This is a genomic window from Ensifer sp. Root31 (genome assembly GCF_001424825.1).
Lineage (GTDB): Bacteria > Pseudomonadota > Alphaproteobacteria > Rhizobiales > Rhizobiaceae > Ensifer > Ensifer canadensis.
Genome location: NZ_LMCO01000019.1, coordinates 1 through 86,598, shown reverse-complemented (window position 1 = coordinate 86,598; position 86,598 = coordinate 1). Strand labels below are relative to the sequence as shown.

The following is an 86,598-nucleotide window of genomic DNA, read 5'->3' as shown; positions in this document are numbered from 1 at the left end:
ACCAGCACCCAGGCGAGGATGACGCCGAAGATCAGATTGACGATGGCGGCGACAAAGGCCGTGCCGAAACTGATCCTGAGTGCATTGAGCGTGCGGGTGTCGAGTGCCAGCGTCATGAACTGCGACCAGCCAAGGCCGCTCGAGCGCCAGATCAGGCCCGACAGCGGAATGAGGATGATCAGCACCAGCCAGAATAGCGTGACGCCGAGCGCCAGACCGAACCCCGGAAGCACGCTCGGCTGACGAAACCGCCAGCGCCTGTTGTGGCCATGCTCTCTCAAATCCAACTCACCTCTCATGCCCAAGGCAAAAAACCCAAGCGGTCCTCAATGATCGACCCGGCCGTTTCCAACCAGGCGATCGCCATTCCGATCAAGCTCAAACAAACCCGACGCCTTAGCACCGCCGGTCGGGCAAAACCTATCTGGTCCGCCGCCAACCTTGCTGTTCTTTCGCCCGGCTTGTCGAGTTGGCCGAACACAGCACCACTCCTCAAAACTTCGATTGCGCTTGCCGCCGAAGTCCTCGCGTCAAACTATCAATTTCGCAGGCACCAACAACGCAATTTTTGACTGCCGGGGGCCTCAAAACGAAACTGATTTCGCTGAGAAACGCGTCAAAGGAAACACTCTGCCTCAAGCATTGTTCCACAGCCGATACGGCAATTTCAGTGCACTGATTCAAAGCCGCAGAAAGCTATGCTATAGATTTTATGGATATTGGGTATTCCTTGCTTACCTCATGCCAGTTGCCTTCGCATAATCGCCCCATGAATTGTTTGATAGGAAGACGATCGGCGCACCGCCACTTGGCCCGTGTCGCAAGAGGCTGATACCATGGCAAAAACCTTGATCATCCCCGGTCTTTTCGGCTCGGGCGCGGGGCACTGGCAGCGTCACTGGCTGGACGACCAGCCGCGGGCGACGCTCGTCGAGCAAGATGACTGGGACCATCCGGTGCTCGAGCGGTGGCGTGACGCGCTGGAGCGCACCATTCTCCGTCACGGTGTCGTGGACGTTGTTGCCCACAGCCTGGGCTGCATCCTCGTTGCCAGTCTGGCGCGTCGACCGCTGGCACGGCAGATCAGAAGCGCGCTTCTGGTGGCGCCCTGCGATCTAGACGTGACGGGGCGGCTGCATCCCGGCTCGATCGCGTTCGGCGCCATGCCCGAGCATCCGTTGCCGTTTCCGAGCCTGATCGTCGGCAGCCTCAACGACCCCTATATGTCGTTCGACCGATTGCGGCACATCTCGACCCGCTGGGGCAGCCGGCTCGTCGATCTCGGTCATGCCGGGCACATCAATGTCGCGAGCGGTTTTGGCCGGTGGTCGCGCGGCTACGACCTGCTGACAGTCCTGAATGGCATCGCACGGCGCGAACAGCCCCCGGCGAGCGCTGCACAAATCGCTGAAAACCGGGAGGGTCGCGTCGTCGCTGGCCGATAGATACCGGCGCGGTTTCACCTTCTACGTGCGGCTCGAAACGCAGGGGCGACACAAAGGGCTTGATGTCCGCTGGAAATCGCGTTTTAATAGCGCATAAACTTTATAGAGTATGCCGTATAGGGATGACCATGTGCCGAGGTGCCAGGCCAGCCAGAACAACGGATACCTCCTCGCCGGCCCATGCGGCTGGCGGCACCATCCCCGACACTGCAGATTTGAGCCCCGTCAGCGGCCGATCTCGGTGCTGGGCGATACCCCAAGGTCCGATCCGTGTTCGGGATCGGAACAGCCATGCGTTTCAAACTTTGCCGACTGACCGCAGTCGGGCCACAAGGGAGCTCACATGACTGTCCACGGATTGTTTGCCAAGATTTCGCCCGACAGTGACAGCCCTCGGGAAAAGCCGCGCATTGCCATCATTGGCCGCGGCTTCTCGGGGATCATGATGGCGATCGCGCTGATGAAGTCGGTGCGAACAGCATTTCATGTTCATCTCTTTGACCCGCAACCGACCATCAGTGGCGGGCAGGTCATGGCCGCCGCCCAGAGCGGCGAAATCCTCAATAGCCGCGTGCGCGATCTGTCGGTGGCCGCCGGACAGCCGGAGGATTTCAACGATTGGCTCTGTGCCAACCAGGATTTTCGCTCCGCCGTCTCAGCCGCCATTCCAGGCTTCCAGCAGATCTTCGTACCGAAGAGCATCTTCAGCGACTACGTCTACCAGCGCTTTTCCGAAGCGTTGACGCGGCGGCCGGATATCTCCATGCAGCTCTCCTGCCAGGCGGTGCTGGGCCTGCGAAAGCTGCCATCCGGGCGCTTCCTGGTCCTGCAGGAAGAAGGCTCGATCGAATGCGACGTTGCGGTACTCGCCACCGGATTCGGTATCCGCGCGCTTGAAATGGAGGTTGCGGACGATGAACGTCCCCTGGTGAGAGCGCGGCGTCTGGTGGTGCCGCGCCATGCGGTGCTGCTCGGCAGCGGGGTGCGTGTCGTCGATCGCCTGCTGCAAATGCGCGACAACGGCTATGCCGGCGAGATCACCATCATTTCGCGGCATGGGTTCCTGCCGCAATCGCACACGCGGCTTTCAGCAGCGCCGACTTTCCCGGTGGATCCGATGCCGACGAGGCTACGCGACATCGTCCGCTTCGTCAGGCAAGCCTGCGCCGAGGCGGAGGCCAACGGTCTGAGCTGGCAGGCCGCCATGAACGGGCTCCGGCGCCGCGCGCGTTCTCTGTGGCAAGCTCTGCCAGAACATGAGAAGCGTCAGTTCAACCGTCATCTGCGCTCGATCTACGACAGCCATCGCAACCGCCTGCCGGCGCCAATGCACCTGCGACTGCAGCAGGAACTGGCCGACGGCCGCACCGTCGTGCGCAAGGGCTGGGCCGGGCGGCGGCGGCCGGACGGGCTCATGGTCCGCTGGGCAGGAGCGCCGCAGGAAGATCTGCTGGTGGCAGATCAGGTCATCGACTGTCGCTGCTCTGCGCCTGACCTCAAGGCCCCGGTCATTCAGAACCTCTTTGCCGGCGGTCTGGCGCAGCCGGACGAGCTCGGGCTCGGCCTCGCCGTCAGCCCGGCAGGCGAGGTGCTTTCAGACAGCCACCCAACGGCCAACCTCTATGCGATCGGCCCCCTGGGTCTCGGTAGCCTGCCCGATATCGATCTGGTGCCCGAGATCGTCACGCAAACCTATGCTGCCGCCCGATTGATCGCCACGCGCCGCCGGGTGACGCAGAAGTCTGCATAGGAAGAGCCGTGGTTGCCCGTCAGCGGTGGTGCGACCACGGCACCAGCCGCCGCTCGATCCGTCGTGCAACGACTTCAAACAGGAAGGCGACGGCAGCGATCACCACGATGCCGGCTATGACGATGTCGGTGACCAGGAACTGGGCCGCCGATTGGATCATGAAGCCAAGGCCGCGTGTCGCCGCCACGAGCTCGGCGGCAACCAGGGTCGACCAACCGGCGCCGAGCGCAATGCGTGTGCCGGTGAGAATGGATGGCAGCGCGCCCGGCAGGATCACATGCAGCAGCAATTGCCGTCGCGATGCGCCGAAAGCGCGCGCGGCATTAATGTGGTCGGGCGATGCGGATTTCACGCCCGCAGCCGTCGAGAGAATGATCGGCGGCAGCATTGCGAGCGCAATCACGGCGATCTTCGATGCCTCGCCGATACCAAGCCAGATGATGACGAGGGGCAGATAGGCGAGCGGCGGCAGCGGACGCAGAAACTCGACGATCGGATCGAGAATGCCCTTGCCCCAACGGCTGGTGCCGATCGCAAGGCCCGCGGGCACGCCGAGGATGAGCGCGGCACCAAGCGCACCGAAGATACGTGAAAGGCTGGCGGCGATATGCTGGGCGAGTGTCGCGTCGACAAAGCCCGTCAGCGTCAGGCCGCTCAGCGCCCGAAGGACCGCGAGCGGCGATGGCAGGAACAGCGGCGGCACCAGGCCATAGGAGGAAACGAGGCTCCAAAGGCCGACCAGCGCAGCGACGGTTGCTGCTGAAATCCAAAGAACGGGCAGCGTGCGTGGCGGCTTGACCTCGATTTCGCCGCTTGGATCGGGGCGGGTGGACGTCGCTTCCAGGGAAAGGGTCATGCTGCCACACCTTCGTCTTCGGAATGAATGAGACCGGTCAAATCATCGTGCAACCGCTTGAATTCGGCAGCGGCGCGCAGCTCGTTTTGAGGTATTCCGGAGAGATAGTCCCGACCGAAGCTGACCGGAATGATCTTGGCGATCCGGCCCGGGTTCGCGGTCAAGACGACGATGCGCGTCGCTAGCATCAAGGCTTCATCGATGCTGTGTGTGATGAGCAGTGCACCGGCCCGGCTGGCCCGCCACATGTCCAGGAGAAAGCCTTGCATGCGCACACGCGTCAGCGCATCCAATGCGCCGAGCGGCTCGTCCATCAGTAGGAACCGTGGCTGCGAAGCCAGGGCTCTGGCAATGCCGACACGCTGGCGCATGCCGCCGGAAAGCTCCCAGACCTTGCGCTCTGCCGCATCCGGCAAACCGACGCGCTCCAGCAGCGACTGGGCTTCCTTCAATCGTTGGTCCTTGCCGACACCCCGCAGGCGCAAAGGGAATGCAACATTGTCGATCGCGCTCAGCCATGGGTAAAGCGCATCATCCTGAAAGACGACGGCGCGGCCGGAACCGGGGCCGGACAGCGACCGGCCATCAAGCGCGATCCGGCCGCTGCTTGGCGTCAAGAAGCCGGCCGCCAGATTGAGCAGGCTCGTCTTGCCCGAACCGGATCTGCCGATGACCACGACGAAATCGTCGCCGGCAATCTCCAGATTGATCCGATCCAGAACCAGCGGCGCTTGCGATCGCCCTTCGCCAGGCGCGTATCGTAAAGAGATATTCTCGAGCGCAAGCACGGACATTTTGTCGTCCCCATGATCCATGAAGTGGGCCGAAGGATGGGCTAGCGTTTCACGCCCTCAGTCGTGTCGCCAACCGTTCCCGCGGCAATCCCGCCTTGCTCAGAACGAGAGCTTGGCGGCTTCCTGCGCCCAGCGCGCCGAAACGTAAGGGCCATAATCGGTCAGAACTGCCGGGATCTTTTGCTGCTCGAGCAGGAAGGCCGACGTTTCTGCAATGGCCTTGGCCGTTGCGCCGCCGAGAAGATCGGATGTTGCCTGCTCCTCCAACGATGGGAAGTAATATCCCTTGAGCAGGGCGGGCACGTCCTCCGGCTTGGCGCCGGTCAGGCGGGCGATCTTTTCGGCCTGCTCCGATGTGGCATTCCATGTCTCCGGCTTGGCCCGGTAGTCGGCATAGGCATCACCGGTCACCTTGACGAACCCGGTGACGATATCCGGATGTTCTTCGGCGAATTTCTTGCTGACGATCCAGGCATCGAAGGTCGGGCCACCCCACTGGGCAACGTCGGCAGAGGTGGCCAAGACGGTCGATGTCTTCTTGATCTCGGACAGCACCGGATCCCAGACATAGGCGCCGTCGATGTCGCCACGCTGCCAGGCCGCCGCAATTTCCGGCGGGCGCAGGTTGAGGATCTCCACCGATTTAGGATCGATGTTCCAGTGCTTCAGCGCCGTCAGCAGGCTGTAGTGAGCCGTCGACACGAAGGGTGTTGCGATCTTCTTGCCGGCGAGTTCTTCGGGCTTGCTTACGCCCTTGACGGCCAGGGCTTCCGCGTCGCTGATCAGGCCGACGACGAAGATGGTTTCGAACGGCAGTTCCCGGCTTGCCGCAGCCGCCAGCGGCGACGAGCCGACATAGCCGATATCGATCGAGCCGGATGCAAGCGCCGCGATGACATCGGCGCCGCCGTCGAACTTCTGCCAGTTGATTTTCGCGCCGGTCACCTTCTCATAGGTGCCATCGGCCTGCGGCACGCGCGACGGCTCGACGATCGGCTGATAACCGATGGTCAGTGTGGTGTCCGCGGCCTGAGCCGCAAGCAGTCCCTGCGTCGCCAACACCAGCGCTGCGGTTGATACCAGAAGGGTACGTCTTGCTATTGTCATTGCCTGCTCCTCAACGGTTTGCCGATGGCCCCGTCGTGGAGCCTGTATTGATAATCTCAAAACCCATGGATTTTATAGAGATAAAAAATACCCCGTTTGTGCGACGGGGTATGAAGCCATTCCAAACTTCGGTCGATTGGGCATCATCTTTGCCCGCTCGAACGTGGTCCCCTCCAGTTACGGCAGGAAACTGCCGTAACGGCCGCTGTGGTAGAGGACGGGTTCGCCTGAGCCTGCCGCAATCGCCAGGACCCGTCCCAGGATGATGGCGTGGCTATGACGCTCGATGATCTCCTCGACTTCGCAATCGATCGCGGCAAGTGCCCCATTCAGGGCGGAAGCGCCGCTGACGAGGGTCCGCCAGTCTGCGCCGCCGTAGCGTGCCGCGCCTTTGAGACCACCAAAGCCCGCGAAGCGCTCGGCCACGTGCTGCTGCTGGCTTGCGAGAATGTTGACGCAGAAATGCTGGTAACGCTCGATCACCGGCCAGGTGGATGACGTCCGGTTGATGTTGACGATCATCGTCGGTGGATCGACCGAAAGCGCCGTTGCCGACGTTACCGTCGCGCCTGTGCGATCGTCGCCGATACCGGCGGTGATGACCGAGACGCCACCCGACAGGTTGCGCATGGCGGATTTCAGTTCCGATGGCGTGATGGGGTTAGGGCGATCGATCGCATGACTTGATGTCGTGAATGCACTGGAAGCGGCGAGAGCGATGTTCATGGCAAAATCCTCGAAAAATTTGACCTGCTTCCCGGTCGTGAAGCCGCGATCCGGGAAAAAATTTTTCCTCTACTCAAAAATGATCGCCGGATTTTTCATTGTCAATAAATTTTATAGAGTTTATCTTTTTTGGACTGCCGGCCCTGTCTGGCGCCTGCCGTCGATCGTGTCCGAGGAGAATTCGCATGAGCAACACGCCTGACAAAGTCAACGTTCTCTGGTTCCTGCCCACTCACGGCGACAGCCGCTATCTCGGCACATCACGGGGAGGGCGCAATGTCGACCTCAACTATCTGAAACAGGTCGCCCAGGCGGCCGATGCGCTGGGCTACTACGGTGTGTTGATCCCCACTGGCCGCAGTTGCGAGGACAGCTGGGTGGTGGCGTCAGCCCTGGCACCCTTGACCGAGAAGCTGCGCTTCCTGATTGCGGTGCGGCCTGGACTGCTTTCACCGATGCTGGCAGCCCGGATGACGGCAACGCTCGACCGGCTTTCCGAGGGACGGCTGCTGATCAACGTGGTGACGGGCGGCGACCCGACGGAAAACAAGGGCGATGGCATCCACCTGTCGCATGGCGAGCGCTACGAAGTCACCGAGGAGTTTCTCAACGTCTACAAATCAGTCCTTCGCGGCGAAGACGTTACTTTCAAGGGAAAACATTTCGATATCGAAGGCGGCAAGCTGCTGTTCCAGTCGGTGCAGACGCCGCATCCGCCGCTCTATTTCGGCGGTTCCTCGGGCAAGGGCCAGGAGGTGGCGGCCAGAACGATCGACAAATATCTGACCTGGGGTGAGCCACCGGAAGATGTCGCCAGAAAGATTGCCGAAGTGCGCGCACTGGCTGAGGCCGAGGGCCGGGAAGTTACATTTGGCATCCGGCTGCATGTGATCGTGCGCGAGACCGCAAAGGAAGCATGGCGGGCGGCCGACGACCTGATACAATATGTCGATGACGAGACGATCGCCGCGGCACAAAAGGTGTTCGAGCGTATGGATTCGGTAGGTCAAAGTCGTATGAGCCGGTTGCATGGCGGCCGGCGCGACAAGCTCGAGGTGGCGCCCAACCTCTGGGCCGGCGTCGGGCTTGTGCGCGGCGGTGCGGGCACCGCCCTTGTCGGTGATCCGGATCAGGTCAAGGCGCGGATGGAAGAGTACCGCGAGATCGGCATCGATACGTTCATCATGTCTGGCTACCCGCACCTGGAGGAGGCCTATCGCTTCGGCGAGCTCGTGCTGCCAAACCTGCCGCTGGGTCACGCGGTTCCCGCGCGCGAAACATCGATCAATACCGGTCCGTTCGGCGAGACCATTGCCGGCGACCACAGGCCCAAGCTAAAGGTGTCGCAATCGTGAAGCGTCGACCCCGCCGACCGGTTGTCGCAATCATCGGCGGTGGCTTCACCGGGGCGGCGGTTGCCGCCAACCTAGCCAAGAACACGACCGGTCAGGCGGTCGATATCATCGTCTTCGAGCCTCGGGGGCGCCTGGGTGCCGGTCTTGCCTACGACACCTCCGATCCGGCGCATCGCATCAACGTACCGGCGGCGCGCATGAGCCTGATACCGGATGAGCCGGACGATTTTCTGCACTGGCTGGCCGCTGAAGGTGAGCCGCGCGACGACCAGGATGCGCTGACCGAAGACGGGAATCTCTACCCTCGGCGCGCGGTCTTCGGCCGCTATGTCGGCGACTTCATCGCACCTTTTCTTCGGAGCGGTCAGGTCCAGCACTGTCACGAACGGGTGGCCCAGATCGTCAGGACGGGCGAGCAATGGCGGATCGCGGCCGATGGAGGAACTGATATCCTGGCCGACATCGCCATCGTTGCCACGACCCACCCGGCACCGTGTGCACCCCGGCACATTGCCAAGGCGCTCGCCAGCCATCCACGTTTCGTCGCCGACTCGACATTGTCAGGCGCCCTATCCGTAATCCGCGGGGAGGATCGCGTCCTCCTGATCGGCAACGGACTGACTTCGGCCGATGTCATCGCCTCGCTCAGACGAAACGGCCACCGAGGGCCGATCACCGCCCTTTCCCGCCGGGGGCTTCGGTCGAGGGGACACGCGACAACGGCGCAGGAGCCATTTGGCGATTTCGTCACCGATCCTTCGCGAACCGCTCGTTCGCTGTTGCGTAGGATACGCCAGGCAGTTCAGGAGGCGCCGACGGCGGGTCATAGCTGGCACGCGGTTTTCGACGCGTTGCGCGCCCAGGGCGGCGAAATCTGGGGAGCCCTACCTATCCCGGAGCGAAAACGACTTGTTCGCCACCTGAGGCCCTATTGGGATGTGCATCGCTTCCGGGTCGCACCACAGATAGATGCGGTCATCGGCCAAGGGCTTGACCACGGCGATGTGAGGGTTCTTGGCGGATCGGTGAAAGAGATAGCCCGGGCCGGCGAGACCATCACCGCCGAGGTTAGACACCGTCATACCGGCAAGTGCGAGCAGATGACATTTGACGCCTGCGTCGTGACCACCGGCCCGGCGCACACGGCTATCCTCAGGAGCCAGGGTTGGCTGGCCGATATGGCCGATGCTGGCCATTTGCAACTGGATGGGGTGGGTCTCGGCCTTGCCTGCGATGAACAAAGCCGCGCAGCCGACCGCGACGGAAAAAGCGACGACGCGCTTTTCATCGCCGGCCCGCTTGCCCGCGGCACATTCGGCGAGTTGATGGGGCTGCCGCAGGTGAATGATCATGCGATCTTCGTCGCTCATCAGGTCGCGCAGCGTCTCGCAAGCCAGTCCCGGTCGAGGCCTGCGGTGCAAATCGCCTGACACAGAGCAGGCTTTCTACGTTTGCCGGGCAAGCAAGCCGGGGCCACATCTACCCTTCGTGCTGGCCCTCAAGACGCCGCGTCCAGTCCTCGACCTTGCGGGTCGCCAGCCGCTTGATCGCGTAGTCGCGCCAGTTCGTCGGCAAGATATCGAGGTTGGCAATCTCCTGAAGGGCGTCCCGGTTCATCGTGTCGACGTAGAGGTAATGCCAGAGTCGCCTGATGGTCCAAGTCGGGTATCGGCGCTCGACCAGAGCGAGGGCGTCTTCCGCGCAAACGCGCCCTTCCTCGATCACGCGGTAGTACCATCCGGTGCGACCGGATTGCTGGACACGGCGGGCCATGTCGCTTTGACCGAAGCGCTTGTTCAGTTTCCAGCACGGCTGCCGGCCCTGGCTGACTTCGAGCAGGGCACGGCCCAGGCGAAACCGATCTCCGACGGCCACATCATCTTCCGTCAGTCCGGATGTCGACAGGTTTTCGCCGAACGCTCCAGGGTGATCGAGAACCGCTGCCGGGCCGATCTCCGACCGCCAGAGCCGGTAATGATCGCCGGGGTAGTGGTGCACAGCCTTCTCGATGCCGCCGTGTCGTTTAAGGTCGCCCTGGTGATCGCCAACGAAGCCGGTCGGCGACAGGTGCAACGCCCCGGCGACCGGCTTCTTGTCGATACCGCTTTGCGTCCCGCGTTCATCGATGGCGGTCAGTGAACCCACCAGCAATGCATTGAGGGCAATCGGCTTTATTTGCTCAGGCCGCATGCAACTGCTCCAACCATGCCGTCATCATCGAGTCGGCGGCCGTCGCTAGTGTGGCCCCGTATTGCGTCGCATCGTCGCGAAGTTTTCCGATGTCGATCTTTGCCGCCACCAGCTCGCAGGCGTGACCGACCAGCCACCGCTCAAACGCCACTCCCGCATCCGCCTCGGGGTGAAACTGAAGCCCGAGAATATTGTTGCCGATGGAAAACGCCTGCTGCACGGTCTTTGGGGTCGACGCCAGCAAAGTGGCGCCGGCGGGAAGATCGTAGGTATCGCCGTGCCAATGCAGCATCGGCACGCCATCCAGATGACGAAGCGGAGAAGCACGGCCGGCCTCGCTAAGGCTGATCGGGTCGAAACCGATCTCCTTGATCCCCAATGGAAAGACCCGCGCGCCGCTTGCGCGCGCAATCAGCTGCGCGCCAAGGCAGATGCCGAGGGTCGGCCGACCGGTCTTCAGTCGTGCTGCCAGCACCTCGACCTCCCGCTGCAGAAACGGGTAGGTCCGGTCCTCGTAGGCGCCGATCGGTCCGCCGAGTACAACGACAAGGTCGGGGGCGTCCGGCGCGAAATCCAGAAAATCGGCAGTTCCGACATCGCGGTATTCTATCCCGTAGTCAGCGCGAAGGGGAGCGGCAAAGGTGCCGAGATCCTCGAAATGAACATGCCTGATCACCAGGGCCGATTTCAGTGTCATCGCTTTCCTGTCTCTATTCGACGTGAAATCTCATCGGGAATTGCGCAGCCGTCAGTCGTGCAGCCGGCGATGTCCACCGGCACAGTCGTTGCCGGCAGCGGTTCTGCAAGTGCTGTCGCCAGCCAAGCTCCGACGAGCAGATCGTCCTCGATCCCGAATCGATGGTGGCGGACCTTGCCGTCGCGGCCAATGATAATGGTCGTGGGCGTGCCACGCATGCCGTAGCCCTGCATCGTGCGCGGTATCGGCGTATCGGGTGATGCCGCGTCGACGCCGATCGGAAAGCTTAGACGGTATTCGTGGATGAACGCCTTGAGGGCCTCCGGACCCATCGCCGTATGATGTTCGAGAACCGTGTGCAGGCCGATCACTTGGAGATCGGTGTCGCGAAACAGCCGCTGCACGCGCTGGGTCTGCGGCAATCCGTACGATACGCAGGCGGGGCAAAGCATCTGAAAGGCGTGGATGAAGACGACGCGTCCGCGCAGCATGCCGAGGCTCAGCGGCGTTGCGGTGTTGAACCAGTTGCTCACGTCCAGTTCCGGCGCCTGATTTGAGAGATCAGCGATCATGAGGCCATTCCTTTTGGGAGGGGCCGGGCAGGCAGGACCTGCCCGGCGGGATGTCAGGCCGCTTCGCGCACGAGCTTGACGCCGGGGAAATCGACCGGCACGGCGAGGGCCACGTTGATGTAGTTGGTGAAGAGATTGAGCGCCACGTGCGCGATGATCTCGACAATGTCCTGATCGTCGAAGCCGGCATTGCGCAACGCCTTGACGTCAGCATCCGAGACCTGACCGCGTTCGTCGACCAGGATGCGGACGAATGAAAGCACCGCCGCGGTCTTCGGATCAGCGGAGTGGCCGCGTTGGGCGTCAGCCATGTCCTGCGCTGTCGCGCCGGCCTTGCGGCCGAGAGCCGTATGCGCCGCCAGGCAATAGTGGCAATCATTGCGGTCAGCGACGGCGACGGCAATCTGCTCGCCGAGTTTGGCGCCGAGCCGGCCATTGCCAAGCGCGCCGAACGAACCCCACATGCTGGCAAGTGCCGCCGGGGAATTGGCCACCGCCTTGAACATGTTCGGTGTCGCGCCGAAGGCCGCGTGGATGCTGCCCAGCAGTTCTGCACTGGCACCGGTTGCCGTCTTGGGGTCAACTAGATTAATTCTGCTCATGGTTTTCTCTTTCTATTTGCATGGAGGGAGAAAATGCCGGTCCGCCGATGGCAGTCGACGGGCCGGCGCCGACATCATCGGGGCCGAAAGCGCGCTTGAATGCGGTGAAATCCTTTGGTCCCGAGGGTGAAGCGGTTTGTCCTGGTGCCGACGTCAGCACGCTGGGGCGTGGCAGCGCCGGTGCATTGGTCGAAACAAATGATGGGTCGGTGGTGTCCTTCATTGCATCTGCCCCACCTCAGGCCGCGCCACGGTTGAATATCTTCCAGGCGGCGGCCTGGCTTGAGGCGTCTGCCGTTTCGTATTCGCCGCAATCGATGCGCAAATCCGCTTGGCCAAACGGTGCGTTGACGAAGGCGCAATGGTGCGGCTCTTTCGAACCCGGATAGGCATTGGGCTGGAAGTATCGGCAGTTCACACACATGCGTTGTTCCGGGATGGCGCCGGACGCCTGCAGCGTGCGGATGATCTTGACCAGATGAAGCAGCAGATCTTCCTGTCCGAGCGTCGATAGCGACGCAAAGGCAGCGTCTGTCGCCGAGGCAATCATGCCGGCGCGGCGCACGGCGGCCTCGCCTTCGGCCGTCGCGGCCACCGCTACGGCCCGCGCATCCGAAGGGTCCGCCAGCTTCTCGACAAAACCCTTGCGCGTCAGTGCATTGATCGAATCCGTCGCAGTCGGTTGGCTGACGCCGAGATGGGCTGCGATCTGTTTGACGCGCATGCCAGCTTTGCCACGGCCCACCAGAAAGATCAGGATCTGCAGTTGTGTCGGGTTCAACCCGATCACGTCGGCTGCCGTCCATGCTTCGGTCCGCATCGCCGTCGCTATCCGTGCGAACCCGTCGCCTATGCGGTCGATAATTGCAGGCGGTGTCGTCGTGTTCTTTGCCATTCCTGATATATATAGGAGTCCTAATTAGCGTCAATTCACCGTCGCCGGGAATCCGCATCCAATTTGACGCGCATCAAATTAGGTGCACGGCCTTCGGACTAATACTGCGGCGAACAACCCAAGCACGGGCTGCTCGGTCAAACGGAGAAGACGATGTTGAAAGCAATCAAGAGCGGATTGGGCCTCGCAATGGCGGTCATGCTTATCGCTGCGCCCGCAACCGCCGCGGATTTCGAAGTGCACATGCTCAACAAGGGCAAGGAAGGCGCGATGGTGTTTGAACCTGCGTCGCTGAAGGTTGCGGCCGGCGACACGGTGACGTTCATCCCGACCGACAAGGGCCACAACGTCGAAACGATCAAGGGCATGATCCCGGATGGCGCAGAGGCATTCAAGAGCAAAATCAACGAAAACTACAAGGTGACCTTCACTGCACCCGGCATCTACGGCGTGAAATGCACGCCGCACTACGGCATGGGCATGGTCGGCGTGGTTCAGGTCGGCGACAGCCCGGCCAACCTCGCAGCGGCGAAGGGCGCCAAGAACCCGAAGAAGGCGCAGGAACGGCTGGACGCCGCATTCACAGCACTCGGCAACTAAAGCAAAGCCACACTGAAACGAGCGGGCGGGGACGGGCCGCTCGACGGCGCCGCCCACCGGGCGGAAGGCGGCGCCATCATGCGGAACCAATGCGAAGCACTCGCGTTGGTTCCGCATGGAGCAAATCGTAGCAGACATGTTTCCGCCGTCGCAGATTCCCTATCCGGTCATCTTCGCGCGCATTCTCGGGGCCTTGCTGATGGGCTCGATCATTGGCTTCGAGCGTGAAGCCAAAGCCCGCCCGGCCGGTCTCAAGACGCACATGCTCGTGTGCCTCGCCGCCTGCACCTTTGCAGTCATCTCGCTTGAAAGCGTCTATATGAAGGGCTTCATAGACGAGCGGGTCCGGATCGATCCCTTGCGCGTCGTTGAAGCGGTCACCGCGGGCGTCGCCTTTCTTGCGGCGGGCACCATCGTACTGTCGCGCGGACAGGTCCAGGGCCTGACGACCGGCGGTAGTCTGTGGTTGGCGGGCGCCATTGGCCTCGCTCTCGGCTTCGGCCACTGGATCATCGCTGCCTTTGCGACAGGATCCGCCTTTCTTGTTCTTTCCGTCGTCGGCAGGCTCGAAGCGGTAGTTGAGGAGGAAGAGCAACCCGGCCCTCAACCTCAGGCATCCAAGCCTCGCGACGAGAAGGTGAGCCGCATCCGCAAGAGCACCCGATAGATTTCGCATCCTGCGCCGCTTGGGACGGCACCATTTTTCACTCACCGCTCTGCAGCGTTTCTTTCGATCCATGGCTTTCTTGGCCGGCAGATCAGGCCGGGCGCAATGGTCATTTGCATCTTGCAAAAAGCCTCCATATGTGAACAGTATCTTTACATAAGAAAATTCATGGAGGAGATAATGCCCAACCAGCACAGCCGCGCCCATATGATAAGCGCGACCACTCGCTGCCAGCTGCCAATGCGGATACGAGCCAGCGCAGGGTTTTCTCATGAATGAATTCTCGCCAACCGTTGGCGTGTCTACGACACGCCCCACCGACATGCCGGAGGATCACGCTGCCCTTCCGGTGTGGAATGCCGAAAACTGGTTTTACGAGGATTGGCCGGTCGGCCAGCGCATCCGCTCGTTGCGCCGGACGATCTCCGAGAGCGACAGCCACCTGTTCAACACGCTGGTCGTCGACATCCACCCTTATGTCCAGGATCAGATGTTCGCGGAACGGGAAGGCATCTTCGGCCGCCGACTGGTGGCTGGCGCCTTCGTTTTTTCGGCCGGCCTCGGCCTCGTCGCCACCAACTGCGTCAACGCTTTTTCCTACGGCTATGACAAGCTGCGCTTCATCAAGCCGGTCTTTCTGGGCGACACGATCTACACGATCCGCACCAACATGGACAAAACACCGCGCTACAAGGAGCTTGGCCTGATCCGGGCCAGTTATCAGGTCTTCAAGAACGAGGGTGAGCTGGTGCTCTACTGCGAGCATCTGCAGACGGTGAAGTACAACAATCCGGCTGACTTCGTCGGCAAGACAGAGAAATAAGAACAGCGATGCACGAGGAAAACGAACTGCCTTTGGCCGGCCTTGTCGTCGTCGACATGAGCCAGTTTCTCTCCGGTCCCTATTGCTCTCTACGGCTGATGGACCTGGGCGCGCGCGTCATCAAGATCGAGCGCCCGGATGGCGGCGATCTATCGCGCCGCCTCTATCTCAGCGACACCGAGATCGGTGGCGATTCCACCATCTTCCATGCGATCAATCGCGCTAAGGAAAGTCTGGCAATCGATCTCAAGGACGAATCCGATGTCGCGGCGCTGAAGGCGCTGCTCGCCAAGGCCGACGTCCTGATCCAGAACTTCCGACCTGGCGTCATTCAACGGCTGGGCTTGGACTACGAGGCCGTTCGGGCGATCAACCCGCGCATCGTCTACGCTTCGATCAGCGGTTATGGAGAGGAGGGCCCTTGGGTCAAGCGGCCCGGTCAGGACCTGCTGGCGCAGGCGCGCTCCGGCGTGATGTGGTTGAACGGCGACGAAGCGCAAGGGCCGGTCCCCTTCGGTCTTGCCATTGGCGATATGCTTGCCGGCGCTGCAGCCGCCCAGGGCATTCTTGCTGGTCTCGTCCGCCGCGGCATCTCCGGCAAGGGCAGCCTGATTGAAACCAGCCTGCTCGAAGCGCTGGTCGACTTCCAGTTCGAGGTGCTGACGACCCATCTCAACGACGGCAGGCGGCTGCCGAAGCGCTCGGATTTCCGCAGCGCCCACGCCTATCTGTCGGCGCCCTACGGGGTCTACCCCGCCAAGGACGGCTACCTCGCGATCGCGATGACGCCGATCTCGAAACTTGCCGACCTCCTGGAGATGCCGCAGCTCGCGCCCTATTGCGACGACCCGTCTTCGTGGTTTTCCGCAAGAGACGAGATCAAGGCCCTGATCGCCGAGCGCATCGGCGAAAACACGGTGGACCATTGGCTGGCCGTGCTCGAGCCGGCCGACATCTGGTGCGCTCGCGTGCTCAACTGGAACGAACTGCTGGAAAGCGACGGCTTCCGCACCCTTGACATGCTGCAGACGGTCAACCGCGAAGACGACGTGTCAATCCTGACCACGCGTTCGCCGCTGCGGGTCAACGGTCGGCGCGCCCAGGTCGATCGCGCTGCCCCCAGAATCGGCGAACACAGTGCATCGATCCGCAAGGAGTTCGGCCTATGACCGTCACCCTCAAGGGCATGACGTGGAGCCATCCACGCGGTTACGACCCCATGGTGGCGTGTTCGAGACTCTGGCAGGAAAAGACCGGGGTTGCCATCCATTGGGAGAAGCGCTCGCTGCAGGATTTCGAGACCTATCCGGTCGAGGAGCTCGCCAAGGCATACGATCTGATCGTTATCGATCACCCGCATGTCGGGCAGATCACCAATGAAGGGTGCCTTGCGCCTCTTGATGTGGCCGGTCGAGAAGCGGAACGTTCCGTGCTTGCAGCCGGGTCGGTCGGGCAATCCTATCCGAGTTACAGCTGGAACGGGCGCCAATGGGCCTTTCCGATCGATGCCGCGGCACAGGTCCAGGCCTGGCGCCCTGATCTCGGAGAGCGTGTTTCGAGCTGGTCCGGCATGTTGGACCTCGCGCGCAAGGGTGCGGTGCTGCTGCCGCTGCGACCGCCGCATTCGCTGATGAGCTTCTACACGCTCTGCGGCAATCTCGGTCACCCCTGCGCAGTGAGCGGACAAGCGGACCTGGTGGACCGTGACGGAGGCGTTGCCGCCTTCGAGATGCTCTCCGAGCTTGTATCGCTGATCGACCCCGCCTGCTTCGCGATGGATCCGATCGCGGTGCTGGAGGCGATGTCGGCCCCGGAGGCAAAAGCCGCCTGCGCGCCGTTAATCTACGGCTACGTCAGCTACTCGGTTGCCGGTTTCCGGCCGTCGCTCATCCGGTTTGGCGACATTCCGGTCGCCGGCCAGCATGGCCCAAGCGGTTCGGCGCTTGGCGGAACGGGCATTGCCGTCTCCGGCTTCTCGTCGTCCATCGACGCCGCGACCGACTTTGCCTATTGGGTTGCAAGCGGTGCGGTCCAGCGCCAGGCCTACGCCTTTGGCGGCGGACAGCCGGGACACGGCGACGCCTGGGACGACGATGCGGTGAACGCGGCGACATCAAACTTTTATCGCGCGACCCGTGCGACGCTCGAAACCGCCTGGGTGCGTCCCCGACACGATGGTTACATGCCGTTCCAGCAGGCGGCCTCGGATCGCATCAATGACGGGCTATTGCGCAAGGAGATGGCGCGACAGGTCGTTGACGATCTCAACCGGCTTTTCACCGAAAGCTTCGCGGCGGCGTAAAGAGAAACACCGGAGATAAGCGATCGGCTCATCTCCGGTGTTCAGCAAAAAAGGCCGACCTAGCGGTTTCAGGCTTTGTCGTGAGGGTGGGTGGCCACAATGGGCCGCGTTGCTTCCTTACGCGAGATTCCAGATTCGACGTGCGTTTGCCGACAGCAGCTTTGTCCGCTCGTCCGGACTGCAGTGCTCCAGCAACGCGTGAGTGGTCGCAACCCAGGTTGAAAGGTTGGCGCCGAGCGTGCAGACGGGCCAATCGCTGCCCCAGACGACGCGGTCCCAGCCGAGAGTAGCGATCGTATGCTCGACGTAAGGTCGTAGCGTCTCGACATTCCAGCTTTCATCCGCATAGGCGACGACGCCGGATATCTTGGCAACCACGTTCGGCCGCTTTGCGATCTCGCGCATATGGTCACGCCAGGGATGTTCGGCGCCGTTGCGGATATCGGGAACGCCGCAATGGTCGAGCACGAACTGCAGATCGGGCACGAGATCGGCAAGGGCAATCGCTTTGGGGATCTGGTGCGGCAGGACGCAGAGATCGAAGGTAAAACGGTTACCGCCAAGCCGCCTGATGTTCTCGCGGAAGAGGGCGCCGTCCGACAAATCGTCCGGGACCACATGCAGGACACGGCGAAACCCCTTGACGAGGGGATCGTCCTGTTGCCGTTCGAGATAGGCGGCAAAGCCGTCCTCTTCCGGCCGGCACGCGGCAATTGCCCCCTTGAGCAGACTGCCCGCTCTTTGCGAGAGTTGCCGAACTTCTGACGTCTCCAGCTCCATTTCGCCGGGATCGACGTCAACTTCCATGTGCAACGCCGTGCCGATGCCGACACGCCGGGCCTCCGCCTCATAGGTCGAATAGAGGAAATCCCGATCCAGCGCCGGGACGCCCGTCAGCCAGGGATAGGTCAACGCGGACTTGTTGATGAGATGCAGATGGGTATCAACGATCACGATGCGGCTTCCTCCATACGCCTCACACTCTCACACGAGAAGAGATCATTCAAATAAGAAATTGACAGTATGCAGCGATCGCGGACGTCGTGTGCCGACCGTAGATCCGGCACCTGCTCATTCCGACGATTGCGCCACATCCGATCCCGCGAGCACCGAAAGCTGTGTTGCCGCGCTGCGCAGGAGCGAGATCGTCTCGGTGATATCAGGCGCAGATGGCGCATTGACCAGCGCAATATAGGGAATGGTCAATGCCGCGATGCCACGGCCGTCAGGCCCGAGAATGGGCGCCGAGAGGTTGTAGACGCCGGCCGTCTGGGCGCTTGCCATCATTTCGTAGCCACGCTCGCGGATCTGGTCGAGCCGGGCATAGAATTCCGGACCAAGCAAGATCTCGTCCTTGCTGCGCGCGTGCTCGGCGATCATCATTTCCCGCTCCTCCGGCGTGCGGAAGGCGAGCAGGATGTGACCGGAGCCAGTATCGAACAGGCTGATGTGCGAGCCGACCCTGATTGAGATACCCCAGTAATCAGGCGCTTCCTGCTGGGCGATGACCACGGCCGAGCCGCGATCGAACACGGCCAACTGGTTGGCCTGCTTCGACCGCTGGGCAAGATCGCGCATCAGTGGCGTCGCATAGGAGGCCAGCCGCCGCACCGGTGCGTGAAGCTGGGCCAGGCCGAAAAGCTTCAACGTCAGGGAATAGCGATCGCCATCGATTCGCGTGACGTAGCCGCGGCGCACGAGCCGGTCGAGCATCCGGTAGAATTCGTTCGGGCTCCGATTGAGCCTTTTCGATATTTCCGCCTGCGTCAGGCCTCCATCGACGCTCGCCAGCAGTTCGAGAATATCAAGTCCCTTGTCCAGCGCGGGGGCGCGGTAGCGATCGGACTCTTCGGTGTCCATGGGCGTCCTCCTTAGTGAATATCGATATCCATATACGCAGAGAAAGCCGCCGACAAAAGAAAGTTCACCCTTGACGAGCGATAAAATTGTTGTTTGTATATGAATTAGTTTCTCACAAATGAGAAATGCGGGCCGGGATGAGGGCGCGCTACAGTGGAGGAGAGGTTATGAACAGGCTGCTTTCCGGCGTCTCGGCCGGAGTCATCATGCTTGCCTGCGCAGTGGGAGCGGCCAGCGCCGCGGAACTGCCCGGCAAGTTCGAAGGCGTCACCATCGACGCCAAGCTGATCGGCGGACAGCAATACGAAAAGCTCTATGAGCGCATCGCCGAATGGGAGAAGGCGACCGGCGCCAAGGTCAATATCCTGTCGAAGAAGAATCACTTCGAACTCGACAAGGAGATCAAGTCGGATATCGCCACGGGCGGTATCAGCTGGTGCGTCGGTTCCAACCACTCTTCCTTCGCCCCGCAATACCCCGACATCTATACCGATCTCCTGGCACTGCTTCCGCCGGAAGAAATCGCAAAGTTCGTGCCGGCTGTCATCGACGCCTCGACGCTCGGCGGCAAGCTCGTCATGCTTCCACGCGCGCAGTTCGACGTGTCGGCGCTCTACTATCAAAAGAGCCTCTACCAGGACGATGCCAAGAAGGCCGCCTTCAAGGAAAAATACGGCTACGACCTCACGCCGCCGGATACCTGGGCGCAGGTCAGCGACCAGGCAGAATTCTTCGCGGCCCCGCCGAACTTCTACGGTACGCAGTTTGCCGGCAAGGAAGAGGCCATCAATGGCCGCTTCTATGAAATGCTGGTCGCCGAAGGTGGCGAATACCTCGACAAGGATGGACGTCCGGCCTTCAATTCCGAAGCCGGCATCCGGGCGCTCGACTGGTTCGTCAAGCTCTACAAGGACAAGGCCGTTCCTCCGGGCACGACCAACTACCTCTGGGACGATCTCGGCCAGGGCTTTGCTTCCGGCTCGATCGCCGTCAATCTCGATTGGCCTGGCTGGGCGAGCTTCTTCAACGATCCGAAGTCGTCGAAGGTTGCCGGCAATGTCGGCGTCAAGGTTCAGCCGGCAGGTTCCTCGGGCAAGCGCACGGGCTGGTCCGGGCACCACGGCTTCTCGGTCACCGAGGACTGCGCCAACAAGGAAGCGGCAGCTTCGCTCGTCTGGTGGCTGACCAACGAGGATAGCCAGAAGCTGGAATCGGCGACCGGTCCGCTGCCGACGCGCACCGCCGTCTGGGAATACAACATCAAGGCCGCCGAGGGCGATGCCTACAAGACTGAGGTGTTGCAGGCTTTCCAGGAAGCGGCAAAGCATGCATTCCCGGTTCCGCAGACTGCAGAATGGATCGAAATCTCCAACGCCGTCTATCCTGAACTCCAGGCCGCCATCCTCGGCGACAAGACGTCGAAGGAAGCGCTCGACACTGCCGCCGAAAAGGCGACCGGCATCCTGGAAGACGCAGGAAAGCTCTGAGTAGAGACAGGAAGGCGGCGCCGATACCAAGGTGTCGGCGCCGCCTTCGTCATTTACTGCGTAACTCCCTGGATCGGAAATGGTCAGGAAGGATTATGCAGCAAGTTTAATGCCTTGCAGCGTCTTTTTCGCGTCATATCTGACGCGCGGCACTGTGATGTCACCCTCAGGAATGCCTGATGAAGCTCAAGAAACTGTCCGCACCGGTCCTTCTGCTGCTACCGGCCTTTGTCGTGCTGGCAGCGGTCATCGTGGTGCCGTTGCTCTTCTCCTTCTATTCGAGCTTCACGCCGTTCCGGCTGACCAAGCCTGAATCGCTCTGGATCTTCGTCGGTCTGCGCAACTACATCACCGTGCTGAGCAACTGGGATTTCTGGGTCGCTTTCGGCCGCACCGTCCTTCTGCTCACCGTCGCACTGAACACGGAGATGCTGCTTGGCCTCGGCCTCGCGCTCCTTGTCAACAAGGCCACCCACGGCCAGCGGCTGCTGCGCACCATCATGATGTTCCCGATGATGTTTTCACCGGTGCTCGTCGGCTTCCAGTTCAAATTCATGTTCAACGACAACATCGGTTTCGTGAACAATGCGCTGCAGTCGCTCGGGCTGACGGACCGCGCCATCCCCTGGCTGATTGACGGCAACCTCGCGCTGATCTCGATCATCATTGCCGAGGTCTGGTCGTCGACTGCGGTCTTCGCGATCCTCATTCTTGCCGGTCTTCTGGCGATGCCGAAGGACCCGGTCGAGGCGGCGCATGTCGATGGCTGCACGCCATGGCAGACATTCCGCTACGTCACCTGGCCCCATCTCATGCCTTTTGCCTTCATCGCCATGACGATCCGCTCGCTCGACGTCGCCCGCGCCTATGACATCGTGAAGATCATGACCGATGGCGGCCCGGCCAAGCGCACCGAGCTTCTGTGGACCCTGATCGGCCGCACGGCCTACGCCGACGCCCGCATGGGGATGGCCAACGCCATGGCCTATGTCGCCATCCTGCTGTCGATCGTCTTCACCGTCTATTTCTTCCGCAAGCTCGCCGCCGCGCGCCAGCAGATCGGAGCCGAGTGGTAATGGATATCAATTCGTCACATCGCCTGCGCCGGCGCCTCCTGAAGACGGCGCATCTGATCGGGCTGTTTCTCGCAATGGCCGTGATCTGCCTGCCGGGCCTCTGGATCGTGCTGTCGTCGTTGCGCCCGACCGTCGAGATCATGGCAAAGCCGCCGGTCTGGATCCCGGAAAGCATTTCGCTGGATGCCTACCGCGCCATGTTCGCCGGCGCCGGGCAGGGCGGGGTTCCCGTCTGGGACTACTTCCGCAACTCTCTCATCATCTCCGTCACGTCGACGGTGATCGCTCTGGCGATCGGCATGGCCGGTGGTTATGCCTTTGCCCGTTACCGCTTCAAGGCAAAGTCGGCGATTTTCCTCGGCTTCATGCTGACGCGCGCCGTTCCCGGCATCGCGTTGTCCCTCCCGCTCTTCATGATCTATGCCCGCACCGGCATCATCGACACGCATTTCTCGCTGATCCTGACCTATGTCGCGCTGAACGTGCCCTTCACTATCTGGCTGATCGACGGCTTCTTCCGTCAGGTACCGAAGGATCTGGCGGAAGCCGCCCAGATCGACGGCTGCACACCCTGGCAGGCATTCTGGCAGGTGGAGTTTCCGCTTGCTGGCCCCGGCATTGCCTCCGCGGGCATCTTCGCCTTCCTCACGTCCTGGAATGAATATGCTCTGGCCTCGCAGATCACCCGCTCGGTCAACTCGAAAACTCTGCCCGTCGGCCTGCTCGACTACACCGCCGAGTTCACGATCGACTGGCGCGGTATGTGCGCGCTCGCCGTGGTCATGATCGTCCCGGCGCTCACGCTCACCTTCATCATTCAAAAGCACCTCGTTTCGGGCCTCACCTTCGGCGCGGTGAAAGGATAACATTCATGGCTCCTGTCACCCTCAGGAAACTGGTCAAACGCTATGGCGCGCTCGAAGTCGTTCACGGCATCGATCTCGAGGTGAAAGACCGCGAGTTCATCGCCCTGGTCGGCCCGTCCGGTTGCGGCAAATCGACGACGCTGCGCATGATCGCCGGCCTCGAAGATGTCAGCGGCGGAGCCATCGAGATCGGTGGCCGCAAGGTCAACGACCTGCCGCCGCGCGCCCGCAACATCTCGATGGTCTTCCAGTCCTACGCGCTCTATCCGCATATGACGGTCGCCGAGAACATGGGTTTCTCGCTGAAGATCGCCGGCCGCTCTACTGACGACATCAAGGCGCGCGTCGATGAGGCTGCGACCATTCTCGATCTCGGCCATCTGCTGGAACGTCGCCCGTCGCAGCTGTCCGGCGGCCAGCGCCAGCGCGTGGCGATGGGCCGTGCGATCGTGCGCCAGCCCGACGTCTTCCTGTTCGACGAGCCGCTGTCCAACCTCGACGCCAAGCTGCGCACCCAGGTGCGCACCGAAATCAAGAAGCTGCATGCCCGCATGCAGGCGACGATGATCTATGTGACGCATGACCAGGTCGAGGCGATGACGCTTTCCGATCGCATCGTCATCATGCGCGACGGCCATATCGAACAGGTCGGAACACCGGAAGAAGTCTTCCAGAAACCCGCGACGAAGTTTGTTGCCGGCTTCATCGGCTCGCCGCCGATGAACATGGACGAGGCCGTGGTCGACCATGGCCAGCTGGTGTTTGCGACCGGCGTCCGTCTGCCCATCCCGCCGCGGTTTGTCGGCGCGCTCCGCGCCGGCCAGAAGGTCACATTCGGCCTGCGGCCCGATGATATCTACCCCACGGGCCATGGCCTTCATGCCGGCGATGCCGCTGCCGTGCACGAGGTTGAGCTGCCCGTCACCATCACCGAGCCGCTCGGCAACGAGACGCTGGTGTTCATCCAATTCAATGGCCGCGACTGGGTTTCGCGCATGCTCAATCCGCGTCCGCTTCGCTCAGGCGAAAGTGTGCGCATGAGCTTCGATCTCTCCCGCGCCCATCTCTTCGACATCGAGACAGGAAAGGCTCTGGAAGGCTGACATGGCAAGGATCGAGAAAATTGAACTGCGTATGGTCGATCTGCAGCCGAAGGTGAAGCGGACCGACGCGATCCAGAGCTTCGTCAGCCAGGAAACGCCGATCGTCACGATCACGGATTCCGACGGCGCGACCGGGACGGGCTACAGCTACACGATCGGCACGGGCGGTTCCTCCGTCATGCGCCTGCTGTCCGACCACCTCGTTCCGATCCTGATCGGCGAGGACGTCGATTGCATCGAAGCCATCTGGCACAAGATGGAATTTGCCACCCATGCGACGACGATCGGCCCGATAACGGCGCTGGCACTCGCTGCCGTCGACACCGCCCTTTGGGACCTGCGCGCACGGAAACAGAAGCTGCCGCTCTGGAAGCTTGCCGGTGGCGCCAAGGACAGTTGCCCGCTCTACACCACCGAAGGCGGTTGGCTGCATATCGAAAAGGAAGCCCTCGTCGAGGATGCGCTTCAGGCCAAGGCCAAGGGTTTTTCCGGCTCCAAGGTCAAGATCGGCAAGCCGCACGGCTCCGAGGACTATGATCGCCTGTCGGCGATGCGCAAAGCGCTCGGTGATGGCTTCGAGATCATGACCGACTGTAACCAGGGTTTTACCGTTGACGAGGCGATCCGCCGGGCCGCTCGGCTGAAGGAGTTGGATCTCGCCTGGATCGAGGAGCCGCTGCCGGCCGACGATCTCGACGGCCACATCCGCCTGACACGCTCGACCCCGACCCCGATCGCCGTCGGCGAATCCATGTATTCGATCCGGCATTTCCGTGAGTACATGCAGAAGGGGGCCTGCTCGATCGTCCAGGTCGACGTCGCCCGCATCGGCGGCATCACGCCTTGGCTGAAGGTCGCGCACGCTGCTGAGGCTTTCGATATTCCGGTCTGCCCGCATTTCCTGATGGAACTGCATGTCAGCCTTGTCTGCGCCGTGCCGAACGGCAAATATGTCGAATACATTCCGCAGCTCGATGAACTGACAACCAAGGGCATGGAGATCCGTAACGGACGCGCCATTGCGCCGTCTGAAGCCGGCATCGGCATTGCCTGGGACTGGGATGCTGTGAAGGCGCGCTCGATCAACGAGTTCACCCGGGAATTCGTGAAGTAGGGAGGCCGCCATGCAACGAATGGGAATGGTGATCGGTCTTCAGCCCGACAAGATCGCCGAATACAAGACGCTGCACGCTGCCGTCTGGCCGGAGATCCTTACGCTGATCTCCGAATGCAACGTCACGAATTACTCCATCTTCCTCAAGGAGCCGGAAAACCTGCTGTTCGGCTACTGGGAATATGTCGGCGAGGATTTCGCAGCCGACATGGCCAGGATGGCCGCGCACCCGAAGAACCAGGAATGGTGGTCGGTTTGCATGCCATGCCAGAAGCCGCTCGAAACGCGCGGGGATGGCGAGTGGTGGGCGATGCTGGAGGAAGTCTTCCACCACGACGGAAAGGTCTTGCATCGTGACTGACCAGTTCGATCCGACGTCGCTGCAGCAATCCTGGCCGACACCCGAAAAACCGCGCCCGATCGTCATCTTCGGCGCCGGCAGCATTGTCGGTGATGCGCATCTTCCGGCCTATCGCAAGGCAGGCCTTCCCGTCGCCGGCATCTTCGATCCCGATGTCAAGAAGGCGGCGTCGCTTGCTGCCGAATGGGGCATCCGAGCGTTTGCGACCGAGACCGAGGCGCTGGCAATCCCAGATGCGATCTTCGATCTGGCGACGCCGCCGGCAGCGCATGCTGCAATCCTGTCGAAACTGCCAGTAGGATCGGGCGCCCTGATCCAGAAGCCGATGGGCGCAGATCTGGCAGCAGCCACGGAGATCCTCAACATCTGCCGTGACCGGCAATTGCAGGCGGCAGTCAATTTCCAGCTTCGCTTTGCCCCGATGATGCTGGCGCTGCGCGACGCGATCGAAAAAGGCTATCTCGGCCAGATCGTCGACTTCGATGCGTGGCTTGCACTTGCCACGCCCTGGGGTCTCTGGCCGTTCCTCAAAGGGTTGCCGCGGATCGAGATCGCCATGCACTCGATCCATTATCTCGACCTGATCCGCGGACTGCTCGGCAATCCCGACGGTGTGCACGCCAAGACGATCGGCCATCCCAATCATGAGGTGGCGCAGACCCGCACGGCCGCCATTCTCGACTACGGCGACCAGGTGCGCTGCGTGCTTTCGGTCAATCACGACCATGATTTCGGCCGCAAGTTCCAGGCCTGCGAGTTCCGTATCTCGGGAACCGAGGGGGCGGCATACGTCAAGCTGGGCGTCAATCTCGACTATCCGCGCGGCGAGCCCGACGAACTGTGGATCCGGCCAGCCGGTGGCACGGAATGGGTGGAGGTGCCGCTCAACGGCGCCTGGTTCCCAGACGCTTTTGCCAATCGCATGGCCAACCTGCAACGCTTCGTTAGTGGCGAGGACGAGCAGCTGATCGGCGCAGTCGACGACGCCTGGCAGACGATGGCGCTGGTCGAGGCCGCCTACCAATCCAGCGCGCGGCCTGCAACCGCGATCGCGCCACTTCCCGGACGTTGACGATGTTGGAACAGACAATCCATTTCGAAGACTATGAACTCGGCCATGTCAGGTTGAGCACAGGCCGTACGATCACCGAGACCGACTTCGTGGTCCATGCCGGGCATACGGGCGACTTCTTCCCGCACCACATGGACGCGGAATTCGCCAAAACCTTGCCCGGCGGCCAGCGGATCGCCCATGGCACCATGATCTTTTCCATCGGCGTCGGCCTGACGGCGTCGCTGATCAATCCCGTCGCCTTTTCTTATGGCTATGATCGGTTACGGTTCGTGCGTCCGGTTCATATCGGCGACACCATCCGCACCCGCGTGACGATCTCCGCCAAGGAGGACGATCCGAAGCGGCCGAAGGCGGGACGTGTCGTCGAACGGTGCGAAGTTATCAACCAGCGTGGCGAGGTCGTCCTCGCCGCCGATCATATCCTGGTCGTCGAACGCAAAGCATGAGGGGTCAACAATGACAACGGGTCTTTCGGGTAAGGTCGTCCTTATCACCGCCGCAGCCCAGGGCATCGGCCGCGCCACCGCGCTTGCCTTTGCCAAGGCCGGCGCCAAGGTGCATGCCACCGACATCAACACCGAGGCACTCGCAGCGCTGGCCGCAGAAGCCTCTGTTGAAACCCATCGGCTCGACGTTCTCGACCCAGGCGCTGTCGAGGCGCTGGTTGAGAAGATCGGTCAGGTCGACGTGCTCTTCAATTGCGCCGGTTTCGTGCATGCCGGCTCGATCCTCGACATGAAGGATGCCGACCTTGAATTCGCCTTCGACCTCAACGTCAAGGCGATGATCCGCACCATCCGGGCCGTGTTGCCGGGCATGCTTTCGCGCAAGGACGGCTCGATCATCAACATGGCTTCGGTTGCGTCCAGCATCAAGGGCGTGCCGAACCGCTTTGCCTATGGCGTGACCAAGGCGGCCGTCATCGGCCTGACCAAATCCGTTGCCGCCGACTATGTCGCCGACGGCATCCGCTGCAATGCCATCTGCCCTGGTACGGTCGAAAGCCCATCGCTGCAGGATCGCATGCGGGCACAGGGCGATTACGACGCGGCGCGGGCCGCCTTCATCGCCCGTCAGCCGATGGGCCGGATCGGCACGCCGGAAGAGATCGCCGATCTCGCCCTCTACCTCGCCGGCGCGACCTATACCTCCGGGCAGGCCTATGCCATCGATGGCGGCTGGACCATCTGAGCACTCAAATCAGGGATATGACACCATGAAACTTCTTCGTTATGGCGAACCGGGGCAGGAAAAGCCTGCAATCATCGACGCGAGCGGCACGCTTCGCGATCTTTCCGGCCATGTCGCCGACTTCTCGGGAGCAGCGCTGGATCCTGCCAAGTTGGCGGAGCTGGCCAAGCTCGATCTTGCCAGCCTTCCGGCTGTGGCCGGCAGCCCGCGCCTCGGCCCTTGCGTCGCTGGCACCGGCAAATTCATCTGCATCGGCCTCAACTATTCCGACCATGCCGCCGAAACGGGTGCGACCGTTCCCTCCGAGCCGATCATCTTCATGAAGGCGACGTCGGCCATCGTCGGTCCGAACGATGACCTCGTCATTCCGCGCGGCTCCGAGAAGACCGACTGGGAAGTCGAACTCGGCGTCGTCATCGGCCGCAAGGCGAAGTATGTCAGCGAAGCCGAAGCCCTCGACTATGTCGCCGGCTATTGCACGGTCCACGACGTGTCAGAGCGCGCGTTCCAGATCGAGCGCCAGGGACAGTGGACCAAGGGCAAGTCCTGCGACACCTTCGGCCCGACCGGCCCATGGCTGGTGACGAAGGACGAGATTCCGGATCCGCAGAACCTGCCGATGTGGCTCAAGGTCAACGGCGAGACGATGCAGAACGGCTCATCCAAGACCATGGTCTATGGTGTCGCCTATCTCGTCTCCTACCTGTCGCAGTTCATGTCGCTGCAGCCGGGCGACATCATTTCGACCGGTACGCCGCCGGGCGTCGGCATGGGCATGAAGCCGCCGCGTTACCTCAAGGCCGGCGATGTCGTCGAACTCGGCATCGAAGGTCTCGGCACCCAGAAGCAGTCCGTACGCGCGGACGACTGATCTATTCTCATTGGAGCAAACATGACCCGCATCACCGATCTGCGCGTCTTCGATCTGCGCTTTCCCACATCGCAGAGCCTCGACGGTTCCGATGCCATGAACCCGGACCCTGACTATTCCGCGGCCTATGTCATCCTCGACACCGATAGCCCCGGATTGGCGGGCCATGGCCTGACGTTCACGATCGGGCGGGGCAACGACATCTGCTGCATGGCGATCAAAGCCATGCAGCATCTCGTCGTCGGCAGCGATACGGCGGAGATACTCGCCAATCCAGGCCGCTTTTGGCGACATCTGACCAGCGACAGCCAGCTGCGCTGGATCGGCCCGGAGAAGGGGGCCATTCATCTGGCCACCGGTGCCATCGTCAACGCGATCTGGGATCTGCTCGCCAAGGAAGCCAGCAAGCCCGTCTGGCAACTCGTCGCCGACATGTCGCCGGAAGAGATCGCCGACATTGTCGACTACCGCTATATGACCGATGTGCTGACCCGCGACGAAGCCGTGGCGATCCTGAAGCGTGCCGAAGCCGGCAAGGCGGAGCGTATCGCGACGCTGAAGAGCGAAGGTTACGCCTGCTATACGACGTCTGCCGGTTGGCTCGGCTATGACGACGACAAGCTTCGCCGGCTGGCGCAGCAGGCAATCGACCAGGGCTTCAATCACGTCAAGATGAAGGTCGGGCGTGATCTCGCCGACGACATCAGGCGCCTGACCATTGCACGCGAAGTCATCGGCCCGGACCGCTACCTGATGATCGATGCTAACCAGGTCTGGGAGGTCGGTGAAGCGATCGACTGGGTCAAACAACTGGCCTTTGCCAAGCCGTTCTTCATTGAGGAACCGACAAGTCCCGATGATGTCGCCGGCCACCGTAAGATCCGTGAGGCGATCGGCCCGGTGAAAGTCGCAACCGGTGAGATGTGCCAGAACCGGATCATGTTCAAGCAGTTCATCGCCGAGGGCGCGATCGACGTGGTGCAGATCGATTCCTGCCGCATGGGCGGCCTGAACGAAGTGCTGGCGGTTCTGCTGGTGGCGGCGAAGTATGAGCTTCCAGTCTGGCCGCATGCCGGCGGGGTAGGGCTCTGCGAATACGTCCAGCATCTGTCGATGATCGACTACATCGCCGTGTCTGGGACCAAGGATGGCCGGGTGATCGAGTATGTCGACCATTTGCACGAGCACTTCCTCGAGCCGTGCATCATCCACAACGCCGCCTACATGCCGCCGGAACGTCCAGGCTTTTCGATCGAGATGAAGCCGCAGTCCATCAAGGATTACACGTTCAAGGGCTAGTAGCGTCGATTATCCCTGAGAGGGTATTCATATATAAGGTGTGAATTCAAACGTGTTGCTTGAAGCCGCTGCAGGATCTCTGCGGCGGCTTTTGCTTTTTCCGCCAACGGGACGCGGAATGGCGCTCTCACCTTCGAACAGCCGCGGCACCGAGACATTCCACTTGACGCTTGTGACTCATTCGTAAATAACTTATTCATTCGCTTATGAATGAATTCCGGAGGGGAGTCCGGAACAGGAGGATCCAATGAAGAAGTTCGTGCTCGCGGCTGCCATCGCCGCTCTGTCCTATTGCGGTAGCGCCAATGCGCAGGAATACAGCCTGCGTTTTTCGACCTCGCAGGTGAATCCCAACGAGCCGATCGTCAAGGCGATGAAGACCTTCTCCGAGCGCGTCGAGAAGCGTTCTGACGGCCGAATCGCGATTACCGTGATGACCGGCGACCAGCTCGGCGCGCAGAAGAAGGTCAATGAGATGGTGATGAGCGGCGCCAGCCTGCTCAGCGCCACCGACTACGGCCAGCTCGGTCAGTTCGTGCCCGATATGTCGATCCTGGCCGGCCCCTACGTCTATCCGAGTCTTGAGGCCACGGACCGCCTGTTTGCATCGGACCTCTACAAGGAACTGTCGGGCAAGCTCGAGGCGCAGGGCATCAAGATCATCATGCCCAACGGCCTCTTCGGCTACCGCCACATCATCTCCAACAAGCCCGTCCGTACCCCGGCCGATCTTGCCGGCGTGACGATCCGCGTGCCGTCCTCGCCGATCATGATGGCGACCTTTGGCAGCTACGGCGCACGCCCGACGGAACTTCCCTGGGGCGATGTCTACAACGCGCTGCAGACCGGCGTCGTCGATGCCGCTGAAGGGCCATTCGGTTCGATCGCCGGTGCGAAGCTGAACGAGACCCGCAAGGTCGTCTCCAAGACCGGCCACCAGATCATGTTCACCGCCTGGGTCGCATCGAGCCAGTTCTTCAACGGCCTGCCGGAAGATCTGCAGAAGATCCTTCTGGAGGAGGGGCAGACGATCGCCAAGGAACTGACTGAGATGACGCTCGAAACCGACGACGCCTATGCCAAACAGCTCGCCGACTCCGGTGTCGAGATCGTTACAGACGTCGACGTTCCAGCCTTCGTCGAGGCGTCGCGCATCGCCTATGACAAGGTGCCGAACATTACTCCCGGCATCTACGACCGCGTCCAGAAGGCGATGGCCGAGTAGGCGGACACGCTCGCTCCCGCCGCCAACCCGGCGTCGGCTCGACGGTCGACGCCGGGTTGGCAGATCAGCTCACAGGGAATGTGAGACTGGTACAGCCGACCGCAAATGGGTGGCGCTATCGGCCACCCATATCCTTCTCTTCACATGACCGAGGCCGCCATGGAAACCTCACACCTTCAGGAAGAGACAATTCCTCTTCTCAGTTTTCGCCGCGCCGACGAGGCGATTGGCGTTGTCGCGCTCATCGTCATCGTCTTTTCGATCCTCTGGGGTGTCGTCAGTCGCTATATTTTCCCGCAGCCGGCTGCATGGACCTACGAACTGGCGATCATGGCCTTTGCCTATCTCGTGTTTTTCGGCGCCGTTGCCGGTGTTCGGTTGGGGACGCATGCGGCGATCGATGTGCTGGTCACGGCCTTCCCCGCAGGCTGGCAGAAGGCGATTGCCTGGTTCAATTACCTGTTGCTCGCCGTCTTCTTCCTGGTGATGACGGTGCTGTTTGCCTGGCAGGCATGGACGTCGCGCCAGGTCCACACCATCGCGCTCGACCTGTCGCGCAGCCTCTCCTATGGCCCGCTCGCCCTGGCATCCGCCGGCATGTTCGTTCAGCACCTGATCGTCGAGAGACCGTGGACCGCGCGGGTGCATCGCAATGTGGAATCGCTGATATGACCTTCTTTCATCTTGCCGGCCCGTCGCTGCTGGTCGTCGTTCTCTTCCTTTTGTCCACCCCGATCACCTGGGCGATGGCGATCGGCGCGCTGGCGTTCTTCCTCATCAACATGGACATGATTCCACTTGCCAACTTCGCCCAGGAAATGGCCGAAGGTAGCCAGTCCGTGTCGCTGCTGGCGCTGCCGCTGTTCGTACTCGCCGGCTGCATCATGAACGCCTCGGGCATCACCCGCCGGCTGCTCAACCTCGCAGACGTCCTCGTCGGCCATATGACCGGGGCACTCGCCCAGATGTGCACGGTTCTCGGCACGCTGCTTGGCGGCTTGACTGCATCCGCCAACGCCGATGCGGCGATGCTTGCCAAGACGCTGGGCGTCGAAATGTCGGAGCGGGGATACAGCCGTGCCTTCGCTGCGGTTATCACCTCATCGGCCGCCATTATCACCAGCCTGATCCCGCCGTCGATCGGTCTTATCGTCTATGGCTTCCTTGCCGAAACCTCGATCGGCCGGCTGTTTGCGGCTGGCGTCGTGCCCGGCCTTGTGCTTGCCGGCGGCCTGATGATCACCACCTACTTCATTGCCAAGAAGCGTGGCTACAAGCCGCTGCGCAAGGAGCGGGCGAGCCGTGCCGAAGCGATGAAGGCGCTGGTCGACGGTCTCTGGGCGCTGTCGATCCCGATCGTCATCTTCGCCGGAACTCGCTATGGGCTGTTCACCACCACGGAGGCTGGTGCAGTCGTCGTCGTCTACGTGCTGTTCGTGGCGGTCTTCGGTTACCGTGAGTTCACCATCCGCCAGATCCCGGAAGTGCTTGCCGAGTCGGTGCGCGATTCGGCCGTGGTCATGATCATGATCTGCGCGGCCGCGGCCTTCGGTTTCTATCTCGCCTGGGAACAGGTGCCTCAAGCGATGTCCGGCTGGCTGGGTGCAGCAACCGACAACCCGCTGTTGATGCTGTTGCTGATCAACGTGCTTCTGATCGTCATCGGTACGGCGATCGAGGGGTCGGCAGCGCTGATCATCCTCACGCCGATGCTGATCCCGATCATCGACGGCGTCGGTATCGATCGCGTGCATTTCGGCGTCGTCTTCATCACCAACCTGACCATTGCCGGCATTACGCCGCCGGTCGGTGGTCTGATGTACATCTCGTCGATGGTGCTGAAGGTTCCGATGATGGCCTATGCACGCGAAGTGCTGCCCTATCTCGCGATGATGATGGTGCTGTTGCTGATGCTCAGCATGTTCCCGCAGCTTTCGCTCTGGCTGCCGAACCTCGTTTACGGGACCACGGCAGTTCAATAGTCGATTGCCGGCCGCAATGAAGAACTGCGGCCGGCAACTGCTAGCATTTCACCCCGCCTGCGGCACCAGGTTTGCCGGTGCGCGCTGACCGATGGTCAGGACCAACAGTGCGGCGACTATGCACAGCAAGCCGGCGGCAATAAGCGCTGGCGTATAGGTCTCGAGCGACGTCCTGCTCGCGCCGGCGAGGAATGCAGCGCTCGCCGCGCCGAGCTGGTGTCCGGTAAACACCCAGCCGAAGACCAGCGCCGCCCGCTCTGCACCAAAGCGTTCCGCCGAAAGCTTCACGGTCGGCGGGACGGTCGCGACCCAGTCGAGGCCATAGAAGATGGCGAAGATCGACAGCGTGTAGATGTTGAAGCCGCTGAAGGGAAGGAACAACAGCGACAGGCCGCGAAGGCCGTAGAACCAGAAGAGCAGCCAACGATTGTCATAGCGGTCGGAGAGCCAGCCGGAAAAGACCGTACCGACGAGGTCGAATACGCCGATCAGCGCCAGGAAACCGGCCGCACCGACGGCAGCGATGCCGACATCGCCGCAGATCGACACCCAATGCATCTGGATCAGGCCATTGGTACTGAAGCCACAGACGAAGAAGGTCGCAAACAGCACCCAGAACGTGTTTGAACGGGACGCTTCCTGCAGCGCCTTCAATGGCGAAAGCAACAGGGTGCGCAGATTATGCTTCTGTGCTGGAGCCGGCACGATCGCCCGGCCGCCATAGGGCGCCAAGCCGACGTCAGCAGGCCGGTCCTGCATGAACAGGAGCACGAGGAGGAAGGCAAAGGACAGGACCGCGATGACGACGGTGAGGGCGGTGCGCCAGCCGATCGCCTCGGTGAGAGAGGCGAGGAGGGGCAGGAACACCAACTGCCCGGTGGCATTGCTGGCCGTCATCAGGCCGACAACGAGGCCGCGCCTTTTGTCGAACCAGCGCGTGGCGACGGTGGCGCCGAGCACTAGCGCGGTCATGCCCGTGCCGACGCCGAGAACGACACCCCAAAGCGCTACCATCTGCCACAACTGCGTCATGAAGAACGACGCAATGATGCCGGTAACGATGAGAACCAGCGCCGCGGAAACGACCTTCCTGACGCCGAAGTGGTTCATGAAGGCTGCCGCGAACGGCCCAAGCAGACCGAAGAGCACGAGGCGAATGGCGAGCGCAAACGATATCTCGGCAGTCGACCATCCGAACTCTGTTTCGAGTGGCTTGATCAGAACGCCCGCGGACCCCATTGCACCGGCCGTCGCCAGCATGACGAGGAATGTAACGGCCGCGACAGCCCAGCCATAATGGATGTCACGTTTGGCGAGATATCGCGCAAGCACCGGTCCGAACATCGGCCATTTCCTTCCATCGATCGATTGTGTTGATTTGACTAGAGAGCCTGCAGCAGGGCCGTCAGTTGGGCCGACGCTTCATCCCCGAGCTTGGCCTCGATTGCCGTCTGCACGCCGTCCCAGAGAGGAGCCCCGTCACGCAGGACTTGCCGCCCCTTCTCGGACAATTCGACAGCCGACTCCCTTTGATCCTGCCCGCTCACCATTACGACCAGCGCCATTTTTTCAAGGACCTTGACGTTCCGGCTGACCGTCGAACGGTCGAGTTCCGTGCGCTGGCCGAGATCCGTCAGAGAGATGGGCTCCGCCCGCTGGATGTTTCGCAGCAGACTGAACTGCGCGAGATTGACGCCAATAGGCGCAAGCGCGTCGTCATAGAGCGACGTCACTCGTCTCGAGGCTTTGCGCAGGAGGATGCAATAACAATAGGACATATTGCGTGTATATACACGCAATATTCTGGCGTCAAGCCCTGCGTGCGATGGCACATCCAAGGGTGCGGCAACGGCCGGTCAACCAGACAATCACCCGATGAATCGTGACCGCCCTGTCAAGGATTGCGCAGCCCGACCGGCTGCGGCTAAGACCTCGTCTTGAAAAGAGCCCTTTGAGCGGGCAGGGCGAAGCCGACCCCTTCACCAGAGACAATCAGCAAACGCATTGGAGCCGGATCATGAGAACCGCCTTGCAACGGAAGATATTGGAAGTTTGCGATCGGAAGATCGCTGAAAAGGGACCCGGGGTGGGCCTCTCGTTCTATGCCTTCTTTGCCAACAAAAACGAAGACCCAGAGCTTTTGATGGAGGCGGCCGAATGGTGGATCAGGACCCATCGGCTCGACCATTTCGAGAAAGCCGTGAAGATCCGCGCGATGGTCGCCGCTTTGGGCGAGCAGACGCCGATCCGATAAACGCGAACCGCGGGCGTTCTTTCGAGCACCCGCGGCTTAGCTGATTGTCACTGAAATGGATTGGCTGCCCTCTTGGGCAGCCTCCGGGCGTATCGCCTCGTCTTGACGGAGGTCGCTTTGCCGAGACTTACTCGGCCGGTATCGCCTCCCCGCGCGTCTTGACCAGGCTCCAGATCACGCCGCTTGCGATGATCGCAAAGGTGATGCCAAGCGACAGCGCCGCCGGGAATTTCTCCAGGCCCAGCAGATCGGCAACGAAGATCTTCGAACCGATGAAGATCAGAACCACGGCCAGAGCCGGCTTCAGATAGCGGAAGCGGTGGATCATCGCTGCCAGTGCGAAGTAGAGCGCCCGCAGGCCGAGAATGGCGAAGATGTTGGACGTATAGACCAGGAACGGATCGGTGGTGATGGCGAAGATCGCCGGTACCGAATCGACGGCGAAGATAACGTCAGCCACCTCGATAAGCACGAGGGCCATGAACAGCGGCGTGATGAACCAGATCAGCTTGCCGCTCTTCGGATCTGCCCGCTTGACGAAGAAATGTTCGCCGTGATGGGTCTCCGTTACATTGAAACGGTTCCGCATGAAGCGCACCAACGCGTTGTTGGAGATGTCGGGCTCGGCTTCTTTCATGAACAGCATCTTCAAGCCGGTAACGACGAGGAAGGCAGCGAAGATGTAGAGTAGCCACGAGAATTCAGCGACAAGCGTCGCACCGACGCCGATCATGATGGCGCGCAGGACGATGACGCCGAGGATGCCTCAAAAAAGCACCCGATGCTGGTAGAGACGCGGGACGGCAAAGAATGAGAAAATGAGGGCGATGACGAACACGTTGTCGAGCGCGAGCGTCTTTTCGACGACGAAGCCGGTCATGTAGGCAAGGCCGGCGTCGGCGCCCAGATACCACCAGACCCAGCCGCCGAAAGCGAGGCCAAGCGAGATGTAGAGCGCTGAGAGCTTGATGCTCTCGCCGACCTCGATTTCCTTGTTTTCGTTGTGCAGCACGCCAAGGTCGAAGGACAGGATAGCGATGACCAGCGTGATGAAGCTGAGCCACATCCAGATTGGCTTACCCAGCCAATCGATAAACAAAAGGGAAGTATCCACGGAATAGAGCTCCGCCGGCGCAGATGTCGGATAAGGTCCGACATCGCAAGAGCGCCGGAAGCTCTCGCCAGAGGGGCCCGGACCAGCGGGTTGTCCGGCAGATGGGAGGGCGCTGGCTGGCCTTCAAGTGTCTGACACTGCTTTTTTGGTACACGCGTCGACGGGATCCTCCGACATCACCAGTCACTCCGCCATCATCGACCACATCCAATTTTTGAGGCGTTTGACGCAGGTGCCATGGAGCGCATTCGCAAACGGCACCCCTCACATTGGTTGCGGTATCCGGAGGCGATCCGAAGGCGCATTTTTCGACGGTGTCAAACCGATCAGCGGTTTAGAGGGGTGTTTTGCCGCAAGGCATCCCGACGCGAACGGGCGCCACAGCAATCCTTGAATTTTATGCCGGAGCCGCAAGGGCAGGGATCATTGCTGCGACGTTGCAATCGGCCGATCAATGGCAACATGACTGCGGATGGCAGCCACGCTGCGGCAAACGCCGCAAGTTTGGCGGAGATTCCCGGCACGACGAGACGCCGCCCCGACTTGAACCCGCGCCAAGCGCGCTCGGCGACATAGTCGGCATCAAGCTTCGGCAGGACCTTGAAAAGCGGCACGCGATCGGCGCCGGATCGCTGCAGGAATTCGGTCGATACCGGACCGGGAGCAACGCATGTCACCGTGACGCCGGTACGGCGTAATTCCTGGTGAAGGGCCTCGGAAAAGGAGCGCACGTAGCTCTTGCTTGCGTAGTAAAGCGCCATGTTAGGGCCGGGCATGAAGCCGGCAATGGAGCCGAGGTTGAGGACGCCGCCGCGACCGCGCGCCACCATCCCCGGCAGGAAATGAAGAGACAAGTCGGTAAGCGCGCGGATGTTGAGGTCGATGATCCCCAACTGATCTTGGACGGGGAGTGTTGTTGCCGCCCCCCGCAAACCGTAGCCGGCGCTGTTGACGAGGACGTCGCAGCAAAGGTTGTTTGCCGTGAGGAAATCCTCCAGGCGCGCCGCCGTATCGGCCGAAAACAGGTCGAGGTCCAGCACGAATGCTTCGCCGCCGGCCTCTCCAATCTCGCTCGCCACTGCGACCAGATCTTTGTGGGATCTCGCGACAAGTACGACGGGTGCTTTTTCTCGCGCGGCAACTTTGGCGATCGCCCGACCAATACCGCGCGAGGCTCCAATGACCACGACCGCCGGTCGCAATTCGGCCTGTACCATCATGTGGTCTTCCGCGACAGCAAGGGCGTGTGAACGGCTTCGTCTTGAGAAAGACCCAACACTTCCTGGGCAACATCACCGTTCAGGATCGCTTCGAAGCGTTCCAGCGCGCGCGCGACATTGGCACCATCCATGACCCTGTGATCGTAGTGGATGCGTACGGTGACCGTGCCGTCCGCGGCGATGGGGCCGTAATTGAAGAGGGTGGTGAGGGGGGTCAGGGGATTGAGCGATTCCGCCCCGAGGCCCGAATAGACCGACAGTTGGAAGGTGCCGAAGTAGTGGGCGCGCCGCGAGCCGAGATTGAGCGCCAGCCACATGAGCAGCCAACGGAATGGGCCCGGCATGCGGGCAATCTTCAGCGCGCGCCGAAACTCCTTTATCTCCGCCACCGGGCGCGACCGCGCCGCATCGATCAGGGCGGCCAGTTCAGGGATCGGGAGGCGCTCCGGAGACTTGATCTTGCTGAGCAGGACCACCCGCTCGCCGTCATGCTCGCGTTCATGCGCAATGGACGCTACGCTTTCCGGGTATTCATAAAGCTGAGGTCGGGGGAGCTTGACGTATGCACGCCGGAACTCCGGCGTCTCCCGACAAAGAAGCGCGTATCCCTTCAAGAACAGCGCGGTCCAAGACGGCCTGCTGGTCTGGGCGATTCTCGCCCTTTGCAGCGGGTCGAGGTTCATTTGCCGCTGAACGGTAACGCGCGGCACCCCGATCGAAAACCGCATCAGGTCACAGACAAGGCGCCGTGGCACCGAAAGCTTGATGGCTCGGCCTCGCATCATGTCACCTTTAATAGAGATACGGGACGATTCGCTTGGTCCGCTGCATGTAGTCACGGTACTGCGGCCCGAAAATCTCCAGCATCATACGCTCTTCCTTGTCCACCCTTAGAAAAAAAAGCACCGCGAACCCGAGCAGGCCCGCCAGCCCTGCCACCCAATTGGAAAGCAGAAAGGCCTGACCGAGACCCATCAGCATGAAGGACGTATACATCGGGTGGCGAACAAAGGCGTACGGTCCGCCGGAGATCAGCTCGTGCTTGTCACGAATCTCCAACGTGATCGACCAGTTCCGACCTAGCTCCTTATGTGTCCGGCGAAAAACCCACAGGGCAAAGAAAAAAATGACTGCGCCTAGCACGATGGCCCACGCACGGGCCGAATAGTCGGCGGCCCCCGGCATTCCGGTGGCAACGTAGAAAGCTGGGATGATCGCCAGGCCAAGGAGGCCGGACGCAAGCCCGAACATGTCAACCGGCGAGCGGCGGGTGCTGACGACCTGCACGCGCTTTGCCCGGCGTTCGAACGGCACACGAATAAAGTACCAGGCGATGATGCCGACTACCCACACGATTTTGCCCAGAGCGGCGATCGATATGATCACTTCAAGTCACCGAAGCCTTTCTGCGATATACGATCGATTGGGCGCGAAACGCCGGACCGATCGCCTTTAGCCCGCGTTCATCTGCCGGAGTTTTGTAACGAACTGCTGCGGCCTTAGCCAGATGCTGGGCGTCTGATATCCCATGGAACGTGCGATATCTGCGACGAACGCATTGCAGTTGTACACCGACGCCTGCCAGAATCGCGATTTGGCTTTAAGTTTCCTGATATTGGCAACGGTCTTGTTGTACTCCGCTTCGGTCAGCATCACGCGCCAGCTTGCCGACCTGTATGCCTCCTCAAGGTCGCCGTCGCTGGCACCGGTTTCGGCCGGTACGGGCAAAAAGTGACCGAGGACATAGGGAGTTGCGCTGGTACTGGCCGGTGCAAGACCCGCGACTTCGGGATCAATCATCGCACCAGCCTGATCCGTGCGCCCGAAAATCACATAGGTATGGCCGTAGCTTAGGGCGTATCGGGATCTGAATTCGATAAAGTAACCGGCTTCCCGGGCTACGCCTGCGCTCACGGCAGGTGCGCCACTGGTACTCGAGACAAAACGCGGTTCGGGTTTTTTATCAGTTGATTCGCAGGCAGCCGTCGCAAACGCGAGCATTGCCACGAGTGTTAGTCGGCCAATCATATGCGGCATCACTGTGGAATATCTCCTGAACTCCGATGAGCACAGCCCGGCAGACATTGCAGCCTTACGGCCGGCCCGACCGGTTGGGATGACGTGGGGAGGGCACTTGCCCTCCCCACCCATCAGAAGTTCAAGTTATTTATAGACCGGTGCCGGTTCGGCGGACTCGACCGGCGGCGGGGCTTTACCCTTGCCTTTACCGATAGTATCGCAGCCACTCAGGCCGACGACGGAAAGCAAGGTAACAATCATGATTAGATTTCTGCTCATCAAGAAGTCCTCTCCTCTATGCGGAATGGGAATCAAAGGCAACGCTTATATTAATAGGGCGTTCTTCGCTCTCGCCTAGTGCAAAAAGAACACAATTTGCATCGCTGAGCATAAAAGCTTGATCAGATGACCAGAACCTTGGCCCCAACGGGAGTTCGGTTGTACAGATCGACGATATCCTCATTGGTCAAGCGGACGCATCCGCTCGATACTGCCTGGCCAATCGTCCAGGGCTCGTTTGTTCCATGCAGCCGGAACATGGTATCCTGCCCACCGCGATAGAGATAAAGAGCGGCTGCGCCAAGTGGATTATGGTTCCCACCGCTGACGCCTCCGGCATATTGCCGTAAATGCGGCTTGCGCTCCATCATGCTTTCGGTCGGCGTCCAGGACGGCCATTCGGCCTTGCGCCCGATTGACGCCGGGCCCTTGAGCGTGCGTCCATCTTCGCCGACAGCGACGCCGTAGCGGATGGCCCGACCACCGCCTTCAACCAGGTATAGGTAGCGTTCCGTGGTGTCGACGACGATCGTCCCAGGGGGCTCACCTCCGTCATAAGCCACATCTCGACGCCGATAGCGGGAAGACGGGCCACCTCCGAAGGCAGAAAAGATGGGCTCGCCCAATCGTTGTGCCGTTGATGTGCATCCAGATGCCGTTAAAGCCAAACTGCCGAGCAGGATCGCCCGCCGGGTAACGCGGTTACTGTTCATATCCACCTACGAGTAATCGGTGAGCACTGTTTCGTCTTTAACACTCAAGCGTTCGTTGGCCAAGTCGCTATTCTTCGCTTTTCCGAGGAGAAAACTAGTAGTGCAGGAAGAGTAAAGACCATTGCACTTCGCGTTTCGCAGGTGCAGGCTGACAAAGCACGCCACAATTTATGAAACTGCTTGCAGCTTGCGTCCGTCCCTGGTCGATTGGGCTCTTGAATAAGGATACACAGAATGGAGCTTGGCTTCGCCGGCAAAGTCGCGCTTGTAACCGGCGCAGGGTCTGGGATAGGTGCCGCGGTTGCCCGCCAGCTTGGCGCAGAAAGGGCGAAAGTCGTCGTAGCGGATATCAATCCCGATGCGGCGCAAGCGGTCGCCAACGAGATCTGTTCCTCTGGCGGGACGGCCTTCCCCGTGGAAGTCGATGTCGCCAAAGCCGGCGACGTGGCGAAGCTGGTCGAAACCGTTGTCCAGACACACGGGGGGCTGCATCTGGCGGTCAACAATGCCGGAGTCGACGGCATTCGAAGGGCGACGGCTGATTACCCGGTAGACGAGTGGGAAAGGTTGATCAGCGTCAATCTCAACGGCGTGTTCTATTGCATGAAGTACGAGATCGCCGCCATGGCGGCGCAGGGTGGTGGATCTATCGTCAACATGTCGTCGATTCTGGGCTCCGTCGGCCTGCCGACCGCATCGGCATACACCGCAGCCAAGCACGGGGTTGTCGGCCTGACGAAGGTCGCCGCGATCGAGTATGCAAAAAGGGGCGTACGGATCAATGCGGTCGGGCCTGGCATGATCGAAACGCCACTGCTATCCGAGCAGTCCGAGTTGACAAGCAACCGACGCTTGGACGCGCTTCAGCCCATGGGCCGACGCGGCACGCCGGACGAAGTTGCAGCTCTTGTGTGTTTTCTCCTGTCCGAACGAGCGAGCTTCATCTCCGGTAGCTACCATCTGGTGGATGGCGCCTACACCGCGCATTAGATAAGGCGCCTCGGCAACCCATCCCGCCTATACGCTGATCGGCGTTCCAACTGGTCGAACGACGATGGCCGCTAAAGCGCGTCGCGATCTCTCGGATTCGCTTGCTGCGCTCTAAGCTCTTGTTTTTGCGCATGTCGTCATCGCAAAACCGCTGTACGCTTTTGCGCGACATGCTCTAGCGCGGTGCAAGAGCCGCGCAAAGCGCTGCCGCAAGCATCAGACCGCCGGCGGCAACAGGGAGAGCAAAGAAGCTCGCCGCAGAATAGAGGTTGCCAAAGGCAAGTGTGCCGGCAAACAGGGCAAGATAGGTGACGCCACTGTTCAGTCCCATGATGGCGCCGCGCCGGGTGGGGCTGAGCGCCGTCAGCCGCATGATGAGCACATTGAGTCCGAGGTGGTTGGCAAGTCCCCAGAAGAAGACGACCGCCAGCATGGCTTTGTAGGAACCGCTGGCTGCTGCCATCGCAACGTAGACTGCGGCGACAACGAGAAAAATGAGCGGCAGTAATTTTGCGGCACCGAGGCGATCGATCAGACGGTCGAGGAAGGCGGCACTTCCAAAACCGACTCCATAGAAGGCCGCGATGAAGCCGTTGGCGCTGAGGGGCAGTTCCAAGGCGGCATGGAGATGATCGCCGATATAGGCATAGACGCCATAGAAGGCGGCCATGAAAGCGGCGCAGGCGGAAAGAAGTGGCACGGCCCCACGAACGCCGAGCGCCGTCAACGGCGACGAAGCCGCCGCTTGAGGCGCGTCCCGGACGACAGCCATCCGCACCGCAGCACATACGATAAGGGCGGCCGCGGCGACGACAAGGAAGGTCACGCGCCAGCCGGCGAAATCGGCAATAGCCGCCGACAACGGTACACCTGCGACCATGCTCAGCGTCCAGCCCGTCAACACCAGGCCGATGGTCTCGCTCTCGCGTCCCGCCGGCGCGACAATGGCTGCCAGCGTGTAGATGGCCGGCAGCGCGATGCCGGCGGCAATCCCGACCAGCAGTTGTGCTGTCACAAGGAAGGGGAGCGCCGGTGCGGCCGCGCTGGCGCCAAGTCCGATCGCAAGCAGAAGCAATGCGATCACAAGCATTCGGCTCGGGCCGTAGCGATCAATGAAACGTCCAAGGAAGATGGCGCTCGCCGCCGTACCGAGACCAAAAACCGCCGATGCCGTCATGACGGCCGGAGCGCCCACGTCAAGACTGCGTGCAACTTCTGGCGCAATCGGCCCCAGCGCCAGCGAGTTCGACCCGATGACGCCGATGCAGGTCGTTAACACGAAGGCAAACGGAGGGATGCGGGAGCGCTCGACAGATTTAGTGGAAATATGTTGATCTACATTCGTCATGGAGCGATGATTGCAGAATGTCATTCTGCCACAAGAGGAAACATCAGAATGGACCAAAATACAGAAGAGGTTCGGCGCAAGCCTCGTCCCGAACGTGATCTGGATGCGATGGACCGAAAGCTATTAGGCGCCTTGGTCGAGGACGCGACCCTGAGCTACGCCGAACTCGGGGACCGTGTCGGACTATCACCGCCGGCCGCGCACGAGCGCGTAAAGCGCCTGAGGCGCTCTGGCGCAATTCGTCGCGTGGCGGCGCTCATCGATCCCGAGGCCGTTGGCAAGACCCTGCTTGCCTTCGTTCATGTCGACACCACCGGCTGGGGCAAGACCCCAGCATTGCTTGCTATTGAAGAACACCCCGAAGTGGAGGAGGTGCATTCGGTGGCGGGGGACACCTGCATGCTCCTTAAGGTGCGCACGGAGAGCACGCATGCGCTGGAAGGACTGCTGGCGCGCCTGTATGACACGCCTGGCGTCAAGGCGACCCGGAGCTATGTCGTTCTTTCGACCTATCTGGAGCGGCCGGTGCAGCCGGGCGTGACGAGCGAATGGCCGGCACTTGCCAAGAACGTCGAGTTTGGTACCGCTGCGTTCAACGACCATCGCGGACGCGGCAGATGAGGCTATTCGACCTTGGCGCCCGCAAACGGTGCGCTTTGGACATTCGATATCCGTAGCGTACCGGCTCGCCAACAAAGGTGGTGGCCGACGATCGCATTGCAGTTAAGAGCCAGTCGCGCAGCAAGGTTTCCGCAGGGCGACAGGGCCGAGGTGGCGTTTTCGGCGCTCGGTGAAAGCCACAAAGCTGCCGTTCAATGGTCAGCAAATTGCCCTGTCGCTGCCCCACCTGGCCCTTTCGAGGGTTTCATTGTCCAGACCACGCCCCGCATTCATCCGGTTTGGGGGCGAATGAGCAAGGCGCTGTATTGCTGCCTGGCACGTTATAGAGGAATGGACATGATCAATCGTTACGCACTCATTGCATCGCTGACCGCCACACTCGTCAGTTTCACGGCCTTCAGTCCGGCGTCCGCCTTGGAAATGGCCCAGGCACAAGAGACGCAGCCGACCCAGGGTCAGGCCGGCAAGGGCACGGATGCCACCATCAGCGATCAGAAGATCCAGGCATTTGCAGTCGCTTACCTTCAGGTTGACAAGGTCCGGCAGGCGTATTCCGCGAAGATAGAAGCAACAACGGACGCAGCGGCAAAGGAGAAGCTGCAGACTGAAGCCAGCAAGCAGATGGTGGAGGCTGTGGAATCCTCGTCCGCTATTTCGGTGGAGGAATACTCTTCTATCCTGACAGCCGCCCAAAACGACCCGGCTCTGGCCAAGAAGGTTCAGGAAAAAATTCAAACCACGCCCCCAGCCCAACAGTAAGCTGAGCGCGCCGGGCGCAAGGTCGTGTGAGATTAGCGCTGCTGCTAATCGTCGAAATCCGGTCTTGCGGCCTATGGGCAAAAGATGTCAGTGCCCGCCGGTCGGCGGGGACTGCCGTCCGTCGATTCGGCAAGCGGCGATTGGCAACGAACACGTCGCCATGGCCCCAAGGCCACGGCAGCTCGATGCGATTGACCGTACGGAGAGCCCGGTCTCAATCCTGTTGTCTCAATCCAGTTCCTGCACGCCATCACCCGAGACGGTAACAATCTGACCACTGATCCGGCTGGTGAACACAAGAACGAGGCGGCGTTTGCCATGTCCTGGGGTTCGCCCGGTCGGCGGATGGGCGTGTGCGCCGGCATCCTTTCCTCGATGTCATCATTCAGCATGGATCCAAGTGCATCCGTCCGCGTGGCGCCCGGTGCGATGCCGTTGACGCGGATGTTTTTGGAGCCGAGGTCGAAGGCGATATTGCGGATCAGGTGATTTGCGGCTGCCTTCGACGATCCGTAGGACGCCATGCGCTTGTTCTTGTCGTTACCCGCCATCGATGCGATAGCGAGTATGGCGCCACCACCGGCCTTTTCCATCTCCGGCGTTGCGATCTGCGCGAGCCGGAATAGCGAAACCACATTGAATGCATCAGGAAGTGGCCGCCCGCTGCGAAGGTGTCTTGTGCTGTCACCAGCTTTTCCGCAATGCTAAGCTGGACCGTCTACAGCCTCACGTCCTTGTATAGGACCTGCCCAACCGGATTGTGTCTTACGAAGACTCAAGTCTCCCGCTCTGTGGTTGCAGGTCAGCCTTGCCCGTGAAACTGGGAGATGTTCGCAGAAGTTCCAGCAGACGAAGCGTGGCGGGGCTGAGATAACCGCCACGACGCGTGACCGTGTAAATTGGGTTTGCGACGATCAGGTCTGCAACCCCGACCGTGGCGAGTGAACCTGCGCGCCTTTCCTCATCGATCGCACTTTCCGGCAGTAACGCAATGCCGAGCCCGGCCTCGACCAGGCGTTTCATCGCATTGAGGCTGTCTATGGCCGACCAGCGGATTTCGCCGACGCCGCGCGCCTGAAACTGGGCAAAGATGTTGTCGGCGAACGTTTCGCGCTGATCGTAAGAATTGCGGAAAGCGAACCAGGTCTCATGGCGCAGCTCAGTCAGAGATTTGATTTCCTTGCCCGCCAGGGGATGGTCGGCGTGACAGATGACGGCCATGGGTTCCGAGGCGACATGCTCGCAGATGAGATCCGGTGCGATGTCGAGGAGATAGCGCAGACCAATGGCCGCTTCACCCCGCCGAACCAGTTCGCTGACTTCGGCGCTGGTTGCGGTGCTGATCGCAAGTTCGATCCCGGGATGCTCGGCCGTGAAGTGTTTGAGAACCACGGTCAGGTTCGTGCCGGCGAGTGTGCCAACAGCGACGATCGCGACACGCCCCACAACGTTCGTTTGCATGGCTTTGATTGCACTCGAGGCATCGCCGAGCGCAGCAAGTACGCGCTCTGCATGTGGGAGCAGGGTGCGGCCCGCTTCACTCAACACAATGCCACCGGCGGCACGCTCGAAAACCGGCACGCCCAGTTCCTCTTCGAGCAGGGCAATGCGCCGGCTGATGGCGGGCTGGGAGCGGCCGAGAATGTCAGCGGCGCGCGAGAACCCGTTGGCCTGGTGGATGGTCACGAATGTGAGCAGTGCTTCGCTGTCCATGGCCATGCATAAAGCTGATCGGCATCAGAAATACTATAACCTGGACAAATGCAAAGGCAAGGGACATTAAGGGACAAGGCGGCTCAATGGCCCGAACGCAGGAGTATTGCCATGAACACAATCATACTTTCCCCCGACGAACCCGCGCATGTTCGTGCTGCGCCATCTCATCGCGACCCTTCCGCCTATTATAGCCGTCTGGCACAAGAGCAGCCTTTCTTTCATGACGAGGCAAATGGCTGGTGGGTGGCTGCGAGCGCGGCTGCAGTCAAGGAGGTTCTGACCAGTAAGATCTGTCTCACGCGCCCCTTGAGCGAACCGATCCCCGAGACCTTGCTGGGTGGTGCGGCCGGCCAGATATTCGGGCGCTTGGTGCGTCTGCGCGATGACGACGTCGGCGACACGTTGAGGGGGGCGGTCGCAAGCGTCTTGCGTGGCGTCGATCTCGGGCAGCTCGCTGTCGTTGCGCACCGGCGTGCCATGGAACTCGACAGTGACGCACAAGAGATGTTCAGCGTGGATAGAACGATGACGTTCATGTTTGCGTTGCCGGTGCAGGTTGTCGCGCAACTGCTTGGCATCCCCAAGGCCAGCTTCGGCGATGTGATGGCGTGGCTCGGCGATTATGGCGCCGCCGCTGCGGCCGCGGCAACCGGGATCCCCGCATTGACTGCAGAACTGCTCGCACGGGGCCACCACGGCGCCCAGGCTCTGTTCGAGCTAGTCATGAAGATCAGGCGCGACAGTCAACAGTGCGGTCCGTTGCTTCACGCCCTGGCAAACGAGGCAAGGCGGGTCGGGTGCGATGATGAAACTGATGTCGTCGTCAACGCCATCGGCTACCTGGTTCAGGGCTATGTGGCGATGGCGTCTCTGATCGGATCGACGCTCCTGGCGCTGGCGCGCCAACCGGCGCTGCGCACGCAGGTCGTCGCGGATCCGACATTGCTGCGACCGCTCATTCAGGAGGTTTTGCGGTGTGATCCCGTCACCAACAGCACTTTTCGCTTCATGGCGCGTGACGGGAAGATCGCAGGCCATAGGGTGCGGCAGGGCGAGATGATCATCGTATTGCTGGCGGCGGCCAACCGGGACCCGGCGTTAAATCCGGATCCGGATCGTTTCGATATCACACGGGCGGACAGAAAGTTTCTTGAGTTCGGTGCCGGCGTGCATGCCTGTCCCGCAGAGAAATTCGCACCGCTGATCGTCGAGGTCGCTGTCGCTCATCTGCTCCGTCGCGGCTTGCCGTTCGAGCAACTCGAATCCTCGCTCACATACGCTGCTTCGGGGCACGTTCGCACACCCTTGTTCAAACGCTGAGTACGGAGTGGCGGTACCAATGAGGACCGCTGCTCCTGGGATGCTGTGGATGTCAGCTTAAGCCGTGAGATCGCGGCGCGGCCCGACCGTCGAACTGATGCCGACCGGAGCGAAGCGCAATTCGATATCGGGGAGGCGTGACGTGTTTGCCGGCAGTTCGGGGCGTGTCTCGCCTGGTGCTGCCGGGTCCAGCAGATCATTCCTCACAAGGCACATTTCGATAACCAATGGATCGCCCTGATCGTCCGTGCCGCCAAAATTGTTCGGGTGAAGGAAAACGATCGAGAAATTCGACATTCCCTCCACAAACCTGCGGATTCGATCTTCGTGTATGTCGATATCGTGGAGTTCGATGACGACGCTGGTAAAGCGGTTCGAATATTTCACGATATCGTCCAGTATCCGGTACTCGGATCCCTCAATATCGATCTTGAGGAAAATATTGTCTTCGGAGAACTCTTTGAGCAGCCCCTTGACGCTAACTTCCCCCGGTTGATCATAGCCGATTCTGATGGGCTGGTGCTCGACGCCTGGCCGGCTGAAGAACCATCGATAATCCAGATATCGCGCCAGTCTGCCCCAGCGAAGCCGCAGAACCTGCTCGACATAATACCGCAGCCAGAACTTCCAAGTGACGGAATGGTCGAAGCAGACGATGCCAACGCCTGCGAGCTGCCGAAACTCCTTCTCGAACTGCCAATCGTCGTTCAGTCCCATGCTGATCAAGCGCTTTGAGGCAAGCACGGCGCGCTTCGGAACGACATAACCGCCGTCGCGTGCGGATCCCAGCCGGATCAGGCCACCGGATTCAATCGGCTTCCATGGTGCAGGCAGCATGACAGCTCTCCCTTTTCAACCCAGGAGTGCTAACATCACCGGCTTTCGATCGCGTTAATTCCAGGCGTTTGACGGCCATGTATGGCCGCACCCTTGCTGCGGAATGAACCTGCCGGGTGTCGTGATCAGCGCTAATCGTCGGGCGCAAAGATGCCGTGACCGATCCCGACGGTCACGTTTTCAAAGGTAACGGTCAATGTGCCACGCAAGCCGGTTTCTGATGGGTGAACCGGTAACTTCAGCAGCTATCTTCTGGGCTGCATCGCGCATCCGGACGGATGACACCACCCCATCCAGGTAGATGACACCGTGTTCGTGCGTTACCGAAATGTCGACGTCCGTCAACACGTCAGAGTAGGCGATGGCAGTCCTGACCGCCACGACCCCAGCAATGTCAATGGGTTGCAAAGAGAATTGTGAAGCGAACGTTAGGCCGAACATGGGCGCCCGTTCCAAACTTTGATCAAACATCTGTTCATCTCCCGTTCATGTTCGCGACTAACCGACCACATGTCGACCCCTCAAGTGAACACAATCCGGTCACGATATTTTTATCGAGGTCGCACGTTCAGTCAGGCGAGGCACAAGCAGTGCATTGCGCGGGACTTGCGCCTGGTCGGCGGCAATGGGCATTTTTTCGGGTGCTTTTCGTTAACACTTTGACAACGATTGCGACCGCGAATGGCGCATCTTGTGTGCGGTCGAAACGCACTGCCTGATCCCTCCATGCCAAAGGAAACAAGATGAAATTCAGAGTTATTGCTGCTTGCGCTATCGTCCTTACCACGTACGCTTCAGCGCAGGCGCAACCCGTAAAGCTCAACTCCTTCGGCGCCTGGGGCGTGTATTCCTACGAAAATAACGGGCGCGACACCTGCTACATTCTCTCGATCCCAACGACGATGAAACCTGATCACGTCGACCACGGCGACAACTTCTTCCTTGTCGCGCCGTCGCCGCGGCCGGCCACCGGATATGTGCCACAAGCCATCATGGGCTATGATCTCGAGGCCGGTTCCACCCTGACTGCCGCGGTGGGCGACAAGGCTTTCACGCTGGCACCGCAGGGCAGGGCCGCATGGACGCGACGCGAGGCCCGTGATGCCGAGCTCGTAGCCGCCATGAAGGCGGGCGCCACAATGACGCTGAATGCGCGCTCACGCCGCGGCACGGAAACGACCTATTCGTTTTCACTGAAAGGCATGACGGCAGCCCTCAAAGGTGCTGCCCGCTGCACACGATGAGTCCAGCGCCAGATGGCCTCGCTGATCATCTGGCTTTATGTCACGCCCGGTTTGCCGCTCGAGGGTTGTGGAAGAGTCCGGCAACTGGCGAATGATTCGCGACGCGGACGGCGCTATCGGCTGGATGTCGGCAGCGCTGCTCTCCGGTCAACGGATGGCCACCGTCGGAAACTGGCTGGATTCGAACGCAGCACTGAGAAGCGCGCCTGCAGCGACAGCCACGGAGCGCGCCAGCTTGCAAGGCGGCGTGCTGCTCAGGCTTGATCGTTGTGATGGAACCTGGTGCGAAGTGATGGTCAGGCGACACGGTCTCATTGGATATGTCAGGCGGGTGGATCTATGGTGCGTCTACCGCAATGAGGTTGTCGGCTAGCCGTCAGCGGTTCCTTCTCGATGTCGCATATCACTCCGGAAAACCCTTTCAACCGGCGTCAAACCGAGCACGCGCATGCGCGCTTTTGCAGGGTGTTCGGGCGTCCACGGGACCTCGTTGAGTTTCTCAGGCGCACCCAGATTGCCAAAAAAATAGAATTTTCAATGGACATCCGGAACTCTGTGTCGTAATAAAGGCAATCCTTTGCGCCTCGGCCATCATTCGCCATTGTAGAAACGACAGTTTCTCCGCGCTCATCAACGCAGCATGTGTTATTATAATAATGCTCATCTGACGATTGCCGAGGATTAACTTCACCATATTCCGCGCGATGGAATTGGTGCCTAAAGAAATCGTTTCCTTGAGCGGTATTTGCTTGAGGAATGCTGAAGATCACAAACAAGGAGAGTGCGTCAGCTATTGAGCAGGCGGCAATTTTTTATGGCTTTTACGACGGAACATGAGAACGGCACGTCCGAGAGTTCGACCAAGATAAGATTGAAGGACGTCTACAAGATTTTCGGGGAATACCCGGAAGATGCTCTGGAGCTCATTCGCTCCGCCAAGAGCAAGGCGGACATTCACCGAGCAACCGGTTGCTCCATTGGCGTCAACGACGCCAGCTTCGATATCAAGGCAGGCGAGATCTTCGTGATCATGGGCCTGTCCGGTTCCGGCAAATCCACGCTTCTGCGCCTGCTCAACCGGCTCATCGAGCCGACATCCGGTTCCATCGAGATCGACGGCCAAGACATCACGAAGATGTCGCGCAAGGCGCTGATCGAGCTCCGTCGCCGAGACATCAGCATGGTGTTCCAGTCCTTCGCGCTTCTCCCAAACCGCAATGTTCTAAACAACGCCGCCTTCGGGCTGGAAGTGGCAGGCGTCGGCGAAGCCGAGCGCAAGGCGAAGGCCATGGTGGCGCTGAAAGCCGTCGGGCTTGACGGTTATAGCGAAAGCCGCACTGACGAACTCTCCGGCGGCATGAAGCAGCGCGTCGGCCTTGCCCGGGCATTGGCAAGCGAACCGTCGATCCTGCTTATGGACGAAGCGTTTTCGGCGCTTGATCCGCTCATCCGCACGGAAATGCAGGACGAACTGGTTCGGCTGCAGTCCGAACACAGCCGAACGATCGTCTTCGTCAGCCATGATCTCGACGAGGCGATGCGCATCGGTGACCGTATCTGCATCATGCAGAACGGAAACGTCGTCCAGGTCGGCACACCTGACGAAATCGTCGGCAATCCCGCCAACGACTATGTTCGGTCGTTCTTCCGCAATGTCGACGTCTCGCAGGTTTTCAAGGCCGGCGACGTTGCGCGAAAGACCCAGATCACCATCATAGAGCGTCAGGGTGTTTCCGCCGCTGCCGCGCTGGAGCAGATGAAGAGCCGCGACAGGGAGTTCGCGATCATCGTCGGCCGCGACATGAAATACCATGGCATGGTCAGCCAGGCGTCATTGATGGAGAAGATCCGCTCCAAGGCGGAAGATCCATATCGCAAGGCTTTCCTTGCCGACGCAGCGCCGATCCTTGCCAGCGAACAGCTCTCGAGTGTCCTTGGGCAAGTGGCTGCAAGCGCATGGCCGGTTCCTGTTCTCGACGACCAAGACCGTTACATCGGCGCCATCAGCAAGTCGGCGCTGCTTGAGACGCTCGACCGCGCCAACTGAACCTCACCAGCCAATCGGATAAAATTATGAGCTTCGACATCGGAGACGGCATCGATTCGGCCGTCAATTACATCCTCGACAATTTTTCGCCCGCGCTCGACTTCATCGCTGCGTCGATCGGGTTCGTGACGAACGGATTGCAGAACGGTCTGCTCAGCATTCCCGCGCCGGTTGGTATAGCGATCTTCGCTCTTCTCGCCCTGTGGCGCGTCTCATTCGGCTTTGCGGTCTTTGCCGGATTGTCGCTTTCGCTGGTCGGGCAAATGGGACTGTGGGCAGCGATGATGGAGACGTTGTCTCTTGTCATTGCTTCGACTGTCATCGCGATGATCATCGGCTTGCCGCTCGGCGTCGCCATGGCGCGACGGGATTCCGTCGCCGCGGTCATCCGCCCGGGGCTCGATCTGATGCAGACGATGCCGGCCTTCGTCTACCTCATCCCGGCGGCGATGTTCTTTGGGCTCGGCGCGGTTCCTGGCACCATTGCGACCGTCATCTTTTCCATGCCCCCGGTCGTGCGTCTGACCAATCTCGGCATCCGGCAGGTGCATGTGGAGTTCGTCGAGGCAGGCAATGCCTTTGGCTGCACGCCGACCCAGCTTCTCCTCAAGGTCCAGCTACCCAACGCAATGCCGTCGATCATGGCGGGCATCAACCAGACGATCATGCTGTCGCTGTCGATGGTGGTCATCGCCTCGATGATCGGCGCGGGCGGCCTCGGTAACACGGTGCTGACGGGCATCCAGCGGCTCGATGTCGGCACCGGCTTCGAAGGCGGCCTGGCCGTGGTCATCCTCGCCGTCATTCTCGATCGCCTTACCCAGAGCCTTGGAAAGAAAGGCGCTTCCTGGCGCCTGCCGTTTGTGAAGTTCGCACAGCGCGAGCCCGAGGCCAAGACGGCCTGAGCGCAGCGTCTTCATCGGCGGGCGTTCCGCCCGCTGTCATTCGAAATGCATAGGAAGGATTGGATATGTTCAAGACAATCGCAACCATCGGCCTTGCGGCCATGTTTATTGGCGGGCCGGCAGGCGCAAGCTTCGCGCAGGAGACAAAGCCTGTGAAAATCGGCTGGGCAGCATGGTCGGATGCGGAATTCGTCACCAAGCTCGCGGCGAAAATCATCAAGGATGAACTCGGCCACGAGGTCGAGCTTGTCCAGACAGACGTCGCTCCGCTCTATCAAGGGGTCAGCCGTGGCGATCTCGATGCGATGATGATGGCATGGCTGCCGCAAACCCATGCCGATTACTACGGCAAGGTGAAGGACAAGGTCGAGACCCTCGGCACTGTCTATGAGGGCGCCAAACTCGGCTGGGTCGTCCCGGCCTACATTCCCGAAAGCGAACTCAACTCGATCGAGGATCTGCAGAAGCCCGAGATCAAGGAAAAGCTTACTTCGACGGTTCAGGGTATCGATCCGGGCGCCGGGCTGACGCGTCTCTCGGAAAAGGCGCTCAAGGATTATGGCCTCGACGGCTACAAGCTTCAGATCTCCAGCGAAGCCGGGATGCTGACGGCGTTGGATCGCGCAATCAGAACTGAAAAGTGGTTCGTCGCTACGTCCTGGAGCCCGCATTGGATGTTCGGCAAATACGAGCTTCGCTACATCGCCGATCCGAAGGGCTCGCTCGGTGAGGCCGAGCATGTCGACGTGCTGGCGCGCCAGGGGTTCAAGCAGGACAATCCTGATGTCGCCGCCTTCCTCTCCCGCATGAAACTGCCGATCGGCGATCTGGAGGCTGCGATGTTCCAGGCGCAGGAGACTTCCTATGAAGCTGCAGTCGAGAAATACATCGCTGATCACCCCGATCAGGTGAAGGCCTGGACCGGAAGGTAAGCCGGTCCACCCACGGGAGAAAGAGCCCGGCGTCAGCCAAATGCCGCCGGGCGACCGCTCACATCAGAATGGAAAGGGATACCGATGAACTTCAACAATTATGAAAACACGTTCTGCACCCAGGATGACACAATCGGCGGACGTATGTCGCTTGCGCGCGATGCGCTTGACGTTTCGGCACAAAAGGCCGCCAGGATCGTCGGCGTCGAGACGAGCACGTGGTTCAACTGGGAAAACGATCGAGATGCCCCACGTGCCAATCGCCTGGCGATGATCGCCGGCGTCTTGAGCGTAAGCCTCTCGTGGCTGTTGACGGGACGGGGGCAGGGGCCGCGCTGAAAACAAAATTTAGCGCGCTCACTGGCGCTGCACGGAGGAAATGCGGATCGTCGACATTTACCGCCGCTGCCAAGTTGCTGAAATCAGCAACAGATTATAGCTTCGCGACACAGTGAGCCGACATGGAGAGTAACGATGGAGCGGATTGGAATTGCGGGAGACGTGGAGCTTTCGCGGATTGTCTACGGCATGTGGCGGCTGGCAGACGATCAGGACACGTCGATCGCTCACATCCGCTCAAAGATTGAAGCGTGTCTCGATCAGGGCGTGACCACGATGGATCACGCCGACATCTACGGCGGCTATATGGTCGAAGAACTCTTCGGCAAAGCGTTGCGTGGCAGCGGACTTCGTCAGCGCATCGAGATCGTCACCAAATGCGGCATCGTCTACCCTGCCGGCAGGCACAGCGCCGCGAAGGTCAAGCATTACGACACAAGCGCCCGCCATATCACTGCCTCGGTCGACGAATCGCTCCGACTGATGGCCACGGACTACATCGATCTTCTTCTCATTCACCGGCCTGACCCGTTCATGGATCACGTCGAAACGGGTGCTGCGCTCGACGCGCTGGTCAAGGATGGAAAGGTACGATCGGTCGGCGTCTCGAATTTTCGCCCATGGGATCAAAGCCTTTTACAGTCGGCGATGAGTACAAGGCTCGCGACCAACCAGATTGAACTCAGTCTGTTGGCAACGGCGCCCTTCACCAACGGGGATCTTGCTCATCTTCAGCAAATGTCGACCCCGCCGATGGCCTGGTCCCCGCTTGCAGGGGGTCGGTTGATGACGGAGAGCGGTGTGCTCGCCGAGAAGCTCGACCGTCTCGGCGCCGAGGCTGGCGTCGACCGGGCCGCCGTCGCGATTGCTTGGCTGCTTGCCCACCCAGCCCGAATTCTGCCTGTGCTTGGCACAAACAGCATCGATCGGATCCGCCGTTTTTCAGAGGCGCTTGCGGTTCGCATCGACAGGCAAACCTGGTTCGACCTCTACTCTGCGGCGACCGGAAATGACGTCCCATAGTCGCTCTGCACGCGACCGCAGTGTTGAAGGATCGCAGTGATCACGGATCGATATCGAGCGCGGGATATCTGCGGAAAATGCCGCTTTCGTTGAACGCCAATCGACGCGGCGACGCCAGATAGGAAGCAATAGCGGGACCGTCCTTCACCCGGTCGTGAAGCCGTGCGAGACCCGGATATCGGATGTCGAGGTGCTTCATTGCCTTGGGGAAGGCATAGACCAGCCCTTCGATCATCTGGAACATCGACAGGTCGACATAGCTAAGGCTGTCGCCGACAAGATGGCCGCCTTGTACCGGGTTTTGCTTCAACACGCGCTCGAAATAACCAAGGAATTTCGGCAGGCGGTTCATGACGAACTCCGACGCTCGCGCCTTTGCTTCTTCTTTCTGGTCTTCATAGTACTTGGAGGTCGCTATCGGGTGGTGCGTGTCGTGCACTTCGGCGACGAAATCAGTGATCGTCAATTGAAGTCCGTTGGCGAACCAGCGCGCGTCTTCGTCTCGCGGCGCAAGATCAAGCCGAGCGCCGAGATAGAGCAGGATGTTGGCAACATGGGAGACGAGCTGCCCGCCGTCTTTGAGAAAAGGAGGCGCGAAGGGAATATGCGCCTCCGACGAACTATCGATGAACTGCATCATCTCATCCGTCCCGCGGTCAGGCTCCCGCGTGACATCGACATAGTCGGCCCCGGCGTGCTCAAGTGCCAGCCGCACGAATTCTCCACGGCCCTGAATGCCATCCCAGTAGTAGAGTTCAAATGCCATGACATCCTCGCGACGATTTGGGCCCACAACGTGCATCCGCTGTCAGGCCGACGTTGCGGCTGCCGCATCGGCCAACCCAAAACAATGGGCTCGCTGATGCGGCTGTGCGGGAACATTGAGCAGAAGTCTTCGCTTGTCCACCATCTTGTCGTCTGGGCAAACCTATTGTCTGGCAGTCTCGATGATCTCGCGGGCCATCGTTTCGGCCACGGCGTCGGTGGTCCGGCCCTCGTTCTCGGCGCGTTCGAAGATGCGGGTCAAGATCAAAGGGATCCGGTCGACGCGAACCATCACATCGTCGACGCCGTAGCGACCGCTGCCGATTTCGGCCGCGACGTTGATGACACCGCCGGCGTTGATGACATAGTCGGGCGCATAGAGGATGCCTCTTTCCCTGAGGCGCTCACCGTCCGCAGCGGTCGCGAGCTGGTTGTTTGCCGCTCCCGCAACGATCTTGGCTCGGAGCAACGGGATCGTCACGGCGGACAGAACGCCGCCCAACGCACAGGGCGCGAATATATCGACATCCGCTGCAATGATCGCCTGGCCCTCGACGACTGTCGCGCCAAGCTCTTGAGCGGCGCGTTCGGTGCGGGCTTGGTCGAGATCGGAAACCGTCAGCATGGCGCCTTCGGCGTGGAGCCTCTGGCAGAGCGCCCAACCGACAGACCCCAATCCCTGTACGGCAACGCGAATGCCTTTCAGGTTATCGCTACCGGTGCGATGGCGCAGTGCGGCCTTGAGGCCGAGGAACGTGCCCAATGCGGTAAAGGGCGATGGGTTGCCACTGCCGCCCTTGGTGGTGCCGCTGACGTTCGGCGTGCGCTCGGCAAGGAAGTCCGCGTCCGCAAGCGTCATACCGACATCTTCGGCCGTGATGTATTGGCCAACCAGCGCATTCAGCATCTCGGCATAGGCCGCGAGCATCGCCGGCGTTTTCTCTGTCTTCGGGTCGGCGATGATCACCGCCTTGCCGCCGCCCAGCGCCAGGCCGGCGATGGCGGACTTGAAGCTCATGCCGCGCGAAAGGCGCAGTGCATCGGTGACGCCGGCCTCGAAGCTGACATGCGGCCAGATGCGGGTTCCGCCCAAAGCCGGACCAAGGACCGTCGTGTGAACAGCCACGATTGCCTCAAGGCCGCGCTCGGTGTCGCGGCCCAGCCAAACCTGCTCGTGGGCGTCGAAGCCAGGCATACCTGATGCCTCGCTGGTGATGTCGGTAATATCAAGCGTGGTTGCGGAAGCGATTTCCTGCCGCGGATTCAGCCCATTTCGCATTGCCATTCCTCCCTGTGACCTGCCACAGTGAAGGTTAAACATTCTCAGCGATCTTTGGTTTCGAAGTCAGCACGCCACACGATGGCGCGTTGCGTGCGAGGAAATTTCCGCGCAACAAACGCAAAGCGCATTCGTTTGCAGGAGGGGATGGTTTCAACGAGTGCGCGCCTGTCAGCCGTACCGCCTCAATGCCAGTTGAACCGCCGCGCCATGGATCAACGCCGATGTGGCGGGACCACCTGACCCCGGAGCCGGACGGCCGTATTTTGGCTCGTGGTTCCCCGCCAGGCGAGCGCGCTCTCCCGGCGGGACCAGATAACGGCGTGGCGAGATTTCAGGCGCTCTTGCGCGTCACGAAGCGCGTTTCCAGATAGGCATCTATCGCTTCGGATCCGCCTTCGGTGCCATAACCGGAATCCTTGATCCCCCCGAACGGGACCTCGGGCAGGGCAAGCCCGAGATGGTTGATCGAGATCATGCCGCTTTCGATTTCGGCAGCAATGCGATCCGACTGTTTCTGCGAGCCGGTGAAGGCATAGGCAGCCAGCCCGAAGGGTAGGCGGTTGGCCTCTTCGATCGCATCGTCCAGTTCCGAATACCGGTTGATGATCGCAACCGGGCCGAAGGGTTCGTCGTTCATGATGGCGGCCGAGCGCGGCACGTCTGCAAGCACCGTCGGCTCGAAGAAGTAACCGCGATTTCCGATGCGGTGGCCGCCGGTCGTCAAGCGCCCGCCCTGTTCGACGGCATCGACGATCAGCTTCTCGATTGCGGGAATACGGCGCTCGTTGGCAAGCGGCCCCATGTCCGTCGTGCTATCAAGGCCATTGCCGACCTTGATCGCCTGCGAGGCGGCGGTGAAGCCGTCGATGAACCGATCGGCCACCCGTTCCTGCACGAGGAAACGCGTCGGCGACACGCACACCTGACCGGCATTGCGATATTTGCTGCCAGCCATTACCGCGACCGCCTCGTCGACGTCGGCATCCTCGGTGACGATCACCGGGGCATGGCCGCCAAGCTCCATCGTCGCCCGCTTCATGTGCAGGCCGGCAAGCGAAGCCAGCGACTTGCCAACCGGAGTCGAGCCTGTGAAGGACATCTTGCGGATCACCGGATGTGAAATCAAATACTGCGAGATCTGTGCGGGCACGCCGTAGACGAGGTTGACGACACCATCCGGCACCCCTGCATCTACAAAACACCGGATCAGCTCGGCCGGCGAAGCCGGTGTTTCCTCTGGCGCCTTCACGATGATCGAGCATCCGGTCGTAAGAGCCGCCGAAAGTTTGCGCACCACCTGGTTGATCGGGAAATTCCAGGGCGTAAATGCGGCCACCGGACCAACCGGGACCTTCACCGTCATCTGGGTCACATTGGGCGCACGTGGCGGAATGATCTGGCCATAGGCGCGCCGGCCCTCTTCGGCGAACCAGTCGATGATGTCGGCAGCACTCAGGATCTCGCCCTTCGACTGGCCAAGCGGCTTGCCCTGTTCGCGGGTCATCAGCCAGGCGATGTCGTCGGCGCGCTGCCTCAACAGCGCTGCGGCGGCGCGCATGATTTTTCCCCGATCGAAGGAGGACGTCCGGCGCCAGATCTCAAAGCCTTTCTGGGCCGCTTCAAGTGCCTCGTCGAGATCGGCAACCTCGGCCCAGGCGACAGTTCCGATCGCCTCTTCGGTTGCAGGGTCGACAACCGGAGTGCTCTTGCCTGATCGCGCCGGCCGCCATTTGCCGTCGATGTGAAGAAGGGTATCCGGGTAGCTGGGCATGAAAGAACCTTTTCTGAGGGGGCTGGCTGGCACGACTGTCTGTGGCGCGCGAGGAAGTTTAGGAAACGCGGGGAGACTGCCTGCAAGTGATGCTGAAGATCAAGGGGGCAGGGGCCTGATCATGGCCACATAGAACACGGCATCGCTCGCGCAATAGCCACGCGTTGCCTTTGACCTTCCGACAACTGATGCGGAAACCGGCAGGCGAATTGTGGACCGGGGCCGACTTCGGGCGTCAGCTTTCAGGTTGATACCAGCACGGGAGCCGCTTTGGTGCCCGGCTTCAGCATGCCGGTCAGCAGCAAGCTCACAGCCAGGAAGGGAACAAGCATCCCCAAACCGAAACGCATGTCGCTTTGCTCGGCAACAAGTCCGATCATTGGCGGTCCAATCAGAAAGCCGAGGAGTGCCACGAAAGACAGTATCGCCACACTTGCGGGTGCCGGCCGGTCTTTTTGGTCGGCTGCCGCTGTGACAGCAAGCGGAAAACCGACCGATACACCGAAGCCCATGGCGGCAAAGCCGATCAGCGCCAACCAGGCAGCCGGGCTTATCGCCACCAAGAGCAGCCCCGCAACACTGGCGAGCCCGCATGTGCGAGCCACAGCGACAGGCCCGTAGATGGTCTTGAGCCGGTCACCGCCGAACCGTCCCGCAGCGACCATGAAGGCGAAGATCGAATAGCCAAAACCGGCGCTGGCGCTGGCGAGCCCGAACACGTCTCGCAGGTAGACTGCCGACCAGTCCGCAACCGCGCCCTCGGTCATGGTGATGCCGAAGACAAAGAAGCAAATACCGAGCAAAGCTCGACTTGGTGGGCGGCGCCTGGTTTTGACGGTGTCCGTCTGCGTTGGCTCTACAACATGTAGGTCCGGCAACGCCTTGGCTGCCAGAAGGCTGATTGGCAACATAACCGCCGCTGCAATCAGCACGGCCCATTCAGGCGGCACGCCCGCTGCAGCAAAGCCGATGCCGACCAGACTGCCCGCCATGATCCCGAGGCTCCAGAAGCCGTGACATGTGCTCATGATCAACTTGGCAGAGCGCTTCTCGATGGCATCCGCCTCGACGTTGAGGCCCAGCTCCAATGTCGCCAACGCAACGCCCACGACTGCGAGTGTTACGAAAAGCAACTCGATGCTTGGCGCCCATGTCGGTAGCCACACCAGCCCGAGAAACACCATGAAGCCGTAGAGGATGGTGGCGCGGCCGCCGATCCGGGCGACGAAGCGGCCAGCGAAGGGCAGGGTTAGCAGGATTCCTGCTGGCATGCCGAGCAGGGCCAACGCCAGTTCGGCCGGCCCGAGACCGAGCTTTTGTTGAATGTCTGGGATGCGTGGCAACCAGGCGCCAAAAGCGATCGGCTGGAGGAAAAAGATCAGCATGATGAGCCGCTGACTGGTCATGCGCATTGCTCCTCGGCGAATTGTGCTGTCGACTTATCCGCAGGCCACCTTCGTCAGCGATGGCTTCGCGTATCCCGGTCTAGTATTGAAAATCATTTTCACAATGTGTGTGACAAGGTCGCGAGACTGTCAACCGACCGACGCCAGGATTGACCGAAATTCCGCGTAACCGACGCGCTTTCTTTGATCGAAATATTAGTAAATACGCAGCTATGGGGCGAATCTTCTCGAAAATATCAAAGAAACGCCCAATTCTGAAGAAGCTCGTCTGACTGCAGCATACGTGCGATGCTCCACCGGCTAAGATACGCCAGTGAAAAAAATGAACACAGAGTGCGGAGTTCCGGGCGCCTTCCCAATTGTAGCTCATCGGGGGCGCACAATGCGCAATTGTGCTTGTGAAGGAAAGCCCGCAGTCGGTGCGGATCGGCCCAGGATTCGCATAAGCCATCGCTGGCGCGAGGTTATCAGCGTCCGAAGCTCTGGTACTTCTCCCTCGCAGCGCTCCACCCAAACCGTAAAAATCAACGTTGAAACCACAACCGTCGCCGCTAACATCAGACCGGTGATCCCGATGCCGGCCAGCTGGTTGAAGGTTAGCTGCAGGCCAAGCATGGCAACCGCTAGACGAAGCAGTTTTTTTCCCCGCGACGGAGATGCCAGCATCGGCAGACGCCGAGAAGCCGACGATATTGGCAAAAACCATCCCCAAAAAAATCGCGGCGATCATTGGGCTGAGAGATAAGACACATCCCGCGATGTTTCCGTCGACGCGTATGCCGTCCTGATCATGGACCTTATGATTGGAGAAGGCCTCTACTGCCTCCGAAAGCTTCCGTCATGTCCGCAGCCGCCCGCAACAGTGGCTCGATCATCTTTCGTATGAAGGGTTCATCCACGCGCGAACGCGGTCCAGCTAGTGTCACTGCGCCCAGCAACGCGTCGCCCGCACCGAAGACAGGTGCGGAAATGCCGACGGTCTCCGGATCGCGTTCTCCGAACGAGATGTGATAGCCATTCTTGCGGATCGTTTCATATGGCTCGCCCGGCTGGCCAGAAAATGCCACCAGCACTCGTCCACCGGAGCCGGCGGAGAGTGGGAGCACGTCGCCTTCACGTACGGTGTAGCGGATCGCATGCTTCGCCTCGATGCGGTAGAGACAGGTTCTGACATCTCCAGCCAGCACATAAAATGCGACGCTCTCCGAACTCTGGTCATTCAGCGCGCGCATGTGTGGCAACAGCACCTCCGCAGTAATCAACGAGCGCTGATAGATCGAGCCTAATCTGAAGGCTGCCGGTCCAATTCGATAGCGACCGTCATCAAGCCGCTCCATCAGACTTGCCCGCAACAGAGAGGCAAGAAGTCGCAGGATCGTGCTCTTGTACAGGCCCGTTCGCGAGGAGATTTCCGCGAGCGTCAAAGAGCGATCCGTCACCGTAAAGGCATTCATGATTGCGATGGCGCGATCAAGCGCGGCTACCCCCTCGGGCGGTCCGCTTGCCTCCTGCTGTGGGTTTTTCGTGTTCAATGCGGCGATCCTAACGTTTCCAATTGTCCTATCACCAAGATTTCTGATTGCATATCGTTCTGTCTGACAGAATATAATTCTGTTTGACAGAACGATAATCCTCTGCGATTTGTACGACCCGGGTCGGGAGGACCCACTTTCGACGCTGTCGGTGGCGTCATAAAGGGAGGAAGCAATGCTAAATCGACGTCATCTACTGGCTTATGCGACTACTTTTGCAGCCGTTGCTCTCGCAGGCCCGCTTGACCCTGCGCAGGCATCGGACGCGCCGCAGCTGCAGATTTTCGTGCCGGCCGCCCCCGGCGGAGGATGGGACCAGACCGCGCGGACGATGGAACAGGTTCTTCGCGCCGAGAATCTCATCTCCGGTGCGCAGATCACCAATGTCGGCGGCGCCGGCGGCACCGTCGGCCTTCCGCAGTTCATCAACCAGTGGAAGGGTCGCGAGAGCGCCATCATGGTTGGCGGCATGGTCATGACCGGCGCGATCATCGCGAACAAATCGCCGGCGACCCTAGATCAGACGACGCCAATTGCGCGCCTGACGGGCGAATTCCTGGCTCTGGTCGTGCCTGCCAATTCGCCGTTCAATTCCCTTCAGGATTTTGTCGAGGCGCTCAAGGCAGATCCCACCAAGGTTCCGGTCGCGGGCGGTTCGGCCGGTGGTTCGGACCACATCCTTTTCGGCCTCGTTGCCAAAGCCTCAGGCGTGAAGCCGACTGACCTGTCCTATGTCCCGTTTGCCGGTGGCGGTGAAGCGCTTGCAGCGCTGCTTGGCAATCAGGTTGCCGCCGGCATCTCGGGCTATGGCGAGTTTGCCGAGCAGGTCAAGGCCGGCACGCTACGCGTGCTTGCTATCTCGGCCGATACCCGACAGGCAGGTATCGATGCCGCGACCTTCAAGGAGGCAGGCCTGGACGTGGAGCTGTTCAACTGGCGCGGTATCTTTGCGCCTCCCGGCATCACCGAGGAAAACAGGGCCGCGTTGATTGCGATGATCGAAAAGATGGCGACGAGCAAGGCCTGGAAGGACGAGACGGACAAGCGCTCCTGGACGCCGATCCTTCTGACTGGCGAGGCCTATTCGCAATTCCTTGTCGAAGACACCGCGAAGATTACCGCGATCCTCAAGGACCTCGGTCTCGCTTCCTAATCCCTTCCCGAGAACGCAACCTAGTGGGCTGCCCGTAGATGGGCCGCCCGCCGGAGGTCAAAAGATGCCCCCACCCATGCATTCGAAACCGGCGTTACCCGAACTGACCCTCAGCATCGGCGTTCTGCTCGTCGCCGGCGTCATTGCCTGGCAGACCAGCCTCATGGCGGTCTCGCCTCTCTATGCCAAGGTCGGGCCGACGGTATTTCCCTATCTGACCGCCGCCGGCCTGACGGTATTGGCCGTGTCGCTCCTGTGGAGCGCCCTTCGCGGCGGCTGGCAGGACGAGGAAGAAAAGTCCACTCCGCCCGATTGGCGATCCATCGCCTATGTCGCGGCCGGGCTCGTTGCCAACGTGGTCCTCATCGGCCGCGTCGGCTTCACCGCTGCCTCCGTCATGATGTTCGTGCTGATCGCCCGTGGCTTCGGCAGCCACCGGCCCCTGCGGGACGCCGCCTGCGGGCTGCTGCTCGCGCTTGCCGCTTATTTCGGCTTTGCCAAGTTGCTTGGCGTCAATATCGGCGGCGGTGTCGTCGAGAGCCTTCTTGGAGGTTGACGTGGAAACCCTAAAACAACTCGCGACCGGTTTTGCCGTTGCCCTGACGCCGATCAACCTGCTCTGGTGTCTGGCCGGCACGACACTTGGGACGGCAATCGGCGTCCTGCCCGGCCTCGGTCCGGCGCTGACGATCGCGCTCCTTTTGCCAATCACCTACCAGGTCTCTCCGGAGGCGTCATTCATCCTGTTTGCAGGCATCTACTACGGCGCTATGTACGGCGGCTCGACCACGTCGATCCTGCTCAACACACCAGGCGAGAGCGCCACGGTCGTGACCGCGCTCGAAGGCAACCGCATGGCGCGCTCTGGTCGGGCCGGCGCCGCTCTGGCGACATCGGCGATCGGCTCGTTTGTCGCCGGCACGATCGGCACGCTCGGCGTCGCCTTCCTTGCTCCGGTTGTTGTCGGCGTGGCGCTGAAGTTCGGACCGGCAGAGTATTTTTCGCTCATGGTCCTGTCGTTCGTCATGGTCTCGGCCGTGCTGGGTCCATCGTCGGTACGTGGCCTCACCAGCCTGTTTGCCGGCTTCTTCCTCGGCATGATCGGCGTCGACATGCAGACCGGGCAGGCGCGCTTCACCTTCGGCGTGCCCGAACTGCTCGATGGCACGAGCATGATCGTCGCGGCAGTTGGCCTGTTTGCGGTCGGCGAGACCCTCTATGTCGCCGGCCGTCGTTATGCCGGCAAGGATGAGATCACCCCCTTGCGCGGCTCGCTCTACATGACGCGTGCGGAATGGGCGCGCTCCTGGAAGCCGTGGCTGCGCGGCACGCTCATCGGCTTTCCGATCGGCTCCATGCCGGCCGGCGGCGCCGAAATCCCGACCTTTCTTTCCTATGCGATCGAAAAGAAGCTGTCACCGCACCGGGACGAGTTCGGAACGACGGGCGCGATCGAAGGAGTTGCTGGTCCGGAGGCCGCGAACAACGCCTCGACGGCCGGCGTCCTTGTGCCGATGCTGACGCTTGGGCTTCCCACCTCTGCAACGGCGGCGATCATGCTGTCAGCCTTCCAGAGCTACGGCATCAATCCCGGCCCGTTGCTGCTTCAGACGCAGCCGGCGCTCGTCTGGGGATTGATCGCCAGCCTGCTGATCGCCAACGTCTTGCTGGTGCTCTTGAACCTGCCGCTGATCGGCCTGTGGGTTCGCTTGCTCAAGATTCCGCCGCCGCTGCTCTATGGTGGCATCCTCGTCTTTGCGACCATCGGCACCTACGGCATTTCCCAGTCCTCTTACGATCTGGTTCTTCTCTACGTGCTTGGTGCGATGGGCTTCGTTATGCGACGTTTCGATTTCCCGACGGCGCCAGTTCTGATCGGGATGATCCTTGGGCCGATGGCGGAGACACAGTTTCGCCGGACGATGACGATCTCCAACGGCGATTGGTCGGTTTTCGTTACGCACCCAATCTCGCTGTCGCTGCTCGTGCTCGCTTTCACGGCGTTGATTGGACCGAGACTGTGGAAGCATTTTTCGGATCGTCGCGCGGCGACGGTCGAACACGCACCCGCGCTTGACCGAAGGAACAACCGATGACGAAAAAACTCCTCGACGGCCTGCGCATCCTGGACCTGACGAACGTGCTCGCGGGTCCCTATTGCGCCTATCAGCTCGCCCTCCTCGGCGCCGATGTCATTAAGGTTGAAACGCCTCTGGGAGGCGATCTTGCCCGCCAGCTTGGCGCCTCTGCCCAGCTCAACGCGCAAGGCATGGGCGCTTCGTTTCTCGCGCAGAATGCCGGAAAGCGCTCCATCACTCTGGATCTAAAGAACGAAACCGATAAGCAGCACTTTCTTCAGCTTGTCGCGACGGCCGACGCGCTGGTGGAGAACTTCCGACCCGGGGTCATGGAGCGGCTGGGCTTCGGCTACGACACTTTGAAAGTGATACGTCCCGATCTTGTCTATTGCGCCATCTCGGGCTTCGGCCAGGACGGCCCGATGCGCGACAACCCGGCCTATGATCAGATCATTCAAGGGCTTTCCGGGATCATGAGCATCACCGGCACGACCGAGACCGCGCCAATGCGTGTCGGCTATCCCGTCGCCGACACGCTGGGCGGCCTATTCGGTGCGTTCGCGGTTGTGTCGGCTCTATTGCGCAGGTCACGGTCGGGTGAAGGCGCCTTCCTCGACGTGTCGATGCTCGAATGCACCCTAAGCGCGCTCGGCTGGCCGGTCTCCAACTATCTAATCTCAGGCGTGGAGCCGGCGGCGATGGGCAATGAGAACATGACGGCAGCCCCTTCGGGCTCCTTTATTACGGGAGACGGCCTGCTCAACATCGCGGCGAACAAGCAGGAACAGTTCGTCGCGCTATGCGACGAAATCGGCCGGCCTGAACTCGCCAACGATCCGCGCTTCGAAAAGCGCGACGAGCGCAAACGCCGCCGCGGCGAACTGAAGCTGCTGATCGAGCAGGCATTGGCGCAAGCGCCAGCGGTAGAATGGGAGCGGCGCTTCAATCGACGCGGCATACCGGCAGGGCGGATCCTCACGATCCCGCAAATCCTTTCAGAAGACCAGGTCATCGGGCGGAAACTGATGACGACATTCCCCGAAAGCGACGGTGCTGACCGTTTGACTGTTGTTCGCGGCGGGTTCCTGGTCGACGGCGAGCCGCCGGTGCCATCACGCCGGCCGCCGAGGCTCGGCGAACAGACGGCCGAGATCTTGGCCGAGATCGTTTCGCAGCAGGCTATCAGGGTACGCGCATGAACAAGCAAGGTATGGAACAGGGGCGCCAACGGGCCGAGGATTGGTGGAGGACCGATATTATCGATATGCGCCCCGGCGTCATCCGGCTGCGCGGCCACGAGATCCAGGATCTGATCGGGAACATCAGCTTCCCGGCGATGATCTGGCTGATGTTACGTGGCGAACTGCCGACAGAGGATCAGGCTGGGCTGCTCGGCGTGGCGCTGTCGGCCGCGGTGGATCATGGCCCTCAAGCGCCCTCGATCGCGATCGCGCGCATGGCCGCGACCTGTGGCGTCGGCATCAACAATGCCATGGCCTCCGCGATCAATGTGCTTGGAGACGTGCACGGCGGCGCCGGTGAACAGGCACTGGTCTTTCTGCAGGAAATCGCCGTAGGCGTCGACGCCAAGGGCTTGCCGCAGGCAGTTTCGGACCGTCTTGACCGCTTTTTTGAGGGGAGCAATGGCTATGTGCCGGGACTCGGCCACCGCTTTCATCCCGTGGATCCGCGAGCACCGAGGCTGCTCGATATTACGAGGACCTACGCTGAGAACGGCACCGTCGCCGGTAAACTGGTCAATATCGCGGTCGAACTCGAACGCCAGGTTGCTTTGCGCAAGGGCAAGCTCATTCCTCTCAACATCGATGGTGCCACTGCAGTCGTTTATGGCGAACTTGGATTCCCGGCGCCGCTCACACGGGGGCTGTTTGTGTTGTCCCGCTCTGTCGGCATTCTGGCGCATGCCTGGGAGCAATCTCAGAAGCCCGAGCGCAACAAGGGCCCCTTGCCACGTGAATGGCTGTGGCGCTATTCGGGGGATGAGGCGGCTTTGGAGTAACCTTCGGGTTGCTGGCGGCTCTTTCGGACCCGCCAGCAGGTGTTCGTGGGCCGTCCGGTTGTAGGCCCAGAAATGCCCAGAATTGACCATTTCGCTCTCGAGTCTGTCCTCCTCCGAGGCTAGCCTGAGCCGAAGGCGTTGGGCGGCGAACTAGTATTTCAGGGTCTTACAGATGTTTCTCCCGAAGTCGTCTCAGAATGGAGATTAAGGGCGGTCACCCATTGCCGTATGGCGGGACACAAATTCGACCAGATAGCGAACGCCCTCGGACACGTCCGATTGCGCGTAGAAGCCGATCTCGATCCGGACAGCGGTCGGCAGGTCACTCGACTTGTCGAGTGCGCGACATCCATCCGGAATCGTCGCAGAAATCATCGGGCCAATCCCGATGCCGACCCGCACGGCCGTTGCCATCGCCACCAGCGTGGAGGCAACGCACGCGGTTTTCCATTTTATGTTTCTTTGGGACAAGGTCGCGATCGCCTGAACATTCCAGGGGCAGCTGTCGTCGAACATGATGAGCGGGAGCGGCTGGCTTGCGTCGACGACGAAGTCAGATCTGACGGCCCACATCAGGTATTCGGTCCAGATCAGAATTGGCTTTCGGCCAAGGCAGGCGATGTCGCAGACCGCGACATCCAGCTTTCCGTCTTCGAACATCTCCGCCAGACGGCGATTCGGCTCGACGATAATGTCGATCTCGACCTTGGGATTCTGATCCCTGAAGTCGCGTAGGATGTCGATCAGCCGGCTGGCGGCGAAATCCTCGACGACGCCGAGGCGGATCCGCCCCTCGATCACCTTGCCCGTCAGTCTGCGGCCAACTTCGTCGCTGAGCAGGACGATTTCACGCGCATAGGCAACCATGATCTGACCATGGGACGTGAGCTCCAGTCCCTTGGACGACCGGGAGAAAAGCGTGACACCGACGAGTTCTTCGAGCTTGCGAATCTGCATGCTGACTGCAGCCTGCGTGCGATGCAGTTTTGCGGCCGCGCCGTTGACGGTTCCTATTTCCGCGACGGTCAGGAACGCCCGGAGCAAATAAGAGTCGAGATCGAGCATGGAAGCACCGTGCTTTCGCCGCTGTTGATGAGTGCGGACCGAAGACGTCTTGGGCTTCCGCATCCGGAACGCGGACGGGTTCGCCAAATGGCGACATCGGCAGCTGGATCGGACATTGAACGATCCGTAAGCCGGGCGCAACAGGGCGCGACCAGCGGGGCAGGCAACACAATCGCTGCCCGCCCGCTCAGGTCGAGACCATCATGCAAACAGGACGCAGGCCTGCGGCGGCATGGAAATGCTGATCTCTTGCCCCCGTTCGAAGGAAATGTCCGGGCGGTTCGCACAAGCGGAAATGACCCGGTCGCCGCTGGAAAGCTCAACGGACACATGTCGGAAAGCGCCGAGCGTAACGACGTCCGCGACGCGTCCAGCCATGCCTCTCGCCGCAGCGTCCCTGGTGCTCGACGATATCTCGACACTCTCCGGACGGACGCAAACCTCCTTCATGGCTGCACCGTCGCGTGACGAGGCGACCGGAAACTCCCATCCGGATTCCGAGCGAAACTTCGAGACGGCACCATCGGTCGCGACGACCGAGCCCCGGATCCAGTTCGTTCGCCCCATAAAATCCGCGACGAAACGTGATTTCGGACGCCAATAGACATCGTCCGGCTTGCCCGACTGCATGATCTCGCCACGGCTCATCACGAAAATGCGCTCGCCGAGGCTCATCGCTTCTTCCTGGTCATGTGTCACCACGATCGCCGTGGAGCCAACCGCGGCAAGAACATCCTTCAGCTCCGTGCGCAGTTCATGCCTCAACTTCGCATCAAGCGCGGACAACGGCTCATCCAGAAGCAGCAGGCTCGGATGGGTCGCGAGTGCCCGCGCAAGGGCCACGCGCTGCTGCTGCCCACCGCTCAGTTGATGCGGACGGCGATGTCCGAAGCCGGTCAGCCGCACGAGTTCCAGCATTTCTCCGACACGGGCGGGGATCTCGTTTGCCGCGTGACCGCGGTGACGAAGTCCGAAGCCGATGTTCTGTTCGACGGTCATGTGCGGAAAGAGGGCGTAGTGCTGGAACAGCAGACCGACATTTCGTTCATACGGCTTCAATCCGGCCATCGACTTGCCGCCGATGGTGATCGTGCCGCTGTCAGGCCGTTCAAAGCCGGCGATGAGACGAAGGATCGTGGTCTTGCCGCAACCGCTCGGTCCCAAAAGCGCGATCGTCTCGCCGGGCTTCACCGAAAACGAAATGTTGTCCAGCGCGACGGTTTCGCCGAAGCGCTTGCCGACACCTTGAAATTCTACGGCAGAAATCATCGTATTGTCCTCATGAACGAAATAGACCCTGGCCTACGACGTTGTCGAACCCGACCAACCGGTCGAGGACAACGATCAGCAGCACCGTTACAGCCATCAGGATCACAGCAGCTGCCGCGATCGTCAGGTCGAAAGCGGCCCGCATGTTGCTGACCAGGGTAACGGGCAGGGTGGTGGCCGACGGGTCACTCAGGAAAAGGCTGATCGATACGTCGTCCATCGAGATGGCGAAGGCAAAGATCGCCCCGGTGATGATCCCTGTCTTCATCAGCGGTATGGTAATGGACCAGAACGCCTGACGCTCCGTGGCGCCGAGAATCATGGCCGCTTCCGTTAACCGTTTGTCGGCGCCAAGAAGGCTGGCAAGGCTGGTTCTGATGCAATAGGGCACGGTCACGATCACGTGCCCGAGAAGCAGCCGCGCCATACCGTTGGTAATGCCGGCCTTGGACAGAAACAGCAGCAAGCCGAAGCCTATGACGACGGGCGGAACGATCAGCGGCGAGAGGAAGGCGGATGTCAGGGTCGCCTTTCCGGGAAAATCTCCGCGTGCAAGGCCAACGGCGGCAGCGGTTCCGATCGAAACCGACAGGATCGTCGTCAGCACGGCCAGAACGAGGCTGGTGCGAAGGCTCGAAAGAATGTCTGCCTGGGAGGCAAGACGCTCGAACCAGTGCAACGACAATGCCGGCGGCGGCAAGGGTCCGAGAAATGTTCTTGCGTCGAACGCCATCAGGCAGGTTATAGCAAGCGGGATTGCGAGAAAGGCCAGTCCCAGGCCGACGACGCCGTAGGCGAGCGCGCTGGCAGCCCGGTCGCCGGATCTGGCGGTACGAGAATGTGTGCTCATCGCGGGCTCTTCCATGCGTGCGCCAACGTTATGACCGAAATCACCGCCAGGGCTGCGGCGAGCATGACGAGTGAAATCGCCGCCCCGCTCGGGTAGTTGGCGATATCGCTGAACCGGGTGTAGATCACGTTCGACATGAAGAGGACGCGGCCCCTCCCGAGAACCATCGGTATGACAAAGGCGCTGATCGCAAACGTCAGCGAGATAAGCGTGCTCGATATGAGGGCCGGAAGGCTGAGCGGAAGCGTGATCGACAGATGCACCTTCCATCCCGGCGCGCCGAGTGATTGGGCGGCGTCGAGGAGGCGCGGGTCGATGGACTGCATCGCACCCATCAGCGTCAGTGTCGCGACCGGTATGATCGAGTGCACCAGCCCCGCGATGACGACGATATTGATGTATTCACGACTGTTCGGCGACAGGCCGACTGTCAGCAGCAAGGGCCGCAGAATGCCGACCGAGCCGAATGTCAGCTCGATCGCATAGGTCTTGATCAAGACGCTCGACAGCACAAGCGTGATCAGAAAGCCGAGTGTCAAGGTGCGCATGCGTGCGGAAAGGCGTCGCACGATGAAATAGGCAAGCGGAAACGCCACGAGCTGTCCGACGATCGCCGCCACGCCGCCGATCCAGAACGTCGTCAGCAGGACATTGGCAAACGCCTGGTTTGCAAGCTCATGGTAGTTCTGAACCGTCGTCGCCGCGTTTTCCACGGAACCGACGCGTCCCGGGGTGAACTCCTTCAGGCTTTCGATCGCCAGGTTGATCAAGGGCGAAAGGAAACCGAAGGCGAGAACCAGCACCGCGGGCGCGAGCGTGATGGCCGCATCGCGACGATCGGGAATTGAAACTGCAGCGGTTTGCTGCCTGGCGTTGGTCATGATCGGACAGCCTGTTTGTCGCCCTTCCGGGCCCCGAAAGAGAATTGCCGAAGGAACGCTTCGCGCCTCCGGCAATCTTGTCGCACTGTGATTTAGAGCAGCGGTGCGATGTCCTGTTCCCAGCGCTTGGACCAGGCATCCTGCTGCTCGAGGACGACGTTGTAGTCCGGCACATAGACGAAGCTCGAGAACTCCTCCGGCGTGAAAGCGAGATGCTTGAGGTTGTCGGGCGTGGACGCCTTGCTGTTGAGCGGCGCTTCACCGGCCACCTTGGCGTAGAGCGAGCTCATTTCCGGGCTGATGGCAAAGTTGATGAAGTCGAGCGCCGCCCGGGTATTGGGCCGGTTTTTCATGACGCCGAAGCCGCTCTGGTAGAGGAATGCCTTGAAATTGCTGTCCTTGGTGAAGCGCGTCACGGGGAAGTTTTTCGCCACGGCAGCCCAGCCCGGCTCGGCGAAGAAGCCGACCGATGTTTCGCCTGATGTCAGCGAGTTGGTAAAATCGATATCGGTTACAGCGACGCGCCCGATATTGCCCGATTTCGCCAGGTCCTGCATCAGCTTCCAGCCGGGTTCCATATTGGTTTCGCTGCCGCCGGCATGCAAGGCAAGCGCCACGATCTGCAGCATCATGCTCTGCGTCGGTCCGGGCCAGCAGATTGCACCCTTCAGATCGGGGCTCAGGAGATCGTCGATGGTCTTGACGACCATGGGCGCAGTGTCGGTTCGTGCACCGAAATACATGCCTCCCACTGCGCGCGGAACAGCCTTGATGTTGCCCTTGCCGTCGCGAATGATGATCTTCTCGGGAATGTCGGCGAGATTGGGAATGTCTGCCGGATTGATGGTTTCCAGCCAGTCTTCCTTGACCATGCTGTTGAAGGACCCCTCCCATCCGGCCACATAGTCGTAATCGACGTTGGGCCAGACCGCCTTAATCTTCGGAAGGATTGCGCCCGCGCCGCCCTGATGCAGAACCCAGTTGAAAGTCGATGCATCCTGGGCAGCCGCAATCTGCTTCATCGCTTCGACGACATCTCCGCCCCATTCGACGGCGGTAAGCTCGCTGCCGGCAGCGAACGCCGACCTCGCCAGTCCCGTCATCGTTCCAGCAATCCCGAGCGCAGCAGCGGATCCCATAAACCGGCGGCGTGTCATATCCATGATCAGTTCCCCTTATTTGTGGCCGCTTCTGTGCAGCCTTGTGATCGCGGGGAGACTGAGGGGACGCCGTTCGAAGCGGTAGTGGGAAAATTATCTCCGGGATATAAGGATTCGTGAATGGTCAGCCGCGGTGTGGCGCGGCGTTTTTACTCTTCTCGCCACTTTTGACTATCAGGGATCCTTATAGGCTCTCATGAATTTTCAAGGTTCCAAAAGGCGCTCCCCGACGCGAATGATGTCGTTGCGACGTTACAGCGCCGCGCGTCCAAAGTGACGCGCAAGGTCGCTGCAACACTTTTAATTCGCTGCATAATTTCATCCTCAAATCGGTTTCGATTTCAGGAATATACAGTTGAAACGTGGGAGCCTATTTTGACGATTGACCGGGATTTTCTGGAAGACTTGCGAAGTCGCTTCGGCAATGCGGCAGGCGGTGAAATGCAGGACCCGCATTTCCGAGAAGTTGCGGCCAGCGTCTTCAAGGACGGCGATAGCCGCAAATGGCCATTTGCAGGCCCGGCCACATTTCTTGACGCGCCATTCATCGAAAACGGGCTGCGGTCCGACATCCTGGAGGCGCTTGACGTTGCCCTGATCGGCGTGCCGATGGATCTCGGCGTGACCAACCGTGCCGGCGCGCGACTGGGACCCCGCGCGGTTCGTGGAATCGAGCGGGTTGGCCCTTACGAACATGTGCTTCGGGTCGCGCCGATGGGTCGGCTGAAGGTTGCCGATGTCGGCGACGTGCCGATGCGCAGCCGGTTCGGCCTGGCTGAATGCCATGCCGACATCGAGGCCTGCTACCGGATGATTGCGGGCACGAAAATCATTCCGCTCTCGGTGGGCGGAGATCACTCCATATCCGGCGCCATCCTCAAAGGCCTTGCCGGCCACGAACCCGTGGGCATGATCCATATCGATGCCCATTGCGACACGGCCGGCCCTTATGAAGGGTCGAAATTTCATCATGGGGCGCCCTTCCGAGAGGCTGTGCTCGCGGGTGTGCTCGACCCTCGACGCACGATCCAGATCGGCATTCGCGGCGGCGGCGAATATCTTTGGGAATTCTCGTTCGCCTCTGGAATGACCGTCATTCACGCGGAAGAGGTTGCCGAGATGGGCATCAAGGCAGTGATTGCCAGGGCCTTGGAAGTGGTCGGCTCCGGCCCCACCTATGTCAGCTTCGATGTCGACAGCCTGGATCCCGCCTTCGCCCCGGGTACAGGTACGCCCGAAGTCGGCGGGCTGCAGCCACGGGAAGTGCTGACGATGCTCAGGGGCTTCAAGGGTATCAATCTAGTCGGTGGCGACGTGGTGGAAATTGCGCCGCAATATGACGCGACCACCAATACCGCGCAGATCGCAGCGCAGGTGTTGTTCGAACTTCTATGCCTGGCGATGTTCAGCCCGTCCGCAAGGGTGAACAGGCGTTAACGGCCACTCCGGGCCGCAGCACAAAAAACTGGTTGTGCCGGCTCGGATGCCGGCTGCGTCCGGCCCAGCAGATTTCACCTCTTCGGCCGCATGACGGCCGACCTATTTTCGGAAGGTTGTTTCCATGACTGACGCGCCAGTTCGCATCCTCGACGCCCAGGCGACCGCTGCACTGCTCCCATTCGGCGCCTTGATCGATACCCTGCGGCGGTCCTTTGCCGAGCGCTGCGTCGTGCCGGTTCGCCACCATCACACCATCGCAAACGACGGGGAACCGGATGCGACACTGCTGTTGATGCCCGCCTGGCATGACGCACAGCGACCGGCGCGCTATCTCGGCTTCAAGATCGTCACCGTGTTTCCCGGGAATACCGCCCGCGGCATTGCCGGCCTGACCTCGACCTACATTCTTTACGACGGGCGAACCGGTACGCAGCGAGCGCTCATTGATGGAAACACGATCACGGCGCGCAGAACAGTGGCAGCATCGGCGCTTGCTGCAGACTATCTCGCCCGGAAGGACGCCAAACGCCTGCTGGTGATCGGCGCCGGCCGGGTGGCAAGCCTGATCCCGGACGCCTATCGCGCCGTCCGGCAGATCGAGCACGTGGACATCTGGGATATCGACGCGGGAAACGCGGCGCGATTGGCGGACAGCCTTGCACAACAGGGGCTCCGAACCTCCGTCGTCTCGGATCTTGAAGCATCGGTGCGTGCCGCCGATGTCGTAAGCGCAGCAACCTTGGCAACCCAGCCGATCATCAGGGGCCAGTGGCTGCGTCCCGGCACTCATGTGGACCTCATCGGTGGCTTTACGCCCGCGATGCGTGAGGCTGATGACGATGCTGTGCGGCGGTCTTCGGTCTACATCGACACGCATGAGGCCCTACATGAAGCCGGAGACCTGGTTCAGCCCGTCAAGGCGGGCCTGTTTTCGGAGGCCATGGTACGCGCGACGCTCGACGAATTGTGCCGCCGCGATGTGACGGCAAGAACCTCGAACGAGGAGATCACGCTCTACAAGGCAGTAGGAACCGCCTTGGCGGATCTAGCCGCCGCGACGATGGTGTATGAGACTGCGTCCGCCAACAGCTGAGTGGCTTGCGATCGACCCATCCGCGGCTGCGAGGTATTGCCCTGCCACGATCGCTGGGCCGGCTTGCGCTGATATGGGGGCGCCCGTGTCGCGGACGCGGGTGACATCGAGCTTTACGGCCCGGCAATTGTCTTCAGGTTCTCGATCGCGCCATGGACCGCGGCAAACACCGGTGCGCTTTGGTCAGGCGTTCGCCCTCGACCGGGAGGTTTGATTCCAGAGCGGTAGGCTATTGAGGCAATCTGTAATGATCGTCGATGTGACGTTGATGACGGGTGTCCTTGTGCCAGCCGATGGCCCTCCTGTAGCTGCCGAAGAGATTGCTTTTGCGCACGACATCGACCGTCAGTCCATGCACTGCCTCGGCGTCCGGATCGACGTAGAGCGCGTCCACGGGACAATAAAGCTCGCACATGAAGCAAGTCTGGCAGGCCTCCTGCCGCAGGATACGGGGCGGGCCGTACGGCATGACCTGGAAAACGTTGGTCGGGCAGACCTGGACGCAGAGATTGCAGTCCGTGCAGGTGTCACTATCCAGTACCTCGATCATTATTCTGCAGCCTCCTTGTAGTCGCTTGGTTTTACCGGTTCCGTCCGGATTGTGATTGTGTTGAGGCCGCATACGACCAGCCGGTAACGTTGTTCTGGGTCCTGATTTGGGAAATCGTCGCGGCGGTGCATGCCGCGCGTTTCCGTACGCGCCAGGGCGGCGCGATACATGAAGCGAGCGGTGGCGGTCATTGCCTGTGCCTGGCGCAGTGGTAGCACCTGGCTCTCGTCCGCGGCCGTAGCGTCGGCGATCTCTTGCCACAGCTGGTCGAGCCGCTCCAGCGCTGCCGACAGCCCGGTATGTGTCCGGAAATAGTTGATGTTGAGCGGAAAGACCGCATCCTGTACCGCCCTGATGATGGTTTGCGGATCAGCGGTAATCGCGTTTTTGCTAGCCCAGGCTGCGGGCCGGGCAACATGAGTATGAGACACATTGGCTCTACCCCGCGCGAAGGCTGCGGCCGCCGCGCCGGCAAAAGAGCCGGTGGAGATCGCCCAGGCAGCATTGTGGCTGCCGCCGCCGGTAAAACCGCCGCAGATAGGCTCGCGGGTGGCGTTGTCGCCGGCGGCATAAAGGCCGGGCGCAGTGGTTGCGCAGTCGAGCCCGGTCAGCCGTAGCCCACCGGTGCCGCGAACCGTACCCTCAAGACGCAACTTCACCTCGAAGAACTCCGTGAAAGGGTCTATGCCACGGCGGTCGAAGGGTACGAAGAAATTCGGCTGGGCGCGGCGCAGGATCGCCTTGACCTCGTCGGTTTCGGCAAGATCGAGGCGCGCGTAGACGGGTTCGGACAGGAGCGTGCGGGCAATGATTGAGCGTCCGCGGGCGGAGCCTGCGCCGTCGATCAGACTATGGTCCTTGCGGTAGAACTGCCCGAAGCGGTATAGCGCCGTCTTGGTGATCGACGCAAAGGCCGGCGATATGGCATACGCAGATGAGAACTCCATGCCCGAGAGTTCCGCACCGGCCTCGACCCCCATCAGGTAACCGTCACCGGTCAGTACGTCACAGCCGAGCGCTTTGCTCATGAAGGCACAGCCGCCTGCTGCAAGCACAACAGCGCCTGCCCGGACCGTCCACTGTCCTCCTTCCTGCCGGCGCAGTCCGCTTGCCCCGACGACAGCCCCGCCATCTGTCAGGAGCTGCGTTGCTGGATGATGATCGAGAATGGTGACGCCCGCATTCTTCACTCGGCGTCGCAACAGCCGCATATATTCCGGTCCCTGGACCGAAATGCGCTGCTGTTCGCCTTTGTCATCACTGGGGAAGGGGTAACCCCAGTCGGCCAGGCGGTTGACGCTTTCGAAGGTCTTCTCGAGAACGGGCACCATCCAGGCACGCTCGGAGAGATAGCCGCCCATGGCCTCGCGGCTCGCCATGGCCGCTTCCCGCTCGGCCGGGTCCGGCGGTACATACCAGATCTGGGTGCCGGCGGAAGCCGTTGCGCCGGAGCTACCGCAATAGCCCTTGTCGACCAGCACGACTCTGGCCTTGGTGCTAGCTGCCTCCAGCGCTGCCCAGCACCCTGCGGGGCCGCCGCCGATGACCAGCACGTCGCTGATGATCTCGCTTGTGGAAGAGATGGCGGAGTGGGCTTCCTGCGGAGGTAAGCTCATCGCTGGGATCCTTTCACCGAACAAATTTCGTTGCGGTTTAAATCTATGCATTGCATAGATTTTAGCACTTGTGTTTTTGGGAGTTTCATTAGATGTCGCTTGCCAGCCTCGCCATGTACGTCAGCCCGCCGCCGGTTCAGGAGGCGACGCGGCTGTTCTGGGGCGCGTTGGGCGCACGCATTCGTGCCAATGGGCTCGATGCCCCGGCAACGTTGAACGACGATGTGCGTTATGACGAAGCCTGGCTTCGACCCGACCTGCTGTTCGGCCAGACCTGCGGATATCCCTACGTCCAGCATCTGCGCGGAAAGGTGCAACTTGTGGCGTCGCCCGTCTACGGATTGCCGGGCTGCGACGGACCGCTCAAGTGCAGTTTCATCATCGTCAATGCCGGGTCGTCGGCACAGTCGATTGAAGAATTGCGAGGCATGCGAGCCGCAATCAACGAGCCCGGCAGCAATTCGGGCTATAATCTGTTCCGCGCATTCGTAGCGCGCCATGCCATTAAAGGACGGTTCTTTTCTTCCGTGTTGGAAACCGGAGGCCATCGGGCGAGCATCGACGCGGTATCGAGCGGGGAGGCGGATGTTGCGGCGATCGACTGCGTGACCTTCGGCAATACTCTGCGATTCGACCCTGATCGTGTCGCCGGTGTTCGCATCCTTGCGGAGACCGCCAAGGGACCGGGCCTGCCCTTTATCACGGCCGCCGGAACGCCGACCAAGGACCTGGCGGTTCTGCGCCGCGCCTTGGCGGAGACGATAGCCGATCCGGAGGTCGCCGATGTCTGCGACACGCTTTCGCTGCGCGGGATCAGCCTGCTGGGTGATGCCGACTACGAAAGGTTGGCGGAATTTGATCGGGATGCTGTGCGTCATGGTTATCCCGCTATCGCCTGAGGCAGGACGATGGCTTCTGCGGTGAGCGGGAAGTGGCATGCGACGCTACGTCCATCCGCTCCGGCCTGAAGGGTGGGTGCTTCGCCGACGCATCTCGGCTTTGCCAGTGGACAACGCTTGTGGAAGCGGCACCCGGAGGGCGGGTTGCTCGGGCTAGGAAGCTCGCCCGAGAGCACAATGCGCACGCGTCGGCGACCGGGATCGAGCGTGAGGTTGGCCGAGAGCAGTGCCTGTGTATAGGGGTGCGCGGGATCGCGAAATAATGCGGCCGTCGGCCCGCTTTCGACAATTTGGCCGAGATACATTACCGCCACACGATCGGTCACGCGGCCGACTACATTGAGATTGTGGGAGATGAGCAAGTAGCTGAGGCTGAGACGATCTCTCAGTGCCCGCAGAAGGTTCAGAAGCTCGCCTTGGATGGAAATGTCGAGACCGGCCGTTGGTTCGTCGGCAACGATGATCGACGGTTCGGCCGCAAGTGCCCGCACGAGCGCCACGCGCCGCGCCTGTCCGCCGCTCAGTTGATGCGGATAGCGCGACAGAAGCTGTTCGCCAAGACCGATGCCTTCCGCCAGCGCCGATATCCGCGCCCAGCTTTCGGGCGTGTGTACCTTTCTGATTTTCAGCGGCTCGGCAAGCAAGGAGTGCACCGTCATACGCGGAGAAAGTGAGGCGGCCGGGTCTTGAAACAGCAGCTGGATCCTGCGCTGCAGATCGCTGCGGCGCCGACTGGTCAAATCCTGCAGCGTCTCGCCCTCGATCGTCAGCTTACCGGCCGCAAGCGGCTGAAGCCCCACGATCGCGCGGGCGACAGACGACTTTCCGCAGCCGCTCTCCCCGACGAGACCCAGGGTCTCGCCGCGTCGCAGCTCCAGCGAGACGCCATCGACTGCCGTCAACCGATCGTAGCGGACGACAGCATCCTTCAGGATGAGTGCCGTAGGGGTCATCAGGCAGCCTCCAACCAGCAGGAGTAGGCCTGTCCGCTGTCCGCCTGCCGGCGGGGCGGCTTGTCGCTGCAACGGTTGTGGCGGGAGGAACAGCGGCCGGCGAAGATGCAGCCTTCAGGTCGGCGGGCGGGATCGGGGACGTTGCCCGGGATCGTCGCGAGGTCCTGCGACGGGTGGAAGGCGGCGTAGGGATTGACCTCGCACGCAAGCAGCGCGCGGGTGTAGGGGTGTCGCGGACGATGCAGCACGTCGCGTACGGGCCCGCTTTCCACCACCGTTCCTGCATACATCACGATGACACTGTCGCAGAGTTCGGCGATCAGTCCCATGCTGTGGCTGACGATGAGCATGGACGCGGCCGTCCGTTGTCTCAACCGGTGCAACACTTCGACGACCTGCGCTTCGATCGTCGCATCGAGCGCCGTGGTCGGCTCATCGGCAATTAGCAGTTTCGGCTCGACCAGAAGCGCCATGGCGATCACCACACGCTGACGCATACCGCCGGAAAACTCGTGTGGGTATCGGCGCATGCGCGCTGCTGCGTCTTGCACACCAACATCGGCAAGCATCGTTTGAGCCCGACCCCAGAGCTTCCGTCGGCTCTCCTTGGGAAACCGCCGACGCTGAATATCGACGAGTTGGGTGCCGATGGTGAACATCGGATTGAGCGCCGTCATCGGGTCCTGGAAAATCATCGAGATATCGGCACCGCGTAGCGCCGCCGTTTCCTTCACGGCGAAGTTGGTCTCGCGGCCGTCGAACACAGCGCGGCGTGCGGAAACCTCTGCATCGTCGGCAAGCAGCCCAAGCATTGCCAAGGCCACTGTCGATTTGCCACTGCCGCTTTCGCCGACGAGACCCACCGATTGCCCCCGTCCGATGATGATATCCGCACCATCGAGAATATGAGCCGTGCGCCCCGACCCCCGGTAGGATACGTTCAGGCCTTCAATTGTGACGAGGGCGTCTTTCATAGGGTCTTCCTCAGCTTGGGGTCGAGCGAGTCACGCAGAGCTTCGCCCAGGAGCGCGAAGCCGAGAGTGGCGAGAACCAGCACCAAGCCGGAAAACGTGGCCAGCCAGATCGACCGGTCGAGATAGGTATAGCCATCGTTGAGCAGATTGCCCCAGCTTGCGAGCGGCGGACGTACGCCAAGACCAAGAAAGCTGAGCCCCGCCTCGATGGTGATGACAACGGGAATGTCCATGCAGGCCAGCACGAAAATTGGGCTGATGATATTTGGCGTGACGTGATGAAGGATCAACCGCCAGGACTGAGCACCGAGTACTCTTTCGGCCTCAATGAACGGGCTGTTGCGGATCGCGATTGTTTGGGCGCGGGCGACCCGGCCGAAATGGGGGATAAAGACGATGCTGACGAGCAGGACGACATTGCCGAGGCCCGGACCGAATACGGCGACCAGCGCCAGTGCTAGGATGATGCTCGGAAACGAGGTGACAATATCGAAGACGCCGATGACGAACAGATCGACGGCGCGCGGCGAAAGGGCGGCCGCGATCCCGAGGGTTACACCAATTATCAGGGAAATGGCGATGACCGAGAGCGAGATGCCGAGCGCCACCCGCGCGCCGTAGATTAGGCGGCTCAGGATGTCACGACCGAGATGATCCGTTCCAAGCAGATGCTGCAGCGAGGGGTCCATCAGTCGGTTGCCGGGCGCGATGGAGTTCGGGCCATAAGGTGCGATCAGCGGCGCGGCGATCGCGACCACACAAAGAAGCGTCACCGCAATGAGCGCGAAAGTGCCGCCTGGACGTCGGGGGAGGTCAAAGAGGACGGCCATCCCTAGTGTCTCCCCACGGCGAGGCGCGCGCGCTCGCGCGGATCGATCAGGCTCTGGCCAAGGTCAGTGATGAGGTTCGTCAACACATATAGAGTGACGATGACGAAGACGCCGCCCTGAACGACCGGGTAGTTGCGCGTCCGAATGGCGTCGTAGATCAGCGAGCCGAGGCCAGGGCGGTTGAAGATCACCTCGGCAAAGACCGCGCCGCCAAGAAGATCGCCAAACCCCATGCCGAGCACTGCAACGGTCGGCAGTACTGCTGGCTTCAGCGCATACTTGAGCAAGATAACCGTTTCGCTAACGCCATAAGCGCGCAGCGTGCGGATATGGTTTTCACCGAGCACCTCGAGCAGCGAGGACCGTAGAAGGCGAGCGATATAGCCAATCCAGCCAGCAGCGAGTGCAGTGGTCGGAAGCACGAGATGCCAAAGCTGATCACTGAGATCCCCGCTTTCGCCCACACCCAGAACTGGAAACCAGCGGAAGGTCACGGAGAACACCATCAGGAGGAAAATCGACACGACGAAGCTTGGCGTCGAGATGAAGGCGACACTCAGGTATGCGATCAGCCGATCGACCTTGCCACCCGGACAGCGGGCAGCGAGCAGGGCGAGCGGCACACCGAAGGCGATTGCGCACAGCATAGCGGAGATCGCAAGCGCCGCCGTGTTCGGCAGAGTGGCGGCAACGAGGGCAAGAACCGGCCGACCATTAAAGACATCTTCGCCGAGATCGCCGGAGAAGAGCCGACCGAAGAAGGCGAGCACCTGCGCGATCAGCGGCTTGTCGAGCCCGATGCGGGCGTTGAGCGCAGCGACCGCTTCCGGTGTTGCGCGCGAACCAAGGACCACGGTTGCAGGATCGCCCGGGATCAGCCGCGTCAGAGCCATCAGAAGCACGACTGAGCCGGCAACGGCGAGAAGCGCCGTCGCCAGTTTGAAGGTGAGATGAATCTGAAGGGATGCGCTTCTCATCGCGGCGCATCCCGTTTTGTCCGTGTAAGCGCAGTCACTGGATCAAGCCGTCGCTTCCGTAAAGGCCGTGTAGAGCCAGTTGTTGCCATTCGGCAGGACGCCGGGTTTCAGCCACTTCCGGGAAGCGAAAGCGTTAAGGTTGTGGGTGATCCAGATGAAGGCTGCGGATTCATCAAGCAGCTTCTGCGCCTCAATGTAGATCTTCTCGCGCTCAGCCGGATCGACGGTGACGCCACCCTTTTCGTGCAGGGCGTCGAAATCGGTGTTCTTCCAACGCTGCCAGTTCCATTGACCGACCTGTGCTGACGTGAACCACTGCGTCTGGAAGCCGGGGTCGAACTTGCCGTTGTATTTGATCAGCGACAGTTCGAGATCCTTGCTGGCATCGTTTTCGCCGAGCGCCCAATAGGCTGCGGACTCCAGTGCCTCGATTTCGACCTCGATACCGACTTCGGCAAGATTGGCCTGGATTATCTGGGCGATCGCCTCATAGCGCGCATTGGCTTCGATCGTCAGCTTCGTCTTGAAGCCATCGGCGTGGCCCGCCTCAGCGAGCAGGCTCTGCGCTTTTTCCAGGTCGCGGGCATAGACAGGCGCATCCTTCCAGTAGCCGAGCAGGTTCGGTGCGAGCAGCGCGTTGGCACGCGGATAGATGCCGGAATAGGCGCCCTGCAGGATAGCTTCGATATCGACGGCGTAGCGGATCGCCTGGCGAACCCGGATATCGTCAAACGGTGCCTTCTCGATGTTCGGCCCGAACCAGACATAGTCGATGGCGGGAATTTCCGTCACGCTTGCATCCGGCAGATCAGATAGCGCTTTGCCGCTTTCCGGATCGATGGCAGTAAAATCGATCTCGCCGGACTGGAAGGCGATTTCTGCAGTCTTCTGTTCGCCGATTGGCTTGCCGACGATCCGCTGGAAGTACGGCTTGATCGGCCCCTTGTAGTTTGGGTTGATTTCGAGAACGAATTGCTCGCGCGGGGTCCACTGCTTGAGTACATAAGGACCGCTACCAATCAGTTTTGTAGCGATGTCCTTGCCGTGCGCTTCGAAAGCCTTCTTCGAGATGATGCGGCCCGAACCATCGGCTAGCGCGATCGTGTAAAGCGCCGGCGCCGGGTTCTTCAGGATGATGCGGCCTTCGAGTGGCCCCGTCACCTCGACGCGATCGAGTGCGGACCAGTCCTTGGCATAGGTGACGGGCTTGCCATCGGCATCGGGATTGATGAAGCGCTCGAAGGAGAACTTCACGTCCTCGGCCGTTAGGTCGCCATAGCCGTCGGTAAAGGTGAGGCCGCCGCGCAGCTTGAAGCGGATTTCAGTGTCGTTCACCTGCTCCAGTTCTTCGGCCGCATCGAGCTCCCACTCGGTCGAACCTGGCTTGAAGGAGATCAGGCCCTGTTGCACGGACCAGATAACGTTGAGATCGACCGGGCCGGAGCGGTGGGCCGGATCTAAGTTGGAAAGGTCCTTGTCGATGCGCACGGTGATTTTGGTGCGATCGGTATTGGCGAAGGCGGGATGGACGCCACCGAGCGCGACGACGGTCGCAATAGAAGCGCCGCCGATCAACACCTGTCGGCGTGTAGGGTGGAATGTCATTTAATGTCCCTCCAATCATGAGCGCCCGGCCACAAAGTGGAAAGGACGGCTGTCAATTCGATGAAGGGATTAAAGCCAATAATCTATAAATTACATAGAATAAATATTTTGCGATCCGGCTTTTTTGCGCAACCGGTTTCCTTTTTTCGCGGCTCCGCTGCAAAGCCATGCGGCGCGGCATGAGGCATCGGCCTTTTATATTGGCGCTTGAAATCTATCGCTTTTTCCCCTTTGCCGGAACCTGCTTCATGTCCAGCCACCTGTCGTCTGACACTCTTCCTTCGCAATCTGCCCTTTCAATCATCGCCCGTATTGAATGGCAGACTGTGGCCTTGGCTCTCGTCATCTATGGTGGTTTCTTCGGCTTGACTTGGTTCTGGCAAGCAATGCCCGCGGCTGCAGTATTTGGCTTAGGTGGCTGGCTGATTGCTTGGCACGGGTCGCTTCAGCACGAAGTCATCCACGGGCATCCAACCCGGAACCGTCTTGTAAACGACGCGATCGGGTGGCCGCCATTATCCCTTTGGTTGCCCTACGCGATCTATAGGGAAGAGCATCTGGTTCATCATCGAGACGAGCATCTTACGGACCCAATTGAAGACCCCGAATCCTCCTATTTTACCCAAAATGCCTGGGAGGCGATGGGCCGTCTTGGCAAGGCTCTTGCATCCTGGAACACAACGCTGCTTGGAAGGCTAACGATCGGGCCGCTCGTCATGATCGTGAATTTTCTGGCACAGGAAACGATGCAGATATTAAAGGGTGACCGCCAGCGAGCGTACATCTGGGCGCGGCACATCATCGGCGTCGCATTTGTATCAGCTTGGGTGTTTTGGATTTGCGATATGCCGCTGTGGCTCTATCTTCTTGGCTTCGTCTATTTCGGTGCGGCACTCAGCAGATTGCGGTCGTATGCCGAGCACCGATATGCAGATAATCACGATGAGCGTACGGCGATCGTTGAGAATAGTGCTCTCTTCGGGGTGCTCTTCCTCTTCAACAATTTGCATGTGCTGCATCATCAGCGTCCCGGCGTGCCGTGGTACCGGATTCCATTTCTTTACCGTCGATACAGGACTATTCTCATCGAGGCCAACGGTGGTCTTGTCTACGATGGTTATCGGGATGTCGCACGACGGTTCCTGCTACGACCACACGATGACCCTCGTCACCCCCGGCACTGCCAGCGGAGCGATCCATGAACGGGTTGGGAAAAGAGACTTCGATCAAAGCATTCTCGTGGCGGCGGGAGTGATCCAGCGACATATCGCCGGATCGGAAGGCATCTGTGAGTTCACGACGAACCGCGACCTGCGGGCTTTGCGACGCTAGCCCGTGCGCCTTCAGCTGGCGTTTTGTAGCCAAGGCATTTTCGTGGCGTTGCGTTCAGGTGATTGCAGATCTCGGTGAGATCGCGATCATTGAGAGACAATGGATCGACCTCTCTCGAAAGCCATTTCCTTGCCCGCCTGTTGGTGTTTTCAACGGTACCCTTCTGCCAAGGAGATTGGGGGTCGCAGAACCATGTTTGTGTTCCAATGCTTGCCTGCAAGTAAGACCAGTCCGTGAACTCCGTGCCGCGATCGAAGGTAATCGAGCGACGGGCGAGGTGAGGGAGGGATTGCAGCACTTGGATCAGCCCATCCATCACCGGCCGTGATTGCCGGTCGTTGTTGCGCAGAAAAACGGCAAATCGGCTAACCCGCTCGACCAGCGACGTCACATTCGCCTTGCCGAACTTCTTGCGGAATTGAATGAGATCGCATTCCCAATGACCGAACTGCTTGCGCGCAGCAACGGTGTCGGGACGGTAGAGAATGTTGACATCCGGGCTGAACCGCCTGCCATGACGACGCCTGGCATGCCGCGGCCGACGTCTGGCGCGGTGCTCCGGCAGATGCCGCCAGAGCTTGATCGCATGCCCATCCGCGGAGTAGGCGAACTTGTAGATCGTCTCATGGCTGACAGAAATCGGATGGCGCTCCAACTGCAGTCGGCCGGCGATTTGTTGCGGCGACCAACCATGCATGATGCGCTCGATCACCGATTGGCGGCAGATGCGAGATCCGGGCAAGTTTGCGCAGCTTGGCACGCCGCTCTCGCGCCATGTCGTTGGCGGTCACGCAGTAATAGCCGTTGAGGTCCGGCATCTTTTCATCCTCAAACGCGTTGCGTCGCAGTTCGCGAAAAATCGTCGAACGATGTCGTCCGAGTTTCTCGGCGATTACGTCAACGCTGATGCCAGCCGATCGCCAGCGCCGATCCGGTCCAACAGACGACGCACCTGGCGGGTACTCAAGCCAAGCACATGCGCTGCCGAAACCAACGTCATGCGCCCGGCGGTCACTTTCGACAAAATCTCAGGTCACGCTCGCTCATCGCAATCAATCCCATCCGCAATCTCCCAGGTCATCAAAACCCGGGGAGAGTGACATTCTTACTTTGCAGGATCAGGACACTTTAACTTTGCGGTGGAGAATCTAATCCAAGTGCAACAATGACGTGTGAAGCGTAGAGGGTTAGCCACTTTCGCGCAAATGGGCCATGAAGACTTCGGCGGGCGTGCGGTAACCAAGGCACTTCCTCGGCAGTGAATTGAGATGGTGGGCGAGGGCGACCAGTTGCGGCTGGTTGACGGCAGACAGGTCCGTATCGCTCGGCACAAAGCGACGGATGCGCTTGTTGGTGTTCTCGACCGCGCCTTTCTGCCACGGTGAATTCGGATCGCAAAACCAGCTCCTGGCGCCGAGTCCATCTTCCAAAGCCTTGAAACCGCGAAACTCGGTACCACGGTCGAAGGTGAAGCTCTGCCGGGCAAAGGCGGGTAGCGGTGAGAAGGCATCGATGATCTTGTCGATGAGCGGACGAGAGTGACGGCTGCCATTCTTGATCATCACCGTGTAGCGGCTCTTGCGCTCGACCAGCGAGGTGACATTGGCTTCACCGAGGTCGCGCCGGAAGATCAGCAGATCACCCTCCCAGTGGCCGAACTGAGACCGATCGGCAATGAAATCAGGGCGTTGGCTGATCCTGCAGTCCAACGGGATCGAGCCGTCGCGGGGTTTGCGGGAGCGGCGCGGGCGGCGCTTGCGACGGCCTTCTGGCAGATGCTGATAGAGCTCCAGCGCCTGATCTTCCTTGCCATAGATGAAGCGATAGATCGTCTCGGTGCAGACGCGGACGGCGCTCACGCCATCGGCGAACAGGCGACCGGCGATCTGTTCCGGTGACCACAGCGCCTCCAGCTGCTCGATGACCAGTGCGCGCAATTGCGGGTGCCGCATCAGCTTCCTCAAACGCCGCCGCCGCTCTTTGCGGATGTCGTCGGCAACCGTTGGGAAGTAGCCGCTGTATTCGGGCAGTTCGCGATCGTGGAATGTATTGCGCCTGATCTCGCGATAGATGNCAGCTTCCTCAAACGCCGCCGCCGCTCTTTGCGGATGTCGTCGGCAACCGTTGGGAAGTAGCCGCTGTATTCGGGCAGTTCGCGATCGTGGAATGTATTGCGCCTGATCTCGCGATAGATGGTGGAACGGTGACGACCGAGTTGGCGCGCCATTTCATTGATCGGCACCTTGCGTTCGACAAAGTGATAGAGGCGGCGGCGATCCGCCAGATTCAGCTGCGAATAGCTTCGTGACATCCCAAAATCTCCAAGGGGAAACCATTGAAATCATTGGCATGTCGCACTTGAAAATAGAATGTACCCGGCTACAACAACTGTGGCAGCAAGGTTGAACTGTCCACGTTGGCGCAAAGTAGAAATGTCACTTTGGGCGGCGCGTCGTCAGCCATTTAGACATGCGACACTCGACATCTCCACTGGCGCTGAGGCAAGCCCCCGACCGGACCGGCTGG

The 86,598-nt window shown here is 60.8% G+C and carries 86 protein-coding genes and 8 pseudogenes; 45 read left to right on the top strand and 49 right to left on the bottom strand.

The window, feature by feature from the left end; translation table 11 throughout:
- Positions 1 to 287 (bottom strand): annotated as a pseudogene (locus ASD00_RS18640) (molybdate ABC transporter permease subunit); the annotation flags it as partial.
- A gap of 42 nt (positions 288 to 329) precedes the next feature.
- On the opposite strand from ASD00_RS18640, the gene ASD00_RS18635 reads away from it, so the two are divergent.
- The 3 genes from ASD00_RS18635 (at position 330) to ASD00_RS18625 (ending at position 3,195) form a co-directional block, all read left to right on the top strand.
- Positions 330 to 572, top strand: coding sequence for a hypothetical protein (locus ASD00_RS18635; protein WP_057208070.1), 243 nt, complete (start codon positions 330 to 332; stop codon positions 570 to 572).
- 264 nt (positions 573 to 836) lie between these two features.
- Positions 837 to 1,445, top strand: a complete 609-nt coding sequence (locus ASD00_RS18630) for an alpha/beta hydrolase (protein ID WP_057208068.1) — start codon at positions 837 to 839, stop codon at positions 1,443 to 1,445.
- 343 nt (positions 1,446 to 1,788) lie between these two features.
- Positions 1,789 to 3,195: an FAD/NAD(P)-binding protein gene (locus tag ASD00_RS18625; protein WP_057208066.1), complete on the top strand. Its 1,407-nt coding sequence runs from the start codon at positions 1,789 to 1,791 to the stop codon at positions 3,193 to 3,195.
- Between the two features lie 19 nt (positions 3,196 to 3,214).
- On the opposite strand, the gene ASD00_RS18620 is transcribed toward ASD00_RS18625, so the two are convergent.
- The 4 genes from ASD00_RS18620 to ASD00_RS18605 all read right to left on the bottom strand — a co-directional run bounded on the left by ASD00_RS18620 (position 3,215) and on the right by ASD00_RS18605 (position 6,678).
- Positions 3,215 to 4,051, bottom strand: coding sequence for an ABC transporter permease subunit (locus ASD00_RS18620; RefSeq protein ID WP_057208064.1), 837 nt, complete (start codon positions 4,049 to 4,051; stop codon positions 3,215 to 3,217).
- Positions 4,048 to 4,845 (bottom strand): ATP-binding cassette domain-containing protein, encoded by a 798-nt coding sequence (locus tag ASD00_RS18615; protein WP_057208107.1) that lies wholly within the window; start codon positions 4,843 to 4,845, stop codon positions 4,048 to 4,050. The genes ASD00_RS18620 and ASD00_RS18615 overlap by 4 nt, the downstream gene beginning before the upstream one ends.
- Before the next feature lie 99 nt (positions 4,846 to 4,944).
- Positions 4,945 to 5,952, bottom strand: coding sequence for a taurine ABC transporter substrate-binding protein (tauA, locus tag ASD00_RS18610; RefSeq protein WP_057208062.1), 1,008 nt, complete (start codon positions 5,950 to 5,952; stop codon positions 4,945 to 4,947).
- Positions 5,953 to 6,129: 177 nt separating this feature from the next.
- Entirely contained in the window at positions 6,130 to 6,678 is a 549-nt protein-coding gene (locus tag ASD00_RS18605) for a flavin reductase family protein (RefSeq protein WP_057208060.1), read from the bottom strand.
- Positions 6,679 to 6,863: 185 nt separating this feature from the next.
- On the opposite strand from ASD00_RS18605, the gene ssuD reads away from it, so the two are divergent.
- Together ssuD and ASD00_RS18590 are read left to right on the top strand one after the other, a co-directional pair.
- A complete protein-coding gene (ssuD, locus tag ASD00_RS18595) occupies positions 6,864 to 8,033 on the top strand; it encodes an FMNH2-dependent alkanesulfonate monooxygenase (protein ID WP_057208056.1) in 1,170 nt (389 codons plus the stop codon).
- Complete coding sequence (locus ASD00_RS18590) at positions 8,030 to 9,463, top strand: FAD/NAD(P)-binding protein (protein WP_244494254.1); 1,434 nt, start codon at positions 8,030 to 8,032, stop codon at positions 9,461 to 9,463. Before ssuD ends, ASD00_RS18590 begins: the two co-directional genes overlap by 4 nt.
- Before the next feature lie 49 nt (positions 9,464 to 9,512).
- Here the strand turns inward: ASD00_RS18590 and ASD00_RS18585 are convergent, their stop codons facing one another.
- From ASD00_RS18585 to ASD00_RS18565, 6 genes and pseudogenes are all read right to left on the bottom strand, one after another.
- Complete coding sequence (locus ASD00_RS18585; RefSeq protein ID WP_057208052.1) at positions 9,513 to 10,223, bottom strand: MOSC domain-containing protein; 711 nt, start codon at positions 10,221 to 10,223, stop codon at positions 9,513 to 9,515.
- Positions 10,213 to 10,920 carry a glutamine amidotransferase gene (locus tag ASD00_RS18580; RefSeq protein WP_198956849.1) on the bottom strand — a complete coding sequence of 236 codons (708 nt, stop codon included), beginning with the start codon at positions 10,918 to 10,920 and terminating at the stop codon, positions 10,213 to 10,215. The genes ASD00_RS18585 and ASD00_RS18580 overlap by 11 nt, the downstream gene beginning before the upstream one ends.
- A gap of 98 nt (positions 10,921 to 11,018) precedes the next feature.
- Positions 11,019 to 11,492: pseudogene (locus ASD00_RS18575) on the bottom strand (TlpA disulfide reductase family protein); the annotation flags it as partial.
- 53 nt (positions 11,493 to 11,545) lie between these two features.
- Positions 11,546 to 12,094: a peroxidase-related enzyme gene (locus ASD00_RS18570; protein ID WP_057208047.1), complete on the bottom strand. Its 549-nt coding sequence runs from the start codon at positions 12,092 to 12,094 to the stop codon at positions 11,546 to 11,548.
- Positions 12,081 to 12,317, bottom strand: coding sequence for a hypothetical protein (locus ASD00_RS40160; protein ID WP_146160878.1), 237 nt, complete (start codon positions 12,315 to 12,317; stop codon positions 12,081 to 12,083). Before ASD00_RS40160 ends, ASD00_RS18570 begins: the two co-directional genes overlap by 14 nt.
- 15 nt (positions 12,318 to 12,332) lie before the next feature.
- The gene (locus tag ASD00_RS18565; protein ID WP_244496086.1) at positions 12,333 to 12,914 is read right to left on the bottom strand and encodes a MarR family winged helix-turn-helix transcriptional regulator; all 582 of its coding nucleotides are present in this window, start codon (positions 12,912 to 12,914) and stop codon (positions 12,333 to 12,335) included.
- A gap of 264 nt (positions 12,915 to 13,178) precedes the next feature.
- Here ASD00_RS18565 and ASD00_RS18560 point away from each other — a divergent pair, with 264 nt between their 5' ends.
- The 5 genes from ASD00_RS18560 to ASD00_RS18540 all read left to right on the top strand — a co-directional run bounded on the left by ASD00_RS18560 (position 13,179) and on the right by ASD00_RS18540 (position 17,381).
- Positions 13,179 to 13,589 carry a pseudoazurin gene (locus tag ASD00_RS18560; protein ID WP_107027273.1) on the top strand — a complete coding sequence of 137 codons (411 nt, stop codon included), beginning with the start codon at positions 13,179 to 13,181 and terminating at the stop codon, positions 13,587 to 13,589.
- Between the two features lie 115 nt (positions 13,590 to 13,704).
- Positions 13,705 to 14,256: an MgtC/SapB family protein gene (locus ASD00_RS18555; RefSeq protein ID WP_057208043.1), complete on the top strand. Its 552-nt coding sequence runs from the start codon at positions 13,705 to 13,707 to the stop codon at positions 14,254 to 14,256.
- Positions 14,257 to 14,527: 271 nt separating this feature from the next.
- Positions 14,528 to 15,079 carry a MaoC family dehydratase gene (locus ASD00_RS18550; protein ID WP_025428732.1) on the top strand — a complete coding sequence of 184 codons (552 nt, stop codon included), beginning with the start codon at positions 14,528 to 14,530 and terminating at the stop codon, positions 15,077 to 15,079.
- A gap of 8 nt (positions 15,080 to 15,087) precedes the next feature.
- Entirely contained in the window at positions 15,088 to 16,248 is a 1,161-nt protein-coding gene (locus ASD00_RS18545) for a CaiB/BaiF CoA-transferase family protein (RefSeq protein ID WP_025428733.1), read from the top strand.
- Entirely contained in the window at positions 16,245 to 17,381 is a 1,137-nt protein-coding gene (locus ASD00_RS18540; protein WP_057208041.1) for an ABC transporter substrate-binding protein, read from the top strand. Before ASD00_RS18545 ends, ASD00_RS18540 begins: the two co-directional genes overlap by 4 nt.
- Before the next feature lie 117 nt (positions 17,382 to 17,498).
- On the opposite strand, the gene ASD00_RS18535 is transcribed toward ASD00_RS18540, so the two are convergent.
- On the bottom strand, positions 17,499 to 18,335 hold the full coding sequence (locus tag ASD00_RS18535; RefSeq protein WP_057208039.1) for an amidohydrolase: 837 nt from the start codon (positions 18,333 to 18,335) through the stop codon (positions 17,499 to 17,501).
- 117 nt (positions 18,336 to 18,452) lie between these two features.
- Positions 18,453 to 19,241 carry an IclR family transcriptional regulator gene (locus ASD00_RS18530; protein WP_057208037.1) on the bottom strand — a complete coding sequence of 263 codons (789 nt, stop codon included), beginning with the start codon at positions 19,239 to 19,241 and terminating at the stop codon, positions 18,453 to 18,455.
- Positions 19,242 to 19,447: 206 nt separating this feature from the next.
- Between ASD00_RS18530 and ASD00_RS18525 the strand changes: the two genes are divergently transcribed.
- The 14 genes from ASD00_RS18525 (at position 19,448) to ASD00_RS18460 (ending at position 32,891) form a co-directional block, all read left to right on the top strand.
- Entirely contained in the window at positions 19,448 to 20,728 is a 1,281-nt protein-coding gene (locus ASD00_RS18525; protein WP_225906524.1) for a sugar ABC transporter substrate-binding protein, read from the top strand.
- A gap of 179 nt (positions 20,729 to 20,907) precedes the next feature.
- Positions 20,908 to 21,804 (top strand): sugar ABC transporter permease, encoded by an 897-nt coding sequence (locus ASD00_RS18520; RefSeq protein WP_057208033.1) that lies wholly within the window; start codon positions 20,908 to 20,910, stop codon positions 21,802 to 21,804.
- Complete coding sequence (locus tag ASD00_RS18515) at positions 21,804 to 22,670, top strand: carbohydrate ABC transporter permease (RefSeq protein WP_025428739.1); 867 nt, start codon at positions 21,804 to 21,806, stop codon at positions 22,668 to 22,670. The genes ASD00_RS18520 and ASD00_RS18515 overlap by 1 nt, the downstream gene beginning before the upstream one ends.
- Positions 22,671 to 22,675: 5 nt before the next feature.
- Positions 22,676 to 23,773 carry a sn-glycerol-3-phosphate ABC transporter ATP-binding protein UgpC gene (gene ugpC / locus ASD00_RS18510; protein ID WP_025428740.1) on the top strand — a complete coding sequence of 366 codons (1,098 nt, stop codon included), beginning with the start codon at positions 22,676 to 22,678 and terminating at the stop codon, positions 23,771 to 23,773.
- 1 nt (position 23,774) lies between these two features.
- On the top strand, positions 23,775 to 24,887 hold the full coding sequence (locus ASD00_RS18505) for a mandelate racemase/muconate lactonizing enzyme family protein (protein ID WP_057208031.1): 1,113 nt from the start codon (positions 23,775 to 23,777) through the stop codon (positions 24,885 to 24,887).
- Positions 24,888 to 24,897: 10 nt separating this feature from the next.
- Positions 24,898 to 25,248 (top strand): L-rhamnose mutarotase, encoded by a 351-nt coding sequence (locus tag ASD00_RS18500; RefSeq protein WP_057208030.1) that lies wholly within the window; start codon positions 24,898 to 24,900, stop codon positions 25,246 to 25,248.
- The gene (locus ASD00_RS18495; RefSeq protein ID WP_057208028.1) at positions 25,241 to 26,320 is read left to right on the top strand and encodes a Gfo/Idh/MocA family oxidoreductase; all 1,080 of its coding nucleotides are present in this window, start codon (positions 25,241 to 25,243) and stop codon (positions 26,318 to 26,320) included. The genes ASD00_RS18500 and ASD00_RS18495 overlap by 8 nt, the downstream gene beginning before the upstream one ends.
- A 2-nt stretch (positions 26,321 to 26,322) precedes the next feature.
- Complete coding sequence (locus ASD00_RS18490; RefSeq protein ID WP_025428744.1) at positions 26,323 to 26,769, top strand: MaoC/PaaZ C-terminal domain-containing protein; 447 nt, start codon at positions 26,323 to 26,325, stop codon at positions 26,767 to 26,769.
- 10 nt (positions 26,770 to 26,779) lie between these two features.
- On the top strand, positions 26,780 to 27,514 hold the full coding sequence (locus ASD00_RS18485) for an SDR family oxidoreductase (protein ID WP_057208026.1): 735 nt from the start codon (positions 26,780 to 26,782) through the stop codon (positions 27,512 to 27,514).
- A 25-nt stretch (positions 27,515 to 27,539) separates the two neighbouring features.
- Positions 27,540 to 28,385 carry a fumarylacetoacetate hydrolase family protein gene (locus ASD00_RS18480; RefSeq protein WP_057208024.1) on the top strand — a complete coding sequence of 282 codons (846 nt, stop codon included), beginning with the start codon at positions 27,540 to 27,542 and terminating at the stop codon, positions 28,383 to 28,385.
- 21 nt (positions 28,386 to 28,406) lie between these two features.
- Complete coding sequence (locus ASD00_RS18475) at positions 28,407 to 29,684, top strand: L-fuconate dehydratase (RefSeq protein ID WP_057208023.1); 1,278 nt, start codon at positions 28,407 to 28,409, stop codon at positions 29,682 to 29,684.
- A 247-nt stretch (positions 29,685 to 29,931) separates the two neighbouring features.
- Positions 29,932 to 30,909 carry a C4-dicarboxylate TRAP transporter substrate-binding protein gene (locus tag ASD00_RS18470; protein ID WP_025428748.1) on the top strand — a complete coding sequence of 326 codons (978 nt, stop codon included), beginning with the start codon at positions 29,932 to 29,934 and terminating at the stop codon, positions 30,907 to 30,909.
- A 159-nt stretch (positions 30,910 to 31,068) separates the two neighbouring features.
- A complete protein-coding gene (locus tag ASD00_RS18465) occupies positions 31,069 to 31,581 on the top strand; it encodes a TRAP transporter small permease (RefSeq protein WP_025428749.1) in 513 nt (170 codons plus the stop codon).
- On the top strand, positions 31,578 to 32,891 hold the full coding sequence (locus tag ASD00_RS18460) for a TRAP transporter large permease (protein ID WP_025428750.1): 1,314 nt from the start codon (positions 31,578 to 31,580) through the stop codon (positions 32,889 to 32,891). Before ASD00_RS18465 ends, ASD00_RS18460 begins: the two co-directional genes overlap by 4 nt.
- 48 nt (positions 32,892 to 32,939) lie before the next feature.
- Here the strand turns inward: ASD00_RS18460 and ASD00_RS18455 are convergent, their stop codons facing one another.
- Together ASD00_RS18455 and ASD00_RS18450 are read right to left on the bottom strand one after the other, a co-directional pair.
- A complete protein-coding gene (locus ASD00_RS18455) occupies positions 32,940 to 34,235 on the bottom strand; it encodes an MFS transporter (protein ID WP_025428751.1) in 1,296 nt (431 codons plus the stop codon).
- 38 nt (positions 34,236 to 34,273) lie between these two features.
- Positions 34,274 to 34,669 (bottom strand): MarR family winged helix-turn-helix transcriptional regulator, encoded by a 396-nt coding sequence (locus tag ASD00_RS18450; protein WP_025428752.1) that lies wholly within the window; start codon positions 34,667 to 34,669, stop codon positions 34,274 to 34,276.
- Positions 34,670 to 34,908: 239 nt separating this feature from the next.
- Here ASD00_RS18450 and ASD00_RS18445 point away from each other — a divergent pair, with 239 nt between their 5' ends.
- Positions 34,909 to 35,145 carry a DUF6500 family protein gene (locus tag ASD00_RS18445; RefSeq protein ID WP_057208094.1) on the top strand — a complete coding sequence of 79 codons (237 nt, stop codon included), beginning with the start codon at positions 34,909 to 34,911 and terminating at the stop codon, positions 35,143 to 35,145.
- Positions 35,146 to 35,272: 127 nt separating this feature from the next.
- Here ASD00_RS18445 and ASD00_RS18440 read toward each other — a convergent pair.
- The 7 genes and pseudogenes from ASD00_RS18440 to ASD00_RS18410 form a co-directional block, all read right to left on the bottom strand.
- Positions 35,273 to 36,259, bottom strand: a pseudogene (locus ASD00_RS18440) (TerC family protein).
- Between the two features lie 326 nt (positions 36,260 to 36,585).
- On the bottom strand, positions 36,586 to 37,479 hold the full coding sequence (locus ASD00_RS18435; protein WP_057208021.1) for an SDR family NAD(P)-dependent oxidoreductase: 894 nt from the start codon (positions 37,477 to 37,479) through the stop codon (positions 36,586 to 36,588).
- Positions 37,476 to 38,261, bottom strand: a complete 786-nt coding sequence (locus ASD00_RS18430; protein ID WP_057208092.1) for a hypothetical protein — start codon at positions 38,259 to 38,261, stop codon at positions 37,476 to 37,478. Before ASD00_RS18430 ends, ASD00_RS18435 begins: the two co-directional genes overlap by 4 nt.
- Before the next feature lie 10 nt (positions 38,262 to 38,271).
- Positions 38,272 to 38,859, bottom strand: coding sequence for a protein-S-isoprenylcysteine O-methyltransferase (locus tag ASD00_RS18425; protein WP_057208081.1), 588 nt, complete (start codon positions 38,857 to 38,859; stop codon positions 38,272 to 38,274).
- Between the two features lie 72 nt (positions 38,860 to 38,931).
- A complete protein-coding gene (locus tag ASD00_RS18420) occupies positions 38,932 to 39,516 on the bottom strand; it encodes a hypothetical protein (protein ID WP_057208019.1) in 585 nt (194 codons plus the stop codon).
- 126 nt (positions 39,517 to 39,642) lie between these two features.
- Positions 39,643 to 39,777, bottom strand: coding sequence for a hypothetical protein (locus ASD00_RS18415; protein ID WP_025428759.1), 135 nt, complete (start codon positions 39,775 to 39,777; stop codon positions 39,643 to 39,645).
- 122 nt (positions 39,778 to 39,899) lie between these two features.
- The gene (locus tag ASD00_RS18410; protein ID WP_025428760.1) at positions 39,900 to 40,490 is read right to left on the bottom strand and encodes a L,D-transpeptidase; all 591 of its coding nucleotides are present in this window, start codon (positions 40,488 to 40,490) and stop codon (positions 39,900 to 39,902) included.
- A 234-nt stretch (positions 40,491 to 40,724) separates the two neighbouring features.
- Here ASD00_RS18410 and ASD00_RS18405 point away from each other — a divergent pair, with 234 nt between their 5' ends.
- Positions 40,725 to 41,480, top strand: a complete 756-nt coding sequence (locus ASD00_RS18405) for a glucose 1-dehydrogenase (protein WP_057208017.1) — start codon at positions 40,725 to 40,727, stop codon at positions 41,478 to 41,480.
- Between the two features lie 175 nt (positions 41,481 to 41,655).
- On the opposite strand, the gene ASD00_RS18400 is transcribed toward ASD00_RS18405, so the two are convergent.
- The gene (locus ASD00_RS18400; protein ID WP_057208015.1) at positions 41,656 to 42,828 is read right to left on the bottom strand and encodes an MFS transporter; all 1,173 of its coding nucleotides are present in this window, start codon (positions 42,826 to 42,828) and stop codon (positions 41,656 to 41,658) included.
- 48 nt (positions 42,829 to 42,876) lie between these two features.
- Here ASD00_RS18400 and ASD00_RS18395 point away from each other — a divergent pair, with 48 nt between their 5' ends.
- Together ASD00_RS18395 and ASD00_RS18390 are read left to right on the top strand one after the other, a co-directional pair.
- Positions 42,877 to 43,449 (top strand): Lrp/AsnC family transcriptional regulator, encoded by a 573-nt coding sequence (locus ASD00_RS18395; RefSeq protein ID WP_057208013.1) that lies wholly within the window; start codon positions 42,877 to 42,879, stop codon positions 43,447 to 43,449.
- 336 nt (positions 43,450 to 43,785) lie between these two features.
- Positions 43,786 to 44,208 carry a DUF4168 domain-containing protein gene (locus tag ASD00_RS18390; protein ID WP_057208079.1) on the top strand — a complete coding sequence of 141 codons (423 nt, stop codon included), beginning with the start codon at positions 43,786 to 43,788 and terminating at the stop codon, positions 44,206 to 44,208.
- Between the two features lie 228 nt (positions 44,209 to 44,436).
- Here the strand turns inward: ASD00_RS18390 and ASD00_RS38920 are convergent.
- A pseudogene (locus ASD00_RS38920) lies at positions 44,437 to 44,852 on the bottom strand (SDR family oxidoreductase); the annotation flags it as partial.
- 121 nt (positions 44,853 to 44,973) lie between these two features.
- Positions 44,974 to 45,921 carry a LysR family transcriptional regulator gene (locus ASD00_RS18380; protein WP_162249737.1) on the bottom strand — a complete coding sequence of 316 codons (948 nt, stop codon included), beginning with the start codon at positions 45,919 to 45,921 and terminating at the stop codon, positions 44,974 to 44,976.
- A 111-nt stretch (positions 45,922 to 46,032) separates the two neighbouring features.
- Between ASD00_RS18380 and ASD00_RS18375 the strand changes: the two genes are divergently transcribed.
- Entirely contained in the window at positions 46,033 to 47,244 is a 1,212-nt protein-coding gene (locus ASD00_RS18375) for a cytochrome P450 (protein ID WP_057208008.1), read from the top strand.
- A gap of 57 nt (positions 47,245 to 47,301) precedes the next feature.
- Here the strand turns inward: ASD00_RS18375 and ASD00_RS18370 are convergent, their stop codons facing one another.
- Positions 47,302 to 48,081 carry an FkbM family methyltransferase gene (locus ASD00_RS18370; RefSeq protein WP_057208006.1) on the bottom strand — a complete coding sequence of 260 codons (780 nt, stop codon included), beginning with the start codon at positions 48,079 to 48,081 and terminating at the stop codon, positions 47,302 to 47,304.
- Between the two features lie 180 nt (positions 48,082 to 48,261).
- On the bottom strand, positions 48,262 to 48,552 hold the full coding sequence (locus tag ASD00_RS18365) for a BON domain-containing protein (RefSeq protein WP_057208004.1): 291 nt from the start codon (positions 48,550 to 48,552) through the stop codon (positions 48,262 to 48,264).
- Positions 48,553 to 48,824: 272 nt separating this feature from the next.
- On the opposite strand from ASD00_RS18365, the gene ASD00_RS18360 reads away from it, so the two are divergent.
- The 7 genes from ASD00_RS18360 (at position 48,825) to ASD00_RS18325 (ending at position 54,571) form a co-directional block, all read left to right on the top strand.
- Positions 48,825 to 49,325: an invasion associated locus B family protein gene (locus ASD00_RS18360; RefSeq protein ID WP_057208003.1), complete on the top strand. Its 501-nt coding sequence runs from the start codon at positions 48,825 to 48,827 to the stop codon at positions 49,323 to 49,325.
- A gap of 37 nt (positions 49,326 to 49,362) precedes the next feature.
- A complete protein-coding gene (locus ASD00_RS18355; RefSeq protein ID WP_082523633.1) occupies positions 49,363 to 49,698 on the top strand; it encodes an SH3 domain-containing protein in 336 nt (111 codons plus the stop codon).
- Between the two features lie 441 nt (positions 49,699 to 50,139).
- Complete coding sequence (proV, locus tag ASD00_RS18345) at positions 50,140 to 51,372, top strand: glycine betaine/L-proline ABC transporter ATP-binding protein ProV (RefSeq protein WP_057207999.1); 1,233 nt, start codon at positions 50,140 to 50,142, stop codon at positions 51,370 to 51,372.
- A 26-nt stretch (positions 51,373 to 51,398) separates the two neighbouring features.
- Positions 51,399 to 52,277: a proline/glycine betaine ABC transporter permease gene (locus ASD00_RS18340; RefSeq protein WP_057207997.1), complete on the top strand. Its 879-nt coding sequence runs from the start codon at positions 51,399 to 51,401 to the stop codon at positions 52,275 to 52,277.
- Between the two features lie 65 nt (positions 52,278 to 52,342).
- The gene (locus tag ASD00_RS18335; RefSeq protein ID WP_057207995.1) at positions 52,343 to 53,209 is read left to right on the top strand and encodes a glycine betaine ABC transporter substrate-binding protein; all 867 of its coding nucleotides are present in this window, start codon (positions 52,343 to 52,345) and stop codon (positions 53,207 to 53,209) included.
- Positions 53,210 to 53,293: 84 nt separating this feature from the next.
- A complete protein-coding gene (locus tag ASD00_RS18330; protein WP_057207993.1) occupies positions 53,294 to 53,548 on the top strand; it encodes a helix-turn-helix domain-containing protein in 255 nt (84 codons plus the stop codon).
- A 135-nt stretch (positions 53,549 to 53,683) separates the two neighbouring features.
- Positions 53,684 to 54,571, top strand: coding sequence for an aldo/keto reductase (locus tag ASD00_RS18325; RefSeq protein WP_057207991.1), 888 nt, complete (start codon positions 53,684 to 53,686; stop codon positions 54,569 to 54,571).
- A 40-nt stretch (positions 54,572 to 54,611) separates the two neighbouring features.
- On the opposite strand, the gene ASD00_RS18320 is transcribed toward ASD00_RS18325, so the two are convergent.
- From ASD00_RS18320 to ASD00_RS18295, 6 genes and pseudogenes are all read right to left on the bottom strand, one after another.
- Complete coding sequence (locus ASD00_RS18320) at positions 54,612 to 55,337, bottom strand: glutathione S-transferase (protein ID WP_057207989.1); 726 nt, start codon at positions 55,335 to 55,337, stop codon at positions 54,612 to 54,614.
- A 162-nt stretch (positions 55,338 to 55,499) separates the two neighbouring features.
- The gene (locus ASD00_RS18315; protein ID WP_082523632.1) at positions 55,500 to 56,615 is read right to left on the bottom strand and encodes a Glu/Leu/Phe/Val dehydrogenase dimerization domain-containing protein; all 1,116 of its coding nucleotides are present in this window, start codon (positions 56,613 to 56,615) and stop codon (positions 55,500 to 55,502) included.
- 334 nt (positions 56,616 to 56,949) lie between these two features.
- Entirely contained in the window at positions 56,950 to 58,389 is a 1,440-nt protein-coding gene (locus ASD00_RS18310) for an NAD-dependent succinate-semialdehyde dehydrogenase (protein WP_057207987.1), read from the bottom strand.
- Between the two features lie 134 nt (positions 58,390 to 58,523).
- A pseudogene (locus ASD00_RS41780) lies at positions 58,524 to 58,619 on the bottom strand (ABC transporter ATP-binding protein); the annotation flags it as partial.
- Positions 58,620 to 58,631: 12 nt separating this feature from the next.
- Positions 58,632 to 59,795: an MFS transporter gene (locus ASD00_RS18305; RefSeq protein ID WP_057208075.1), complete on the bottom strand. Its 1,164-nt coding sequence runs from the start codon at positions 59,793 to 59,795 to the stop codon at positions 58,632 to 58,634.
- A 797-nt stretch (positions 59,796 to 60,592) separates the two neighbouring features.
- Positions 60,593 to 61,327: an IclR family transcriptional regulator gene (locus ASD00_RS18295; RefSeq protein ID WP_234907939.1), complete on the bottom strand. Its 735-nt coding sequence runs from the start codon at positions 61,325 to 61,327 to the stop codon at positions 60,593 to 60,595.
- A gap of 175 nt (positions 61,328 to 61,502) precedes the next feature.
- Between ASD00_RS18295 and ASD00_RS18290 the strand changes: the two genes are divergently transcribed.
- The 5 genes from ASD00_RS18290 (at position 61,503) to ASD00_RS18270 (ending at position 66,578) form a co-directional block, all read left to right on the top strand.
- Positions 61,503 to 62,480, top strand: coding sequence for a tripartite tricarboxylate transporter substrate-binding protein (locus ASD00_RS18290; protein WP_057207978.1), 978 nt, complete (start codon positions 61,503 to 61,505; stop codon positions 62,478 to 62,480).
- 64 nt (positions 62,481 to 62,544) lie between these two features.
- Positions 62,545 to 63,036 carry a tripartite tricarboxylate transporter TctB family protein gene (locus ASD00_RS18285; protein ID WP_057207976.1) on the top strand — a complete coding sequence of 164 codons (492 nt, stop codon included), beginning with the start codon at positions 62,545 to 62,547 and terminating at the stop codon, positions 63,034 to 63,036.
- Position 63,037: 1 nt separating this feature from the next.
- Positions 63,038 to 64,576, top strand: coding sequence for a tripartite tricarboxylate transporter permease (locus ASD00_RS18280; protein ID WP_057207974.1), 1,539 nt, complete (start codon positions 63,038 to 63,040; stop codon positions 64,574 to 64,576).
- Entirely contained in the window at positions 64,573 to 65,757 is a 1,185-nt protein-coding gene (locus ASD00_RS18275; RefSeq protein ID WP_057207972.1) for a CoA transferase, read from the top strand. Before ASD00_RS18280 ends, ASD00_RS18275 begins: the two co-directional genes overlap by 4 nt.
- An 11-nt stretch (positions 65,758 to 65,768) precedes the next feature.
- A complete protein-coding gene (locus ASD00_RS18270) occupies positions 65,769 to 66,578 on the top strand; it encodes a citryl-CoA lyase (RefSeq protein WP_244496085.1) in 810 nt (269 codons plus the stop codon).
- Positions 66,579 to 66,782: 204 nt separating this feature from the next.
- Here the strand turns inward: ASD00_RS18270 and ASD00_RS18265 are convergent, their stop codons facing one another.
- From ASD00_RS18265 to ASD00_RS18245, 5 genes are all read right to left on the bottom strand, one after another.
- Positions 66,783 to 67,643 (bottom strand): LysR substrate-binding domain-containing protein, encoded by an 861-nt coding sequence (locus ASD00_RS18265; protein WP_025428788.1) that lies wholly within the window; start codon positions 67,641 to 67,643, stop codon positions 66,783 to 66,785.
- 201 nt (positions 67,644 to 67,844) lie between these two features.
- Positions 67,845 to 68,912 (bottom strand): ABC transporter ATP-binding protein, encoded by a 1,068-nt coding sequence (locus ASD00_RS18260; protein WP_025428789.1) that lies wholly within the window; start codon positions 68,910 to 68,912, stop codon positions 67,845 to 67,847.
- A gap of 10 nt (positions 68,913 to 68,922) precedes the next feature.
- Positions 68,923 to 69,762, bottom strand: coding sequence for an ABC transporter permease (locus ASD00_RS18255; RefSeq protein WP_057207968.1), 840 nt, complete (start codon positions 69,760 to 69,762; stop codon positions 68,923 to 68,925).
- Entirely contained in the window at positions 69,759 to 70,643 is an 885-nt protein-coding gene (locus ASD00_RS18250) for an ABC transporter permease (RefSeq protein ID WP_057207966.1), read from the bottom strand. Before ASD00_RS18250 ends, ASD00_RS18255 begins: the two co-directional genes overlap by 4 nt.
- 92 nt (positions 70,644 to 70,735) lie before the next feature.
- A complete protein-coding gene (locus ASD00_RS18245; RefSeq protein ID WP_057207964.1) occupies positions 70,736 to 71,812 on the bottom strand; it encodes an extracellular solute-binding protein in 1,077 nt (358 codons plus the stop codon).
- A 366-nt stretch (positions 71,813 to 72,178) separates the two neighbouring features.
- On the opposite strand from ASD00_RS18245, the gene speB reads away from it, so the two are divergent.
- Together speB and ASD00_RS18235 are read left to right on the top strand one after the other, a co-directional pair.
- The gene (gene speB / locus ASD00_RS18240; protein ID WP_057207962.1) at positions 72,179 to 73,240 is read left to right on the top strand and encodes an agmatinase; all 1,062 of its coding nucleotides are present in this window, start codon (positions 72,179 to 72,181) and stop codon (positions 73,238 to 73,240) included.
- 124 nt (positions 73,241 to 73,364) lie between these two features.
- Complete coding sequence (locus ASD00_RS18235; protein ID WP_057207960.1) at positions 73,365 to 74,336, top strand: ornithine cyclodeaminase family protein; 972 nt, start codon at positions 73,365 to 73,367, stop codon at positions 74,334 to 74,336.
- A gap of 229 nt (positions 74,337 to 74,565) precedes the next feature.
- Here the strand turns inward: ASD00_RS18235 and ASD00_RS18230 are convergent, their stop codons facing one another.
- A complete protein-coding gene (locus ASD00_RS18230; RefSeq protein WP_057207959.1) occupies positions 74,566 to 74,886 on the bottom strand; it encodes a ferredoxin family protein in 321 nt (106 codons plus the stop codon).
- The gene (locus ASD00_RS18225; RefSeq protein ID WP_057207958.1) at positions 74,886 to 76,502 is read right to left on the bottom strand and encodes an FAD-binding protein; all 1,617 of its coding nucleotides are present in this window, start codon (positions 76,500 to 76,502) and stop codon (positions 74,886 to 74,888) included. The genes ASD00_RS18230 and ASD00_RS18225 overlap by 1 nt, the downstream gene beginning before the upstream one ends.
- A gap of 92 nt (positions 76,503 to 76,594) precedes the next feature.
- Between ASD00_RS18225 and ASD00_RS18220 the strand changes: the two genes are divergently transcribed.
- Positions 76,595 to 77,401 (top strand): PhnD/SsuA/transferrin family substrate-binding protein, encoded by an 807-nt coding sequence (locus ASD00_RS18220; protein WP_057207956.1) that lies wholly within the window; start codon positions 76,595 to 76,597, stop codon positions 77,399 to 77,401.
- Here the strand turns inward: ASD00_RS18220 and ASD00_RS18215 are convergent.
- The 5 genes from ASD00_RS18215 to ASD00_RS18195 are packed head-to-tail and all read right to left on the bottom strand — an operon-like array spanning position 77,383 to position 82,740.
- On the bottom strand, positions 77,383 to 78,354 hold the full coding sequence (locus ASD00_RS18215) for an oligopeptide/dipeptide ABC transporter ATP-binding protein (RefSeq protein WP_057207954.1): 972 nt from the start codon (positions 78,352 to 78,354) through the stop codon (positions 77,383 to 77,385). The genes ASD00_RS18220 and ASD00_RS18215 overlap by 19 nt on opposite strands.
- A complete protein-coding gene (locus ASD00_RS18210) occupies positions 78,354 to 79,328 on the bottom strand; it encodes an ABC transporter ATP-binding protein (RefSeq protein ID WP_057207952.1) in 975 nt (324 codons plus the stop codon). Before ASD00_RS18210 ends, ASD00_RS18215 begins: the two co-directional genes overlap by 1 nt.
- On the bottom strand, positions 79,325 to 80,158 hold the full coding sequence (locus tag ASD00_RS18205; RefSeq protein ID WP_057207950.1) for an ABC transporter permease: 834 nt from the start codon (positions 80,156 to 80,158) through the stop codon (positions 79,325 to 79,327). Before ASD00_RS18205 ends, ASD00_RS18210 begins: the two co-directional genes overlap by 4 nt.
- 2 nt (positions 80,159 to 80,160) lie before the next feature.
- Positions 80,161 to 81,135 carry an ABC transporter permease gene (locus ASD00_RS18200; protein WP_057207948.1) on the bottom strand — a complete coding sequence of 325 codons (975 nt, stop codon included), beginning with the start codon at positions 81,133 to 81,135 and terminating at the stop codon, positions 80,161 to 80,163.
- 42 nt (positions 81,136 to 81,177) lie between these two features.
- Complete coding sequence (locus ASD00_RS18195) at positions 81,178 to 82,740, bottom strand: ABC transporter substrate-binding protein (RefSeq protein WP_057207946.1); 1,563 nt, start codon at positions 82,738 to 82,740, stop codon at positions 81,178 to 81,180.
- Positions 82,741 to 82,988: 248 nt separating this feature from the next.
- Here ASD00_RS18195 and ASD00_RS18190 point away from each other — a divergent pair, with 248 nt between their 5' ends.
- Complete coding sequence (locus tag ASD00_RS18190) at positions 82,989 to 83,942, top strand: fatty acid desaturase (RefSeq protein WP_057208073.1); 954 nt, start codon at positions 82,989 to 82,991, stop codon at positions 83,940 to 83,942.
- Positions 83,943 to 84,034: 92 nt separating this feature from the next.
- On the opposite strand, the pseudogene ASD00_RS18185 reads toward ASD00_RS18190, so the two are convergent.
- From ASD00_RS18185 to ASD00_RS41300, 4 genes and pseudogenes are all read right to left on the bottom strand, one after another.
- Positions 84,035 to 84,998: pseudogene (locus tag ASD00_RS18185) on the bottom strand (IS30 family transposase); the annotation flags it as partial.
- 2 nt (positions 84,999 to 85,000) lie between these two features.
- Positions 85,001 to 85,134, bottom strand: a pseudogene (locus ASD00_RS40150) (ISNCY family transposase); the annotation flags it as partial.
- Between the two features lie 125 nt (positions 85,135 to 85,259).
- Positions 85,260 to 86,145: pseudogene (locus ASD00_RS18180) on the bottom strand (IS30 family transposase); the annotation flags it as partial.
- Position 86,146: 1 nt separating this feature from the next.
- The coding region (locus tag ASD00_RS41300; RefSeq protein ID WP_210173874.1) for a helix-turn-helix domain-containing protein at positions 86,147 to 86,383 on the bottom strand (237 nt) is incomplete at its 3' end.
- Positions 86,384 to 86,598: the final 215 nt, after the last annotated feature.

Excerpts from the sequence above, each read along its gene's own strand:
- ASD00_RS18505 (WP_057208031.1), top strand. The coding sequence starts at position 23,775 with ATGGCAAGGATCGAGAAAATTGAACTGCGTATGGTCGATCTGCAGCCG.
- ASD00_RS18430 (WP_057208092.1), bottom strand. The coding sequence starts at position 38,261 with ATGCGAGGCCGAGCCATCAAGCTTTCGGTGCCACGGCGCCTTGTCTGT.
- ASD00_RS18315 (WP_082523632.1), bottom strand. The coding sequence starts at position 56,615 with ATGCGAAATGGGCTGAATCCGCGGCAGGAAATCGCTTCCGCAACCACG.
- ASD00_RS18390 (WP_057208079.1), top strand. The coding sequence starts at position 43,786 with ATGATCAATCGTTACGCACTCATTGCATCGCTGACCGCCACACTCGTC.
- ASD00_RS18365 (WP_057208004.1), bottom strand. The coding sequence starts at position 48,552 with ATGTTTGATCAAAGTTTGGAACGGGCGCCCATGTTCGGCCTAACGTTC.
- ASD00_RS18470 (WP_025428748.1), top strand. The coding sequence starts at position 29,932 with ATGAAGAAGTTCGTGCTCGCGGCTGCCATCGCCGCTCTGTCCTATTGC.
- ugpC (WP_025428740.1), top strand. The coding sequence starts at position 22,676 with ATGGCTCCTGTCACCCTCAGGAAACTGGTCAAACGCTATGGCGCGCTC.
- ASD00_RS18475 (WP_057208023.1), top strand. The coding sequence starts at position 28,407 with ATGACCCGCATCACCGATCTGCGCGTCTTCGATCTGCGCTTTCCCACA.
- ASD00_RS18235 (WP_057207960.1), top strand. The coding sequence starts at position 73,365 with ATGACTGACGCGCCAGTTCGCATCCTCGACGCCCAGGCGACCGCTGCA.
- ASD00_RS18625 (WP_057208066.1), top strand. The coding sequence starts at position 1,789 with ATGACTGTCCACGGATTGTTTGCCAAGATTTCGCCCGACAGTGACAGC.
- ASD00_RS18555 (WP_057208043.1), top strand. The coding sequence starts at position 13,705 with ATGGAGCAAATCGTAGCAGACATGTTTCCGCCGTCGCAGATTCCCTAT.
- ASD00_RS18230 (WP_057207959.1), bottom strand. The coding sequence starts at position 74,886 with ATGATCGAGGTACTGGATAGTGACACCTGCACGGACTGCAATCTCTGC.
- ASD00_RS18550 (WP_025428732.1), top strand. The coding sequence starts at position 14,528 with ATGAATGAATTCTCGCCAACCGTTGGCGTGTCTACGACACGCCCCACC.
- ASD00_RS18395 (WP_057208013.1), top strand. The coding sequence starts at position 42,877 with ATGGACCAAAATACAGAAGAGGTTCGGCGCAAGCCTCGTCCCGAACGT.
- ASD00_RS18330 (WP_057207993.1), top strand. The coding sequence starts at position 53,294 with ATGAACTTCAACAATTATGAAAACACGTTCTGCACCCAGGATGACACA.
- ASD00_RS18485 (WP_057208026.1), top strand. The coding sequence starts at position 26,780 with ATGACAACGGGTCTTTCGGGTAAGGTCGTCCTTATCACCGCCGCAGCC.
- ASD00_RS18215 (WP_057207954.1), bottom strand. The coding sequence starts at position 78,354 with ATGACCCCTACGGCACTCATCCTGAAGGATGCTGTCGTCCGCTACGAT.
- ASD00_RS18375 (WP_057208008.1), top strand. The coding sequence starts at position 46,033 with ATGAACACAATCATACTTTCCCCCGACGAACCCGCGCATGTTCGTGCT.
- ASD00_RS18515 (WP_025428739.1), top strand. The coding sequence starts at position 21,804 with ATGGATATCAATTCGTCACATCGCCTGCGCCGGCGCCTCCTGAAGACG.
- ASD00_RS18420 (WP_057208019.1), bottom strand. The coding sequence starts at position 39,516 with ATGCCGCATATGATTGGCCGACTAACACTCGTGGCAATGCTCGCGTTT.
- ASD00_RS18190 (WP_057208073.1), top strand. The coding sequence starts at position 82,989 with ATGTCCAGCCACCTGTCGTCTGACACTCTTCCTTCGCAATCTGCCCTT.
- ASD00_RS18320 (WP_057207989.1), bottom strand. The coding sequence starts at position 55,337 with ATGGCATTTGAACTCTACTACTGGGATGGCATTCAGGGCCGTGGAGAA.
- ASD00_RS18570 (WP_057208047.1), bottom strand. The coding sequence starts at position 12,094 with ATGAGCAGAATTAATCTAGTTGACCCCAAGACGGCAACCGGTGCCAGT.
- ASD00_RS18195 (WP_057207946.1), bottom strand. The coding sequence starts at position 82,740 with ATGACATTCCACCCTACACGCCGACAGGTGTTGATCGGCGGCGCTTCT.
- ASD00_RS18500 (WP_057208030.1), top strand. The coding sequence starts at position 24,898 with ATGCAACGAATGGGAATGGTGATCGGTCTTCAGCCCGACAAGATCGCC.
- ASD00_RS18275 (WP_057207972.1), top strand. The coding sequence starts at position 64,573 with ATGACGAAAAAACTCCTCGACGGCCTGCGCATCCTGGACCTGACGAAC.
- ASD00_RS18370 (WP_057208006.1), bottom strand. The coding sequence starts at position 48,081 with ATGCTGCCTGCACCATGGAAGCCGATTGAATCCGGTGGCCTGATCCGG.
- ASD00_RS18250 (WP_057207966.1), bottom strand. The coding sequence starts at position 70,643 with ATGACCAACGCCAGGCAGCAAACCGCTGCAGTTTCAATTCCCGATCGT.
- ASD00_RS18310 (WP_057207987.1), bottom strand. The coding sequence starts at position 58,389 with ATGCCCAGCTACCCGGATACCCTTCTTCACATCGACGGCAAATGGCGG.
- ASD00_RS18405 (WP_057208017.1), top strand. The coding sequence starts at position 40,725 with ATGGAGCTTGGCTTCGCCGGCAAAGTCGCGCTTGTAACCGGCGCAGGG.
- ASD00_RS18380 (WP_162249737.1), bottom strand. The coding sequence starts at position 45,921 with ATGGACAGCGAAGCACTGCTCACATTCGTGACCATCCACCAGGCCAAC.
- ASD00_RS18540 (WP_057208041.1), top strand. The coding sequence starts at position 16,245 with ATGACCGTCACCCTCAAGGGCATGACGTGGAGCCATCCACGCGGTTAC.
- ASD00_RS18225 (WP_057207958.1), bottom strand. The coding sequence starts at position 76,502 with ATGAGCTTACCTCCGCAGGAAGCCCACTCCGCCATCTCTTCCACAAGC.
- ASD00_RS18615 (WP_057208107.1), bottom strand. The coding sequence starts at position 4,845 with ATGTCCGTGCTTGCGCTCGAGAATATCTCTTTACGATACGCGCCTGGC.
- ASD00_RS18285 (WP_057207976.1), top strand. The coding sequence starts at position 62,545 with ATGCCCCCACCCATGCATTCGAAACCGGCGTTACCCGAACTGACCCTC.
- ASD00_RS18270 (WP_244496085.1), top strand. The coding sequence starts at position 65,769 with ATGGAACAGGGGCGCCAACGGGCCGAGGATTGGTGGAGGACCGATATT.
- ASD00_RS18415 (WP_025428759.1), bottom strand. The coding sequence starts at position 39,777 with ATGAGCAGAAATCTAATCATGATTGTTACCTTGCTTTCCGTCGTCGGC.
- ASD00_RS18340 (WP_057207997.1), top strand. The coding sequence starts at position 51,399 with ATGAGCTTCGACATCGGAGACGGCATCGATTCGGCCGTCAATTACATC.
- tauA (WP_057208062.1), bottom strand. The coding sequence starts at position 5,952 with ATGACAATAGCAAGACGTACCCTTCTGGTATCAACCGCAGCGCTGGTG.
- ASD00_RS18290 (WP_057207978.1), top strand. The coding sequence starts at position 61,503 with ATGCTAAATCGACGTCATCTACTGGCTTATGCGACTACTTTTGCAGCC.
- ASD00_RS18255 (WP_057207968.1), bottom strand. The coding sequence starts at position 69,762 with ATGAGCACACATTCTCGTACCGCCAGATCCGGCGACCGGGCTGCCAGC.
- ASD00_RS18490 (WP_025428744.1), top strand. The coding sequence starts at position 26,323 with ATGTTGGAACAGACAATCCATTTCGAAGACTATGAACTCGGCCATGTC.
- ssuD (WP_057208056.1), top strand. The coding sequence starts at position 6,864 with ATGAGCAACACGCCTGACAAAGTCAACGTTCTCTGGTTCCTGCCCACT.
- ASD00_RS18525 (WP_225906524.1), top strand. The coding sequence starts at position 19,448 with ATGCTTGCCTGCGCAGTGGGAGCGGCCAGCGCCGCGGAACTGCCCGGC.
- ASD00_RS18410 (WP_025428760.1), bottom strand. The coding sequence starts at position 40,490 with ATGAACAGTAACCGCGTTACCCGGCGGGCGATCCTGCTCGGCAGTTTG.
- ASD00_RS18435 (WP_057208021.1), bottom strand. The coding sequence starts at position 37,479 with ATGATGGTACAGGCCGAATTGCGACCGGCGGTCGTGGTCATTGGAGCC.
- ASD00_RS18335 (WP_057207995.1), top strand. The coding sequence starts at position 52,343 with ATGTTCAAGACAATCGCAACCATCGGCCTTGCGGCCATGTTTATTGGC.
- ASD00_RS18445 (WP_057208094.1), top strand. The coding sequence starts at position 34,909 with ATGAGAACCGCCTTGCAACGGAAGATATTGGAAGTTTGCGATCGGAAG.
- ASD00_RS18360 (WP_057208003.1), top strand. The coding sequence starts at position 48,825 with ATGAAATTCAGAGTTATTGCTGCTTGCGCTATCGTCCTTACCACGTAC.
- ASD00_RS18305 (WP_057208075.1), bottom strand. The coding sequence starts at position 59,795 with ATGACCAGTCAGCGGCTCATCATGCTGATCTTTTTCCTCCAGCCGATC.
- ASD00_RS18460 (WP_025428750.1), top strand. The coding sequence starts at position 31,578 with ATGACCTTCTTTCATCTTGCCGGCCCGTCGCTGCTGGTCGTCGTTCTC.
- ASD00_RS18325 (WP_057207991.1), top strand. The coding sequence starts at position 53,684 with ATGGAGCGGATTGGAATTGCGGGAGACGTGGAGCTTTCGCGGATTGTC.
- ASD00_RS18585 (WP_057208052.1), bottom strand. The coding sequence starts at position 10,223 with ATGCGGCCTGAGCAAATAAAGCCGATTGCCCTCAATGCATTGCTGGTG.
- ASD00_RS18580 (WP_198956849.1), bottom strand. The coding sequence starts at position 10,920 with ATGACACTGAAATCGGCCCTGGTGATCAGGCATGTTCATTTCGAGGAT.
- ASD00_RS40160 (WP_146160878.1), bottom strand. The coding sequence starts at position 12,317 with ATGAAGGACACCACCGACCCATCATTTGTTTCGACCAATGCACCGGCG.
- ASD00_RS18620 (WP_057208064.1), bottom strand. The coding sequence starts at position 4,051 with ATGACCCTTTCCCTGGAAGCGACGTCCACCCGCCCCGATCCAAGCGGC.
- ASD00_RS18265 (WP_025428788.1), bottom strand. The coding sequence starts at position 67,643 with ATGCTCGATCTCGACTCTTATTTGCTCCGGGCGTTCCTGACCGTCGCG.
- proV (WP_057207999.1), top strand. The coding sequence starts at position 50,140 with ATGGCTTTTACGACGGAACATGAGAACGGCACGTCCGAGAGTTCGACC.
- ASD00_RS18450 (WP_025428752.1), bottom strand. The coding sequence starts at position 34,669 with ATGTCCTATTGTTATTGCATCCTCCTGCGCAAAGCCTCGAGACGAGTG.
- ASD00_RS18565 (WP_244496086.1), bottom strand. The coding sequence starts at position 12,914 with ATGCGGACCGAAGCATGGACGGCAGCCGACGTGATCGGGTTGAACCCG.
- ASD00_RS18400 (WP_057208015.1), bottom strand. The coding sequence starts at position 42,828 with ATGACGAATGTAGATCAACATATTTCCACTAAATCTGTCGAGCGCTCC.
- ASD00_RS18630 (WP_057208068.1), top strand. The coding sequence starts at position 837 with ATGGCAAAAACCTTGATCATCCCCGGTCTTTTCGGCTCGGGCGCGGGG.
- ASD00_RS18465 (WP_025428749.1), top strand. The coding sequence starts at position 31,069 with ATGGAAACCTCACACCTTCAGGAAGAGACAATTCCTCTTCTCAGTTTT.
- ASD00_RS18635 (WP_057208070.1), top strand. The coding sequence starts at position 330 with ATGATCGACCCGGCCGTTTCCAACCAGGCGATCGCCATTCCGATCAAG.
- ASD00_RS18560 (WP_107027273.1), top strand. The coding sequence starts at position 13,179 with ATGGCGGTCATGCTTATCGCTGCGCCCGCAACCGCCGCGGATTTCGAA.
- ASD00_RS18530 (WP_057208037.1), bottom strand. The coding sequence starts at position 19,241 with ATGGACACCGAAGAGTCCGATCGCTACCGCGCCCCCGCGCTGGACAAG.
- ASD00_RS18205 (WP_057207950.1), bottom strand. The coding sequence starts at position 80,158 with ATGGCCGTCCTCTTTGACCTCCCCCGACGTCCAGGCGGCACTTTCGCG.
- ASD00_RS18260 (WP_025428789.1), bottom strand. The coding sequence starts at position 68,912 with ATGATTTCTGCCGTAGAATTTCAAGGTGTCGGCAAGCGCTTCGGCGAA.
- ASD00_RS18220 (WP_057207956.1), top strand. The coding sequence starts at position 76,595 with ATGTCGCTTGCCAGCCTCGCCATGTACGTCAGCCCGCCGCCGGTTCAG.
- ASD00_RS18480 (WP_057208024.1), top strand. The coding sequence starts at position 27,540 with ATGAAACTTCTTCGTTATGGCGAACCGGGGCAGGAAAAGCCTGCAATC.
- ASD00_RS18210 (WP_057207952.1), bottom strand. The coding sequence starts at position 79,328 with ATGAAAGACGCCCTCGTCACAATTGAAGGCCTGAACGTATCCTACCGG.
- ASD00_RS18520 (WP_057208033.1), top strand. The coding sequence starts at position 20,908 with ATGAAGCTCAAGAAACTGTCCGCACCGGTCCTTCTGCTGCTACCGGCC.
- ASD00_RS18355 (WP_082523633.1), top strand. The coding sequence starts at position 49,363 with ATGTCACGCCCGGTTTGCCGCTCGAGGGTTGTGGAAGAGTCCGGCAAC.
- ASD00_RS18455 (WP_025428751.1), bottom strand. The coding sequence starts at position 34,235 with ATGTTCGGACCGGTGCTTGCGCGATATCTCGCCAAACGTGACATCCAT.
- ASD00_RS18545 (WP_025428733.1), top strand. The coding sequence starts at position 15,088 with ATGCACGAGGAAAACGAACTGCCTTTGGCCGGCCTTGTCGTCGTCGAC.
- ASD00_RS18605 (WP_057208060.1), bottom strand. The coding sequence starts at position 6,678 with ATGAACATCGCTCTCGCCGCTTCCAGTGCATTCACGACATCAAGTCAT.
- ASD00_RS18200 (WP_057207948.1), bottom strand. The coding sequence starts at position 81,135 with ATGAGAAGCGCATCCCTTCAGATTCATCTCACCTTCAAACTGGCGACG.